General features: G+C 60.4%; 106 protein-coding genes, 2 tRNA genes, 3 pseudogenes and 1 riboswitch (1 of these 112 running past the window's edge). Of the genes and pseudogenes, 87 read left to right on the top strand and 24 right to left on the bottom strand.

Translation table 11 applies throughout. The annotated features are described in order from the left end of the window. The 14 genes and pseudogenes from rplC to ACEG18_RS05675 form a co-directional block, all read left to right on the top strand. A protein-coding gene (rplC, locus tag ACEG18_RS05740) for a 50S ribosomal protein L3 (protein WP_035137484.1) crosses the window boundary here: on the top strand, positions 1–502 show its 3' portion. It extends 119 nt beyond the left edge of the window; the window shows 502 of its 621 coding nt (coding positions 120–621); the start codon falls outside the window, past its left edge; it ends in the stop codon at positions 500–502. Positions 503–548: 46 nt separating this feature from the next. Further along, entirely contained in the window at positions 549–1175 is a 627-nt protein-coding gene (rplD, locus tag ACEG18_RS05735) for a 50S ribosomal protein L4 (RefSeq protein ID WP_006235032.1), read from the top strand. Next, positions 1176–1463 carry a 50S ribosomal protein L23 gene (gene rplW / locus ACEG18_RS05730; protein ID WP_022094197.1) on the top strand — a complete coding sequence of 96 codons (288 nt, stop codon included), beginning with the start codon at positions 1176–1178 and terminating at the stop codon, positions 1461–1463. 179 nt (positions 1464–1642) lie between these two features. Then, a complete protein-coding gene (rplB, locus tag ACEG18_RS05725; RefSeq protein ID WP_022094198.1) occupies positions 1643–2473 on the top strand; it encodes a 50S ribosomal protein L2 in 831 nt (276 codons plus the stop codon). Positions 2474–2505: 32 nt separating this feature from the next. Beyond that, positions 2506–2766, top strand: coding sequence for a 30S ribosomal protein S19 (rpsS, locus tag ACEG18_RS05720; RefSeq protein WP_006235035.1), 261 nt, complete (start codon positions 2506–2508; stop codon positions 2764–2766). Between the two features lie 14 nt (positions 2767–2780). After that, positions 2781–3152 (top strand): 50S ribosomal protein L22, encoded by a 372-nt coding sequence (gene rplV / locus ACEG18_RS05715; RefSeq protein ID WP_006235036.1) that lies wholly within the window; start codon positions 2781–2783, stop codon positions 3150–3152. A gap of 6 nt (positions 3153–3158) precedes the next feature. Continuing rightward, positions 3159–3869, top strand: a complete 711-nt coding sequence (gene rpsC, locus ACEG18_RS05710; protein ID WP_006235037.1) for a 30S ribosomal protein S3 — start codon at positions 3159–3161, stop codon at positions 3867–3869. Further along, positions 3869–4285, top strand: a pseudogene (gene rplP / locus ACEG18_RS05705) (50S ribosomal protein L16); the annotation flags it as partial. The gene rpsC and the pseudogene rplP, both read left to right, overlap by 1 nt. Positions 4286–4371: 86 nt before the next feature. Further along, complete coding sequence (gene rpmC / locus ACEG18_RS05700) at positions 4372–4587, top strand: 50S ribosomal protein L29 (protein ID WP_006235039.1); 216 nt, start codon at positions 4372–4374, stop codon at positions 4585–4587. Positions 4588–4603: 16 nt separating this feature from the next. Next, positions 4604–4864 (top strand): 30S ribosomal protein S17, encoded by a 261-nt coding sequence (gene rpsQ, locus ACEG18_RS05695; protein ID WP_006235040.1) that lies wholly within the window; start codon positions 4604–4606, stop codon positions 4862–4864. Between the two features lie 118 nt (positions 4865–4982). Further along, entirely contained in the window at positions 4983–5351 is a 369-nt protein-coding gene (gene rplN, locus ACEG18_RS05690) for a 50S ribosomal protein L14 (RefSeq protein ID WP_006235041.1), read from the top strand. Positions 5352–5364: 13 nt separating this feature from the next. Then, on the top strand, positions 5365–5670 hold the full coding sequence (rplX, locus tag ACEG18_RS05685) for a 50S ribosomal protein L24 (RefSeq protein WP_099432059.1): 306 nt from the start codon (positions 5365–5367) through the stop codon (positions 5668–5670). Positions 5671–6173: 503 nt separating this feature from the next. Then, entirely contained in the window at positions 6174–7253 is a 1080-nt protein-coding gene (locus tag ACEG18_RS05680; RefSeq protein ID WP_372541683.1) for a Gfo/Idh/MocA family protein, read from the top strand. Positions 7254–7256: 3 nt separating this feature from the next. Further along, positions 7257–8003 carry a DeoR/GlpR family DNA-binding transcription regulator gene (locus tag ACEG18_RS05675; protein ID WP_271737246.1) on the top strand — a complete coding sequence of 249 codons (747 nt, stop codon included), beginning with the start codon at positions 7257–7259 and terminating at the stop codon, positions 8001–8003. 116 nt (positions 8004–8119) lie between these two features. Here the strand turns inward: ACEG18_RS05675 and ACEG18_RS05670 are convergent, their stop codons facing one another. Both ACEG18_RS05670 and ACEG18_RS05665 read right to left on the bottom strand, forming a co-directional pair. After that, a complete protein-coding gene (locus tag ACEG18_RS05670) occupies positions 8120–8779 on the bottom strand; it encodes an RluA family pseudouridine synthase (protein ID WP_022094303.1) in 660 nt (219 codons plus the stop codon). 15 nt (positions 8780–8794) lie between these two features. Beyond that, positions 8795–11290, bottom strand: a complete 2496-nt coding sequence (locus ACEG18_RS05665; RefSeq protein WP_372541681.1) for a U32 family peptidase — start codon at positions 11288–11290, stop codon at positions 8795–8797. 300 nt (positions 11291–11590) lie between these two features. Between ACEG18_RS05665 and ACEG18_RS05660 the strand changes: the two genes are divergently transcribed. Then, positions 11591–11968 carry a RidA family protein gene (locus ACEG18_RS05660; RefSeq protein WP_035137477.1) on the top strand — a complete coding sequence of 126 codons (378 nt, stop codon included), beginning with the start codon at positions 11591–11593 and terminating at the stop codon, positions 11966–11968. A gap of 112 nt (positions 11969–12080) precedes the next feature. On the opposite strand, the gene ACEG18_RS05655 is transcribed toward ACEG18_RS05660, so the two are convergent. Further along, on the bottom strand, positions 12081–12737 hold the full coding sequence (locus tag ACEG18_RS05655) for a helix-turn-helix transcriptional regulator (RefSeq protein WP_372541679.1): 657 nt from the start codon (positions 12735–12737) through the stop codon (positions 12081–12083). Positions 12738–13089: 352 nt separating this feature from the next. Here ACEG18_RS05655 and ACEG18_RS05650 point away from each other — a divergent pair, with 352 nt between their 5' ends. The 5 genes from ACEG18_RS05650 (at position 13090) to xdh (ending at position 22464) form a co-directional block, all read left to right on the top strand. Continuing rightward, positions 13090–14484 (top strand): uracil-xanthine permease family protein, encoded by a 1395-nt coding sequence (locus ACEG18_RS05650; RefSeq protein WP_055285183.1) that lies wholly within the window; start codon positions 13090–13092, stop codon positions 14482–14484. A 195-nt stretch (positions 14485–14679) separates the two neighbouring features. Next, positions 14680–16035, top strand: coding sequence for a putative aminohydrolase SsnA (ssnA, locus tag ACEG18_RS05645; protein WP_372541677.1), 1356 nt, complete (start codon positions 14680–14682; stop codon positions 16033–16035). A gap of 148 nt (positions 16036–16183) precedes the next feature. After that, the gene (ygfK, locus tag ACEG18_RS05640) at positions 16184–19183 is read left to right on the top strand and encodes a putative selenate reductase subunit YgfK (protein WP_372541676.1); all 3000 of its coding nucleotides are present in this window, start codon (positions 16184–16186) and stop codon (positions 19181–19183) included. 11 nt (positions 19184–19194) lie between these two features. Then, positions 19195–19674 carry a 4Fe-4S binding protein gene (locus tag ACEG18_RS05635; RefSeq protein ID WP_055252516.1) on the top strand — a complete coding sequence of 160 codons (480 nt, stop codon included), beginning with the start codon at positions 19195–19197 and terminating at the stop codon, positions 19672–19674. A gap of 12 nt (positions 19675–19686) precedes the next feature. Further along, a complete protein-coding gene (gene xdh / locus ACEG18_RS05630) occupies positions 19687–22464 on the top strand; it encodes a selenium-dependent xanthine dehydrogenase (RefSeq protein WP_372541674.1) in 2778 nt (925 codons plus the stop codon). A gap of 591 nt (positions 22465–23055) precedes the next feature. On the opposite strand, the gene ACEG18_RS05625 is transcribed toward xdh, so the two are convergent. Next, positions 23056–24054 (bottom strand): hypothetical protein, encoded by a 999-nt coding sequence (locus ACEG18_RS05625; protein ID WP_372541672.1) that lies wholly within the window; start codon positions 24052–24054, stop codon positions 23056–23058. 697 nt (positions 24055–24751) lie between these two features. Between ACEG18_RS05625 and ACEG18_RS05620 the strand changes: the two genes are divergently transcribed. After that, the gene (locus tag ACEG18_RS05620) at positions 24752–25378 is read left to right on the top strand and encodes a DUF4143 domain-containing protein (protein ID WP_505442470.1); all 627 of its coding nucleotides are present in this window, start codon (positions 24752–24754) and stop codon (positions 25376–25378) included. A 137-nt stretch (positions 25379–25515) separates the two neighbouring features. Here ACEG18_RS05620 and ACEG18_RS05615 read toward each other — a convergent pair whose 3' ends face one another. Further along, entirely contained in the window at positions 25516–25641 is a 126-nt protein-coding gene (locus ACEG18_RS05615; protein ID WP_255413426.1) for a hypothetical protein, read from the bottom strand. A gap of 258 nt (positions 25642–25899) precedes the next feature. Between ACEG18_RS05615 and ACEG18_RS05610 the strand changes: the two genes are divergently transcribed. Together ACEG18_RS05610 and ACEG18_RS05605 are read left to right on the top strand one after the other, a co-directional pair. After that, on the top strand, positions 25900–26271 hold the full coding sequence (locus ACEG18_RS05610) for an exonuclease domain-containing protein (protein ID WP_195232277.1): 372 nt from the start codon (positions 25900–25902) through the stop codon (positions 26269–26271). After that, positions 26268–26633 carry a 3'-5' exonuclease family protein gene (locus ACEG18_RS05605; protein WP_195232275.1) on the top strand — a complete coding sequence of 122 codons (366 nt, stop codon included), beginning with the start codon at positions 26268–26270 and terminating at the stop codon, positions 26631–26633. The genes ACEG18_RS05610 and ACEG18_RS05605 overlap by 4 nt, the downstream gene beginning before the upstream one ends. Positions 26634–26858: 225 nt before the next feature. Here the strand turns inward: ACEG18_RS05605 and ACEG18_RS05600 are convergent, their stop codons facing one another. The 4 genes from ACEG18_RS05600 to ACEG18_RS05585 are packed head-to-tail and all read right to left on the bottom strand — an operon-like array spanning position 26859 to position 33878. Continuing rightward, positions 26859–29771 (bottom strand): type I restriction endonuclease subunit R, encoded by a 2913-nt coding sequence (locus ACEG18_RS05600; RefSeq protein WP_372541669.1) that lies wholly within the window; start codon positions 29769–29771, stop codon positions 26859–26861. Then, on the bottom strand, positions 29764–30897 hold the full coding sequence (locus tag ACEG18_RS05595; RefSeq protein ID WP_271748016.1) for a restriction endonuclease subunit S: 1134 nt from the start codon (positions 30895–30897) through the stop codon (positions 29764–29766). The genes ACEG18_RS05600 and ACEG18_RS05595 overlap by 8 nt, the downstream gene beginning before the upstream one ends. A 1-nt stretch (position 30898) precedes the next feature. Beyond that, positions 30899–32389 carry a type I restriction-modification system subunit M gene (locus ACEG18_RS05590; protein WP_195232266.1) on the bottom strand — a complete coding sequence of 497 codons (1491 nt, stop codon included), beginning with the start codon at positions 32387–32389 and terminating at the stop codon, positions 30899–30901. Further along, positions 32379–33878: a type I restriction-modification system subunit M gene (locus ACEG18_RS05585; RefSeq protein ID WP_195232264.1), complete on the bottom strand. Its 1500-nt coding sequence runs from the start codon at positions 33876–33878 to the stop codon at positions 32379–32381. Before ACEG18_RS05585 ends, ACEG18_RS05590 begins: the two co-directional genes overlap by 11 nt. Before the next feature lie 130 nt (positions 33879–34008). Between ACEG18_RS05585 and ACEG18_RS05580 the strand changes: the two genes are divergently transcribed. Further along, positions 34009–34569 (top strand): restriction endonuclease subunit S, encoded by a 561-nt coding sequence (locus ACEG18_RS05580; protein ID WP_368144021.1) that lies wholly within the window; start codon positions 34009–34011, stop codon positions 34567–34569. Here the strand turns inward: ACEG18_RS05580 and xerA are convergent. The 4 genes from xerA to ACEG18_RS05560 all read right to left on the bottom strand — a co-directional run bounded on the left by xerA (position 34538) and on the right by ACEG18_RS05560 (position 38604). Beyond that, positions 34538–35521 (bottom strand): site-specific tyrosine recombinase/integron integrase, encoded by a 984-nt coding sequence (xerA, locus tag ACEG18_RS05575; protein ID WP_195232258.1) that lies wholly within the window; start codon positions 35519–35521, stop codon positions 34538–34540. The genes ACEG18_RS05580 and xerA overlap by 32 nt on opposite strands. A 526-nt stretch (positions 35522–36047) precedes the next feature. After that, positions 36048–36476 carry a hypothetical protein gene (locus ACEG18_RS05570; RefSeq protein WP_368135030.1) on the bottom strand — a complete coding sequence of 143 codons (429 nt, stop codon included), beginning with the start codon at positions 36474–36476 and terminating at the stop codon, positions 36048–36050. An 8-nt stretch (positions 36477–36484) separates the two neighbouring features. Continuing rightward, positions 36485–36575, bottom strand: a riboswitch (SAM riboswitch). 265 nt (positions 36576–36840) lie between these two features. Next, on the bottom strand, positions 36841–37827 hold the full coding sequence (locus tag ACEG18_RS05565; RefSeq protein WP_226802711.1) for a hypothetical protein: 987 nt from the start codon (positions 37825–37827) through the stop codon (positions 36841–36843). Between the two features lie 123 nt (positions 37828–37950). After that, a complete protein-coding gene (locus tag ACEG18_RS05560; protein ID WP_035137462.1) occupies positions 37951–38604 on the bottom strand; it encodes a helix-turn-helix transcriptional regulator in 654 nt (217 codons plus the stop codon). 277 nt (positions 38605–38881) lie between these two features. Here ACEG18_RS05560 and dpaL point away from each other — a divergent pair, with 277 nt between their 5' ends. From dpaL to hydA, 6 genes are all read left to right on the top strand, one after another. Continuing rightward, on the top strand, positions 38882–40096 hold the full coding sequence (dpaL, locus tag ACEG18_RS05555) for a diaminopropionate ammonia-lyase (RefSeq protein ID WP_215694723.1): 1215 nt from the start codon (positions 38882–38884) through the stop codon (positions 40094–40096). A 74-nt stretch (positions 40097–40170) separates the two neighbouring features. Beyond that, positions 40171–41556 (top strand): YgeY family selenium metabolism-linked hydrolase, encoded by a 1386-nt coding sequence (locus ACEG18_RS05550; RefSeq protein ID WP_055252228.1) that lies wholly within the window; start codon positions 40171–40173, stop codon positions 41554–41556. Between the two features lie 201 nt (positions 41557–41757). Further along, the gene (gene ygeW / locus ACEG18_RS05545; protein ID WP_372541666.1) at positions 41758–42960 is read left to right on the top strand and encodes a knotted carbamoyltransferase YgeW; all 1203 of its coding nucleotides are present in this window, start codon (positions 41758–41760) and stop codon (positions 42958–42960) included. A 14-nt stretch (positions 42961–42974) separates the two neighbouring features. Then, positions 42975–43925, top strand: a complete 951-nt coding sequence (gene arcC / locus ACEG18_RS05540; protein WP_372541664.1) for a carbamate kinase — start codon at positions 42975–42977, stop codon at positions 43923–43925. Positions 43926–44102: 177 nt separating this feature from the next. Next, the gene (locus tag ACEG18_RS05535) at positions 44103–44717 is read left to right on the top strand and encodes a nucleotidyltransferase family protein (protein ID WP_372541663.1); all 615 of its coding nucleotides are present in this window, start codon (positions 44103–44105) and stop codon (positions 44715–44717) included. A 9-nt stretch (positions 44718–44726) separates the two neighbouring features. Beyond that, complete coding sequence (gene hydA, locus ACEG18_RS05530) at positions 44727–46094, top strand: dihydropyrimidinase (protein WP_372541661.1); 1368 nt, start codon at positions 44727–44729, stop codon at positions 46092–46094. 119 nt (positions 46095–46213) lie between these two features. Here the strand turns inward: hydA and yqeC are convergent, their stop codons facing one another. Then, complete coding sequence (gene yqeC, locus ACEG18_RS05525) at positions 46214–46948, bottom strand: selenium cofactor biosynthesis protein YqeC (protein WP_372541659.1); 735 nt, start codon at positions 46946–46948, stop codon at positions 46214–46216. 102 nt (positions 46949–47050) lie between these two features. Between yqeC and yqeB the strand changes: the two genes are divergently transcribed. The 25 genes and pseudogenes from yqeB (at position 47051) to ACEG18_RS05400 (ending at position 63023) form a co-directional block, all read left to right on the top strand. Then, positions 47051–47845 carry a selenium-dependent molybdenum cofactor biosynthesis protein YqeB gene (yqeB, locus tag ACEG18_RS05520; RefSeq protein WP_372541658.1) on the top strand — a complete coding sequence of 265 codons (795 nt, stop codon included), beginning with the start codon at positions 47051–47053 and terminating at the stop codon, positions 47843–47845. A 9-nt stretch (positions 47846–47854) separates the two neighbouring features. After that, positions 47855–48898: an XdhC family protein gene (locus tag ACEG18_RS05515; protein ID WP_372541656.1), complete on the top strand. Its 1044-nt coding sequence runs from the start codon at positions 47855–47857 to the stop codon at positions 48896–48898. Between the two features lie 246 nt (positions 48899–49144). Next, positions 49145–49210 (top strand): annotated as a pseudogene (locus ACEG18_RS05510) (zinc-ribbon domain-containing protein); the annotation flags it as partial. Positions 49211–49300: 90 nt separating this feature from the next. Next, positions 49301–50344, top strand: a complete 1044-nt coding sequence (locus ACEG18_RS05505; RefSeq protein WP_372541844.1) for a hypothetical protein — start codon at positions 49301–49303, stop codon at positions 50342–50344. 269 nt (positions 50345–50613) lie between these two features. Further along, complete coding sequence (gene rplE, locus ACEG18_RS05500) at positions 50614–51171, top strand: 50S ribosomal protein L5 (RefSeq protein WP_006235260.1); 558 nt, start codon at positions 50614–50616, stop codon at positions 51169–51171. Positions 51172–51250: 79 nt separating this feature from the next. Further along, on the top strand, positions 51251–51436 hold the full coding sequence (locus tag ACEG18_RS05495; protein WP_022094280.1) for a type Z 30S ribosomal protein S14: 186 nt from the start codon (positions 51251–51253) through the stop codon (positions 51434–51436). 119 nt (positions 51437–51555) lie between these two features. Continuing rightward, positions 51556–51954, top strand: a complete 399-nt coding sequence (gene rpsH, locus ACEG18_RS05490) for a 30S ribosomal protein S8 (RefSeq protein ID WP_006235262.1) — start codon at positions 51556–51558, stop codon at positions 51952–51954. Positions 51955–51987: 33 nt separating this feature from the next. After that, the gene (rplF, locus tag ACEG18_RS05485; RefSeq protein ID WP_006235263.1) at positions 51988–52524 is read left to right on the top strand and encodes a 50S ribosomal protein L6; all 537 of its coding nucleotides are present in this window, start codon (positions 51988–51990) and stop codon (positions 52522–52524) included. 75 nt (positions 52525–52599) lie between these two features. After that, positions 52600–52968 (top strand): 50S ribosomal protein L18, encoded by a 369-nt coding sequence (gene rplR, locus ACEG18_RS05480; protein ID WP_055252235.1) that lies wholly within the window; start codon positions 52600–52602, stop codon positions 52966–52968. 14 nt (positions 52969–52982) lie between these two features. Further along, positions 52983–53507, top strand: coding sequence for a 30S ribosomal protein S5 (gene rpsE / locus ACEG18_RS05475; protein WP_006235265.1), 525 nt, complete (start codon positions 52983–52985; stop codon positions 53505–53507). Positions 53508–53509: 2 nt separating this feature from the next. Then, positions 53510–53692 carry a 50S ribosomal protein L30 gene (gene rpmD / locus ACEG18_RS05470; protein ID WP_006235266.1) on the top strand — a complete coding sequence of 61 codons (183 nt, stop codon included), beginning with the start codon at positions 53510–53512 and terminating at the stop codon, positions 53690–53692. A 3-nt stretch (positions 53693–53695) separates the two neighbouring features. After that, complete coding sequence (gene rplO / locus ACEG18_RS05465) at positions 53696–54145, top strand: 50S ribosomal protein L15 (protein ID WP_006235267.1); 450 nt, start codon at positions 53696–53698, stop codon at positions 54143–54145. Beyond that, complete coding sequence (secY, locus tag ACEG18_RS05460; RefSeq protein WP_022094278.1) at positions 54139–55425, top strand: preprotein translocase subunit SecY; 1287 nt, start codon at positions 54139–54141, stop codon at positions 55423–55425. The genes rplO and secY overlap by 7 nt, the downstream gene beginning before the upstream one ends. 18 nt (positions 55426–55443) lie before the next feature. After that, positions 55444–56070, top strand: a complete 627-nt coding sequence (locus ACEG18_RS05455) for an adenylate kinase (protein WP_006235269.1) — start codon at positions 55444–55446, stop codon at positions 56068–56070. Then, positions 56067–56855, top strand: a complete 789-nt coding sequence (map, locus tag ACEG18_RS05450; RefSeq protein WP_372541652.1) for a type I methionyl aminopeptidase — start codon at positions 56067–56069, stop codon at positions 56853–56855. Before ACEG18_RS05455 ends, map begins: the two co-directional genes overlap by 4 nt. 104 nt (positions 56856–56959) lie before the next feature. After that, complete coding sequence (gene infA, locus ACEG18_RS05445) at positions 56960–57178, top strand: translation initiation factor IF-1 (protein ID WP_035137443.1); 219 nt, start codon at positions 56960–56962, stop codon at positions 57176–57178. Between the two features lie 147 nt (positions 57179–57325). Then, a complete protein-coding gene (gene rpmJ, locus ACEG18_RS05440; RefSeq protein WP_006363204.1) occupies positions 57326–57439 on the top strand; it encodes a 50S ribosomal protein L36 in 114 nt (37 codons plus the stop codon). A gap of 14 nt (positions 57440–57453) precedes the next feature. Continuing rightward, positions 57454–57828, top strand: a complete 375-nt coding sequence (rpsM, locus tag ACEG18_RS05435) for a 30S ribosomal protein S13 (protein WP_022094275.1) — start codon at positions 57454–57456, stop codon at positions 57826–57828. Between the two features lie 14 nt (positions 57829–57842). Continuing rightward, on the top strand, positions 57843–58247 hold the full coding sequence (gene rpsK / locus ACEG18_RS05430) for a 30S ribosomal protein S11 (protein WP_006235274.1): 405 nt from the start codon (positions 57843–57845) through the stop codon (positions 58245–58247). Between the two features lie 19 nt (positions 58248–58266). Beyond that, complete coding sequence (gene rpsD / locus ACEG18_RS05425) at positions 58267–58863, top strand: 30S ribosomal protein S4 (protein ID WP_006235275.1); 597 nt, start codon at positions 58267–58269, stop codon at positions 58861–58863. A 32-nt stretch (positions 58864–58895) separates the two neighbouring features. Continuing rightward, positions 58896–59837 (top strand): DNA-directed RNA polymerase subunit alpha, encoded by a 942-nt coding sequence (locus tag ACEG18_RS05420; RefSeq protein WP_006235276.1) that lies wholly within the window; start codon positions 58896–58898, stop codon positions 59835–59837. A gap of 30 nt (positions 59838–59867) precedes the next feature. Continuing rightward, positions 59868–60335, top strand: coding sequence for a 50S ribosomal protein L17 (rplQ, locus tag ACEG18_RS05415; protein WP_055287451.1), 468 nt, complete (start codon positions 59868–59870; stop codon positions 60333–60335). Between the two features lie 91 nt (positions 60336–60426). Beyond that, positions 60427–61251 carry a tRNA pseudouridine(38-40) synthase TruA gene (gene truA, locus ACEG18_RS05410; RefSeq protein ID WP_117769427.1) on the top strand — a complete coding sequence of 275 codons (825 nt, stop codon included), beginning with the start codon at positions 60427–60429 and terminating at the stop codon, positions 61249–61251. Between the two features lie 203 nt (positions 61252–61454). Beyond that, on the top strand, positions 61455–62453 hold the full coding sequence (locus tag ACEG18_RS05405) for a glycosyltransferase family 2 protein (RefSeq protein WP_147332628.1): 999 nt from the start codon (positions 61455–61457) through the stop codon (positions 62451–62453). Between the two features lie 132 nt (positions 62454–62585). Next, positions 62586–63023, top strand: coding sequence for an arginine repressor (locus ACEG18_RS05400; protein ID WP_006235280.1), 438 nt, complete (start codon positions 62586–62588; stop codon positions 63021–63023). A 188-nt stretch (positions 63024–63211) separates the two neighbouring features. On the opposite strand, the gene ACEG18_RS05395 is transcribed toward ACEG18_RS05400, so the two are convergent. Further along, positions 63212–65434, bottom strand: a complete 2223-nt coding sequence (locus ACEG18_RS05395) for a transglycosylase domain-containing protein (protein ID WP_349100645.1) — start codon at positions 65432–65434, stop codon at positions 63212–63214. A 165-nt stretch (positions 65435–65599) separates the two neighbouring features. On the opposite strand from ACEG18_RS05395, the gene ACEG18_RS05390 reads away from it, so the two are divergent. From ACEG18_RS05390 to ACEG18_RS05375, 4 genes are all read left to right on the top strand, one after another. Beyond that, positions 65600–67570, top strand: coding sequence for a peptidase U32 family protein (locus ACEG18_RS05390; RefSeq protein ID WP_349100646.1), 1971 nt, complete (start codon positions 65600–65602; stop codon positions 67568–67570). Between the two features lie 97 nt (positions 67571–67667). Next, complete coding sequence (tyrS, locus tag ACEG18_RS05385) at positions 67668–68879, top strand: tyrosine--tRNA ligase (RefSeq protein ID WP_347493079.1); 1212 nt, start codon at positions 67668–67670, stop codon at positions 68877–68879. 372 nt (positions 68880–69251) lie between these two features. Continuing rightward, a complete protein-coding gene (locus ACEG18_RS05380) occupies positions 69252–71072 on the top strand; it encodes an adenine deaminase (protein WP_372541645.1) in 1821 nt (606 codons plus the stop codon). 206 nt (positions 71073–71278) lie between these two features. Continuing rightward, positions 71279–72073: a Cof-type HAD-IIB family hydrolase gene (locus ACEG18_RS05375; RefSeq protein WP_372541643.1), complete on the top strand. Its 795-nt coding sequence runs from the start codon at positions 71279–71281 to the stop codon at positions 72071–72073. Between the two features lie 120 nt (positions 72074–72193). On the opposite strand, the gene ACEG18_RS05370 is transcribed toward ACEG18_RS05375, so the two are convergent. The 7 genes and pseudogenes from ACEG18_RS05370 to ACEG18_RS05340 form a co-directional block, all read right to left on the bottom strand. After that, a complete protein-coding gene (locus ACEG18_RS05370; RefSeq protein WP_195569050.1) occupies positions 72194–73036 on the bottom strand; it encodes a Cof-type HAD-IIB family hydrolase in 843 nt (280 codons plus the stop codon). Between the two features lie 87 nt (positions 73037–73123). Next, positions 73124–74542 carry a citrate synthase gene (locus ACEG18_RS05365; protein ID WP_372541642.1) on the bottom strand — a complete coding sequence of 473 codons (1419 nt, stop codon included), beginning with the start codon at positions 74540–74542 and terminating at the stop codon, positions 73124–73126. Positions 74543–74619: 77 nt separating this feature from the next. Continuing rightward, positions 74620–74907 carry an ACT domain-containing protein gene (locus ACEG18_RS05360; RefSeq protein WP_006235289.1) on the bottom strand — a complete coding sequence of 96 codons (288 nt, stop codon included), beginning with the start codon at positions 74905–74907 and terminating at the stop codon, positions 74620–74622. A 396-nt stretch (positions 74908–75303) separates the two neighbouring features. Further along, positions 75304–75870 carry a tyrosine-type recombinase/integrase gene (locus tag ACEG18_RS05355; RefSeq protein WP_349100650.1) on the bottom strand — a complete coding sequence of 189 codons (567 nt, stop codon included), beginning with the start codon at positions 75868–75870 and terminating at the stop codon, positions 75304–75306. A 55-nt stretch (positions 75871–75925) separates the two neighbouring features. Beyond that, a pseudogene (locus tag ACEG18_RS05350) lies at positions 75926–76009 on the bottom strand (tyrosine-type recombinase/integrase); the annotation flags it as partial. A gap of 18 nt (positions 76010–76027) precedes the next feature. After that, positions 76028–76279, bottom strand: a complete 252-nt coding sequence (locus tag ACEG18_RS05345) for a helix-turn-helix domain-containing protein (RefSeq protein ID WP_006235292.1) — start codon at positions 76277–76279, stop codon at positions 76028–76030. A gap of 9 nt (positions 76280–76288) precedes the next feature. Further along, positions 76289–76801, bottom strand: a complete 513-nt coding sequence (locus ACEG18_RS05340; protein ID WP_372541639.1) for a hypothetical protein — start codon at positions 76799–76801, stop codon at positions 76289–76291. 552 nt (positions 76802–77353) lie between these two features. Between ACEG18_RS05340 and ACEG18_RS05335 the strand changes: the two genes are divergently transcribed. From ACEG18_RS05335 to ACEG18_RS05240, 20 genes are all read left to right on the top strand, one after another. Continuing rightward, positions 77354–79576 carry a hypothetical protein gene (locus tag ACEG18_RS05335; RefSeq protein ID WP_372541637.1) on the top strand — a complete coding sequence of 741 codons (2223 nt, stop codon included), beginning with the start codon at positions 77354–77356 and terminating at the stop codon, positions 79574–79576. Positions 79577–79581: 5 nt separating this feature from the next. Then, entirely contained in the window at positions 79582–80322 is a 741-nt protein-coding gene (locus ACEG18_RS05330; protein ID WP_117769450.1) for an ABC transporter ATP-binding protein, read from the top strand. A gap of 279 nt (positions 80323–80601) precedes the next feature. Next, positions 80602–82290, top strand: a complete 1689-nt coding sequence (locus tag ACEG18_RS05325) for an ABC transporter ATP-binding protein (RefSeq protein WP_372541635.1) — start codon at positions 80602–80604, stop codon at positions 82288–82290. Position 82291: 1 nt separating this feature from the next. After that, the gene (locus ACEG18_RS05320; protein ID WP_118266514.1) at positions 82292–82636 is read left to right on the top strand and encodes a hypothetical protein; all 345 of its coding nucleotides are present in this window, start codon (positions 82292–82294) and stop codon (positions 82634–82636) included. Between the two features lie 368 nt (positions 82637–83004). Next, positions 83005–83430, top strand: a complete 426-nt coding sequence (gene rpmE / locus ACEG18_RS05315; protein WP_006235303.1) for a 50S ribosomal protein L31 — start codon at positions 83005–83007, stop codon at positions 83428–83430. A gap of 307 nt (positions 83431–83737) precedes the next feature. Beyond that, positions 83738–86545, top strand: a complete 2808-nt coding sequence (gene secA, locus ACEG18_RS05310; protein ID WP_372541632.1) for a preprotein translocase subunit SecA — start codon at positions 83738–83740, stop codon at positions 86543–86545. Further along, positions 86545–87693 carry a peptide chain release factor 2 gene (prfB, locus tag ACEG18_RS05305; RefSeq protein ID WP_372541631.1) on the top strand — a complete coding sequence of 383 codons (1149 nt, stop codon included), beginning with the start codon at positions 86545–86547 and terminating at the stop codon, positions 87691–87693. Before secA ends, prfB begins: the two co-directional genes overlap by 1 nt. A gap of 130 nt (positions 87694–87823) precedes the next feature. After that, on the top strand, positions 87824–88714 hold the full coding sequence (locus ACEG18_RS05300) for a YitT family protein (protein WP_372541629.1): 891 nt from the start codon (positions 87824–87826) through the stop codon (positions 88712–88714). Positions 88715–88921: 207 nt separating this feature from the next. Continuing rightward, on the top strand, positions 88922–89752 hold the full coding sequence (locus tag ACEG18_RS05295; RefSeq protein ID WP_372541627.1) for a transketolase: 831 nt from the start codon (positions 88922–88924) through the stop codon (positions 89750–89752). A 1-nt stretch (position 89753) separates the two neighbouring features. Beyond that, entirely contained in the window at positions 89754–90695 is a 942-nt protein-coding gene (locus tag ACEG18_RS05290) for a transketolase family protein (protein ID WP_372541625.1), read from the top strand. A gap of 449 nt (positions 90696–91144) precedes the next feature. Next, positions 91145–92365: a cell division ATP-binding protein FtsE gene (gene ftsE / locus ACEG18_RS05285; RefSeq protein WP_372541623.1), complete on the top strand. Its 1221-nt coding sequence runs from the start codon at positions 91145–91147 to the stop codon at positions 92363–92365. Continuing rightward, positions 92352–93272 carry a permease-like cell division protein FtsX gene (gene ftsX, locus ACEG18_RS05280; RefSeq protein ID WP_089572231.1) on the top strand — a complete coding sequence of 307 codons (921 nt, stop codon included), beginning with the start codon at positions 92352–92354 and terminating at the stop codon, positions 93270–93272. The genes ftsE and ftsX overlap by 14 nt, the downstream gene beginning before the upstream one ends. A 191-nt stretch (positions 93273–93463) precedes the next feature. Then, positions 93464–95599, top strand: coding sequence for a ribonuclease R family protein (locus tag ACEG18_RS05275; RefSeq protein WP_372541621.1), 2136 nt, complete (start codon positions 93464–93466; stop codon positions 95597–95599). A 177-nt stretch (positions 95600–95776) separates the two neighbouring features. Next, positions 95777–96382, top strand: a complete 606-nt coding sequence (locus ACEG18_RS05270) for a recombinase family protein (protein WP_055310347.1) — start codon at positions 95777–95779, stop codon at positions 96380–96382. Positions 96383–96486: 104 nt separating this feature from the next. Then, complete coding sequence (locus tag ACEG18_RS05265; protein WP_372541619.1) at positions 96487–97068, top strand: VanZ family protein; 582 nt, start codon at positions 96487–96489, stop codon at positions 97066–97068. Positions 97069–97272: 204 nt separating this feature from the next. Further along, positions 97273–98124, top strand: a complete 852-nt coding sequence (locus tag ACEG18_RS05260) for a MurR/RpiR family transcriptional regulator (RefSeq protein WP_372541618.1) — start codon at positions 97273–97275, stop codon at positions 98122–98124. Positions 98125–98134: 10 nt separating this feature from the next. Further along, positions 98135–99058: an N-acetylmuramic acid 6-phosphate etherase gene (gene murQ / locus ACEG18_RS05255; protein WP_372541616.1), complete on the top strand. Its 924-nt coding sequence runs from the start codon at positions 98135–98137 to the stop codon at positions 99056–99058. A 57-nt stretch (positions 99059–99115) separates the two neighbouring features. Next, positions 99116–100546: a PTS transporter subunit EIIC gene (locus ACEG18_RS05250; RefSeq protein WP_372541614.1), complete on the top strand. Its 1431-nt coding sequence runs from the start codon at positions 99116–99118 to the stop codon at positions 100544–100546. A gap of 117 nt (positions 100547–100663) precedes the next feature. Next, positions 100664–101716, top strand: a complete 1053-nt coding sequence (locus tag ACEG18_RS05245) for a MupG family TIM beta-alpha barrel fold protein (protein ID WP_372541613.1) — start codon at positions 100664–100666, stop codon at positions 101714–101716. Between the two features lie 92 nt (positions 101717–101808). Continuing rightward, entirely contained in the window at positions 101809–102168 is a 360-nt protein-coding gene (locus ACEG18_RS05240) for an arsenate reductase family protein (RefSeq protein WP_372541611.1), read from the top strand. Between the two features lie 134 nt (positions 102169–102302). On the opposite strand, the gene ACEG18_RS05235 is transcribed toward ACEG18_RS05240, so the two are convergent. Next, a complete protein-coding gene (locus ACEG18_RS05235; RefSeq protein ID WP_372541610.1) occupies positions 102303–102713 on the bottom strand; it encodes a hypothetical protein in 411 nt (136 codons plus the stop codon). A gap of 266 nt (positions 102714–102979) precedes the next feature. Between ACEG18_RS05235 and ACEG18_RS05230 the strand changes: the two genes are divergently transcribed. The 6 genes from ACEG18_RS05230 to ACEG18_RS05205 all read left to right on the top strand — a co-directional run bounded on the left by ACEG18_RS05230 (position 102980) and on the right by ACEG18_RS05205 (position 105566). Further along, a tRNA-Gln gene (locus tag ACEG18_RS05230) sits at positions 102980–103053 on the top strand. A 17-nt stretch (positions 103054–103070) separates the two neighbouring features. Then, positions 103071–103147 (top strand) — tRNA-Glu (locus tag ACEG18_RS05225). Positions 103148–103244: 97 nt separating this feature from the next. Beyond that, a complete protein-coding gene (locus ACEG18_RS05220; protein WP_118259198.1) occupies positions 103245–104162 on the top strand; it encodes a tetratricopeptide repeat protein in 918 nt (305 codons plus the stop codon). Further along, on the top strand, positions 104152–104622 hold the full coding sequence (smpB, locus tag ACEG18_RS05215) for an SsrA-binding protein SmpB (RefSeq protein WP_006235325.1): 471 nt from the start codon (positions 104152–104154) through the stop codon (positions 104620–104622). Before ACEG18_RS05220 ends, smpB begins: the two co-directional genes overlap by 11 nt. A gap of 207 nt (positions 104623–104829) precedes the next feature. Continuing rightward, positions 104830–105333, top strand: coding sequence for a flavin reductase family protein (locus ACEG18_RS05210; RefSeq protein ID WP_372541608.1), 504 nt, complete (start codon positions 104830–104832; stop codon positions 105331–105333). Between the two features lie 89 nt (positions 105334–105422). Then, entirely contained in the window at positions 105423–105566 is a 144-nt protein-coding gene (locus tag ACEG18_RS05205; RefSeq protein ID WP_055251878.1) for a rubredoxin-like domain-containing protein, read from the top strand. 312 nt (positions 105567–105878) lie between these two features. Here ACEG18_RS05205 and ACEG18_RS05200 read toward each other — a convergent pair whose 3' ends face one another. Continuing rightward, the gene (locus ACEG18_RS05200; protein ID WP_372541606.1) at positions 105879–107135 is read right to left on the bottom strand and encodes an Nramp family divalent metal transporter; all 1257 of its coding nucleotides are present in this window, start codon (positions 107133–107135) and stop codon (positions 105879–105881) included. Between the two features lie 438 nt (positions 107136–107573). On the opposite strand from ACEG18_RS05200, the gene gltB reads away from it, so the two are divergent. Further along, a complete protein-coding gene (gene gltB / locus ACEG18_RS05195) occupies positions 107574–112259 on the top strand; it encodes a glutamate synthase large subunit (protein WP_372541604.1) in 4686 nt (1561 codons plus the stop codon). A 5-nt stretch (positions 112260–112264) separates the two neighbouring features. Then, complete coding sequence (locus tag ACEG18_RS05190) at positions 112265–113746, top strand: glutamate synthase subunit beta (protein WP_372541603.1); 1482 nt, start codon at positions 112265–112267, stop codon at positions 113744–113746. The last annotated feature ends 85 nt before the right edge of the window (positions 113747–113831 follow it).

Genomic DNA, 113831 nt, shown 5'->3' with positions numbered 1-113831 from the left:
TCAGGCAACCGACGGCTATGACGCCGTCCAGATCGGTTTCGGCGACATCAAGGCCAAGAACGTGAACAAGCCCATGGCTGGTCACTTCGCCAAGGCTGGCGTCGAGCCTGTCCGCTTCCTTCGTGAGGTCCGCGTCGAGAACGGCGAGGAGCACAAGGTCGGCGAGGTCGTCACCGTCGCTGATTTCGCTGATGTCGAGAAGGTCGACGTCATCGGTACCTCCAAGGGTAAGGGCTTCCAGGGTCGCATCAAGCGCTGGGGTCAGCGCCGCGGTCCTATGACGCATGGTTCTCACTTCCAGCGTCACCCCGGTTCTATCGGTCAGTGCGCCTATCCTGCGCGCGTCCTCAAGGGCGTCAAGATGGCCGGTCACATGGGTAACGAGCGCGTTACCGTCAAGAACCTTTCCGTTGTCCGCATCGATGCCGAGCAGAACCTCATCTTGGTCAAGGGCGCTGTCCCGGGTGCCAAGAATGGTCTCGTCGCCATCCGTATGGCCTAAGGGCCCAGCCCATTTAGCCCAGCGTCATACCAAGGAGAACACTTAAATGGCAAAGTTTGAAGTAAAGAACAGCGAGGGCAAGAAGGTCGCCGAGGCCGAGCTCGCCGCTGAGGTGTACGGCATCGAGCCGAACATCCACGTTATGCACCACATCGTCAAGTGCCAGATGGCCTCTTGGCGTCAGGGCACCCAGTCTGCTAAGGGTCGCTCTGAGGTTTCCGGTGGCGGCAAGAAGCCTTGGCGTCAGAAGGGCACCGGCCGTGCCCGCCAGGGTTCCATCCGTGCTGCCCAGTGGCGTCACGGTGGCGTTGTCTTCGCCCCCAAGCCCCGTTCCTACGCTAAGCGTATGAACAACAAGGAGGTCAAGCTGGCTATGCGCTCCGCGCTGTCCGCCAAGCTGGCCGATGGCGAGCTCGTGCTCGTCGACGACTACGGCTTCGAGAAGCCTTCCACCAAGGCTGCTGTCGCCATGCTCAAGGCTCTCGGCCTTGAGGGCAAGCGTCTGACCATCATCGTTCGCGATGAGGACGTCAACGCCTACCTGTCGTTCCGCAACATTCCCAAGACGTTCATCATCACCGCTGACGAGGCCAACACCTACGATCTCGTCAACAACAACGCTGTGCTGATGCCCGCCGACATCGCCGCTCACTTCGGGGAGGTGCTTGCATAAATGACCGCCCACGAGATCATCATCCGTCCGATCGTGTCCGAGCGTTCCTTCTCCGGCATGGAGCTGAACAAGTACACGTTCGAGGTCGCCAAGGATGCTAACAAGTATCAGATCAAGGACGCTGTCGAGGAGATCTTCGGCGTCAAGGTCGTTCGCGTGAACACCCTGACGGTCAAGCCCAAGACCAAGCGCGTGCGCTATGTCGCCGGCAAGACCCGTTCTTGGAAGAAGGCCATCGTCACGCTGGCCGAGGGCGACACCATCGAGGTCTTTGGCAACCAGGCCTAAGACTCGCTGCTGTTGAGTGAGCTCATGCCTCCCAAATAGGGGAGGCGGGAGCTCAAGGTTTTGGGCGTATATAATGGACACGCCCGGAACCGTGTATACGTCCGGTGTCATCGCACCCGAGGCAGAACCTCGAATCCCTGTCTGCGATGGCTAACGGATTCCTATTGAAAGGGATTGTAATGGCTGTAAAGCACCTTAAGCCGACCTCCGCTGGTAGGCGTTGGCAGACGATCTCCGACTTCTCCGAGATCACCTGCACCAAGCCCGAGAAGTCTCTTCTCGAGCCCCTGCCTAAGAAGGCCGGTCGTAACAACAACGGCCGCATCACCACCCGCCACCAGGGCGGCGGCGTGAAGCGTCGTTACCGCGTGATCGACTTCAAGCGCAACAAGGACGGCGTGCCCGCCAAGGTTGCCACGATCGAGTACGATCCGAACCGTTCCGCTCGCATCGCTCTGCTGCACTACGCTGACGGTGAGAAGCGCTACATCCTGGCCCCCAAGGGCCTCGAGGTCGGTCAGACCATCATGTCCGGTTCTGACGCCGACATCAAGCCGGGCAACGCTCTGCCCCTCGCCGACATCCCCGTCGGTACGCTCATCCACGCCGTCGAGTTCCAGCCGGGCAAGGGCGCTGCTATCGCCCGTTCCGCCGGTAACTCCTGCCAGCTGATGGGTAAGGAGGGCAAGTACGCTATCGTCCGTATGCCTTCCTCCGAGATGCGCCGCATCCTCGTTACCTGCCGCGCCACCGTCGGTGAGGTCGGCAACGCCGATCACTCCAACATCGTCATCGGCAAGGCCGGCCGTAAGCGTCACATGAACGTGCGCCCGACCGTCCGCGGTACCGTCATGAACCCTGTCGACCACCCGCACGGCGGTGGCGAGGGCAAGAACCACACCTCTGGTCGTCCCTCTGTTACCCCCTGGGGTAAGCCGACGAAGGGCCTTCGTACGCGCAAGAAGAAGAAGGTCTCGAACCAGCACATCATTCGTCGCCGTAAGAAGTAATTTCGGATACCGAGTTTTAGGAGAAAGCACTTATGAGCAGAAGTCTCAAAAAGGGCCCGTTCGTGGAGACTCGCCTTCTCTCGCGTATCACCGCGATGAACGAGGCTGGCAAGAAGGACGTCGTGAAGACCTGGTCCCGCGCGTCCACCATCTTCCCCGAGATGGTTGGTCACACCATCGCCGTCCACGACGGCCGCAAGCATGTGCCCGTGTATGTTACCGAGTCCATGGTTGGTCACAAGCTCGGCGAGTTCGCGCCGACTCGTACGTTCCGTGGCCACAAGGCCAAATAGGGGGTTAACCGTAAATGGCAACTAAGTCTATTGAAACTGAGGCCACCGAGGTTCGCGCCGTCGCTAAGTACGTGCGTGTTTCCCCCAGCAAGGCCCGCCTGGTGGTCGATCTGATCCGCCGCAAGCCTGTTGCTCAGGCCTTCGACATCCTCCACTTCTGCGACCGTGCCGTCGCCGTGGATGTCGAGAAGGTTCTCCGTTCCGCCGTTGCGAACGCCGAGAACAACAACGGTCTGCGTGCCGACAACCTGGTTGTCGCCGCTGCCTATGTTGACGAGGGTCCGACGCTTAAGCGCATCCGTCCCCGCGCCAAGGGTTCCGCTTCTCGCATTCTGAAGCGTACTTCCCACATCACCGTCGTCGTTGCTCCTCGAAAGGAGGCGTAAAGCTGTATGGGTCAGAAAGTCTACCCCACCGGCTTCCGTCTTGGCATCACCGAGAACTGGCGCTCCCGCTGGTTCGCAGAGAAGGATTACGCTAAGACCCTCGGTAACGATCTCGAGATCCGCAAGTACCTCGAGAAGCGTCTTTCCCGCGCAGCTGTCTCCCGCGTCGAGATCGAGCGCGCTGGCGACAAGGTGAAGGTCATCATCCTCACCGCTCGCCCCGGCGTTGTCATCGGTAAGAAGGGTGCCGAGATCGATACCCTCCGCACCGAGCTCGAGAAGGTCGCTGGCGTCTCCAAGGGCCAGCTCTCCGTCGACGTTGTCGAGATCAAGCGCCCCGAGCTCGACGCCAACCTCGTTGCTCAGTCTATCGCCGAGCAGCTCGAGGGCCGCGTTGCCTTCCGTCGCGCTATGCGCAAGGCTGTCCAGTCCGCCCGCAAGGCCGGCGCTAAGGGCATCCGTATCCAGTGCTCCGGTCGTCTCGGCGGTGCCGAGATGGGCCGTCGTGAGTGGTACCGCGAGGGTCGCGTGCCTCTGCACACCCTCCGTGCCAAGATCGACTACGGCACGGCTGTCGCCAGCACCACCATGGGCGCTTGCGGCGTGAAGGTCTGGATCTACCTGGGCGAGAAGCTCCCGGGCCAGCCTGTTCCCAACCCTGCACTCGAGGGCTCTTCCCGTCCTCGTCGTCGTAACTCCGAGAGGAGGGGTCAGTAGTGCTTGCCCCTAAGCGTATTCTTCACCGCAAGGTGCAGCGTGGCTCCATGAAGGGCCAGGCCAAGGGTAATACCGAGCTGCATTTCGGCGAGTTTGGTATCCAGGCTCTCGAGGCCCATTGGATCACCAACCGTCAGATCGAGGCCGCTCGTATTGCCATGACCCGCTACATGAAGCGTGGCGGTCGTGTCTACATCACGATCTTCCCCGATAAGCCCATCACCAAGAAGCCTGCCGAGACTCGCATGGGTTCTGGTAAGGGTAACCCCGAGGAGTGGGTGGCCGTCGTCAAGCCCGGCCGCATCATGTTCGAGGTCAAGGGCGTGCCCGAGGAGGTCGCTCGCGAGGCCCTGCGTCTTGCTCAGCACAAGCTTCCCATCAAGACCAAGATTGTTGCTGCTAAGAACGCTGAGCAGCGCATCGAGAAGGAGATGGCTGAGGAGGCCGCTCTCGAGGCCAAGTGGGCTGCTGAGGACGCCGCCGCCGCCAAGGAGGAGAACTAATGAAGCCCGCAGAGATTCGTGAGCTCTCGGACGCTCAGCTCGTTGAGAAGCTGAAGGAAATGCGCGCCGAGCTCTTTAACCTTCGTTTCCAGATGGCCACCAGCCAGCTGGACAACACCGCTCGCGTCAACACCGTGAAGAAGGACATCGCTCGCGTCCTCACGGAGCAGCGCGCCCGCGAGATCGCAGCGGAGAAGTCCGCTGTCGCCGAGTAGGACCTAAGGAGAGAACATGACTGATTCGCGTAACTCGCGTAAGGTCCGTACGGGTGTCGTTACCTCCGTCTCCGGTGCCAAGACCATTGTTGTCACCATCACCGAGCGCAAGCGTCACCCCAAGTACGGCAAGATGATGACCAGCTCCAAGAAGCTGCACGCTCACGACGAGGAGTGCACGGCTGGCGTGGGCGACACCGTCCGCGTTATGGAGACCCGTCCTATGTCCAAGATGAAGCGTTGGCGCCTCATCGAGGTCGTCGAGCGCGCTAAATAAGCAGTCGCTCTTACGACTTGTACGTTTCCGAAGATGTGCGTATGCCTGGCTTGCATACCACGGGCCGTATAAAGGCTGCGCACCTCTCTTCGGTTCTTAGTTCGGAGGAACATCTACCATGATTCAGATGCAAACCATGCTGAACGTCGCCGACAACTCCGGCGCTCGCAAGATTCGCTGCATCAAGGTGCTTGGCGGTTCCAAGCGTCGTTATGCAGGCATCGGCGATGTGTTCATCGGTGCTGTCCAGGAGGCTACCCCTGGCGCCAACGTCAAGAAGAAGGACGTTGTCCGTTGCGTCGTCGTTCGCACCGTTAAGGAGATCCGCCGCAAGGATGGCTCCTACATTCGCTTTGATGAGAACGCCTGCGTTGTCATCAACAACGATGGTTCGCCCGTCGGCACCCGTATCTTCGGGCCCGTCGCTCGCGAGCTTCGTGACAAGAAGTACATGAAGATCGTCTCGCTCGCTCCCGAGACCCTGTAGTTAGGGGAGATATATGTATATCAAGAAGGGCGATAAGGTCCAGGTTCTCTCTGGTAAGGATCGCGGCAAGCAGGGCGTTATCCTGCGTGCTCTCCCCGCCGAGAACAAGGTCGTTGTCGAGGGCGTTTCGGTCGTCAAGAAGGCCGTCAAGCCCAACGCTGCCAACCAGCAGGGCGGCATCGTTTCGCAGGAGGCTCCCATCGATGCCTCCAACGTCAATCTCGTTTGCCCCGAGTGCGGTAAGGTTACCCGCGTCGGTCACGAGAAGGACGGCAAGAACAAGCTGCGCGTCTGCAAGAAGTGCGGCCACAAGTTCTAAGCTGCCCGCAACTTCAAGTTGCTAGCAAAGGCCCGGATGCCCCACGGCACCCGGGCCTTTTTCTATCCCTACTCATTGGGAACAGACTTAAATGAGTGGAAGTCGCTTGGCATTCATTGGGGACAGACTTAAATAAGTGCCGTTGAAACGCCGGTAGCTGGGGACGTTCCCTATGTGCCGGCAGCTAGGTAAGTCCCTATCTGCCGGCAGTTTGGGACAGCCCTTTGATGGCTGCGCCCCCCAGAGGGGTGGAGTAATACAGCCTACTCTGTCTTTTAGGGCTTTGGTGTTCCGCTCCTTTATGTTTCACAAGGATCGTTGCATGCGCATTTACGCGCATAGGCTTGCGCGATAATGCGCATAACCGCGCAAACATCTGCCAACTATGGCTAAATAATGACCGATAAGCAAATAAGCACGCAAACACGAGCAGATACGCGCGCAATTGTGCGAGTATAGGGTTGTTAGAAATGAAGGACTTCCGATAACTCAGGAGGCACATAATGGCAGATTCCAAACAGGCTCCGCTCGACGCCGAAGCAGCCGCTAAGGCGGCGTTCGCTTCGGTCCAGGACAGGCCATTCCCCGATGATATCTTTACGGCCCCCGAGCTCCGCTGGGCTGTGATCGGTTGCGGTGTTATCGCCAATCAGATGGCCCAGTCTCTCGCTCTTGCCGGCCGCAAGCTTGCGGGCGTCGCCAACCGTACGCTGTCCAAGGCTCAGGCTTTTGCTGAGCAGTATGGCATCGAGAAGGTCTATGAATCGGTCGAGGACCTCTATGCCGATCCGAACATCGACGCGATCTATATCACCACCCCGCATAACACGCATATCACCTACCTGCGCGCCGCTCTGGCAGCTGGTAAGCACGTACTCTGCGAGAAGGCCATTACCCTCAATTCCGCTGAGCTCGACGAGGCGCGTGCCATCGCCGACGAGCACAACGTGGTCCTCATGGATGCCACTACGGTGCTCCACATGCCCTTGTATCAGGAGCTGCGCCGCCGCATGGATGCCGGCGAGTTTGGCCGCATGAATCTTGCTCAGCTCAACTTTGGTAGCTATAAGGAGTACGGCGACCTGACCAACCGCTTCTACAATCGCAACCTTGCTGGCGGTGCCATGCTCGATATTGGCGTCTATGCCCTGTCCGTTATGCGCTTCTTTATGGCAAGCCAGCCCGCTGAGGTCATTTCGCTGGGCAACACCTGCGAGACCGGCGTTGACGTTGCGGGCGGCATCGTCTGCCGTAATGCCGAGCAGCAGCTGGGTGTTGTGAGCCTCACGCTCCACTCCAAGCAACCCAAGCGCTCGATTATTAGCTTCGATAAGTGTTATATCGAGGTCAACGAGTATCCGCGCGCCGATCACGCGACCATCGTGTGGACTGCGGACGGCCACCGCGAGGAGGTCCACGCCGGCACCGAGGCTTACGCCCTTTGCTATGAGATGGCCGATCTTGAGAAGGCCGTTGCCGGCGACGACTCTAAGCGCGAGCTGCTGGATTATGCTTCTGATGTTATGAAGCTTATGACCAAGCTTCGCGCCGACTGGGGAGTCGTGTACCCCGAGGAGGAGTAAGCGATGCTTGCGGAAGATAGGCTCAACGCGATCGTGTCGATGGTTCAGCAGGCCGGCTCGGTTACCGTGCCGGAGCTTGCTGAGGCCCTGGGCGTGACGGCGTCTACCATTCGGCGCGACCTGCAGACGCTCGATCGAGCGCACCGCATCGCCAAGGTCCACGGTGGGGCGACGAGTCTTGAGCGCGCGCACGTGACGCGCGACCTAACGCTTAATGAGCGCAGCGACCTCCATAACGATGACAAGGAGCGTATCTGCGCCCGTGCGGCGGCGCTTGTGGAGCCTGAGAGCTTTGTATACATCGACTCGGGCTCGACGACGCTCAGGCTCATCGAGCATCTTCCACACCTTGAAGATGTCACCTATGTGACCGATTCCGTGCTCCATGCTCAACGCCTTGCTTTGCGCGGCATGCGTACCGTGGTGCTGGGCGGCGAGCTCAAACCCGAGACCGAGGCGCTCGTTGGCCCCGATGCCCTGGCAACCTTAGACCGCTACAACTTCAACTGTGGCTTTTGGGGCTCTAACGGCATTGCCGCCGAGCAGGGCTTCACAGCGCCCGATATCGAGGAGGCGCAAGTAAAGCGTATCTCGATGCGCCATACGGCCAAGCGCTTCGTAATCTCGGACGCCAGTAAATTTGGCATGGTGGCGCCCGTCAAGTTCGCGGACTTCCGCGACGCAACGATTATTACCGCAGGCGATGTCCCCGCCAAGTACCGGGCAATGGACAACGTCATCACGGTCTAACAGCAGGGGACGGGCAAGCGCCAAAACCACCGCGAAGGGGTAGGAACCTATGTGGTGGTTTTGACGTTTGTCCAGATAAAACCTGCCAAAATAAACCTGTCCCTTTTCGGCAGGTTTTAGGGCTCCCAGGGGCAGGGGGCTTCTATGTGGATGTGCTCGCCGGTTACGGGATGCGTGAAGGACACGCTGTGGGCGTGGAGCATCAGGCCGCAGGGGCGCGGCGTTCCGTACAGGTCGTCGCCAACCAGGGGATGATGCTCGCTCGCCAGATGCACACGGATTTGGTGCTTACGGCCGGTGAGCAACTCGACATCGATATACGAACGCGCGGGAAGGCCTCGGCGGCTCTTAAGGCGCTTGAGCACCTTCACGCGCGTCTGAGACGGCTTGCCGCTGGCGCCAACGCGCATCTTGCGGCTATCGTGGCGGTCGCGGGCGATGGGCTTGTCGATGAGCTTCTCGTTCCAGTCGATCTTGCCCTCGGCGAGCGCCAGATAGTGCTTTTCGAACGCGTGGTCGATAATCATCTGGTCAAAGGCGGGCTGCGTCTGCTTGTCGAGCGAGAACAGCACCACGCCGGTGGTGTCACGGTCCAGGCGATTGAGCGGCTGCATGTCGGTCGCGGCAAAGCCGTCGCCCATCGCCAGCAGCAGGTCGCTGGCGTAGTCGGTGAGCGTGCGCTCGCCGGTGCCGTCGCCGTGGACAATCATGCCGGCGGGCTTGTCGATGGCCATAAGCCAGGCGTCGCAGTAGAGGACTTGAGGTTCTTCGTTCACGTGTAAGCCTTTCGGTTAGCTAATTCCCACAAACATGCAGCCCGAGGTGGCGCCGCGCAGGCGGGCGGCGGGCTTACGGCCGGCTTGAGCCGCCTCGACGGCGCGACGGACGCGAGCGACGGCACGGCCAATCTCATCGGCCTCGAGCAGGGTTCCGTCGACCATAAGATGACGGACGCCGGCGTCGAGCAACTGCGGTACCTGCGGCGTGAGGTCGATGGGGTAGGCGTCGTACAGGCGTGAGCGGCCGTGGATGTCGGTACGCACCGGCATGATCTTGCCGTCGATATTCTTGAGCGAGAGCTTGCGGGCACGCAGGCGGCAGTTGGCACAATCGTGGATACAGCCGTTGGCAACCTGCAGGATGCAGTGCTCGCTCGTCATAACGCGCGGGCGGCCAAAGACGGTGATGCCCAGAGCCGCGGGCGCGGCGGCGCCGAGCGAGACAATCTCGTCGAGTGTGATCTCGGGCGAGAGCCAAAGCGCACCGGCTCCGCGCTCGGCAAGCGCCTCCATGCAGGGCGTGTTGTGCACCGGCAGGCAAGAGCGAATCTCGGCCGTGGCGCCAACCTGGGCGGCCAGGGCAAGCTCAGAGATGTTGCCAATAGCGACCGTGGCGCCGGCAACAACCCACGGGTCGACGCGTACGTGGTCAACGGCGCGGCAGACCTCGTCGAGCACGGGTACGATGCCCTGCTCAAATGCATCGGCGGGGGAGAGCTCGGTCGCATCGAGTGCATCGGTGGTCATGTAGATGCGCGTTACACCCTCGGCGCGAGCGGCCTCGGCGGCCTCGAGCGAGGTGACGGTGGCGCAGATCTGCGGCTCATCGCGGTAGTGCTCGAGCGCGGGGCGGGAATCACTGGTTACAATCGCCGGCAGCTCGAGCGTTTTCGCGCGCTCCTCGTACGGTGCCAGAATGGCCTCTTCCAGCGCCTTACAAGCGGCGGCGCGCACCTTGTGCACGGCGGAAAAGCCCATACCGCAGCCGGCGTCGAGCGAAACGTCAAAGCTTGCGGCCTCAAAGGGAGAGGAGCCCATGCGCCCGACGTGCTCAACCAGATCGGATGCCTCGACGGCGCGGGTCTTGGCAGCCTCGACGGTAAAGCCCGTGGCCGTGGCCGTAAGCGAAGGATCGTCGCAACAGGTGAGCGTAACGGCAAACGGCTCGCCCAGACGCGCCACAACGGACACGTCTACGGCGCGGCGGCGCAGCACATCGCGCTTGAGCGCGGCGCCGGCGGCGTCAATGGCGCGCTGGCTTCGAATCACGCGCACGCGGCAGCCCTCGGGCATGCTACGGGGCACGCGACACTCGATGACATCGCCGGCAGCGGCATCATCGGCGGCAATGGTGGTCAGGAACTGGTCAAACTCGTTATCGTGGCGAAGCTCCAGCAGGTCGCCCTTGCCCACGGGCTCAAACAGCTCAATGCGGGCGATGGCGGCGCGGCGACGGCGGTCGTCGGGCTTGAGTCCGCGTACATCGCGGTTGGCCAGACGGCTGCCCAGCACCGTGCCCACAATCTGGCCGCGGTTGTTGGAGCGCTCGTAGCTCATCATCTCGTCGCCCGAGGTGCCGTCTTGATAGGCGTGCGTAAAGTCGCGGTTAAAACAGCGCTTGAGTTGGCGCTGGCGAGCGGCGTCCTCATCCTTAGAGGTCGAAACATCGGCAAGCATGTCATCAATCTGATGACGATACACGTCGACGATGGAATACACGTAATCGGGGGCCTTCATGCGGCCCTCAAGCTTGAGCGATGCGGCGCCGGCGTCATACAGACGGCGAATAAGCTGCGACGTGTTGGTGTCGCGCGGGCACAGCGCGCGCTCGCGACCGGCAGGGGAGAGCGAGCGGCCGTTCTCGTCGATCAGCTCGTAAGGCAGGCGACAGGGCTGAGCGCACATGCCGCGGTTGGCCGAGCGGCCTGCCATGGCAAAGCTCGACAGCAGGCACAGGCCCGAGTAGCAAAAGCAGATGGCGCCGTGGCTAAAGACCTCAAGGTCGACATCGGGCGCGGCGTCGTGGATGGCGGCGATCTCGTCGATGGAGAGCTCGCGCGAGAGAGTCACGCGGTCGGCGCCCTGTTCGCGGCACCAAAGCGTTCCGCGGTCGTCATGGATGTTCGCCTGGGTCGAGATATGGGTTTCGATGCCGGGCATGGTGCGCTTGACCTCAAAGAACAGACCCCAGTCCTGGATGATGAAGGCATCGGCGCCCAGCGTGGAGCAGCGGTGGATGAGTTGCAGCGCATCGCCCATCTCGGACTGCTTGATGACGATGTTGACCGTGACGTAGACGCGCGACCCGGCTAGATGCGCGGCGCGGCAGGCCTGCTCAAAGGCCTCGTCGGTAAAGTTGGTGGCCTTGCGGCGGGCGTTGAAGCTGCCCATGCCGCAATAGATGGCGTCTGCCCCCGCGGCGAGTGCGGCGGCAAAGGGCTCGGGCCCTCCGGCGGGCGCTAAAAGCTCGGGTCTGCGGTTGGTGGTTCGACTGGCGGTTGCGGTCATATCCTGCCTTTCAAAATGCTCAGATATTCAAAAGTATAGTGGCGCCGTTGCGGCAGGCGATGCCCGTGCTCCAAGCGGGATAAAGTCTTCAGCAGCTTGGACTGGCTGCTCCACATGAGAACCGTTCAGCGGTTCGGGGAGACCGTTGGGCGATAAAATATTCTCGCAAGCTGATAATATTCTTGCATCAAACAGAAACCTTGAGTACCATCCCAATCAAGCGCGGTGTTCAGACCGAACTGTGCCTCCCGGTGTGAACGCCGCGCTCACGCTTTCTCAACTGATCGTAAGGAGATAAACATGAGCAAGACCGTCGTGTCTTCCGATAACGCACCCGCAGCCATCGGCCCGTATTCCCCTGGTATCCAGACCGGCAACATGGTGTTCCTGTCCGGCCAGCTGGGCATCGACCCTGCAACCGGCAAGATGCCCGAGGGCGTCGAGGCCCAGGCCAAGCAGTCCCTCGCCAACGTCGAGGCCCTGCTGACCGCTGCCGGCGCCACCTTTGCCGATGTCGTCAAGACCACGGTCTACCTGGCCGACATTGCCGACTTCGCTGCCGTGAACGAGATCTATGCCTCCAAGTTCGAGGCTCCGTTCCCCGCGCGCAGCGCTTTCCAGGTTGCCGCCCTTCCGGCTGGCGGTCTGGTTGAGATTGAGGTCGTCGCCGCTCTCTAAGGCGTTGGCAACAACTAAACATGACATGCAAAAAGACCCTGCAGCGCGTGCGAGCTGCAGGGTCTTTTGTCAAGTGACGGGTCGCTTGTGGAGCCGCGCTCCATTTTGCTCGTTAGCCCTCCTTGCGAACTTTTTGCAGGTAGCGGTAGACGCTGGGCTCCGAGATGCCCAGCGCGGTGGCGGCGCAGGCCACGGCACCCTTGAGCATGAACACCCCGTTGCCGTTGAGGTGGCGAATGACGTCCACGCGGTCGCTCTGACCAAGTGACGCTACGTCCAGCCCGCGCGCGCTCAGCAACTCGGCAATGCTGCGGTCGATGAGCTCCTGTGTGGACTCCGAAAGGCTTTCGACCTCGATAGGGGCGGGCTCCGTGCGCGTCGGCGCTGCGTCGAAGCACGCCATGAGCTGCTGCGCCATGGCGTTGATGGAACGCACGGTCGAGAGATCGGTGTTGACGCAGAGCATACCGACGATCTCGTCATGCTCGCGGATAAAGTACGTCGCTGACTCCAACGTCTTGCCGCCGGCACCGCGCCCCTCGTAGCCCGTAATAAACGGCAGGTCGCGATACTTGGGGTCGTGCATGATCTTGAGCGCCAGATCGGTGGCGGGGCCGCCGACCTTGCGGCCGCTCACGATGCCGTTGCGAATATCGACGATGGCGTGGTCGGGATCCGAGAAATCGTGCAGCACGATTTCGCTGTTTTTGCCGAGTATCTGCTCCAGAAAATCGACCATCGGCAAAAAGCGGCGTACGGTCTCGTTCACGGGCAACTCCTTTGGGTGAAATCGGAAATGTTCATAACAATTTTTTCTCATGGTAACACGCTGCCCATCATCTCGTATATCCGCAGGTACATTGCGTAATACAGATGAGCGGTAGATATTTGGCGGTAAACGGTTGACCAAAAGAAAAGTTAGATGTTATTTTGACCAGACACTTTCCTGACCTGCGGAAATGCGTTATTTCAGCTGAAGAATAGTCTGATAACAAAAAATTATTATTGAGAATGAGAATCATCTTTAATACGATATGCAATGAAGGCACAACCTCAACCCCGCGCTGCGTCACAATAGAGCGTTAGATGCGAAAACAACTACTTCGAGGATTGGTGGTCAAATGACCCAGGAGACGGTTACGAACGGCACTGAAGCCCTGTTCACTCGCGAAGGCATGCCTCCCGTTAAGGAAATGATCCCGTGTGCCCTTCAGCACGTACTGGCATCGTTTGCCGGCATCATTACCCCGGCGGTCATCATGGCCGGCGTCTACGGCTTTAATAGCCAGCAGAGCACCGACATCATCCAGGTCGCGCTCATTCTTTCGGCGATCGATACGGCCCTTCAGGCCTTCGCTCCCTTCCGTCGCATCGGCGGCGGCCTGCCCATCGTCATGGGCGTTTCGTTCGCGTTCCTGCCGGCCCTGCAGGCCATGGGTGCCTCGGGCTTTAGCTTTGGTGCGCTGCTGGGCGGCGAGATCGTCGGCGGCGCCGTCGCAGTCCTCTTTGGTCTGGCCTACAGCAAGATCAAGTGGCTGTTCCCGCCCGTCGTGACCGGTACGGTCATCTTCTCCATCGGCGTTTCGCTGTATCCCACGGCCGTCAAGTATATGGCCGGCGGTATGGGTACGCCGCTGTGGGGCACCCCGCAGGCCTGGTGTGTCGCTCTTATCACCTTCGCCGTGGTCTTTGCGCTCGCCAACTTTGGCAAGGGCACGCTCAAGCTGGGATCCGTGTTCTTTGGCATGATCGTCGGCATGATCGTCTCCATCCCCTTTGGCATGATCGACTTCTCCAGCGTCGCCACCGCTCAGGTCTTCGCCCTTCCCAAGCTCATGCCCTACGCGCTCGAGTTTGATCCCGAGGTCTGCATTACCCTCGCCGTCGTGTTCCCCATGGTTGCTATTCAGGTTATCGGTGACGTCTCCGCCGCCTGCCTGGGCTCCATCGACCGTATGCCCACCGAGCGCGAGCTCTCCGGCGCTATCGTGTCCCAGGGCCTCACCTCTATGGTCGGCGGCCTGCTGGGCGGTCTTCCCACCAGCGCCCTTGGCCAGAACGTGGGCATCATCTGCTCCAACAAGGTCGTCAACAAGTGGGTCTTTGTGATCATCGCGGCCGTCTTTGCCATCGCCGGTCTGTTCCCGCAGCTCTCTGCCGTCCTTTCCGCTATCCCGCAGCCCGTCATCGGTGGCGCGACCGTCGGCGTCTTTGGCACCATCACCATGAACGGCGTGCGCATGTTCACCCGCGAGGGCCTCACGCAGCGCACTACCACCATCGTCGGTACCTCCGTCGTCTTCGGCCTGGGTATCTGGATGGCCAGCGGCTGCCTTGCCGGCGAGGGTATGCCCGCCTGGGTGTCCACCGTCATCGGCTCCAATGCCGTAACCCCCACCGCCATCATGGCCATTGTCCTTAACCTGATCCTTCCGCAGACGCCGGTCGTGGCTCAGCACATCGATGCTGCCAAGGACGCTGCCGTGGATCTGGTCTTGCCCGAGAGCAAGAAGTAACCAATTCGGTGCTATTCGTCGGCGGACGCATCGCCTCGTCCGCCGACGTCATGCGGCGCCAAGCCGCACTTCAAAGGGTTTGTCCCTTTGGTGAAGCGTTGACGGGAGAGGGCCCGTTTCCGGTGTAGGCCGGCGCTTCGCACTCCGCCATGTCAGAGGTGTCAAACCCCGCCCCTGATGTCGAAGGGAGCATCCATGCTTCTGGTCGCTAACGGTTCCGTCTTTACCCGCAACGCTCAGACCCCGTTCATTCCAAACGGTGCGGTCGCCATTGACGGAGATACGATCGTCGAAGTGGGCCCCGAGTGCGAGCTCAAGGCCAAGTACCCGGATGCCGAGTACGTCGACGCCCAGGGCAACCTCATCATGCCCGGACTCATCAACTGCCACACCCACATCTACTCGGGTCTGGCCCGCGGCCTTGCCATTAAGGGCTGCAACCCCACCAACTTCCTGGAGAATCTTGAGCAGCAGTGGTGGAAGATTGACGACAACCTGACGCTCGACGGCACCAAGGCCAGCGCCTACGCCACGATTCTTGACTCCATCCGCGATGGCGTCACCACGATCTTCGATCACCATGCGAGCTTCTGCGAGATCCCGGGAAGCCTCTTCACCATTAAGGACGCAGCTCAGGAGCTGGGTATGCGTTCGTGCCTGTGCTACGAGGTCTCTGATCGCCGCGGCCAGCAAAAATGCGACCAGGCCATTGCCGAGAACGCCGAATTTGCCCAGTGGGCCGCCAAGGAGCGTCGCGATAACGACAACCACATGATCGCCGCCATGTTTGGCGGACATGCCACCTTTACGCTTTCGGACGAGACCATGGACAAGATGGCCGAGGCCAACAACGGCCTGACCGGCTTCCACATCCATGTGTGCGAGGGCATGAACGACGTGTGGGATTCCCGCCTCAACCGCGGTGGCATCAGCCCGGTCGAGCGCCTGCTGCAGCACAACCTGCTGGGTCCCGACACCATGCTGGGCCACTGCATCCACGTGACGCCTGCCGAGATGGATATCGTCAAGGAGTCCGGCACCTGGCTCGTCAACAACCCCGAATCCAATATGGGCAACGCCGTGGGCTGCGCCCCCGTGCTCGAGTTCTTCCGCCGCGGCATCCCCGTGTGCATGGGCACCGACGCCTACACCCACGATATGCTCGAGAGCCTTAAGGTCTTCCTGATCATTCAGCGTCACAACGCCGCCATGCCCAACGTGGGCTGGTGCGAGGCCATGACCATGCTGTTCGAGAACAACGCCAAGATGGCGAGCAAGTACTTCGATCGCAAGCTCGGTGTGCTCGAGGCCGGCGCTGCCGCCGACGTCATCGTCATGGACTACAAGCCCTTTACGCCGCTGAGCGAGGAGAATATCGACGGCCACATGCTCTTTGGCATGATGGGCAAAAACTGCCGCACCACCATCATCAACGGCCGCGTCCTGTACAAGGATCGCGAGTTTGTCGGTATTGATGAGGACAAGATCAACGCGTGGACCATGGCTGAGTCCAAGAAGCTCTGGAGCACGCTCAACGATCGCGCCTACTAATTACAAGTAGATTCACGCGCGTCGGATGTTTCGCCGCATCCGACGCGCGTATAGGCGGCCTCCGCGGGGTCGCCGGCGCTGTGCTAGCGCTACACCGTATTTGCGCCCGCCGCGCGGTCTCGCCGGGCGTTACAGAGAGGAGCTCATTATGAGCGACATCATGAGGCCGATCCCGTTTTCGCAGCTGATGAACTGGATCATCGAGGAGCACAAGACTCAGGGCGCCGTCTTTGGCGTGCGCAAGATGGTCACGGCCAACCAGGAGGGCGCGCTTCCCATTTTTGACGAGCGCATCGAGACCCCGTTTGGCCCGGCCGCCGGTCCCAACACGCAGCTTGCCCAGAACATCGTGGCATCCTACGTGGCCGGTTCTCGCTTCTTTGAGCTCAAGACCGTTCAGGTTATGGACGGCGAGGAACTCTCCAAGTGTGTGAACAAGCCCTGCATTGTGGCACAGGACGAGTGCTACAACTGCGAGTGGTCGACCGAGCTCGAGGTTCCGCAGGCTTTTGCCGAGTACGTGAAGGCATGGTTTGCCTGCCACCTGATCGCTCGCGAGTACGGCCTGGGCAGCCCGGACGGCTTTGTCTTCAACATGTCCGTGGGCTATGACCTAGAGGGCATCAAGAGCCCCAAGGTCGACGCCTATATCGAGGGCATGAAGGACGCCAGCGGCTCCGACGTCTGGAACGAGTGCCGCACGTGGGCGCTCGCCAACTTGGACAAGTTTGAGCATGTCGACGCCGCGTTTGTCGAGTCCATCCCGGCGCGCGTCTCCAACTCCATCACCGAGTCCACGCTGCATGGCTGCCCGCCCGCCGAGATCGAGCGCATCGCGACCTACCTCATCACCGAGAAGGGCCTCAACACCTACATCAAGTGCAACCCCACGCTGCTGGGCTATGAGTTTGCCCGCCAGCGCCTCAACGAGCTGGGCTTCGACTACATCGTCTTCGATGACACGCACTTCCGCGAGGACCTGCAGTGGGTCGACGCCGTGCCTATGTTCGAGCGCCTCATCGCCCTGTGCGCCGAGCGCGGCCTGGAGTTTGGCGTCAAGCTGACCAACACGTTCCCCGTCGACGTGACGAGGAACGAGCTGCCCTCCACCGAGATGTACATGTCCGGCCGTTCGCTGTTCTCACTGACCATTGAGGCTGCCCGCCGCATTACCGAGCAGTTCGATGGCAAACTGCGCATCAGCTACTCCGGTGGCGCCACGGTCTACAACATCCGCGCCCTGTATGACGCCGGCATTTGGCCCGTCACCCTGGCGACCGACGTGCTCAAGCCCGGTGGCTACGAGCGCTTTGGCCAGATGGCCGGCGAGTTTACCGACCTGGACGGCAAGCCGTTCGCGGGTGTCTCTCTCGACGCCGTGACCGCGATCCAGACCGACTCGCTCACCAACCCGCTCTACAAGAAGCCGCTGCGCCCGCTGCCCGATCGCAAGGTCGCCGGCAAGAGCCCGCTTTCCGACTGCTTTACCACGCCGTGCCGCACGAGCTGCCCCATCCAGCAGGATATTCCCGCCTACCTGGCGGCCGTTGACGAGGGCCGCTTCGAGGACGCACTCAACATCATCATCGAGCGCAACGCCCTGCCGTTCATTACCGGCACCATCTGCCCGCATCCCTGCGGCCGTGCCTGCGAGCGCGCGTTCTACGAGCCCGAGGGCGCCCAGATCCGCGCCAGCAAGCTCAAGGCCGCCCGCGAGGCCATGACCGCCGTGCTGCCCAAGCTGCGCGCCCAGGCCACCGCCAACGACGGCGAGCGCAACGTTGCCGTTATCGGCGGCGGCCCTGCCGGTCTGGCGACGGCGTTCTTCCTGACGCGCGCCGGCGTGCCCGTTACCATCTTTGAGGCCCGCGATTCGCTCGGCGGCGTGGTCCGTCACGTGATCCCCGAGTTCCGTATCGCCAGCGACGATATCTCGCACGATGCCGAGCTCTGCCTGGCCTTTGGCGCCAAGGTTCAGCTCAACGCCCGCGTGGAGTCCATCGACGAGCTCAAGGCCCAGGGCTTTACCGACGTGGTCGTGGCCACCGGTGCCTGGATGCCCGGCTCTGCGGGCCTGGGCGAGGGTGCCGAGCTCGATGTGCTGGAGTTCCTCGAGACCGCCAAGAAGGGCGAGAAGCTCGAGCTGGGCGAGGACGTCGTAGTCATTGGCGCCGGCAACACCGCCATGGATGCGGCCCGCGTGGCCAAGCGCCTGGCTGGTGTGAAGAACGTGCGCCTGGTGTATCGCCGCACCAAGAAGCAGATGCCCGCCGACGAGGAAGAGCTCGATCTTGCTCTTGCCGATGGCGTTGAGTTCTGCGAGCTGCTGGCGCCCAAGGCACTTAACGGCGCCGTGCTGACCTGCGATGTTATGGAGCTTGGCGAGCCGGATGCAAGCGGCCGTCGCAGCCCTGTCGCCACGGGCGAGACCGTTGAGCTTCCCGCCACCACGGTGATCTGCGCCGTGGGCGAGGGCATCGATGCCAGCCTGTACGATGCCGCGGGCGTCGAGCACGACCGTCGCGGCCGCCTTGCCGCCACCTCCACCGGCGTCGAGGGCGTCTGGGCTGCAGGTGACTGCCGTCGCGGTCCTGCCACCGTGGTCGAGGCTATCGCCGACGCCGCCGAGGTCGCCCGTGCCATCGCCGGCGTTGACTTTAACAAGTACGCCGATTGCAACGAGCAGGCTGGCCGCGAGGACACCTGCTACGAGCGCAAGGGGTCGCTGTGCCGCGACAAGCGCAACTGCACCAAGACCCGCTGCCTGGGCTGCGGCTCGGTGTGCGAGGTCTGCTGCGACGTGTGCCCCAACCGCGCCAACGTGGCCATTAAGGTGCCGGGCCTGGCCAAGCATCAGGTCGTCCACGTCGACGGTATGTGCAACGAGTGCGGCAACTGCGCCGTGTTCTGCCCCTACCAGGAGGGCCGTCCCTACAAGGACAAGCTCACCCTGTTCTGGAGCGAGCAGGACATGGAGAACTCCGAGAACGAGGGCTTCCTGGCCGTGGACGAGGACCACTTTAAGGTCCGCGTCGCCGGCACGGTCCGCACCGTCTCGGTCGATGCCGTCAACACCGGCCTTCCCGAGGCCGTCCGCCTGACCATCAAGGCCGTGCGCGACAACTATCCGTACCTTCTTAAGAAATAGGCGAGTCTCTTATGGCCAAATCCATTCAACATAACGTGGCCTACGTTGCCTGCGGAAGCGGTTGTGCCTCCGCAGGCGGCGACGCCCGCTGCAGCGAAGGCTGCATTGGCTGTGGCGCCTGCGTCACGGCCTGCCCCCACGGCGCCATTGCGCTGGTCGATGGCATCGCCCGCGTGGATCGCTCAAAGTGCACGGGCTGTGGCCTGTGCGGCATGGCGTGCCCGCAGCGCGTGATTGCCTTCGTCCCCGGCTACCAGAATATCCTGGTGCGCTGCAACAACACCGATAAGGGCGCCATCGCCCGCAAGATATGCGACACCAGCTGCATCGGTTGCGGCATGTGCGCTAAAAAGTGCCCTGCCGGCGCTATTCGCATCGAGGACAACTGCGCCCATATCGACGGCGCGGACTGCCTGTCGTGCGGCATGTGCGCCGTCGTCTGCCCGCATGGCGCCATTCACGACCGCACCGGCATCGCCGCCGGCGTGTAGAAGGGAATCACCATGGCACAGGAATTCACCTTTACCGTTAACGGCGTCGAGCGCACGACGACCCAAAATAAACCGCTGCTGCGCTATCTGCGCGATGACCTACACATCCATTCCGCCAAGGATGGCTGCTCCGAGGGCGCCTGCGGCACCTGCACCATCCATGTGGACGGTGCGGCCGTCAAAGCCTGCGTACTGACCACCGCGCTTGCCGCCGGCCGCAATATCGTGACTGTCGAGGGCCTGCCCGAGGACGTGCGCGAGGCCTTTGTGTACGCCTTTGGCGCCGTGGGCGCCGTGCAGTGCGGTTTTTGCATCCCCGGCATGGTCATGGCGGGTGCAGCGCTCATCGCCGAGGATCCCGAGCCTACCGAGGAGCAGATCAAGTACGCCATACGCGGCAACGTCTGCCGTTGCACCGGCTACAAAAAGATCATCGAGGGCATTTCGCTGGCGGCCGCGGTGCTCCGCGGCGAAAAGCAGATCGACGAGGACTTGGAGCGCGGCGACGACTACGGCGTGGGCAAGCGCGCCTTCCGCATCGACGTGCGCAAGAAGGTGCTCGGCGAGGGCAAGTATCCCGACGACATCGACGAGCTCGATCAGCCGGGCCTGACCTATGCCAGCGCCGTTCGCTCCAAGTATCCGCGCGCCCGTGTGCTCTCCATCGATACCTCCAAGGCCGAGGCCCTGCCCGGCGTGGTGGGCATTCTGCGCGCCGAGGACGTGCCAGTCAACCAGGTCGGCCACCTTATCCAGGACTGGGACGTCATGATCGCCCAAGGTGATATCACCCGCTGCGTGGGTGACGCCATCGTGCTGGTGGTCGCCGAGGACGAGGCGACGCTCGAGAAGGCCAAGAAGCTCGTAAAGATCGATTACGAGCCTCTGGAGCCTGTGCGCAACATCGCCGAGGCCAAGGCCGCCGACGCACCGCGTCTGCACGACAGCTTCTTTGCCTTTGGCAACACGGTGGAGCTCAAGGACAACGTGTGCCAGAGCCGCCACGTGACGCGCGGCGACGCCGCCAAGGCGCTGGCAGAGAGCGCGTTTACCGTGACGCAGCGCTTTACCACGCCCTTTACCGAGCATGCCTTCTTGGAGCCCGAGTGCGCCGTTGCCTTCCCGTACAAGAACGGCGTCAAGGTGCAGTCGACCGACCAGGGTGCCTACGACACGCGCAAAGAGTGTGCCCACATGTTTGGCTGGGATAACGAACCCGAGCGTGTGGTCGTCGAGACCATGCTCGTGGGCGGCGGCTTTGGCGGTAAGGAGGACGTTTCGATCCAGCACCTGGCCGCGCTCGCCGCATATAAGTTCCAGCGTCCTGTGAAGTGCAAGCTCACGCGTGCCGAGTCGCTTGCCTTCCATCCCAAGCGCCATGCCATGGACGGCACCTTTACGTTGGGTTGCGACGCCGAGGGCAACTTTACCGGTCTGGACTGCGAGATCAACTTTGACACCGGCGCCTACGCGTCGCTGTGCGGTCCGGTGCTCGAGCGCGCCTGCACGCATGCCGTCGGCCCCTACAAGTACCAGAACACCGACATCCGCGGCTTTGGCTACTACACCAACAACCCGCCCGCCGGCGCGTACCGCGGCTTTGGCGTGTGCCAGTCCGAGTTTGCGCTCGAGAGCCTGATCGACCTGCTGGCCGAGAAGGTCGGCCTGGATCCGTGGGAGATTCGTTACAGAAACGCTATCGAGCCGGGTGAGGTTCTGCCCAACGGCCAGATTGCCGATTGCTCCACGGCGCTTAAGGAGACGCTGCTCGAGGTCAAGGACGCCTACTACGCACATCCCGGACACGCCGGTATCGCCTGCGCCATGAAGAACGCCGGCGTGGGCGTGGGTCTGCCCGATGCCGGCCGCTGCAAGATTCGCGTCGAGAACGGCGTGGCCACGGTCTATGCCGCCACGTCCGACATCGGCCAGGGCTGCAACACCGTCTTTTTGCAGGACGTTGCCGAGGCATGCGGCCTGCCGCTTCGCTGCATCGCCAACGGGGAGTGCTCCACCGAGAACGCACCCGACTCCGGCACCACGTCTGGCTCGCGTCAGACGGTCGTGACCGGCGAGGCCGTGCGCGGTGCCGCCTTCCTGCTGCGCGATGCCATGCTTGACATCGAGGCTGGCAAGCCTGCGCCTACCGCCCCGGTGAGCGCCCATGGTGACGGCGTCAAGATCGAGTACGACGACGGTCGCGCCTATCAGCTGCGCACGCAGGAGCTCGTCGCCGGCCAGGGTATGCATCCTCAGGATCCCGCGGCTGCCATCAAGGCGCTCGAGGGATGCGAGTTTGGCTACGTGTACCTGGAGCCGACCGACAAGCTGGGCGCCGACGTTCCCAACCCCAAGAGTCACATCTGCTACGGCTTTGCCACGCATGTGGTCATTTTGGACGACGACGGCCGCGTGAGCGAGGTCTATGCCGCGCACGATTCCGGCAAGGTGGTCAACCCCATCTCCATCCAGGGTCAGATCGAAGGCGGCGTGCTCATGGGTATGGGCTATGCGCTTACCGAGGATTGGCCGCTCAAGGACTGCGTGCCCCAGGCAAGGTACGGCACGCTCGGACTGTTCCGTGCGCCCGAGATCCCGGATATCCACGCCATCTACGTGGAGAAGGACGAGCTGCTGCCCGTGGCATACGGCGGCAAGGGCATCGGCGAGATTGCAACGATCCCCACGGCGCCCGCCGTACAGAACGCCTATCGCGCGTTTGACGGCAAACTGCGTCCAGATCTGCCCATGGTGGATACGCCGTACAGCCGCGCCCGTCACCGCGGGTAGGGTAGGGCACAGACGGCATTGCTGATGGGCTGTTCGCGCACAACACCAACTGTATATGCTGCACCTTTGGCCCCAGCTCCATCGCGAGCTGGGGCCTTTTGTTTGGAGCGGAGGCAGCATCCCGGAATTGGCGCTCAAAATGGGATGCGCTTTCCTTTTGAGCCTCTAGCGGAAAGTGCATCCCGGAATCCGCGCCTGGAATGGGGCACACTTTCCGGAACGGCCCTCAACCGGAAACTGCGTCCCAGAATTTCGCTTCAGAGTGGGATGCCGTTTCCGGCTGAACCCTCTGGCGGAAAGTCCATCCCAGAATTGACGCTCGGAGTGGGACACGGTTTCCGGATGGAACCTCAGCGGAAACTGCATCCCGGAATTCGGCTCCAGAGTGGGACACGCTTTCCGGAACGGCTCTCAAGCGGAAGCCGTGTCCCATTCTGAGCGTTCAATCTGGGACGCAGTTTCCGCTAGGCATGCCATCTGGAAAGCGCATCCCGTTTTGAGCGCTCAATCTGGGACATGGTTTCCGCGGGTGCTGCCAACTGGAAAGTGCGTTCCAGTTTGGTGGGCAGGCGGGCATAAGTTCAGCAGTCCCTACAGGTCAACCTCGTTGAGCCATGTCGGCAGCGCGGTCTGCCGGATGCCTGCCGTCTGCAGCTTTTTGGCGAGCATTCCTGCCGAGCGGACCTCGTTCATGGTAAAGCGCAGCAGAGGGTGACCGTAGAGCGATAGATGCGCCTCGCGCTGTCGTTCGGCAACGAGTGCCTCGGCGGTGGTGCGCCCGGCTAGCATGGCCTGGTCGGTATACTTGACGAACCCGTCGAGTTCTCCCAATGTGAGCTCCCGCGCCTGGCGCTCCCAGGCAAAGTCCGTTCGCATGGTCTCGGTCGAATCGAAGGGGTCCGTCAGCTTATATTGGAGCTGGTCGGGTGCAAAGCCCGTTTCGATCATGACGGCTCGAGCGACCGATTCCCCACCGCTCTCGGCACGCGCGTCAGCATATTGGAGCGTGGTGAGCGCAGTGCGCACCGCGCGACCGTTGCGAGTGCCCGCTCGTTTTTCGACTGCTCCCATCAGCTGCTCTCGCGTTAGACCAAGCTTTGAGATCGCCGAATCGGCAATGGGCATACCATCGGCAAAACCAGTTTGCAGCAGGCAATCTGTGACCGTTTGGATGGGCGGCGTTATCGATATGCCAGCTTGATTTGTTGCTCCGGCCGGCTCGACCTGGTGCCGCTGAATATGCGTGCCCGGACGAGCCGACGGCTTTGTCGAGCTGCAGACATGTACAACGTTCAGATGCCGCCACGAGACCTCGAGCCCCAGCAGGCAAGCTGCCGAAAACGAGCAGAACGTCCAATCGGGGTGGATGATCGCAAGGGCGCGAATAATCTCGCAATGACGCTGCGCCCGGTCGAGTTCATTCCAGCGCATTTTGCGCGCGAACAGTCCCTGCATGGGCGAGACGACCGTGCTGCCGGTGCGCCGAAGGAGCGCTTTTCGGATCGCCGTGCTCGGGGGAATCAGACAGCGCCCCTCTTGTTCGGCTTGGGTTAGCAGCTGATCGATGAGTTGGTCATTGCGATGGGTCATGAGCTACCGCCTCCTTTTTGGTAGCAAAAACGTATCAGCCGGAACTTGCCGCTCAACTGACCAAAAGCTGATCAAAATCTAACCATGCAGGTAGATGGCCTGCTTTTGGCGACGTATTTCTTGTTTGAATCGGTGGGCGGTAATCGGCGCCCGTGAACGGTAGCTAGTTATGAAGCCTTGGTAAGTTTCGGGACGTGTACTTTTTTGAAAAAGAGCATTCTATCTGCTGTTTTGTGGTTCTGGATCGCATATTTGAAGGCATGCGATAAGGGCTGCGGATCGTCATCTTGTATCTGCGAAAACTGCGTCCTGGAATTGCCGCTCGGAATGGGATACATTTTCCGGAACAGCCCTCAACCGGAAACTGCGTCCCAGATTTCGGCCCCAGAGTGGGATGCCGTTTCCGATTGGGACCTCTGGCGGAAGCAGTGTCCCAGATTATGGCTCCAAACCGGGATGAACTTTCCCAACGAGGCTGCATGCGGAAACTACGTCCCAGAATCCCCGCTCAGAATGGGATTCGCTTTCCGGTAGAAGCTTCAGCGGAAAGTGCATCCCAGAATTCAGGCTCAGAACGGGGCGCGCTTTCCGGATGGCATGCTTGGCGTAAAAACTACATTGAAAGAAGCGTAAAAACAGCATTGGGAATGGCGTAATTTCGCATATCGCATGATCGCCCGAGCTTGCACACGGCCTTTTGCGAGGTCTTGCCATGAACGAGAGCCAGGCTGTCACGTACAAGACGCTTATAAAGGACGCCTCGTACGGTGAGGCGGGCCCCGACGAGAGGACCATCGCTGCGCACCTGGATCTCTTCAACAGGCTCAAGCTGACCGAGGACCTGTGCGGATGGGAGCCGCTCATGCGCTCGAAGGCCCGCGTTCGCGTGCGCCCCAGGCGCTACTTCTGCGACCCGTCACTTGCGGCGGCGTTGCTGGGGGCTATCCCTGAGCGGCTGCTTGGCGATATGCAAACGTTGGGGATGCTCTTTGAGAACCTCGTTCTGCGCGACGTGCGCGTGTTCCTTTCCACCTACGGCGGTGTCGACAACAGTGTCCATTATTTCCGAGATGAGAAGGGCCTTGAGGTCGATCTGAACGTTGAGCACGACGGGCGCTGGGGAGCCATCGAGGTCAAGCTGAGTGATGCGAAAGCAGACGATGGAGCGAGAAATCTCAAGGCGCTGGAGAGGAAAGTGCTCTCCAATCCTGCCGCCCAGAATGCCGCGCCGGCGTTTTTGGCAGTCGTGGTTGGAAAGGGGAGCATTGCCTACACACGCGACGACGGCGTGGCGGTGATCCCCATGGCGGCACTTGGGGCGTAGTGGTTTTGCGGGCGTGCCGTGCTTCCGTTACCGAAAATCCATTTGGTAAACCTGGCAGCCGTGGGTAGAATAAGGTCGACGGCAGCCCAAGGGTGATAGCTGGGCAGCGCCGTTACTTCGATTAAGGGGTCAATGCCTTAGTGGCGTCGACCCCTCTTTTTCTGCTTCGTACGCTGCTTGAGTGCCTCGGTAAGTCCGATAAGCGCCGTGAGGAGCGAGACCAAAGCGGTCAGGAGCTTCACGAAATCAGTCAGATCGGTCATGGGCATCACCTCCCGTCGCATGGAGGGCGCTGCCCGGCACATGGAACTGCCGTCAACAACTGCAACTCTATCAAAGTACTGCTATAAATACGAATATATGTTCGATAATAACAGTGACGTGATTCTCTCAAAGTGTGGCTTTACGCAAGGATGCCGGAAAGCCATGCTGTGCGATTTCATGTCCGCACGGGCGCCTGTCCTTACGGCAATGTAGCCGCCTATGTAGTAAGCGGCATTTGACGGAGAAAGGCCATAACCGTGTCAGCTGAAAAGACGCCGCGTATCTCGGCTATCGATACGACGAACTTTGCGCGCCAGATTGTGCTGGACTTTGAGTTTGCGCCGGTGCCAAAGCAGCGCCAGCGCCGTGGACTGCGCAATGAGATTATCGAGGTCGGCGCCGTCAAGCTCGATAACCGCGGCAACGTTATAGGCGAGTTCTCGCAGTTTGTGCAGACAGAATTTACCGAAGGCGTTGCGTTTCCCGTCCGCGAGCTCACGGGGATATCGGCCGTGGACACCGCGATGGCCGACCCGCTCTATGCGGTGATCAAAAGGCTCAGCGATTGGATCGGTCGCTACTCCGCCCAGGTGGTCGTTGGAGCGGGGCGGATCGTCGACAGCTTTTGACCGAGTGCCAGGCAAAACACATCGACCTTGCCGCATTTCCTACGGACTGGGCCGACCTGCAGGCGTTTTACACCTCGATCATGGACGTGGGCAGCCACGGGTGCGTCTCTTTGAGTGACGCGGCGACGTGGTTTGGTATCGAGTTCGACGAGTCGACGGGCCACGCCCACAGCGCCCTAGCCGATGCGCGCGTGACCGCCAAGCTGCTCAAGCAGATGATGGATGGGGACTACCGCGTGAGTCCGCACGCGCAGGAAGTCCGCCAGCGTTGGGGGATGGGCGAGCGACCCCAGACGCGCCTTTCCAGCAAGTGCCCCGAGCTGAGAGACCTGCTGCTGAGGCTGAAGGCGGAGGGGAGGTAGGCGGGGCAGACAATATTGTCGTTTCGCCTGTGAAGAAGGAACCAATTAACTACAAAGTGTGGATGGCTTCTAGTGAAGACTTAAACACCAGACTAAGAAAAGGTTATCGAGCCATTGGGACTGCAGCATTCGCCCATCGCAAGACGTTACTCGTTCAAATTGGGACGCTCCACATCCTATGAAATGGTTAATGCGGAGCGTCCCTAGAACTCTGTCTTCTGTTACCTAATAGTAGAGTTCGATATACGAATACGCCTTATCAAAAAGAGCCTGGTCTTTGAGCTTATAGCGCATCCACAGAATGGCACGGAGCTGTTTTTTAACCTCTTTCACGCCAGCCGTGGTAGCTTGCCAGCCGTCGAAGCGAGTTATCTTAACGATCTCGTCAATGTCATTGACGATGTTCTCGACGATGATAGGCGTGTCGCCGTTCTTGATGCCGTTAAAGAGCTCAGTGAGAGCAGCCTTTCCCTTGTCCCCCTCTTCCTCGGGCACGACTTCCTTTTCGGCGGCTCGTGCTTCTTTGGCGAGGTCGATGAGCATCTTGAGGAACTCGACGCTGTTGATGAGACCTTGCTCGTGACGTTCCCTCAGGTCCTCCAGGCGCTCGCCGAGCTTCTGGAACTTGCCATTCTTATCGTGCCTGCGGATTCGGGCGACGAGATCTATCTCCAGCTTACGCGTGATCTTCTCGGTATTGCTCTTGTCGTTGATGAAGTGCTCGATCATGTCCTCGTCGAGCTCAAGGATGTCGTCATCGTCTCGGACTCTCTCGACGGTGATGTTCTCGTGCACGAGCTCGATTGTCTTGGGCCCGAGCGCTGCCCAGATGAGCTTCCCGCGATTGTCTACCGGTCTCACGGAATCGTAGACCTGCGAGAGCCAGATGAAATCGGGCTTGTAGGGATTGAGACATGCGTCGGGCGAAAGGGCTTCCCACGCTCTGTTCAAGACCGAGAAGTCGGCCCCAAACTGGTCTTTCACCTTTGTCGTTGGCAGGCATTGTTGAGCTTCGAGAAGGGACTCCCAATCCGCGCTGCGGCGGTCTCTGACCGTTGAGAAGTACTCAAGACAGCAATGCATAAGCCCGGGTAGCTCGGCCTTTACCTCGTCGATGTTGGTTATAACCTTCTGCACCTCGGCCTCGTCGAAGTGCAGAGACTTGGCGACGTTGTCGAAGAGGCCGATATAGTCGACAATGAGACCGAATGTCTTCTTGTCGTTGTAGACGCGGTTGGTTCGACAGATTGCCTGCAACAGCGTGTGGTCGCGCAAGGGCTTGTCAAGGTACTGAGTTTGCAGGATGGGCGCATCGAACCCCGTGAGCAGCTTTGCAGTGACGATGAGAATCTTGAGTGGATCGTCCGGGTCGCGGAAACGGTCAAGGAGCTTTTCTTCGGCATCGCGATCGCGACGATATGCCTTGTACCGGTCCTCCTTGTCGTTGTTCGTGTCCATGACGATGGTGACTGCATCAGCGCCCAAGAGCTTGTCGAGCTCCTCCTTATACAGCAGGCAGCACTCTCGGTCGTAGCAGACTACCTGCGCCTTGAAGCCGTCGGGCTCAACCTTCGATTTGAAGTGTTTGGCAATGTGTTCACACACCTTGTGAATGCGGTCGGGGGCCTTCATGACGGCTTCGATCTTGACGCGCCTGGTGAGTTCCGCCTTGTCCTCTTTGCTGAGGTCTCGGGTCATTTCGTCAAAGGCGGCGTTCACGACCTCTTGGTTGACGTGGAGCTCGACGGGAACGGTTTCAAAATGGAGCGGCAATGTGGCGTGGTCGCGGATGGAGTCGGCGAAGGAATAGCGGCTCATGTAGCCGGACTTGTCCTCTTTGGCACCGAAGGTGTGGAACGTGTTCTTGTCGGTTCGGTTGATGGGCGTGCCGGTCAAGCCGAAGAAGAAGGCGTTTGGCAAGGCGAGTCGCATCTTCTCGACGAGGTCGCCCTCTTGGGTGCGGTGCGCCTCGTCGACCATGAGGATGATGTTCTCGCGCTCGTTGAGCGTCCCCGCAACCTCGCCGAATTTGAAGATGGTGGTGATGAGGACCTTTCTCATGTCCTGCTTGAAGAAGGACTCAAGCTCCTCCTTGCTGCCGGCGCTTGCGAGGTTGGGGATATCGGATGCGTTGAAGGTCCCTGTGATCTGGGTCTCGAGGTCGATTCGGTCATCCACGATGACGACGGTCGGGTTCTTGAGTTCGGGGACCATGCGCAGCTTCTGGGCGGCGAATACCATGAGCAGTGACTTTCCTGAGCCCTGGAAATGCCAAATGAGGCCACACTTCGGGTATCCTGCGCGGACGCGGTCCACGATGAGGTTCGCGCCCTCGAACTGTTGGTAGCGACAGATCAGCTTGATGCGTCGATGCTTCTTGTCGGTGGCGAAGAGCGTGAAGAACTGGAAGATGTCCATGACGTTCGAGGGGGTGAGCATGGATGCCATGCTTCTCTTGACGTCGGCAAGTGTGCCCTCGCTCTTCTTGTCGCCCTCATGCCAGGGTCCCCACATCTCGGGAGGCATGTTCACCGACCCGTAGCGATAGCATTTTCCTTCGCTGGCGAAGTTGATGGCGCTACAGACGAACATCTGCGGGATGCTCTTCTCATATTTAGCGATGTCGCCAGCGCCGTCGAGCCAGGTTATCGAATCGCGCACCGGCGTCTTGAGCTCGCCGATGACGAGCGGAAATCCATTGACAAGAAGGACGAGGTCGAGGCGCTTGCCGCCCTGTTCCTGGGGGTAGACCCACTGGTTGGTGACGATGTACTCGTTTTTGTCAAGATCGCCGTCCGCCGCCGTGCCAAAGAAGCGGATGGGGACCATGCGGCCGTCTTTGCCGTAGGGGAATGAGTTCTCCTCGATGACGAGCTTTTTGAACCGCTCGTTGGTGGAGACCAGGTTCTGCGGACTTGTGGACTGAATGAGGGCCCTGAGTCGGTAGATGATCTCGTCGGCGCGATCGGGGTCTTCTGCAATCTCCGGGTTAAGCCTGATGAGGGCGTCCTTGACCATGGGCTCGACCATGACGTCGGCATGGCGGCGTGGGAGGTCTTCGGCAGCCACGTATCTCCAGCCAAGGCTGGCAAGCGCCTCGACGCTCATTTGCTCGATGGTGTTGTCCTCGTTAAACATTTCCGAGCCCTAACTCCTGGTTCAAGATTTTCTTCGTCGTGGCGTTTAGCTCATCGAGGGCCTTTTGTACGGCAAATTTCGATTTGTCGACCTGGGCGACGAAGTCGGCGAACTCCTGTTGGAGCTCGAGCGGAGGAACCGGAACCGGCAGCCTTGCCAGCTGAGTTTTAGGGATGTTGACCATGGATTTTGCCGATCCGTGGGCCATGCCTTGAATTAAATCGAGGCCACGGTCACTTCTCATGTACGCAAGTAAATACAGCGCGTTGACATCCTTCGGTTTCATACGAAAGACGAGATCGGGAAACATAAGGCCCCTCACTTCGTTTGGAACATAAACGGTTGTGCCAACTAGCTCAGGCGTATTTTTGCGTGCAAACAAGAGGTCACCCTTTTCGACCTCTTTTATAGACATGAAGTTGTCTTTAGAAATCACTTTGTTTTCGGAGGCGACAAAAGTACCTGAAGATAGCGCGCTCAGCTTAAGGACCCCAAAACCACCAACTCCTCGTGGGCCTTCTCCGCAATTCATACTTTTACCGGTATCAATGGAATCAACGCACTCCGATAGGGGCTTGAAACCCCATTTCTCATCCCCAAACATTTCGACAAATTGTGATTTGACGACGTCATCGCAGGCTGTAAGCAGCTGCCTGTAGTGAGACCTCGTTTCTTGTGCGGTCCAGAGTATGTCGGCAAGATCTTCTTGCTTAGCGATGCTGGGAAGCTCGAATTCAAATTGCGAAAGGCTCTGCCACTTGACTCTTGGCGAGAGGGAGCCTGCCGAATTGGTGACGGCGTGCTCGAATAGGGCGTCGTTCTGGATGATGAACGGGAGCAGCCTCGGAGAGAGGTTGTCCTTGGGGGCGATGACGGTGATGTCTCCAGAGCAGATTCCGTCGAATGGGGCGACGGCCGCTTTGCGCAGGTAGGCCCTGCGACGCCCGAACAGCACCTGCCCCTTTGAGAAAGCCTTAGTGAAGGTGGTCTCGACACCTTCGTCCCAATGGGCGAGTTCGACTTCGCCGGGGTCCAGATGCTCAAGGCCGACCGTCGGCAGTTCTTGGTCTACAGGGACCTTCTGTTTGATTTCGCGGGCCACATCGCCCAGGCAAACGTGGGTCATGTTACTCACCATCGTTTTCATGCAATTTCGCAGCAATAATATCGAGCAGGGACGCGGCCTCTGTGGAGGCGGCTCTCCAGCTTTCTACCGTCTCCTCGATGCTTCTGTCGTCAGCATTTTCATCATTGGAGGGCTTCACGTACAGAGGGATGGAGAGCGAGAAGGCGTTGCCCTCGAGCTCACTAAACGATGCGTGGGATGAGAACCCTTCGATGTCCTCGTCAGATCGGTAGGCATCGACGATTCTCTTGATGTGTTGAGGCTCAAGGTAGCTTTGCGCGTTCTTGCGGGTTACCTCGGCAGAGGCATCTACGAACAGTATTTTCTTGCTTCGATTCGGCGCTTTCTCGCTGCGGCAGATGAGGATGCAGGCCTCCATGGGCGAGTTGAAGAAGAGGTTTGCGCCGAGTCCGATGACCGCCTCAACGAGATCGCTTCTCACGAGCCTTTCGCGCATCTCCGATTCCTCGTTGCGGAAGAGTACGCCATGGGGGAGGAGAATGGAGCACCTGCCTGTGTGTGGGTCCATACTCTTGAGGATGTGCTGTATGAAGGCGTAGTCTGCTCGTCCCTGCGGCGGGGTGCCGAGGAAGTTGCGGCCGTAGGGGTCCGACGCGAACGCCTCGCGGTCCCATTGTTTGATCGAGTAGGGAGGGTTAGCGAGTACCATATCGAAGGTGCGCAGCTTTCCCGCCTCGAGGAAGGCTGGGTGCCGTAGCGTGTCGTCGTTTGCGATTTCGAAGTCCTCGACGCCGTGCAGGAATAGGTTCATGCGTCCGATGGCGGAGGATAGCTGGTTGATCTCCTGTCCGTAGGCGTGAACATTGCGCCATTCCTCTCCGTGCTGTTTGAGGTGGGCAATGGAGGAGATGAGCATGCCGGCGCTGCCGCAGGTGGGGTCGTAGATGGACTCGCCGGGCCTGGGCTGGAGGATTTCGGTCATTAGGTGGACGACCGTGCGATTGGTGTAGAACTCTTGAGCGGTGTGTCCAGAATCGTCCGCAAACTTCTTGATGAGGTACTCGTAGCCCTGGCCGAGCTCGTCCTCGGGGCAATTGGCGATGGAGAGCGTTATAGCGCTGAAGTGCTCGATGAGGTCCTTGAGCAGGCGGTCGGGAAGTCGTTTCTTGTTAGTCCAGGCGGCGTCGCCGAAGATACCACGCAGCTTGGAACCGTTGGCCGTCTCGATGGCGCGGAAGGCGCCCACGATGGCCTTACCGATGTTTTCCGTGGCCTCGCGGACATCGCACCAGTGGGCGCCGTCCGGGATTGCGAAGCTGTGATTCTCGGGAAGGGCGGCGAACTCCGCATCTCCGTCAGAGGCTTCCAATGCCTCGGCGGTCTCCTCGTCGTAAACATCTGAGAGGCGCTTGAAGAATAGCAGCGGGAATATGTACTGCTTGTACGAGCCGGCATCGATGTAGGTGCGCAGCAGAACCGCCGCGTTCCATAGATGGTTGTTCAGCTCTTCCTGGGGGATTCTACTCTCCATCGACATAGCCTCCCTTTGAGAGCAGCTCAAGGAGCTTCTCCTCGGACTTCCTCGTCTGGCGAAGGAGGTCGTAGAAACGTTTCCTGGTTTCCGCCGGCGGCTCGATCTCCTCGCGCCTTCTTTCGACGTAATTGTTCGCCGAGAGCACGTAACCCTCGCGCTCTATATCATCGAGCGTCGCGATGGCGCACTTCTCTACGACGGGTTCGTAGGATTGATAGAGGGAGAGCATCTCCTGAGCGTTCTCCTCCGTGATCATGTTCTGCGCGCGCTGGGCGGTGAAGATCTCGGTACCGTCGATGATGCAGACGCGGCCCCGATGCGCCGGAGGCTTGTCATTCCGGAGGAACAGCACGCAGGCGGAGACGCCGGTGCTGTAGAAGACGCCGCTCGCGAGCGAGATCACTGCCTCGACCTTGTCTGACTTGAGCAACTCCTTGCGGATGGCACCCTCCTTGCCGCCGTGGAACAGTGCGCCCTGGGGCAGCACTACGGCGCAGCGACCGCTCTTCTCGTCCATGGAGCAGACCATATGCTGCACCCATGCGAAGTCCGCCGACTTGTCGGTGGGGACACCCCAGATGTTGCGGCCCCATGGGTCCGAGGAGAACTCTGCGGATCCCCAGTTCTTAAGGGAGAAGGGTGGATTGGCGAGGACGCAGTCGAACGACCTGAGGGTGTTCCCGGCAAGGAAGGCGGGCTCGCGCAGGGTGTCGCCCTGGGCGATGCGGAAGTCCTTCGCGCCGTGGAGATACAGGTTCATTCGCGCTATGGCGGACGTGCTGAGGTTCTTCTCTTGGCCATAGAGCTTTCCGTAAGCTAGCTTGGAGTTGTCCATCTGCCGCACGGCTTCGATGAGCATACCGCCCGTGCCGCAGGCGGGGTCATAGACGGTCTCGCCAGGTTTCGGCTCAAGCAGGGAGACCATCATCTTGACGATTTCGCGCGGGGTGTAGAACTCGCCGGCGTTCTTCTTCTGCATGTCGGCGAACTTCTTGATCAGGTATTCGTAGGCGTCGCCCATCATGTCGGCGCTGTAGTTTCTGTTGCCGAACTTCTTTGCTGAGAAGTGCTCGACGAGGTCCTTCAGGCGCTCGTCGGAGAGCTTGCCTTTGTCTGTCCAGCTCGCATCGTCGAAGCTACTGAAGAGGCCGCTGAGGGTATCGGGGTTGGCTCGTTCGATTCCTACCATGGCGTCTACGATTGCCTTGCCGACGTTTGCGCCGGTGTTGCGCACGTCCTGCCAATGGCAGCCGTCCGGCACCGCGAAGCTGTGGTTTTCGGGCAGGGCGGCGTAGTCTTCGTCTCCGTCCGACATCTCTAGAGCTTCGGTGGTCTCCTCGTCGTAGACGTCGGAGATGCGCTTGAAGAAGAGCAACGGTGTGATGTAGCTCTTGTACTCGTCCTGGTTGATGGGGCCACGCAGGATATCGCAGGCTCCGAGTAAGTGGTTTCCCAGCTCGGATTTACTTATCGGTTCTTCAGTCATTCAGGTACCTATGAGCTCAAAAATACAAATTACAGCCCTTGTGATTATACCGTCATATTTGCCGAGATAAATGAGCTGAGCATCGCCGCCCATTCAGACATCCTGCGTCTGTAAATCACAATTTGTCGAGATGTTCGATAAGCCTGGCATTCCGATAAAACATCTTGAAGACATAGCTGATATTCAGGGCGGGATTACAAAGAACAAAAAACGAGAAGCCATGAAGTTGCAGCTTCCATACCTTCGTGTCGCCAATATTCTCCCCAATGAACTTGACCTAACGGAAGTGAAGACCATTGGACTGACGGAACAGGAGTATGAAGCCGTTAGGCTAATATCCGGCGACTTGTTAATTGTTGAGGGTAATGGCAGCGATACACAAATAGGAAGATCGGCAATTTGGAATGGTCAAATTGATCCTTGCGTCCATCAGAATCACCTAATCCGAGTTCGCCTAAGAGACGAGGCCCTCCCGCTTTATGTTCAAACTTTCTTGTCGTCCTCCGAAGGAAGGAGACAAATCATGGCTAAAGCGGTCAATACCTCAGGTTTACACACCTTAAGTACCAGGAAAATTCGATCAATTGAGATTCCTGTGCCTCCGTTTTCCCTCCAGAGAGAATTCGCTGACTTCGCCACTTCGATCGACAAATCGAAATTTAAGTTAGGTACCTGCGGTGGGATGCTTTGACATTGCGCTGGTCGACCATTGCGTACCTTAATGTGGTGTCTATTTTTTTATGGCCAAGGAGCACCTGGACTTGTTCGATGGGCATTCCTTTGTCGATTGCCTTTGTGGCAAGCGTTCTTCTGAACTTATGAGGGTGGACCCTTCCTAAATCAAGCTCGCGCCCCAGTTTTCTAAGCAGCGCCTCGACGCCGCCAATTTGTAGCCTCTCGTGTGGCGCCTTGCTCGACACGAAGAGTGCTTCCGAGCTGTCCATTCGGGTTGACAGGTAATTCTCGATATGGACTTTAGTCTTTGCGTCAAAATAGACGATGCGGTCCTTATTTCCCTTGCCGTGTACGATGCACTCACGATTGATGGTGTCGACAGAGCTCCTGTCCAACGAGACAAGTTCGCCCACACGCATGCCCGTGGAGCGCAACAGGTCGATCAGGGCAAGGTTTCGGGGCGACCCGCAGTTATCACAAAGAATCTCAACGACTTCATCGCTATACGTTTCCTTAATGGGTTGTGGGGCCTTGACCCTTTTAATGCGTCTAACCGGACTCTTGATGATATGGTCTTCATCTTCGAGCCATGAGTAGAAGCTTGAGATGATTCTTCGGACATTGTCGACGGTGACGCGACTGACGCCGGCTTTTTGCTGATAGTCGGAAAGATAGGACCTAATCTCTTCGGTTCCCAGGTCGCAGGCTGGCGTGTCGAACGATTCAAGCAGTTTATTAATGGTTGCTTCGTAGTAGGCGACAGTCCTATCCGAGCAACCTTCGAGGCGTTTCGCGGACAGAAAAAGATCGAGGAATGATTTGTTGTCACTGTCGCCGCTGTTCTCAGCTAACTGGTTTTCATCGAAAAGGCAGTGCGATAAAACCTTTTTGAGCTGGCGGTTCTGCTGCGTGGTCAGGTAGGGGAGCATGAGGCGGGTAATTTCTCTAGCCGTTTTCGTGAGATCCATGGTGGCGTCCTTCCTTGCGCGGTGGGTGGCGCTATTTCCCTTTGTTTACCCGTGCGTTATGGAAGGGATGCCGGGTGGCACTTCCGCTAGGCAGCGTCAAGGGGACCCGTGAAACCCTGCGCAGGCCTCTGCATCACTCCGGTGCGGCTTTGCCTGCAAAGCGAGATGTTCAGAAGCGTTTTCTTAGCGGGGGATGTCTTTCGGATTCTTTTGATGGGGATGTGGAAACACTGATGAAGTTTACGAATAGCGAGGTTGAGGGGTTCGCCTGTGCCCATCGCCTCTCGTGTGCGGATGGATGGTGCCGGTGGTTGTTTGAGACTGCAGTCGCGCCGACGGGATTGGTTGGGGTCGGTACAAGGCGAGCACGCCCCATGCCGTTATGGTAGATGCATCTTTGTCGATAGAGCGCTCGATTAATCTACGCGGGAGCGCTGAGAAGATCTTCCAGCATCGGGTCTACCCCGGCGGCGACCATGCCCTCGATCAGGTGCTGGGCGTGGAACCGACCAACTGTCCATGCGATTTATGAAAGCGTCTGACAAGCGCGCTCCTTGATATCAAATGCAGCTTTGCTTAGAACGATTGCCTCTGCGATGTCGGCAAATACGTCGTGATCTCCCCATGTCTTACAGGCTTGTATCATGCCCTGGTCGATAGCATCCATAACAAAGGTGCCGGATCCGTCCGCAACGCACACGCCGTCGGCGAAGAGTTTCCAGCTGGACGGCTCACGCGAGTCGTTTCTGGGCAGCTTAATCTGTAGTACGTGCGGGCCGCCAGCAGCACAGAGCTCTTCCTCGAGCACCTGCACCGTAAAGCGCATCTGGTGGGAGAGGCTGCTCTTGACCATGGCCGAGGCATAGCCGCTCGGCTCGTCCAGAAGATGCATTCGTTTTGGCTTGGTTGCCAGGTTGTGGAAGTTGCGCTCACTGCGCACGGAGAAATTGTCCATACGGACTCCTTTCATCGATGTTGGCAGGGCCACCGTGCCTCTTGGCCGGTTGGCGTCGGGATCGTGGAGCCAACTCTCTACCCCGACTCTGGATAAAACGCGCCCGCTCCTTGCGGGCAAGAGAAAGTCTATCAACGTGTACGGACAGAAATCAAGCGCCGCCTGCGAAATGACGCGTGAACGGCGTTGGTTCCCAAGTGATTATTCGGCTTTCATCCGGAAAAGTGTTGAAATAGGCACCTTAAAACTTCGGAAAAGTGTCAAATTCAATAGGCAAATTATCCGGAAAAGTGTAGCTGGATGACAAAACAGCACTTAGAAGCCGGTGCTGGATGCGGGATCCTGCGGCCGCCTTCAGCTCTCGCTACTCGTCGTCTCCGTCGTTGGGGTCGCCCTTGAGGGTGTTGATGTCCAGGTACTGGTTATCGTCCTCTTTTTGCTGGGTCTCCGACTCCGCTTGGGTGGGGCCGCGGAACAGCTGGAATCCCTCAAACGCAATGACGCCGAGCAGGGCAATGACAATGGCGATAAAGGCAACCTTGACTGCCTGCGGAAATTCCGAGAAACGCAGCGCCTTTTCCTTGGCGTAATAATCGGCGAAGCGCTCTTCGCCCGTGCTTTTGGTATACGCCGGTGCGGACGCGGCCTCCGGGTCATATTCCGGTGCAGGCGTGGCAGCGTACGGATCGTTGAGATAATCGCTCGATGCGGTGCCATAATCCTCTGTCTCGATGCGACCGTTGCCAGCATAGTCATCGGAATAATCGGAATATGCCGCACCGCCCTCATAGTCCGCGGCGCCCGTGTTGGCGGCAAAAAGCGGGTTAACTGGAACATCGAGCGCCGGCATGCCGGTAGAGGTCTCATCCAGATCGGCTGCAGCCCAGGAATCGTGGGCAACCTGATGGGCAACGGGCTCATCGAGCCTTGTGACCGGAAGCTTGCGTGCCGCAGGAACAGGTAACTGCTGGGCGTTGTACATAACGGTGCTGTCGGCCGATTTGCCCTGCGTCGCTGCAGCGAGAAATGCCGCCGTCTCGGACGGGTCGCTTGCGGGGCGGGGAGCGGGCGTGGGCGCCGAAGTGGGTGCGGGCGTAGGCGCGGGCGTCGAAACGGGCGACTGCGCAGGAGTCGGCGCAGATGCGGGCTTAGGCGCAAGTGCGGGATTGGGGTTTGACGGGCGAGCCCCGCCGCCCATGAGTTCGTCGGCGGTCCACGGGCGATCATCCATCACGTCGTCAAGGCTTAGCGAAAACAGGTCGTCTTCACCCTCATCGAACATGCGGTGCACATGTCCACCAATTGCCGGAATCAATCCGCGACCGGTGCATGATGCCTTGCTCAACGCCATTCTGTTCCATCCTTTCGAAATACTAATGACATCGATTATATGGAACTTCCCAAGCGGCCCGGTCTTGGATTCGTGCTTTCCAGAACTCGCACCCAAAAGGGGAGGGGCAATCCAGGCGAGTGCCTACTTGTCGCCGGCCGCCGCCTTGGCCTCATTGAGGTAGCTATAGAAGCTGTACTTGGAGATGCCAAAGAACTCGCAGGCGCGCTCGCTCGACTTGGAAATGAGGAAGGCGCCGCGACGGTCGAGGTAGCCAATGGCACGAATGCGCTCGTCTTTGGTCATGAGTGCCGCGGGCTTGCCCACAAACTGCTCGCACTCGTGCAGCAGGTCCTCGAGCAGGTCGCCGATGTTCTTGGTAATGGGCTCGGGCTCGGTATAGCCCGTGCCGCCGGTGCCGGTAAAGGCGTCGAGCGAACGCTCAAAAGCCTTCATAAGCGTAATGTCAAAGTTGATGCCCAAAATGCCGACGGGCTTGCCTTCGTCGTTGCGGATAAAGATGGTCGAGGACTTGAGCAGCTTGCCATCGGTGGTTTTAGTGAGGTACGGCTCGCGGTCGTGTACGTCGGTGCTGCCCTCGTGCATGGACTCAAACACAATATGGCTGGGGCCGTCACCCAGTTTGCGCCCGCTGACGTGGCCGTTTTCAATCACTACGATGGAGTGGTCCACGTCCTCGGTCTCCAGATCGTGGACGACGACTTCGCAGTTGGGGCCAAATTGGAGCGCCAGGCCGTGTGCGAGGCGCTTGTAAAACTCAATCTGTGCGGGGGTCATGGGTGCCTTCCTAAAAATTAGTTTGGGCACACTTTGCCATAAACCACATCTGTTCGCAAACAAATCCATCAACAAGGCAATTCATGACCGTTCGGCGGCGAAAAAGTACCGATTACGGCAACAAACAATTTGTTAGGTTTGCCAATCAAAAAGTGTGATAGAACAGTGCTAACAAACTTTTTGTTTGGCATCCACATAAAAGTTCAGTCGCATGAATGGGAATGGGCTGAAACGCGTATGCGGGAGCCGGCAAGAGAGGACTTAAGGAGTTCACCGTATGGCCGATAAGATCCAGTGGGCGGGCAACACGATGCCCAAGAGCGATGACAAGCACTTGGGAATCATGAGTCTCGACCACGTGAAGAAGGCCCGCGCCTTCCACCAGTCGTTCCCCCAGTACACCGTCACTCCGCTTGCCCGCCTGGACGGCCAGGCTGCGCGCCTGGGTCTGTCCAACCTGTGCGTTAAGGACGAGAGCTATCGCTTTGGCCTCAACGCCTTTAAGGTTCTGGGCGGTTCGTTTGCCATGGCCAACTACATTGCCGACGAGACCGGCAAGGACGTTGCCGAGTGCACCTTCGATTACCTGACTTCCGATCAGCTGGTCAAGGACTTTGGCCAGGCTACCTTCTTTACCGCCACCGACGGCAACCATGGCCGCGGTGTGGCATGGGCTGCCAACAAGCTGGGCCAGAAGGCCGTCGTGCACATGCCCAAGGGTTCCACCAAGCCCCGCTTTGATAACATCGCCGCCGAGGGCGCAACGGTGACCATCGAAGAGGTCAACTACGACGAGTGCGTGCGCATGGCCGCTGCCGAGGCCGACGCCTGCGAGCGCGGCGTCATCGTTCAGGACACCGCCTGGGAGGGCTACGAGAAGATCCCGTCCTGGATCATGGAGGGTTACGGCACCATGGCTTCCGAGGCTGCCGAGCAGCTGCGCGAGATGGCCATCAACCGCCCGACGCACGTGTTTGTCCAGGCTGGCGTGGGTTCGCTCGCCGGCGCCGTGGTGGGCTACTTCACCAACCTGTATCCCGATAACCCGCCCACCTTCGTCGTGGCTGAGTGCGCGCCTGCCGCCTGTCTGTACAAGGGCGCTGCCGCCGGCGACGGCGATCCGCGCATCGTGGACGGCGACATGCCCTCCATCATGGCCGGTCTGTGCTGCGGCGAGCCCAACATTCTGGGCTGGGATATCCTGCGCAACCACGTCACCGCCTTCGTGTCCTGCCCCGACTGGGTCACCGCTCGCGGCATGCGCACCCTGGGCGCTCCCGAGAAGGGCGACCCGCGCGTCATCTCCGGCGAGTCCGGCGCTGTGACCACCGGCCTGGTCGAGACCCTCATGCTCGATCCCGAGTACGCCGAGCTCAAGGAACTCATCGGCCTGGACAAGACGAGCTCCGTGCTCTGCTTCTCCACCGAGGGCGACACCGATCCCGACCAGTATCGCCGCATTGTTTGGGAAGGCGAATATCCCACTTGCTAATCGTTGGGGCGGAGTAAATAGGTATCGCTCCGCCACCTCACAGGTAGATTCCTTCGTTTGAAAGGTTATGAACAATGGCTAAAGAACTCGATTTCGACGCTATCAAGGCTGCTGCTGAGTCCCATCGTGCTGATATGACTCGCTTCCTGCGCGCTATGATCTCCCATCCCTCTGAGTCTTGCGAGGAGGGTGAGGTTGTTGCCTGCATCAAGGCCGAGATGGAGAGCCTTGGTTATGACGAGGTCAAGGTCGACGGCCTGGGCAACGTCATGGGCTTTATGGGCGAGGGCGACAAGATCATCGCCATCGACTCTCACATCGACACCGTCGGCATCGGCAACATCGAGAACTGGGACGCCGATCCCTATGAGGGCTACGAGACCGACGAGATCATCTACGGCCGCGGCGGCTCCGACCAGGAGGGTGGCATGGCTTCCGCTACCTACGCAGCCAAGATGATGAAGGACATGGGCCTCATCCCCGAGGGCTACAAGATCATGGTCGTCGGCACCGTCCAGGAAGAGGACTGCGACGGCATGTGCTGGCAGTACATCTACAACAAGGACGGCATTAAGCCCGAGTTCGTCATTTCCACCGAGCCCACCGACGGCGGCATCTATCGCGGTCACCGCGGCCGCATGGAGATCCGCGTCGACGTTCACGGTACCTCCTGCCACGGCTCCGCTCCCGACCGCGGCGACAACGCCATCTACAAGATGGCCGACATCATCGCCGACGTCCGCGCCCTCAACAACAACGGCTGCGACGAGTCGACCGACATCAAGGGTCTCGTCAAGATGCTCGACCCCAAGTACAATCCCGAGCACTTCGAGGACGCCCGCTTCCTGGGCCGCGGCACCTGCACCGTCAGCCAGATCTTCTACACCAGCCCCAGCCGCTGCGCCGTGGCCGATTCCTGCGCCATCTCCATCGACCGTCGCATGACCGCCGGCGAGACCTGGGAGTCCTGCCTGGACGAGATCCGCAACCTGCCGGCCGCCAAGAAGTACGGCGACGACGTGAAGGTCTCCATGTACATGTACGACCGTCCGTCCTGGACCGGCGAGGTCTACGAGACCGAGGCTTACTTCCCCACGTGGATCAACAAGGAGACCGCTCCGCACGTCAAGGCCCTCGTCGACGCCCACAAGGCCATGTTTGGTGACGAGCGCATCGGCTGTGAGCCCAGCATGGACAAGCGTACCGGTCGCCCGCTGTGCGACAAGTGGACTTTCTCCACGAACTGCGTCTCCATCCAGGGCCGCTACGGCATCCCCTGCGTGGGCTTTGGCCCGGGTGCCGAGTCTCAGGCTCATGCTCCCAACGAGGTCACCTACAAGGACGACCTGGTCACCGCTGCCGCCATGTACGTGGCTGCCCTGAACCTCTACGATCCGAGCCAGGCCGATGGCGACGCCACCGTGTTCCGCGCCGGTCTGACCAACAACAAGATCGATTAGTCCCATTCCTCGATTTTGTTGAGCCGGGGGCCGCTCGTGTCCCCGGCACCCCCTGTTGACTTGGGGCCCGCGGTCGTTATCTCCCATGCTTCCTCAACGGTGGCGGGTCCTCGTCATGGTGCTCTGCATGTTCTAGCCACACGCGCATGCCGGAGCACATCTACTCACTGCGATCGTTTCATCTTTAGAAAGGACATTTCCATGGACGCTAAGTTTACCGAGCTCGTCGAGCAGCTGAACGGCCTCGATTTTAAGGGTATGTACGGCAGCGACTTCCTGCACACCTGGGACAAGACTACCGATGAGCTCAAGGCTCTCTACATCGTCGCCGACGCCCTGCGCGAGCTGCGCGAGAACAACGTCTCGTCCAAGATCTTCGACTCGGGCCTGGCCGTCTCCCTGTTCCGCGACAACTCCACCCGTACGCGCTTCTCCTTCTCTAAGGCCGCCAACCTGCTCGGCCTTGAGCTGCAGGACCTGGACGAGAAGAAGTCCCAGATCGCTCACGGCGAGACCGTCCGCGAGACCGCTACCATGATCTCCTTCATGGCCGACGTCATCGGCATCCGCGATGACATGTACATCGGCAAGGGCGACGCCTACATGGCCGAGGTCTCTGAGTCCGTGCAGCAGGCCTACGAGGACGGCGTTCTGGATCACCGTCCCACGCTCATCTCCCTGCAGTCCGACTCCGATCACCCCACGCAGTCCTCTGCCGACATGCTCTACCTCATCAACGAGTTTGGCGGCCTCGAGAACCTCAAGGGCAAGAAGGTTGCCGTCACCTGGGCCTATTCGCCCTCTTACGGCAAGCCGCTGTCCTGCCCGCAGTCGCTGATTAGCCTGCTGCCCCGCTTTGGCATGGACGTCACCCTTGCTCACCCCGAGGGCTACGACCTCATGCCCGAGGTCGTCGAGCGCGCTAAGGGCTACGCCGCCGAGTCCGGCACCACCTTTAAGCAGGTCAGCACCATGGCCGAGGCCTTCGAGGGCGCCGACATCGTGATCCCCAAGAGCTGGGCTCCGTTTGCCGCCATGGAGAAGCGTACCAACCTGTACGCCGAGGGCGACGACGCCGGCATCGCAGCGCTCGAGAAAGAGCTGCTTGCCCAGAACGCCACCCATCAGGATTGGTGCTCCACGACCGAGCTCATGGAGAAGACTGCCAACGGCCAGGACACCATCTTTATGCACCCGCTGCCCGCCGACATCTCCGGTGTCTCCTGCGAGCACGGCGAGGTCAACGCCGACGTCTTCGACATGCACCGCGTGGGCATGTACAAGGAGGCCAGCTACAAGCCGTACGCCATCGCTGCCATGATGTTCCTGCAGAAGGTTGCCGATCCCGCCACTACCCTCAAGGCCCTCGACGAGCGCAACACCGCCCGTTGGTTCCAGGCCTAAAGCTGGGCTGAGAAATGGCTAAGCGTATCGTTGTCGCCCTGGGCGGAAACGCCCTCGGCGCCAACCTTCCCGAGCAGATGGAGGCCGTCAAGACGACTTCCAAGGCCATTGTCGACCTGATCGAGGAGGGCAACGAGGTCGTCGTCGTGCATGGCAACGGCCCCCAGGTGGGCATGATCGCCAACGCGATGGCCGAGCTCACGCGCTCTAACCCTCAGAAGTACATTCCCTGCCCGCTGTCCGTTTGCGGCGCCATGAGCCAAGGCTACATTGGCTATGACCTGCAAAACGCCCTGCGCGAGGAGATGCTCGACCGCAATATCGACAAGGGTGTCGCCACCGTGCTCACCCAGGTCGAGGTTGCGGCAGACGACCCGGCCTTTGCCGACCCGGTCAAGCCGATTGGTCCGTGGATGAGCGAGGCCGAGGCCAAGGAGCTGGAGGCCGACCGCGGCTATCAGTTCATCCATGACGAGAAGCAGGGCTTCCGTCGCGTGGTTGCCTCGCCCAAGCCCGTGAACATCGTCGAGCTCGACACCATCAAGTCGCTCGTCGATTCCAACCACGTGGTGATCTCCTGCGGCGGTGGCGGCATTCCCGTCACCAAGGCCCAAGGCAACCACCTTAAGGGCGCTGCCGCCGTCATCGATAAGGACTTTGCGGCCGAGAAGCTCGCCGAGCAGCTCGATGCCGATGCCCTGATTATCCTGACGGCCGTGGAGAAGGTTGCCATTGGCTTTGGCACCGACCACGAGCAGTGGCTCGACACGCTGACCGCGGCTGACGTAAAGCGTCTGTCCGAGGCCAACGAGTTCGGTCGCGGCTCCATGCTGCCCAAGGTCCAGGCCGCCTCGACGTTTGCCGAGAGCAAGCCGGGCCGCACGGCGCTCATCACGCTGCTCGAGAAGGCACGTGACGGTCTTGCCGGCAAGACCGGTACCACGTTTACCGGCGACGCTGAGTAGGCATATCTGCACCATTGAGGAGGGTGCCCTGCGTCGCGGGGTGCCCTCCTTTGTGCTATGGAGAGCCAAGGGTCGTTCGCTGGAAAACGAGTGCGTGCCTGTTCCGACGGAGTGTGAGCTTGGTATGGTGGGTATAGCAACTATGGTGTCCAAAGCAGCCAGGGGAGGTTTGCGGAGATGAAACTCGGTTGCGTCATTATGGCTTCGGGCGAGGGCAAGCGGTTTGGCTCCAACAAGATGCTTGCCGATATCTATGGCGAGCCGCTGATTGCCCGGACCATCGATTCGGTTCCCCGGGGCTTTGACGTTGTGGTTTCGACGCGTTGGCCCGAGGTCGCCCAGATTTGCGAGGACAAGCATTGCCCGTGTGTGCTGCACGATGGCGAGCTGCGCAGCGAAAGCGTCCGTGCGGGCCTTTCGTGGGGAGTCGAACGCAACTGGAAAGGTTGCCTCTTTTTGCCGGGCGACCAGCCGCTCGTGAGTTCGGATTCTTTTGAGGCTATGGTTCGTGCATTTGACGAGCGTGGCCGCAAACATCCGGTGCGCTTGGCGTGCAACGGTGAGCCTTCGAGTCCGGTGCTCTTTCCGGCGGAACTGTTCGATGCGCTCATGCGTCTTGAGGGCAAGGACGGCGGCGGTTCGATCCTCAAGGACAGTATTGACGTGGTGCTGGTCGAGGCGCGTGCCTACGAGCTGTGGGACGTCGATACCGCCAAGGGACAGCGACGCATAACGGAGCATATCGCCGCCTGCTCGTATTTTGATCGCGTGGCCAACAGCATCAATCAATAAGGAGCAATTATGATCATCATAAAAAACGGCGCGCTCGTGACGCCACAGGGGCTTCGCCGCGCCGATCTTGCCATGGATGGCGATAAGATCGTGCGGATTGCCGCGGCGATTGAGCCGGCCGAGGGCGATACCGTCGAGGACGCCGCGGGCTGCTGGGTGTTTCCCGGCTTTATCGACGGCCACACGCACATGCAGTGCTGGACCGGCATGGATTGGACAGCCGATAGCTTTGAGACCGGCACGCGCGCGGCTGCCTGCGGCGGCACGACGACCATCGTGGACTACGCGACGGCCGATCGCGGCGTGACCATGCCCGATGCCTTGGCCGAGTGGCATCGCCGCGCCGACGGAACCTGCACGGCCAACTACGCCTTTCATATGGCACTCGCCGAGTGGAACGAGCGCAACCGCGCCGATCTTTCGGCCATGTGCGAGGCGGGCGTATCGTCGTTCAAGACCTACTTTGCCTATGACCACCTGCGCCTGGACGATGCCGAGACGCTCGAGGTGCTCGAGGAACTCAAGCGCCTGGGCAGCATACTGTGCGTGCATTGCGAGAACGGCACGCTGGTGAATGAGCTGCAGAAGCGCGTGTTTGAGCAGGGTATCCACGGGCCCGAGGGCCACGCGCTCAGCCGTCCGGACGTGTGCGAGGCTGAGGCGGTGAGCCGTCTGCTGTATCTGGCGCACTTGGCCGGCGACGCACCGGTCAACGTGGTGCACCTTTCGACCAAGCTGGGGCTCGAGGCCATCCGTGCCGCCAAGGCGCGCGGGCAGAAGAATATCTATGTCGAGACCTGCCCTCAATATCTGATGCTCGACGATACTTGCTACTTGGAGCAGGGCGAGGACGGCTTTGCGGGTGCCAAGTATGTGATGAGCCCGCCGCTGCGCCATGCGGGTGACCGTGCGGCACTGCGCGAGGCGCTTGTGGCCGGCGAGATCGATACGATTGCGACCGACCACTGCAGCTTTAACCTGCATGGGCAAAAGGACCGCGGGCGCGACGACTTCCGCGCGATTCCCAACGGCGGGCCCGGCGTGGAGCATCGTCCCGTCGCGATTGCCACGAGCTTTGAGGGGCAGCTGGGCCCCGAGGATCTCTGCCGCTTGATGAGCGAGAACCCGGCACGCGTCTTTGGCATGTATCCGCGCAAGGGATGTCTTGCCGAGGGCGCCGATGCCGACGTGTGCGTGTGGGATCCCCAGGCACGCTGGACCATTCGCGCGGCGACGCAGCATCAGGCCGTGGACTACACGCCGCTCGAGGGCTTTGAGGCACATGGCCGCGCCAAGGCCGTGTTTGTGAATGGCGTGCTGGCTGCGCGCGACGGCGAGCCCACCGGAGCCCAACCCGGCCGCTACGTCCCCCGCTAGCAGGAAGGTCACCGGATTCCCCTCCGCAGTTGCGGTGGAATAGTTCCTGTTTAGCCGCCAAATAGGCCGTTTCAGGAACTATTTCACCGCAACTTATAGGTCTGCTGGGGCAGCGCCGGCTATTTGAGGCTGGTGGCGACGACGGAGCGGCCGAGGGCTGTCTCGAGGCGATCTGCCATCGTTGGGTCGGCAAGCGTGTCGACTTGGTTGAGCATGACGCGGGCATTGTTGAGGTTCAGCATCCGCAGCTCGGCATTGAGCGCCATGGCGACGCGCTCTGGGGTGGCAATGTCGGTGGGCTCGCAGCCGCAGCGCTCGCAGAAGAGCTCGGGGCGGTGGACAACCTCGGTGACGGGCTTGCCCAGCCCCGAGGCGCCGACGACCCAGACAACGTTTGCCGCGGCGGCGGGAATTACCGGCTCCCAGGCGGCATGCGCCTTGAGCGGGAGTCGCTTGCTGCCATCTGCCTCGGCCAACACATAGTCAAAGCGCTGCGCCAGCTCGTTGAGCGGCTCGGCGGGGGCGGAGAGCTTGCCCGTCTCGGGGTCCAAAACACCCGCCTGGCAGATACTTCCGCGGCTCATGCCCGCGCAGGCCTCGCAGGTGCAGCCGGGAACATGCAGGGCCCCCGGCTTCCAAGGTGCGGCGTCCAGGCGACGGCTCGACCCGTCCCATGGCACGCCGGCGACGGGAAACATGTGCGTGGTGGTGCAGAGGAGCACGCGGCCGCCAGCGCGCATGAGTTCGAGCCCTAGCGTCTTCAGCAGCGTCGACTTGCCGCCACTGCCGATAATCGCGGTAATGCCCGGCTCGATCTTGAGCGCGGAGGCAAGGTTTCCGCTCGTCGTTTCCATCTGTTCACCGCCGTATAATACTGTGATAATAAATAATCATCAGAGTAGCGGTCGAACCGCTTTTGCTCTGCTCAAACCGTAGCACAGGGAGGTGCCCCGGGAATGCTCGTTTATGTTCGCGGCGCCGGCGATATCGCCACGGGCGTCGCCGCTCGCTTGGTGCGCTCCGGCGTGTCGGTCGTTATGGCCGATATCGCGGTTCCCACGTGCATCCGCCGCACAATCAGTTTTTGCGAGGCCATTCGCCTGGGCGATGTCCAGGTCGAAGGCATTCGCGCTCGCTTGGCACAGACGCCGGCAGAGGCGCTTGCGATTACCGAGGCTGGAGACGTCGCCGTCGTGGTAGACCCCCAGGCCAAGATGCTCGGCGAGCTGAAACCCGCGGCTGTGGTCGACGCGATTCTGGCCAAGCGCAACTTGGGTACCACGCGCGACATGGCGCCTGCCGTCATCGCCGTGGGGCCGGGCTTTACCGCGCCGGTTGACTGCGACGCCGTGGTCGAGACCATGCGCGGTCATTTCCTCGGCCGCGTCATCACCCAGGGCTCGCCCCAACCCAATACGGGCGTGCCGGGCATCATCGCCGGCTATGGCAAAGAGCGCGTTATCCACAGCCCCGCCGCCGGTGTGTTTCGGTCCGGCCGCGCAATCGGCGACATCGTGAGCGCCGGAGACGTGATCGGCTATGCGGGTGATACTCCCATGTGCACGCAGATTGACGGCTGCTTGCGCGGCCTTTTGGCCGACGGCGTTCAGGTGACCGAGGGCTTTAAGTGCGCCGACGTCGACCCGCGCGGCGATGCCAGCTATATCAACTATATTTCGGACAAGGCGACGTCGGTCGGCGGCGGCGTACTCGAGGCGCTCGCCATGCTCACCGGTGTATTCCAGGGATAGGAAATTGCAATGGAAAAGCTCGATGTGGTGAATGCTGCGCTTGGCGCTCTGAAGGCTGGTAAGACGTGCGAGTTGGTGGTAGTTGCCGGCACGGCAGGGTCGTCACCGCGCGGTGTGGGCGCATGGATGACTGTCTTTGCCGACGGCAGCCAGGCGGGCACCATCGGCGGCGGCAAGATTGAGCTCTTTGCGCTGGATGAGGCGCGCGAGCTCCTGAGCGCGGGACAGTCGCGTCTGGTCCGCTACACCATGGGTGGCGAGAACTCCGATACCGGCATGATCTGCGGCGGAGCCATCTGCCTGTGCTACCTGCATCTGGATGCGACTCAGGCGCCGTTGTTCCAGGAAATCGCCGACGTCTTGGCCTATCGGCGCATCGGCGACTTCGTCATCGACTTTGAGCCGTTTGTCATCCAGGCCCTCGAGGGCGATGTGGCCGAGTACCATGGCGAGGCATCGCGCCATACCATTGCCGGCTGCCCCGGGCTTTCGCTGGTGGAGGAGGGGAGTAAGGTCACCTACACCAACGCGGCCTCCGAGATTCCCGCGGCGCACATTGAGACGCTCTGCCCCGAGGGCCTGACCTACATCTTTGGCTGCGGACATGTGGGCGCTGCGACGGCGCGCGTGCTCACGGCGGCGGGCTTTGCCGTCGTGGCGTGCGACGACCGCCCCGGCACGCTGACCCCCGATTGGGTGCCCGGTGTCTACGATCGTCGCCTGGTCGATTACAAGAACCTGAGCGAGCTGTGTCCCATCGGCCCGCGCGACTTGGTGGTCGTGGCCACAGCGGGCCACAAGTCCGATATCGACGTGGTGATTCAGGCCATGCGCGCCAAACCTGCCTATCTGGGCTGCTTGGGCTCGCGCCGCAAGACGGCCTTTGTGCGCGCCCGCCTGGAGCAGGAGGGCTTTACGCAGGAACAGATCGATGGGCTGCACCTTCCGATCGGCGTTGCCATCGAGGCGGAGGATCCCGAAGAGATCGCCATCTCCATCGCCGCCGAGATGATCCACCTGCGCCGCACCAAACTCGTCCCCCGCAAGCGCTAATCGCGTTCCCATCAATAAGTTGCGGTGAAATACGGACTGTTTAAGCCTGTTAAGCCGTCAAACAGTCCCTATTTCACCGCAACTTATTTGGGGATGGCTGGATGCTGAGGCTTTACCCGGCAATGTTGCGCAACAACGTTTGGCAGTTCGCTCCTAGCATACGCTTTGAAGAGATTGTGCTCCGCTCTATGTGCGGGCGCTCAAACATGCCCGTCTTGAACGGGCGTCGAACGAGGGGGAGCTTGGATGTTCTGCCGAAACTGTGGGTCGAAAATCGAGGACGGAGCCCAGTTCTGCGCCGTATGCGGCGCATCCGTCTTGCCCGAGAATCAGACGCAAACGGGAGGGGCGAGCTCTTCGCCTATTGACGCTGCGGTATGCACTGGGTCGCAGCAAGTCGATATGGCGGCAGAGGCGGTCGCGTCCAGCCCCAAACGTTCCAAGAAGCCGTTCATCATCGCTGCCGTCGTGGTGGCGCTGCTCGCCGTGGGTGGCGGAGTCGGTTATTACTTTGGTATCTATGCACCCGAGCAGGCGCGCGAGGCTGCCGAACAAGAGGCCCTTGCCGCAAAGCACGCCGTGCGGTTTGCGGTCTCGGCCGAGGGGTGGGACACATCGGCCGGCGCGAGCAGGCTGCCGCTGCACATCACCGGTAAGGAGGCGCGCGGCAAGAAGGTCGACGTCGTTCGCTATGTCGACAGCACGGGAGCGGGCGTCGAGCTCCGTCGCGGCAGCTATAAGGCCGAGGTCGCGGCCTCGCCCATTGCGGCCGATGGCACCATCTACGCCGTGCCGGGCGAAAAGGTCGACGTCAAGGTTGGCAAGAAGGCGGAGGGCAAAAAGAGCATCGATGCCGGCAACGTTTCGCTCGCCCCGATCGAGGCAACCGAGGTGACCGACGACGAGGTTACCGCCGCCAAGAAGTACGCCGAGGAAGACGCAGACGCCAAGAAGGCGGGCTTTTCTTTTGATGCCGACGCATTGGCCCAAGCGGCAACCAAGCGCCGCGATGACGCCGTAGCCGCCAAGCAAGCCGAGGAAGAAGCCAAGCGCCAGGCGGAAGAAGCAAAGCAAGCAAGAACCATCGAAACTGACGATTATACGATGGTTTTGCCAGACTGGTTCCCGATTGATGAGTTTAAAATCACCACAACTACTGGCTACCTCGACTGCTTGTTCGTAAATGTCTCTCGAGCAGGTACCAATAATTTAGATTACCCCGCTAATTTCCGCATCATCAGCGGTACAAGTGTTGGAAATGCGATCTGTGATGGCGCTTTCGCCAAAGATCTTGGCAAGACATCAAACGGGCATGTCGTCTGGCTTCATGGCGGGTCGATACATCCGAATAAATACACCGAAAGCGGAGTGGAAGCAGACGACGCCTTTGGCATGCCGGCGGAAGACTACGCCAACATCCTCGCCTCGTGCATCACGCTCAAGTAAGCGGCACGTTCTAGCCAAAACAATCCCTATTTCACCGCAACTGCTTTTTGGGATCCATTTGTGCGGGGGAGTTGTGGAGTTGTGCAGGCAGACGAGGTTTTTCTGGAAATACGCTCCCGATGCGCGTATAGTACCGATTGTTTTGTCGGCTCCTGCTGCGTCGAGTCCAAACCGCAAAATGCCATGAGCGGTGCGGATGCAGTCAGGAGGCACGAGGACAACCCACCGTGGCCACGCCCCGTGCTTAAAACCCCAAGAAGGAGTGAACAATGGCAGAAGAGAAGTATGTGCCGCGTCTGAAGACCAAGTACAACAACGAGGTCAAGCAGCAGCTTCAGGACAAGTTCCAGTACGAGAACGTCATGATGATCCCCAAGTTTGAGAAGATCGTCGTGAACATGGGTGTCGGCGAGGCCGCTACCGATTCCAAGGCCATCGACGGTGCCGTGCGCGACCTGCGCGCCATCACCGGCCAGCAGCCGATGATCACCCGTGCCCGTAAGTCCATCGCTACCTTCCGCCTGCGCGCTGGTATGCCGATCGGCTGCAAGGTTACCCTGCGTGGCGACCGTATGTGGGAGTTCTTCGATCGTCTGACCTCCGTCGCGATCCCCCGTATCCGCGACTTCCGCGGCATCTCCGCCAAGAGCTTCGACGGCCGTGGTAACTTCTCCATGGGCGTCACCGAGCAGCTCATCTTCCCCGAGATTGACTTCGACTCCGTCGATCACCAGCGTGGTATGGACATCACTTTCGTGACCACCGCCAACACCGATGAGGAGGCCAAGGCCCTTCTGGACGCCTTCGGTTTCCCGTTCAAGAAATAGGTTCACCTGCCCTAAAAGCGCCGTTTCCACAAGGGAGCGGCGCTTGGGGCGAACAATACTCTATGTGAGGAGGATATAAGTGGCTAAGACATCGATGATCGTCAAGTGCAATCGCAAGCAGAAGTTCTCTACTCGTGAGTACACGCGCTGCCAGCGCTGCGGCCGTCCGCACTCTGTGTACCGCAAGTTCGGCCTGTGCCGTGTCTGCTTCCGTGAGCTTGCACTCAAGGGCGAGCTTCCCGGCGTTAAGAAGGCCAGCTGGTAAGTCACTACCAGCGTTTCAAGCATCCGTTTGGAACAGGGAAAACGCGCTAGTTAGGCTTTGCCGTTAAGGGCGGCGAAGAACCAAGAGCACGTGTTCATCAAGAACGAAGGAGAATCTGTATGAACCTTACAGACCCGATCGCAGATATGCTTACGCGCATCCGTAACGCTAACTCTGTGAACAAGGCCACGGTCTCCATGCCGAGCAGCAAGAAGCTCGTCGAGATCGCTCGTGTTCTGCACGAGGAGGGCTACATCGAGGGCTACGATGTCGAGGACACCGTTCCCCAGAAGACTCTGCACATCACGCTTAAGTATGGTCCCAAGAAGGCTAAGGTCATCAACGGCATCCGCCGCATTTCCAAGCCGGGCCTGCGTAAGTACACCGGCGTTGCCGACATGCCCCGCGTCCGCGGTGGCCTTGGTACCGCCATTATTTCCACCAGCCATGGCGTCATGACCGACCGCGATGCTCGCAAGCACAACGTCGGCGGCGAGATCATCGCTTACGTCTGGTAATTCGCTCGGTAGGTAGAAGGAAAGGAGATCACCGTGTCTCGTATCGGTAATAAGCCTGTCCAGATTCCCGCCGGAGTCGAAGTGGCAGTCAACGGCAACAACGTTGTCGTCAAGGGCCCCAAGGGCCAGCTCGAGCTCGATGTCTTTGAGAAGCTCGCTATCAACGTCGAGGACAACGTCCTCACCGTTTCCCGTCCCGACGACGAGCGTGAGACCCGTGCCCGCCACGGCCTCACCCGCGCCCTCATCCACAACATGGTTGTCGGCGTTTCCGAGGGCTTCGAGAAGAAGCTCGAGCTCGCCGGCGTCGGTTACCGCGTGCAGCAGAAGGGTAAGAACCTCGAGTTCTCCCTGGGCTTCTCGCACCCCGTGATCGTCGAGGCTCCCGAGGGCATTACCTTCGAGGTTCCCGACAACACCCACGTGAACGTCAAGGGTATCAACAAGCAGCAGGTCGGTCAGATCGCCGCTGAGATCCGCGGTCATCGTCCTCCCGAGCCTTACAAGGGCAAGGGTATCCACTATGTTGGCGAGCACATCCGCCGCAAGCTGGGTAAGGCCGCCAAGTAGTCGTAACCGACTCACTCGCATAAGACCAGCACCCCGTCAGGTGCTGGCAAGATCAACCTTTTTAGGAGTTTACGTATGAACAAGCATAAGGCGAAGCTGGAAGGCCTCAAGCGTCGTCAGCGTCGTGTTCGCGGCAAGGTCTCGGGTACCGCCGAGCGTCCGCGTCTTCGCGTGACCCGTACTAACGCCAACATCTATGCCCAGATCATCGACGACAGCAAGGGCTCCAGCCTGACGCTCGTCTCGGCCTCGACCCTCGAGGCCGAGTTCAAGGGCACCCACACCTCGAACAAGGAGGCTGCGGAGAAGGTCGGTCAGCTCGTTGGCAAGCGCGCCATCGAGGCCGGCATCACCAAGGTCGCCTTCGATCGTGGTGGCCGTATCTACCATGGCCGCGTCAAGGCCCTCGCCGACGGTGCTCGTGCCGCCGGTCTCGAGTTCTAGGAGGTATGTAGCACATGGCTCGTAATCAGAAGCAGCAGCGCGAGGCCTCCGAGTTCGAGGAGCGCGTCGTTTACATCAACCGCGTGTCGAAGACCGTCAAGGGTGGTCGTCGCATGAGCCTCGTCGCTCTCGTCGTCGTTGGCGACGGCAAGGGCAACGTCGGCGTTGGCATGGGCAAGTCCGCTGAGGTGCCCATGGCCATCTCCAAGGCATCTCTCGATGCCAAGAAGAACATGTTCCACGTGCCGGTGACCGAGCAGGGCACCATCCCGCACGAGGTTCTCGGCCACTTTGGTGCCGGCCGCATCATCATCAAGCCCGCTGTCGAGGGTACCGGCGTTATCGCCGGCGGCGCTGTGCGTCCCCTCTTTGAGCTTGCTGGCATCAAGAACGTCCTGTCCAAGTCCCTCGGTACCGACAACGGCCTCAACATCATCAAGGCTGCCGTCGAGGGCCTCAAGGAGCTCTCCAGCCCTGAGGACGTCGCGGCTCGCCGTGGCCTGACGGTCTCCGAGATGTTCGTCGGTAAGGAGAACTAAGCATGGCTGACACCATCAAGATCAAGCAGGTCCGCAGCACCAACGGTTGCAAGCAGGACCAGGTCCGTACTGTCCGTGCCCTCGGTCTCCACAGGATCCGCGAGGTTCGCGAGATTGCTGACAACGAGTCCGTCCGCGGCATGATCTTCAAGGTCAAGCACCTTGTCGAGATTGTAGAGGAGTAGCAAATGCAGCTTCACGATCTTACTCCCGCGCCCGGTTCCACCAAGAACCGCAAGCGCGTCGGCCGTGGCAATTCTTCGGGTCACGGCACCACTTCTGGCCGCGGTCAGAAGGGCCAGGGTTCCCGCTCTGGTGGCACCAAGGGTGCCGGCTTCGAGGGTGGCCAGACTCCGCTGGCTATGCGCCTGCCCAAGCTTCCGGGCTTCCGTAACCCCCGTCGTATCGAGTACACCGCTGTTAACGTTGAGCGTCTCGAGCGTAAGTTCGAGGACGGCGCTGTGATCGACGGTGCCGCTCTTAAGGCCGCTCGCATCACCAAGAGCGAGTTCGAGCCCGTCAAGGTGCTCGGCAATGGTGAGCTCACCAAGAAGTTCACGGTCAAGGTCGACAAGGTCAGCGCTTCTGCGCAGGCCAAGATCGAGGCCGCCGGCGGAAAGGTCGAGCTGCCGTGCTAAATGGTCTTAAGAATGCTTTCCGCATCAAAGAATTGCGCGAAAAGATTCTTTTTACCATAGCTATGCTCGTCGTGTACCGCATTGGTGCGCACGTTCCTGTGCCCGGCATTCCCTTCCAGGGGATGCTGGGCCTTTTCTCGACCGATAACAATTCGGTCGCCGCAGGTGCTATGGCCCTCCTGAATCTTTTCTCTGGCGGCGCGTTGAGCTATGTGTCGGTGTTTTCGCTGGGCATCATGCCTTACATCACCAGCTCGATCATCCTCCAGATGCTCCAGGCCGTCGTGCCTTCCCTGCATGAGCTTGCTCGCGAGGGCGAGGTCGGTCAGACCAAGATTACGCAGTATTCGCGTTACCTCACCCTGGCTCTGGCAATCCTCAACTCCGTTGGTTACCTCTTCCTCTTTAAGAGCTTCGGCATCAGCTTCAATGGCGCTGGCGCTCCCGAGATCATCTTCGACCTCATGATCGTCGGCACGCTCACTGCGGGCGCCATGCTGATCATGTGGATTGGTGAGCTCATCACCCAGCGCGGTATCGGCAATGGCATGTCGCTGATCATCTTTGCGAACATCATGGCCGGTCTGCCGCAGGCTATCTTCTCCAGCACCGAGGGCAATGCCGGTGGCATCATCACCATGGTGATCATCTGCGCCATCATCCTGCTGGTTATCCCGTTGATTGTTTTCCTTGAGCGCGGCCAGCGCCGCATCCCGGTCTCCTACGCTAAGCGCGTCGTGGGCCGTCGCATGATGGGTGGCCAGACCACCTACCTGCCCATCAAGGTCAACACCGCGGGTGTCGTGCCGATCATCTTCGCTTCGGCGCTGCTGTACTTCCCGGCTCAGATTGCCGTGTTCTTCCCCGGCATCGGCTGGATCCAGGCAGTTGCCTCTGCGCTTTCGCGCGGCTGGCTCAACTGGGTGCTTAACGTTGTCCTCATCGTGTTTTTCGCGTACTTCTACACGTCCATGGTGTTCAACCCCGATGACACGGCCGACAACCTTAAGAAGCAGGGCGGCTTTATTCCGGGCGTGCGTCCGGGTAGGGCTACCGCGGCCTACATCAAGAACGCGCTCAACAAGATTACGCTTCCCAGCGCTGTCTTTTTGGCGCTCATCGCCATCGTGCCTTCGATCATCTTCTCCTTTACGGGTAACCAGCTAATCCAGGCATTTGGCGGCACGTCCATCCTCATCATGGTCGGCGTCGTGCTCGACACGGTCGATAAGCTCGAAGGCCAGATCAAGATGTATGATTACGATGGATTCTTTAAATAGGCTAGAGGAGGATTGCTCATGAACCTCGTATTGCTCGGAGCTCCGGGTGCCGGTAAGGGTACCGTCGCACAGGAGCTCGTCGCCGAGTTTGGCGTCGCTCACATTTCCACGGGCGACCTGCTGCGTGCTGCCGTCAAGGGTGGCACCGAGCTTGGTATTCAGGCTAAGAAGTACATGGACGCTGGCGAGCTCGTTCCCGATCAGCTCGTGATCGACCTTGTCAAGGAGCGCCTTGCCGCCGATGACGCCCAGCAGGGCTTCATCCTCGACGGCTTCCCGCGCAACACCGCCCAGGCCGTGACGCTCGATTCCGAGCTCTCCGCCATGGGTCGCGAGATCGACTGCGCCCTTCTGGTCGATGTGGCCCCCGAGGTCATTATCGATCGTCTGTCTTCGCGTCGCACCTGCCGCGCCTGCGGTTACACCGGCACCGCTGCCGATGCTACCTGCCCCAAGTGTGGCGGTGAGATGTATCAGCGCGACGACGACAAGCCCGAGACCATCAAGAACCGTCTCGACGTCTACGAGAAGTCCACGAGCCCGCTCGTCGACTACTATCGTGGCCAGGGTCTGCTCAAGTCGGTCAACGGTGACCAGGCTCGCGAGACCGTGTACGGGGATGTCAAAGAGGCTCTCGGTCTATGATCAAGATTAAGTCTGCAACGCAAATCGAGCAGATGAAGAAGGCAGGAGCGCTATCTAAGATGGCGCTCCGCCACGTTGGAGCCATGGTGCGCCCCGGCGTTTCGACTTTTGAGCTCGATCAGCTCGCGGAGCAGATTATCCGCATGCTTGGTGGCACCCCAGCCTTTAAGGGTTACGGCGGGTTTCCCGGAACCATTTGCGCATCGATTAACGATGCCGTGGTACACGGTATTCCCAACCCCGACATGATCCTGCGCGATGGCGATATCATCTCCATCGATACGGGAGCCGTTGTCGACGGTTGGGTCGGCGATAACGCTTGGACGTTTTTCGTCGGCACCCCCACGCCCGAAGCCAAGGCTTTGTGCGAGATCACGCGCGATTGCCTTAAGGCTGCCATCGAGCAGGCTGTTCCCGGTAACCATATCGGGGACGTCGGTTATGCCGTTCAGTCCCTCGCCGAGTCTCACGGTTACGGCGTGCTTCGCGATTATGTGGGCCATGGCATTGGCCGCGTGATGCACGAGGACCCCAACGTTCCTAACTATGGAAAGAAGGGGAGGGGCGTTCGCCTCCAGGCCGGCATGGTCATTGCCATCGAGCCGATGGTTACGATGGGTTCCAACCATGTGAGCACGGGCTCCGACGGTTGGATCGTCACGACCAACGACCACCTGCCCGCCGCGCACTACGAGAACACCGTCGCCATTACCAATGACGGTCCGGTGATTCTGACCACGGATGCCCAAGGTGCTTGGTGTTCGCTCCAAGGCGGAGAAATGTAACAAGTTCCACTTAGTTGTGGAGCCATTACGAAGTTATTACGATGCGTGCATACGTGTTGTAGAATACTCAATCGCTGTCGTTTTCTAGAGAAAGATGATTGCTTGTGAAGAAGGAAGACGCAATTGAGCTCGAGGGTACGGTAAAAGAGCCGCTGCCCAACGCCATGTTTAAGGTCGAGCTCGAGAACGGTCATTCGGTTCTGTGCAACATTTCTGGCAAGATCCGAATGAATTACATCCGCATTCTCCCCGGTGACAGGGTTGTCGTGGAGCTTTCCCCGTACGACCTGACCCGCGGCCGCATCACCTATCGCTATAAATAGCGGCACGCATACACGCTCTTTTCCGACTGCAGGCTTAGCTCAACCTACGGTCGGTTTGCGTGTGAAGACCAGCCATAGTTTTAAACGCCTGCGGCTGGGCGAGTAGATAGTAGGGAAGTAGTTTGAGCGCTACCGAAAGGAAGAACGATGAAGGTACGTCCTTCGGTCAAGAAGATGTGCGATAAGTGCAAAATCATTAGGCGCCATGGCAAGGTCCTCGTCATTTGCGAGAATCCCCGTCATAAGCAGCGTCAGGGTTAAGAGAGGAGACTACGTTGGCCCGTATTAATGGTGTCGACCTCCCGCGTGAGAAGCGCGTTGAGATCGGTCTGACCTACATTTACGGCATCGGCCGCACCACTGCGACGAAGATTTGCGTCGAGTGCAACGTTAACGTGGATACGCGCGTTAAGGACCTCACCGAGGATGAGGTTAACGCCATCCGTGATTATATCGATAAGAACCAGATCATGGTTGAGGGCGACCTCCGCCGTGAGCGCAACCAGAACGTCAAGCGCCTTATGGACATCGGCTGCAACCGCGGCCTTCGTCACCGCAAGGGCCTCCCGGTCCGCGGCCAGCGCACCCACACTAACGCTCGTACCCGCAAGGGCCCGAAGCGTCAGATCGGTGCTAAGAAGAAGAAATAAGGAGCGCTAGATAGATGGCTACTGCTAAGAAGAACGTTCGCGCTGCCCGTCTGAAGCGCGCGGACCGTAAGAACATTTCCGTGGGCCAGGCTCACATTCGTTCTACGTTCAACAACACTATCGTTTCGATCACCGATCCCCAGGGCAACGTCATTTCCTGGAAGTCGGCTGGCCAGGTGGGCTTCAAGGGCTCCCGTAAGTCCACGCCGTTCGCTGCCCAGATGGCTGCCGAGGCTGCTGCCAAGCAGGCCATGGAGCACGGTATGAAGAAGGTTTCCGTCTTCGTCAAGGGCCCCGGCTCCGGTCGTGAGACCGCCATCCGCTCCCTCCAGGCTGCTGGCCTCGAGGTCTCGAGCATCCAGGACAAGACCCCCATTCCGCACAACGGCTGCCGCCCCAAGAAGCGTCGCCGCGTGTAACTGAAAGGATCGTATCAATATGGCAATCGACAGGACTCCTGTTCTTAAGCGCTGCCGTCAGCTCGGGATCGATCCCGCTGAGCTCGGTTACAGCAGCAAGAAGGAATCTATCCGTCAGCCCAAGCGCCGTCGCAAGGAATCTGAGTACGGCATGCAGCTGCGCGAGAAGCAGAAGGTCAAGTTCATCTATGGCGTTCTGGAGAAGCAGTTCCACGGCTACTTCAACAAGGCCCGTAAGATGAACGGCGTCACCGGTGAGAACCTCATGATCATTCTTGAGTCTCGCCTCGACAACGTCGTCTTCCGTCTTGGCTTCGCCCGCACCCGCAAAGAGGCTCGTCAGTCCGTCCGTCACGGTCACTTCACCGTGAACGGCAAGCGCGTGGACATCCCGTCCTACCGCGTCAAGGCCGGCGACGTCGTCGCTGTCGGCGAGAAGTTCCGTGACCTCCTCCCCATCAAGGAGGCTCTGATTTCCTCCGAGCGCTTTGAGGTCCCTGGCTGGCTCGAGGTCGATATCGAGAAGCTGTCTGGTAACGTGCTCGCTCTGCCGACGCGTGAGCAGATCAGCGGTGATATCAACGAGCAGCTCATCGTCGAGCTCTACTCTAAGTAGTCCATCCGGGCTGCTGAGGCTGGAGGTAATACATGTCAGAATTCATTAGGCCTCAGGTTCAGGTCGAAGAGATCAACGAGACGTCTGCTCGTGTCTCCGTCGAGCCGCTCGAGCGTGGCTACGGCGATACGCTGGGTAACTCCCTTCGTCGCGTTCTTCTGTCCTCGCTCGAGGGTGCCGCCGTCGAGGCTATTCAGATCGATGGCGCGCAGCACGAGTTCATGACCATCCCTAACATGGTCGAGGATGTCACCGACATCGTCCTGAATGTCAAGGGTCTTGTCTTCAGGGCTCTCGGCACGACCGACGAGGCGACCGCCACCATTTCGGTTGACGGCCCCTGCGAGGTCACCGGTGCGGACTTCTTTATTCCGTCCGAGTTTGAGCTGGTCAACCCCGAGCAGCACATCGCTACGCTCACCGAGGGTGGCCATCTCACCATGAGCATGCGCATCGGCTATGGCCGCGGCTATGTTTCTGGCGAGGCCAACAAACGCGACAACGATCCCATCGGTGTGATCCACGTCGACTCGCTGTACTCGCCGGTTTCCCGTTGCGCCAAGCTCGTTGAGGCTTGCCGTGTCGGTCAGCACACCGACTACGACCGCCTTGTCCTCGAGATCGAGACCAACGGCTCCATCGCCCCGCGCGACGCCGTGGTCCAGGCTGCCAATATCATTAACCAGCATATGGCTGCCTTTATGAACCTTGCCGAGACCCCCGAGGTCGAGGAGGAGGCTTCGATCTTCGCTCCCGAGGTCACCAACGACAACGCTGAGCTGGACAAGCAGATCGAGGATCTGGACCTTTCCGTCCGTTCTTACAACTGCCTTAAGCGCGCCAGCATTCACTCGGTCCGTCAGCTCGTTGAGTTCTCGGAGAACGATCTGCTCAACATCCGTAACTTCGGTGTTAAGTCGATCGAGGAAGTGAAGGACAAGCTTGAGTCCATGGGCCTGAGCCTGAAGGCTTAATGCTTCGCATATTTGAGGAGAAACTAGACCATGCGTCATAACGTTAAGAAGGGCCTGAAGCTCGGCACCGATGCGAGCCACACCAAGGCCATGAAGAAGAGCCTTGCTAAGGCCCTCTTCGAGAACGACCGCATCAAGACCACCGAGACCCGCGCTAAGGCGCTGCGTTCGGTCGTCGATCCGATCATCACCTGGGCCAAGAAGGGCGACCTGCACTCTCGTCGTCTGGCTATCGCCAAGCTCGGCGATAAGCAGCTCGTTGCCGAGATCTTCGACAAGGCTGCTCAGGGCATGTGGCAGGACCGCAACGGCGGTTACACCCGCATCATGAAGCTCGGTAACCGCAAGGGCGACAACGCTCCCATCGTTATCATGGAGCTCGTCACCGAGCCTTGCACGCCTAAGGCTAAGAAGGCTGCTCCGGCCCCCAAGAAGGCCGCTGCTCCCAAGAAGGTCGAGGCTGCCGAGGAGGCTCCTGCTGAGGAGACCGCTGAGTAGACAATCCGTCTGCATAGGCTATATTCGAGGGGTACGTTCGCGTACCCCTCTTTTTTGTCGCGATACCGTTGCTTGTTTGTTGGGAGCGCCCATGACTGCGCCGTCTGATTTCAATTCGATTTCCGAGCTTGACGCCACGCTCGTATTTCGCGTGGCCTATGATGGTTCGTCGTATAGCGGATTTGCCGTGCAGCCGGGACAGACGACGGTTGCGGGTGAGCTACGTCGAGCTATTGAGACGCTCCTGCGCCGTCCGATCGACCTGACGTGTGCGGGACGTACCGATGCCGGCGTGCATGCGGTGGCACAGTTTATCAGCGTGCCCGTAACGGACGCTGAGTTGGCTTTGACGCGCCGTAGGTGGCTGAGGGCTATGGATGCCCTCCTGCCCAAAGATATCGCCATAAACGAGGTCTACAAGGCCCGTAAAGGCTTTTCTGCACGCTTTGATGCGCGTTCCCGTACGTATACGTACCGTATTGCCGATCGCGACGCGCGCCCTGTGCTTTCGCGCGGTGCGGTGTGGTGGCATCGCTACCCATTGGATGTTGAGGCGATGTCTGCGGCCTGTCCCGCGCTGCTGGGCGAGCAGGACTTCAAGAGCTTTTGCAAGGTGGCGTCTGCCGTGGGCAAGCCCACGCACCGCTGCGTGATGCGTGCCGAGTTTGGCCATGAGGTTGCGTTTGGCGAGGACATCCTGACGTTTACCATCGAGGGCAATGCGTTTCTGCATTCGATGGTCCGCACGATCGTGGGCACGCTTGTCGAGATTGGCATGCATCGCCGTGAACCCGAGTGGATGCGCGAGGTCATCGATGCTTGCGACCGTACCGCTGCGGGCCCCACGGCTCCTGCCTGCGGCCTTACGTTTATGGGCGTGGATTACGATCCCGCCGAGCTTGTCGTGCTCGACTAGGGGAGGGCTCGGCGCGTCGTGCGTCGGCACCTGTCATCTGTGGGCTGCGCGTGTGCAACATCTGTTCTTGGCGTGCAATACAACCGGTGTCTCATTGCTTTTATTGCCGGGGTGTACCATGAACGACAGTTTGATTCACTGCTGTCGAGAGGACGGATAACTTGGTTCGACGTGGCTCGCATCCGCGACTTTCGGTGATCCTTGTGGTAGAAGGTTCGCCCAGCTATGCGATGCGTGCGCTCGAGAGTATCCAGAACCAAGACCTCTACGATTTGCAGATTGTCGTTGTCTGCCGCGATGCTGCGCCCGGTGTGCGCCATTCGCTTCAAGTTGCTGCCGACAGGGACATCCATATTGATTTGATTGACGTCGAGGACGCGAAGCGCGGCGCTTGTCTTCGTGCCGGTTTTGCTGCCTCGCGCGGCTCTCAAATCATCGCCATGAACGCCGATGAGTGGTTTGCTCCGCAGTCTCTTTCCAAGATGGTCGATATCGCGTGCGATACTACGGCAGACATAGTGCTCCCCACGGTGTCGCTCGACCGCTATGATGCACATCGAGAGCGCCATTCGCGCGTCTTGGATGCTGCTCATATTTCCATTGATAGCAAATCTTCGATGGTGACCGGGCTGTCCCAGTTGATTTTAGGCGGCCTAGTCGTTCAGACCTCTGGCGTGATGTATAGCCGTCCGCTGTTTGAGGCATGCCTTTTGTACGACAAGGCGTTTCGCACAGTTGGGTTTATGGCGTGCTCGCTCTCGCGGGCGCAGCGCGTCTCCGGATGCGGCGACGCTTGTTTCCACGCGGCGGCACCTAAGCTTACAGATGCCTTTGATCCCACCATGTATGCCAAGGTATCCGATGACACCCGGGCGCTCGACGAGCTTACGGACTCACTCTCGGAAGCAGATAGCGGTGGTCGGCTCAAGCTGGCAACCCAAAAGTTCTACTTTGCCGGACTGGTCGCCTGCATCGAGAATTTGTGTCTGAGCCCGCATGGGGTGTCGTCAATCGAGCGTTCCGCCCGTATGCGTGATATGCTCGAGGCGCCTCGAACCCGTCAGATGGTCGCCGCGCTCAAGGATAACCATCGGGGGCTCGGTCTGTTGTTTGGGCCGATCGCCAGCGCCAAGCCCGCGCGCTGCGTGATGTGTACGCATCTGGCAGCTTTTCTTAACCGGACGGGCGCAAAAACCGCCTAAACGGCTCATCTCGAAACAAATTTGCATAGAATTGTTTCGAAATGCGTTCTTATACACAAAAGCCTTCAAATAGCGTTAAACTATTCAATCACTGATTGATTGTCTCCGCCATCTTTTGGAGAGAGGGTTTGTATGGCTAAAAAACGCAATGGGCGCCAGGATGCCATTAGAGATATTGTGCGCAATAAGGACGTCCGCACGCAGCGCGTGCTGGTCGATGAGCTCCGCGCTATGGGCTTTGATTGCACGCAGGCGACTGTCTCTCGCGATATTGCCGATATGGGGCTGCGTAAGCTCCCTGAGGGCATCTATGTTCTGGCAGAGGACCTGCACCTGCAGCGTATGGTTTCCGAGCTCGTAACGGGCGTTCTGCGCACCGATAATCTGGTTATGATCAAGGCTCAGCCTGGCACGGCTTCCGGCATCGCCGCCGCCGTTGATGCGGCAGAGCTGCCCGATGTGCTTGGCTCGCTTGCCGGCAACGATACGATTTTGGTTATTGCCCAGACGGCCGAGGACGGCGAGCGTCTTGAGGCGCTGATCAATAAGCTGAGCAATTCTCGCAAGTAGGCGTGCGGGTCGTGCGCTCGGCACTGTGTGCGTGACATAGTGGCTTGTAAGGGGTATCGACGTTGGTCGGTACCCCCTTTTTTTGTTTGCCGGTATAAAGACCGCCCACCAGGTCGCTTTAAACTAAAAGGCCCCCGAGCAGTTTAATAAGCTGCTCGGGGGCCTTGTTGCTTATGGCCGGATGATTTCTAGCCGACCGTATCGTCAGGCGTGGGCGAGGGGTCGGGAGTAGGCGTAGGCGTAGGCGTAGGCGTAGGCGTAGGCGTAGGCGTAGGCGTGCCGCCATCGCCGCCGGTCGAACCACCAGTTGAGCCGCCCGTCGAGCCACCGGTCGTACCGGTGCCGCCGGTGGTGTCGCCACCCGTGGTCTCGGTGGTCGTGGTCGTCGTGGTAGTCGTTGTGGTAGTTTCCTCTTCGTCCTCGTTCTCGTCCTTGTCGTCGTTCTCCGTCTTCTTGGCGTTGTTGGTGCCGTAGAACTTCCAGACGCTGTTGTTCTTGTAGGTGGGCGCCGTTCCGGTCGCAAACTCCTCGCGCTCGGTACCGGTCAGAACGGTGTTCATAAACCGCTTAAAGACAGGCAGGTTGGTGCTGTCGCCCAGCAGGTCCGTGCCGTATTTTTGGATGGGGATCTCACCTGCGGAATAGCCGGTCCACAGGGCGCACGCCAGCTGCGGGGTATAGCCGCAGAACCACAGGTTGGTGGTGTTGTCGGTGGTGCCCGTTTTGCCGGCATAGGGCTGGTTGACGCTCAAGGCGCCGGCAGCACCCGTACCGCTGCCCTGCATGACGCCGGACAGAACATCGGTGACCGCGGCGGCCTCGCCCTCGGTAAGCACCTGTGAGGGATTGTCCGTGTGCTGGTACAGCACCGAACCGGTACGAGAGTCAATCTCGGTGATGGCGATCGGCTGGCGATAGTAGCCGCCGTTGGCAAACGTCGCGTAGGCGGCGGCCATCTCGAGCGGCGAGATGGAGCCGGTGCCGAGCGTCATGACGGGAACGTCCTCGATATTGTCCTTAGATGGATCGATGCCGAGCTTTTTGACGAGGGACATGATCTTGTTATTGCCGATAGCCTCTGCAACCTGGATATAGCCGGTGTTGGAGGAGTATGCCGTCGCCTGCTTGAGCGTGATGGTGCCGTAGCTCTGGTTGGCATAGTTTTGCACCTTGGTCGTGGTGCCCTTGGCTGTAAGAGGCGAGTTGCAATTGAGGGTGACGTTGGGGTTCATGCCGTTTTGGATGGCAGTGGCCAGCGTAAAGGCCTTAAACGTGGAGCCTACGGGACGCTTGGCCGTGGCGTGGTTCACGTGGTTCTCGTCGGCGTTATAGTCGTAGCCGCCCACCATGCACTTGATGTAGCCGGTCTTGGGGTCGACGACGACCATGCCCATGTCCAGGCCGTCGAGCGAAAGCGTGTCGAGCTGGGCGCGCACGGCCTCCTCGGCAGTCTGCTGCATGGTCGGGTCGATGGTGGTTTTGACGGTTAGGCCGCCCTTAAACAGCACGTCGGTGGAGAACTCCTGCTCCAGCAGCTGCTTAACATAGGCGACAAAGTAGGGCTGCGAATACACGTCGACGCCACTGCCCGAAATCTCGGTTACGTTGAGGGTGATGGGCTCTGCCTGCGCGGCGTCGTGCTCCTTCTGGGTGATGTGGCCCAGGCGCAGCATGTTATCGAGAACCTTGTTGCGGCGAGACAGTGCCAGATCGGGATTGACCGTGGGGTCGTACTGCGAAGGCGAGTTGGGAAGGCCGATGAGCAGCGCGGCCTCGCTCAGGGTGAGGTCGGCGGCGCTCTTGGACAGATAGGTTTCGGCTGCGGCCTCGATGCCGTAGGCACCGTGGCCGTAATAGATGGTGTTGAGGTACATCATGAGGATCTCGTCCTTGGAGTACATTTCCTCCATCTTGATGGCGATGTAGGCCTCGCGGACCTTACGCTCGATGGTCGAGTCGAACTGCTCCTCTTGCAGGATGGTGTTACGCACCAGCTGTTGAGTGATGGTCGAGGCGCCCTCGTGGCCACCGGAAAGGGTCGCCACCGCTGCGCGAGCAATGCCCCACAGGTCGATGCCGCCATGCTCGTAGAAGCGCTCGTCCTCGACGTCGACGGTGCCCTGCAGCACGTACGGGGAAACCTGGTCCTTGGTGATGGACTTGCGGTTTTGCGTGTAGAAGCTCGCGATCTTGTTGCCGTTGCAATCGACGATCTCGGTGGGTTCACTCACCAGATAGGCGTTGGCGTCGGTATAGTCGGGCAGATCGGACAGCCAACGATTGACGTTGCCGATCATGCCAATCCCAAACGCTACGCCCGCGATGAGCAAAAGGCCCAAGAACGAGAGCAGGATCATGGGCAGGGCATGCGTCTTGGAACGACTGCGCCCCTGTCGTTGGCGAGGACCCATATATTGACCTCCAGGTATGTCGTGCCGGGCGGCGGGTGCGCCGCTGGGGCAGGATGGACATAAGTTATTACACGATAAACCAAACGAGGCGCGCGAGGCCTCGTGTATGCTGGATGACGGTATTTTTCAGAGTGAATGCATACCTTGTTGGTAAGGAGTTTGCCGATGGCGATTCGGGCGACGGGGCCGAGTGGACAATGCGATAACGAGCCGGGGGCTGCCGAGGCGGCGCTGCCCGAGCTGCTGGCGCCTGCCGGCGGACTCGATCAGATGCTCGCGGCGATTGCAGCGGGTGCCGATGCCATCTATGCGGGCCTGGGCGGGTTCAACGCCCGCGTGAGCGCACACGGCTTTACCGACGACGAGTTCGCCCGCGGCTGTGCCGTGGCGCGTGCGTATGGTGTGCGCGTGTATGCGACGCTTAACGTATTTGTGTTCGACGACGAGTTGGCCGACGCGGTGGCACTGGGGGCACACGCGCAAGAGTTGGGTGCCGACGCCCTGATTGTTGCCGACGCCGGATTGGTATGCGCGTTGCGCGCGGCGATTCCCGGGGTCGAGATTCACCTGTCCACGCAGGCGGGCGTTCATAGCGAAGGCGCCGTGCGCCTGGCTGCCGATGAGCTCGGGGTCGAGCGCGTGACGACCGCCCGCGAGCTGGCAGTCGACGAGATTGCCGCCTTGTGTGCTACCGGCGTGCCTATCGAGGTGTTCTGCCACGGTGCGATTTGCATTGGATATTCGGGCGCCTGTGAGTTTTCGGCCCTGCGGCGTGGACGATCGGCGATGCGCGGCGACTGTACGCAACCGTGTCGCTTGGCGTACGACCTGGTGGACGAGGCGGGGGAGAGCGTCGTTTCCGTGGAGGGCGATCGTCTGCTGTGCCCGCGCGATTATCTGGGCATTGCGCACCTGCCCGAGCTTGTTGGGGCCGGGGTGGCGTCGCTCAAGATCGAGGGGCGCATGAAAAACCCCGACTACGTGTTCAACGTGGTGCGGGTGTGGCGTCGTGCACTCGATATGCTGCGCGATGGCGCGTGGGATGCCGCTGCCGTGTCGGCGCTCGAGCGCGAGCTGGGCAGGTCGTTCAACCGCGGGTTTACCGATGCGTATCTGCGGGGGCGATCGGGTGCTGAGCTCATGAGCTTTGAGCGTGCGATTAACCAGGGCGTGCGCGTGGGCCACTTGGTGACGGTGGGTCACGAAGAGGTGACCGTCGAACTCGATGCCGCCGTGGCCGCGGGCGACACGCTCGAGATCCGGTTCTATCCGGGTGCCGATGCACGCCCCGATGTGCCCAAGCGCTGGCCCCAGGTGCCCTGTCCGGTGGATGCTGCGGCGGGGGAGCGCGTTGTCGTGCACTGCAAGCGCAAGGTGGATGCGGGATGCGAGGTGTACCTGATTCGTAGCGCCGGCGTGTTGGAGCAGACGGCGACGGCGCTGGGGCACATGCGGGTCGAGGCGGACGCGGTCGTACCCGTTGCACGAGCCGTTGAGATACTGCCCTTTGAGGCCGCCATGACTGTTGGCGACGTGCCCGAGGCGGCGTTGACGGAGCCGACGGAAAAGGGGGCTTCCGATCGCATGGTCTTTGCCTGGCGGCTGATGGATGCCGACCCGCGCGGAGAACTCGATTTGTCCGACGTCGTTGTGGTGCTTGACGAGGTCTGTCGTGCAGCCGATGCCTCGCGTACCCGCTCGCTTATGCGGCGTGCCGGGCGCGTCGTCTGTCGTAATCTGGGACAGGTGGCGATGGCGCGTGAGCTGGGCGTGGCGTTTGACGTTGCGGCACCGGTGTTTTGCGCAAACCGGGTTACGCTTGCCTGGCTACGCGGGCTCGGCGCGGGCTGTGTGTATGTGCCTGCCGAGCTTGTCGCCCACGACGCGGAGCGTGTTGCCGAGCTTTCCGCTTGCCCCGGTGTCTTGGGGCCTGTCGATGCCGGCCGTCCCGAGCTCATGGTGTGCGAGCACTGCTTGCTGACTGCCGAGGGCACCTGCGCCACGGATGCGACGGGGCAGGTCCGTTGCCGTGACTGCTCGCGCCGTCAGCAGGGGCGCTTTTTGGTCGAACGTGACGGTACGCGTTTGCCGGTCGTTATCGACGCGTGCGGCAGGACGAGGATTTTCCTGTCGTAGGTGTTCGGCCGCGCCGTTTTGGTTATTATGAGTGGGTTTATGAACTTCGAGCACCGCCGTATCCGGTGAGGGTGCTATAGCAAAAGGAGGATACCCAATGCTGTCTGTCGACGAGCAAATGCGTATCATCACCTCGGGCGCAGCGCAGATCGTCCCCGAGGCCGACCTTCGCAAGAAGCTTGAGAAGGGCGAGCCCCTCAACATCAAGCTCGGCGTCGATCCTACCAGCCCCGACCTGCACCTGGGCCATGCCGTGCCCCTGCGCAAGATGCGTCAGTTCCAGGACCTGGGCCACAACGTCACCCTCATCATCGGTAACGGTACCGCACTGATCGGCGACCCCTCGGGCAAGAACTCCACCCGCCCGCAGCTTTCGCAGGAGCAGATCGAGGCCAACGCCGAGACCTATGTCAGCCAGGCCATGAAGATCCTGGATCCCGAGAAGACCACCATCGTGCACAATGGCGACTGGATCCTGTCGATGGATCTGGCCGGACTGCTGCAGGTGTGCTCCAAGTTCACCGTCGCCCGCATCCTCGAGCGCGATGACTTTACCAAGCGCTACCAGTCCCAGACGCCGATCGCCCTGCACGAGTTCCTGTACCCCGTGATGCAGGCCTTCGACTCCGTTCAGATCAAGGCCGACGTGGAGATGGGCGGCACCGACCAGCTTTTCAACCTGCTCGCTGGCCGCGAGCTCATGGAGAAGATGGGCATGGAGCCGCAGATCGCGCTCACCATGCCGCTGCTCGAGGGCACCGATGGCGTGCGCAAGATGTCCAAGTCCTACGGCAACTACATCGGCCTGACCGATGCTCCCAAGGATATGTTCGGCAAGACCATGTCCATCCCCGACGAGATGATCGGCAAGTACTATCGTCTGGCCAGCTCGCTCACCCCGGCCGAGGTCGACAAGATCGACGCCGCCCTGGCCGATGGTTCCGCCGACCCCTACGAGCTCAAGCGCGCTCTGGGCCGCGACCTGTGCGATACCTACCACGGCGCCGGCGCCGGTGACGAGGCCCAGGCCGAGTTCGACCGTGTGTTCAAGGAAGGCCAGCTTGCCGACTTCCCCGAGAAGCACGTCGAGCTGACCGTTAACGACGAGGGCCAGATCTACCTCGCAGGCCTGCTTAAGGACCTGGGCCTTTCAGCGAGCGCCGGCCAGGCCCGTCGCGACATCGACGGCGGCGGCGTCAAGATCAACGGCGAGGCCGTGGCTCCCAAGAGCTATAACATCGACCCCAGTGCCCTCAAGCTGGGCGACACCCTTTCCGTGGGCAAGCGCAAGGGCTTCAAGCTTATTTAGTTACGCGGTTTTACCAAACCGCGTAACCGGTCGACGCTGCAAACCCGCCAGAGCGGCAATCTGCCTTTCAACTTCGGCGGCATGACCATAAGGTCAATGCCGCCTCGTTTCAAGGCACCTTGCTCGCTCTGGCGGGTTTTCGCTGTCGTTGCCAAAATATCGGCGCTGCCGTGGCTGGCGCTTGGGGGTGGCACTTGGGGACGCTCCTTGTCATTGGTGCAAAGCGGCCTGTCTCCATTGCGCCAAGCGGCGTATGTCGTTAAGCGGAGGGGCGTATTGTTGGCCCATCGTTTGGGCATACAATGGCTATTAGTTTGCTGCGGTGAAGGTCTGTCCGCTCCGCAGCTTTTTTCTACAGTAGAAGGAGTATGTATGTCCGTTGAGGTCATGAGGTCTGTGATCGAGGCCGCCGAGGGTCGTGTGCCCGTCGACACGCTGTTTACCAATGCGCAGATTGTCGACGTATATGGCCAGCGCGTGGCGCCCGGTAGCGTTGCCGTCAAGGACGGTGTGATCGTCGGCGTGCTCTACGATGGTCGCGACGATGCCGCCGGCACCTACGAGGCAACTGAGGTCATCGACTGCCAGGGTCGCTATCTTGCCCCCGGCTTTATCGACGGACATTTGCATATCGAGTCCTCGAACATCCGTCCCGCCGAGTATGCGCGCATGGCGGCGACGCGCGGCACCACCACTGCCATTGCCGACAGCCACGAGATCGCCAACGTTGCCGGCCTGGACGGCTTGCGCTTTATGATCGAGGACGGCCGCCGTGCGCCCATCTCCATCAAGTACATGATGCCTTCGTGCGTGCCCGCGCTGCCCGACGAGCAGGCCGGCGCCGTCATTTCGGCTGCCGATATGCAGGCGTTTTTTGCCGAGCATCCGGGCGATGTCTTTGGTCTGGGCGAGATGATGAACCTGCCGGGCGTCTTTATGGCCGATCCCGAGACCTGCGCCCGCATCGATGCTGCCAACCAGACGCCGTCCAAGCAGGTCGACGGCCATGCGCCGCTCGTTGCCGGCAAGGACCTCAACGCCTATGCCGCAGCGGGCATTATCGCCGACCACGAGTCGACGATTCCCGAGGAGGCACTCGACAAGCTGTCCCGCGGCATGTATGTGATGCTGCGTGAGGGCACGTGCAGCCACGACCTGGCCAATTTGTCCCCGATGCTGCTGGAGAACCCTGTCCGCGCCCGCCGCTGCTGCTTTGCGACTGACGACCGCGCCCCTTCCGATGCACTTGCGACCGGCATGATCGACAATGCCTGCCGCGTGGCCATCGAGGCCGGCATCGACCCCGTGGTCGCGATCTCCATGGCGTCCCTCTCCACGGCCGAGGCGTTTGGCCTGGACCACGGTTGCCGCGACCCGCACGAGCTGCGTGGCGCCATCGCCCCGGGCAAGCGTGCCGACCTGCTGGTGCTCAACGACCTGACGTTTGCCACGGCTCCGCATCGCGTATATGCCGCTGGTGCTCTGGTGGCGCAGGACGGCACCTTTGTGGGCGAGATCGCGCCCGAGATGGCCGAGGTTGCGGCCCTTGCCGATGAGCTGCGCGCCTCCGTTAAGCTGCCGAAGCTTTCGCTCGACGTGTTCGACTATGCCTTTAAGCCGGGCGAGGCCGTGATCGACGTGGTGCCGGGTAAGGCCATCACGGGTATGGCTCGCCCCGAGAGTGCCGAGGGCCTGCGCCGCATTATGCTGATTGAGCGCCATGGCCGCGGCGTGTCACTGCAGGCCGAGGGCACCGACGGTGACGGCCCCGCGGGTCTGGGCCTGGTCGGCAAGCATATCGGCCGTGGTTGGGTGCGCGGCTTTACCATCACGGGTGGTGCCATCGCCTCGACGATTGGCCACGATTCGCACAACGTATGCGTCGTGGGCGATAACGCTGCCGATATGATGGCGGCTGTTGAAGCCGTGGGGCAGGGCGGCCACGTGCTGGTGCGCAACGGCGAGGTCGTGGCGCGTATTCCGCTGGCGCTCGGTGGCCTGATGAGCGAGGGCACGGCCGAGGATGTCGCCGCGCAGCACGACGACTTTATGGTCAAGGCGCGCGCCATGGGTATCGAGCCGCCGCTCGATCCCATCATGGGCATCATCTTCCTGCCCCTGCCGGTGATCCCGACGCTCCGCATCCGCCCCGAGGGCATGTTCGACGTCACCACCTTCACCTACGCCGACTAGTCATCGGGGACGTTCTTAAACGACTAGTCGCCTGCGACGCTCTTTGGCGTGTCGCCTGACGCTGCGACCGTGGGACCTCTGGCGCGCGTGAGCTATTTGCCAGGTCCTTGTAACGTTTATGTCTGCGGGGTCTTATTCGTGCTCCCTTTGGGTACGGTGGGTTCGGATAGATGCCCGATTCCAACAAGCCCGAAGGGAGCTTTTCTATGTTTAAACTGATTGCATCCGATATGGACGGCACGTTGCTTGACGAAAACAGCCAGGTGCCTCCCGAGACCTACAAACTGATTTTGGCGCTACGCGAGCATGGCGTGCATTTTGCCGTATCGTCAGGCCGCCGCTACGATCGCCTGTGCGAGTTCTTTGCACCCGTTCTCGACAAGATGGACTTTGTCGCCGCCAACGGCGCCCAGGTCTACGCCGACGGTAAGATGGTAGACCGTGAGGTGTATTCCCACCTGGCGATTCGAAGGCTCGCCCAAGCCGTCAGGACGTTTCCCAATCTGCATCTTGCGCTCTTTGACCGAACCAAGTCCTTCCTGCTCGATGACGAGTGCAAGTTCGTGCGTGAGGTCGATAAGGACCTTCCCAATGCCGAGCGCATTTGGGAGCTGCCCGATCCCAGCGTAAATATCATCAAGGCGAGTATCTTTTGCGATGACTGTGCCGTTATGGACAGTGCCTACGTACTGCAGCGCGAGCTTGGCCAGCTCTTTACCTTTGCGCCTTCTGGAAACGCATGGATCGATGCCATGCAGCCCGGTGTGTCGAAAGCCTCGGGAATCGAGCAGCTCATGGAGCACTATGGCGTCGAACGCGACGAGGTCATGGCGTTTGGCGACTCGATGAACGACTACGAGATCATTCGCTTTGTCGGCACGGGCTGCGCGATGGAAAACGCGCGTCCCGCGCTCAAGGCGGTGGCCGATCGCGTGGTGGGTTGTAATCGCGACCACGCCGTCCAGCAGGAGCTCCGTCGCGTGCTGGAGAGTCTCGCTTAATCCGGCAGATGGGGACGTTCCTTTTCTGCCGGCAGTGGGGGGACAGTCCTTGCAGCTTTTTTGCGAAGACTGTCCCCAACGACTAGTCGTTTAAGAACGTCCCCAATGACTACCCAACGACTAAGCGAGGGCGGCCATGATGGTGCGGGCGACGCCGTCGTGGTCGTTGTCGTATTCGGTGATGGCGTCGGCGGCCTCGCGGTCTTCGGACTCGGCGTTGATCATGGCCATGCCGTGGCCCGCTGCCTGTAGCATGGGGATGTCGTTGATGTTGTCGCCGAACGCCCAGGCGTCGGCGAGACGCTCGCCCAGGTGCTCGCATAACCACGTGAGGGCCGTCCCCTTGGTGGCGCCCTCGCCCATGACCTCGATATTCATGGCGTACGAACGCGTGACCTCAATGCCTTCGAGCGTGTCGAGCGCCGCCGCGATGGCGTCGCGATCGGCCGGGTCGTGCCAGTACATGGCGATGCGTTCGAGCGTCTCGACCTCGTCGATCTTGCTGTCGATATCCATGTCGATCGGTGTTCGTGTGCGCTTGAGCGAAGCCGCGATGTGGGGGTCGCCGCCACAGAACTCATCCAGACGCCCGTATAGCGAGCGGGGGAGGAAGCACTGCCCATCCGCGAAGATATCGAAGGTCACATCGTGGCCGGCGGCAATGCGATGGATGCGGTGGGCAATGCCACGGTCGAGCGGACGGCTCAAGATGCACGTGGCGCGCGAGACGTCGGTGGGCGTACCGGCGTCGAGCTGCCAGACGCTGGCACCGTTGGCGCAGACCGCGTAGTGTACGGCGGGGTGAGCGAGGATGGGCTCAAAGATGCCTGACAGCGGGCGCCCCGTGCAGGGCACAAACTCAACACCGCGGCGCGCAAGCTCGTCGAGCATCGCCCAGGTGGCGTCGCTCATCTGCTTGTCACTCGTCAGCAGCGTTCCATCCATATCGGAAAACACAATCATTCGATGCAGCCCTTTCTACTGGCATAAAAAGCGTGGCCGAGGGCGGTGATGCCCTGGCCACGCTCGGGTTCTATAACGGTCCGCGTCCTAGCGATCGGCGAGCGGCTTGTACTCCAGCGGATCGATCACCGGACGGTATGCCGGGCGGATGATGCGATGCGCGCAGAAGAGCTCTTCCATGCGGTGCGCCGACCAGCCGGCCATGCGGGCGACGGCGAACAGCGGCGTAAAGAGCGTCTCGGGCACGCCGAGCATCTTGTAGATAAAGCCCGTGTACAGGTCGATGTTGGCGCAGATGGGCTTGGTCATGCCGTGATCGCGCATCACCTGCGGGGCCAGACGCTCGATGCGCTCGATGAGTGCGAACTCTTCGCCCAAGTCCTTCTTGGCTGCCAGCGAGCGCGCGTAACGGCGGCACACCTCGGCGCGCGGGTCGCTCAGCGTGTAGACGGCGTGGCCCATGCCGTAGATGAGGCCCGTGCCGTCGAAGGCCTGCTTGTCGAGGATCTTGCCCAGGTAGGCTGCGACCTCGTCCTCGTCCTCCCAGTTGGAGACATGCGCACGGATGTCCTCGTGCATGGACACGACCTTGGCGTTGGCGCCGCCGTGGCGCGGACCCTTGAGCGAGCCGATAGCCGCGGCGTAGGCGGAATACGGGTCGGTGGCCGAGGAGGACAGCACGCGGCAGGCAAACGTGGAGTTGTTGCCGCCGCCGTGCTCGGCATGCAGCATGAGCATCACGTCGAGCAGCATGGCCTCGTCGCGGGTGAATGCCATGCCGCCGCGCAACACCTGCAGGATGGTCTCGGCGGTGGAGAGACCGGGTGTGGGGTGCGGTACATGAACCTCGGAGCCGCGGCGCTTGGCGACCGAGGCCATATGCGCGAAGGCGGCGATGCGGGGGAGACGGGCGAGCATGGAGATGGCGACGTCGATTTCGTGCTCGGGCGTGATCACGTCTGGCTCGGCATCGAAGGCGTAGAGCAGCAGCACGGCGCGCTGGAGCACGTTCATGATGCTCGACGACACCGTGGTCATAGGGAACTCTTTGACGTACTCGTCGCTCAGATGTCTAAAGGCGCCCAGGCGCTCGCAGAAGCCGTCGAGCTCTTCCTTGTTGGGCAGCGAACCCGTGATAAGCAGATAGGCGACTTCCTCGTAGCCGTAGCGATTCTCGGCCTGGGCATTGTTGACCAGATCCTCGATGCTGTAGCCGCGAAGCGTGAGCTTGCCCTGATCGGGCACGACCTTTCCGTCGACCTTGTTGTAGCCGTGCACATCCGAGATGCGAGTGAGGCCCGCGACCACGCCCGAGCCGTCGGCATTGCGCAGGCCGCGCTTGACATTGTGCTCGACAAACAAGCCCTCGTCATAAGGGTCGGTCGGCAGGCCGTGGTAGAGGCTTTCGCTCTCGGGCGAAATCTGGCGGCTTGCTTCGTAATCCAGAACCAGGCGGCTCAAGTGGTCATCGAAGCGGTAATAGATTTTCTTGGCGTCGTAGGCCATGCGCGCTCCTCTCCGGGCCGCATCGGGGTGATTTGCATGGGCATGCGCGCGTCAGGCTATCCCCAGCGGCTTGCTCGCTACAGGCGGTACATAAAGTTGAAGACGTCCTCGCGCTGGATGGACACGTTGACGCCCGAAAGCTCGCCGGCCTCGGCCAGCGCCTTCTGCAGCTCGGCGAAGTCGAGCTTGGACTCGGCGGTATCGGCCAGCATGGTCATGGTGAAGATGTCCTCGATAATGGACTGCGTGATGTCGCGGATGTCGACGTTGGCCTCGCCTAGGACACGGGTGACGCCGGCGACGATGCCGGGGCGGTTCTTGCCAAGGACGGTGATGACGATACGGGAGGACGAGATCTCGGCCATGGGAAACCCTTTCGCGTGATTGCGGCGCGCGCGGGGCGCTCCGCTACGGTACAGTGTTCATCATTGTACCTGTCTGGCGCAAAAAAGGCGCGCTCGCTGCGGCGTTACATGCCTGCAACATGAGCGTAAGGGGGAAGGCCGCACGGGGAAGAGCCGTCTGGCGCGTGTCCGGCTCGTGTTGGGTTGATTTCCGATCTCGGCCGAACACATTGAGCGGACAGGCCGTTCCCGCAGTCAGCCGAACGCCTCCGACGGCTGATTCCGAACTGGAAGCGGAGGGCATCCCCGCCCTTCGTTAGGGGATACCGCTCCGCGGCGCATGCCGCGGGCGGCGCCCCTATCGGACCACCGTGACCTCAGTTGGGATGGGCCCAGCACTGCCGCGTACTCGGTGAGCTAGAGCCAACTGTTCGTCTTCACGTCGCGTATGGCGATATTTCGGTCGTCCGGCTCGGTGATGCCGTAGCCGAACGCCTGGAGCGTCTCGATGGACTCCTGGATCCTCTGTTGGAACATGGGACCCGGATCGACCCTCGGCCCGAGGTGCCCGCGCCAAAGGCACGGCGTGGCGCGCAGCATGTTATGGATTTTGGAGATGGGCTCGATGTCGGCGTAGACGTTGAGCGTCGCCATGGCGTCCTTGTGGCCGAGGATCGATTGGAGCGCCTTGATATCGCCGCCTTGGCGGATCCACTGCGTTGCGAACGTGTGGCGAAGGCCGTGGAACGTGATCAGCTCGTCGTTGGTGCCCATGAGGCCGTTGGTCTCCGAGAACGTCTTGAACGCCCTGCGGATATAGCTTGTCGTCGCGAAGGTCGCGCCCGGCTCCGACAGGATGTAGCAGTCCCCGATCTCGACCGCCCCGGTAAGGTCGCGCAAGCGCAGCTTTCCGCAGTCGATCTCGTGGGTCTCCTTCAGGAAGGGGAGTAGGCCGACCGGGTCGATGGGGACCCCTGGCGTCATGGGTCTTGGTGTCCTTGATGAACGAACCCATTCCCTTCGCGTACGCCACCGAGTGTCTGATCGAGATTAGGCCCGTCTCGAAATCCACATCGCACCACCGAAGGCCGCAGACCTCGCCGATTCGCATCCCCGTGTGCAGGGCGAGTACGACCGCCCTCTAATCCTCGGCGGACCAATCGAGTCCGAACTCCTTTCGGGCATCCTCTTCGCTCATGACTTCGAGAAGGTCTCCGGGTTGGCAACGAAGGGCGAGGCATAGCTGCTCGAGTGTGTTGAAGCGAATGCCGCGAATATGCCCTTTTTTAATACGGGACAGGTTCACGGGCGTGGTTCCAATCCTTTCGGCAAGTTCGTTCGAGGAAATCTTTCGCTCGGCCATGATCTTGTCGAGGCGAACAATTACGGGCATGGCGTTTCCTTACGCAATCTCGTCGGAGTCGAGGTACAGCTCTCGGGCGTACAAGAAGAGCTGGGAAAGCATGAACAGGACGATGCCGAGAACCAGAGAGGTCCACTCGAATGATGAAGCGATCTCTTGGGCGCCGACGGCCCCCTCGCCGCCAAACATCGAAACGGAGGTTTTGAGTGAGCCGGCGTAGAGGCTGGTGGCAGCTTGAACAACGAAGAGAATGCCGAGCACCTTCAAGCATGTCGCAGACCCTTTCTTGAAGGGGTCTCCGCTCTTGATCGTCCACACGAGAACGGCGCTGAGGATGGTCGTAGCGATACCGATGACGGCAGGGACCAATGTCGAGATCGCAAGGGCTGGATACGCGGGGGAGTCTGCAATTACAGGGTTGTCGAGCACTTCGATTGCTGGCTTTAAGGAGAACGCCACTTGTGCGATGGCGGTGGCGCAAAGGGTCGCAGAGGCTATCGCACATGCGATGCGGAAGGAATGAAGCCGGGGAGTGCGATTGTCGGAACTCATAATAACCTCCGGAGAATTTAAAAAATTCAGGTTACTTTTTAATAGTTTATGTTAAATTGACTTTACCGGCAAGTAATCACAGCATGCTGCAACCGAAACCCCTCTAGATTGGAGAGGATTATGTTCAGTACTGTTAAGTCGTGTAAGCTCTTGGTTTTCCTCGGCCTCGCTCTTTGTCTGTTGCTGCCGGGAGCCCCCGCTTTTGCGGATACCCCGATGCCTCCTTCCCAGGAGAGCAGCCAGTGTGCCCTCGTTGAGCCCCTCGGGTATACGGACGACGTCGTCGATACCTACTGGAGCTACAGCTGTCCTCGCGGCGTAAGCGGGCACAGCATCTCGATGTTCAACATCTCTTACAAGACGATCTCCTACCGAAATGGCTATCGCCGATCCGCGCATCATAGGGAATCCCGCCTCGCTGCAATGTGCTCCTGTGGTGTTCTTGGCACAACTGATAAATGGCAATTTGTCTATAGCACCTACTAGATGCGAGGAAGGGCCGAGCATTTTGTTCGGCCCCTCTGTTCCGACTGGATGAGGTTAAGGTTGGCGATGAATATGCTCAAAATCTCGAAGGCGATCTTTAGGTCGCTTCTCTCCTCCAGGTCGCTCTGTGTTGTCGTTGTTGCGTTGATGGTTCTTTGTGCTCTGCCCGTCTTCAGGAGCGCGGCTGGCATCGACGGACGGGTCGAATACCTCGAGTCGGGAATAACCCGTGTTGAGCAGGAATTGTCAGCATCCTATGCGGATGCGCTTGTGAATGCGGGGGAGGACGGTGTCTATACCTCTTCATCAAGCATGCCCGCGCTTCTGTACCCTCTTGCCGCGGGACGTCTTATCTTGGCACCGCTCTCTCCCCTACTTCCGTTTCTGCAGATATCGGATGGAGAGTACACCTATTATGACGGATCGAAGGAGTACTTGCTATGGGTCGCAACGGCCGTTGCCGTCTCGTTCCTTGCCGCGCGTCTTAACAAACGTGAAAAGCTCATCATCCAGGCACCGATGGGCGAGCTGGGTAGACTTGTTGCATCGAGCGTATGGGCGAGTGTTTTTGCAATGCTTGCCGTCCTCGCCATCAATCTTCCAGGGATAATCGCCGCGCTTGTGAAGAATGGCCCGGGCTCGCCGTTCTATCCGATAGGCTACATTCAATATGCGACTCCGGTTATCAAACCGGCTTGGCTGGTGTTCGCGCAGACGGCCATCTTGCAATTCTTGGTGGCAGCGTTCATCTCGCTTGTCGTTCACCTTGCCGTGAAGATTGCCAATAACCCTACGCTTGGAATCGTGTTCGTATGTGCCCTGATGGGGGTGACGATGGTTCCCGGGTATTACGGAAGATCCATCGCTTTACGTGAGTTCGCCCTGTTGAATCCCCTTACGTATGCGAACACTGAGTTGACCGTCGGCGCCTATAGCCCGTACCCGACAACGCAGATAGTGAATCTGCCTGGACTTTGCTTCGAGCGTGGCGCGATTGCCCTCGTATGCGCAATCGGGATCGAGGTGCTGGCAATTAGCCTGCTTTGCGTTGCTGGAAAGAGCGGCTGCGCGTGCCCGATATCCCCGATTTGTCTTGAGAGAGGTTCCTTCACTGCATCGAGAACGGCAACTCGTTCGAGCGCTTGTGCCTCCGCCGTTACATACGTAAGAACGATGGGGAAACTGCTCCTGCGTTCTCCTACCCTCGCCGTATGCGCGATTGCAATGTCGACGACGATGCTGGCCCCGGCTCTGGTCGAGATGTTTCCTGACGCTGATAACGTTTCCGCTGTTCGGTATAGGGATGGGGAGCTCCGTTCAATAGATCGGTATCTAGAGCAGAACGCTGCGAATATGGACGTCGAGGGCAAAGCGGCCCTGGAAGACATGCGGGATGCTCTTTCGGGTTTCGTGTACGCGCCTATGCCTGCGGAGGGGTTTCGAAGCCTTGCGACGTACGAGCGCGCTCGAGGTGAGCTGGGCGCGGCAGATGCGACTCTCCTGCAATCGATCGGAATCGAGCCGGAGACTCCTTCTCGTGCGGAGGCGCGCGCCCTTCTGCTTGAGTCGATCGCGAGCTTGCCGGACCCCAAGGTTTACGAGTTAAGTACGAAGATGCCCCCATTAATCCTCCTTTCGTATCTCCAGGCAGCGCTTCCCTCCTTATTTTTGCTGTTGCCCGTGGTTGTCACATCGCTCGCGTGCACCCACCTGCAGTGTCGTTCCCTTCTGGTTCTCCAGATCCCCGCAACAGCGCATGTGCGTTTTCTGACGGCTGTTGCGCTGGCTCTCCTGCTTGGCTTGGTGCTGCTTTTGGTGTCGATGGTTCCCGCTGTCGTTGTGTCCGTGATTAAGAACGGTGCGGGTGGATCGGAGTATCCCGTCGCTCTCATTCGGGCGGGAGCTTCGACAACGTCCACGGTGGGGGAGGCGGTGTTGTGCAGTATTCCGTTGCTGGTCATGGCATACGGCGTGATTTCCGTCGTCGCTGCGTTGACAGCAGCGATTAGCCGCAACCCCGTTGTCACCGGAATGGTTTGCGCGGTTCTCTTGGTGTTGGGTTCGTTGAGCGCTCATGTTGAAAGCGTGGGCATGGGCGTCGCGCTGCTGGCTCCATTCGCCTCGTTTGATCCCGCTTCCCAGGTGGGGACGATTGGGTTCCTTGGGCGAGGGACGAACGCGATGCCTTTTGGAGAGGTCGTCGGCGCATCGGGCGCTCTGCTGGTGGTCTTGGGCGCCGTATCTCCGTTGATGGTGCGCCTGAGTGTTCCAAAGATCGAAAGGGGATGATCTCGATGATTGACCTTCAAACGCTGACGATCTCTTATGGAAAGAAGGTGCTCGTAGATTCGGTGAACGCTGAGTTTGCCCCGGGTACGGTCTACGGTCTCGTCGCTCCGAACGGGCATGGAAAGACGACGTTGCTGCGTGCGATGGCAGGTTTGCCGGGTCCTCGCGTGGACGGGAGCATCGTTCTGGATGAGGTGCAGGGTACGGGTGCGAGAGAGGTCCGTTCTATGATCTTCTATGCACCTGGTGAGGGGACGTTGCTGTATCCCGGATTGCGTGCGGAAGATCACCTCAAGATGGTTTGCGATATGTGGCCGCATGCTCGCGATATCGAAGAGATAGTGGAACAAACGCAGATAGGCGAGTTCGCGAAGATGAGGATCCGCACTCTGAGCCAGGGCATGAAGCAGCAGCTTACCCTGGCGATCGCGTATGCGACGGGCGCGCGGTACCTTCTATTAGATGAGCCCATGAACGCGCTCGACCCCAGCAGGGTGGACTTGCATTCCGAGATTCTCAGGAAGCTGGCCGATTCTGGTACGTGCATCATCATGTCATCCCACATCTTGGATTCGGTCGATAGGCTGTGCGATGAGATTCTGTTTTTGAAGGATGGGAGGCTCATTAGAAGCATTCCGCAAGATGATGCTGCGCCGAAGTCTCCTGGATCTCATTTCGCAAAGCCTGCCGGACGCGCCGAGGGTGCGCTAAGCACGTATCGGCGACTCTACGAAAAGGGCGGGTAGAAATGCAAGTTAAAAATCTATGTGGCCAATGTGATACCGTTGAACCCGCATATCGATACCGCTCAGCCATTCGCCTCGCCCCCGTCGCACGTATCTTCATCCGGTCTGTTACTTTTAATCTAACAATTCTTTGAGGAACGTAGGTGCTTCTGAATGTACTGTCGACTTCTTCTCAAACTAATCCTAAGAGACAAGGCCGTATGGGTTTGTACGCTCGTTCTCGCTGCAGCCTTCTCCGTCCCCATTGCGTTCAATTCACCCATCTACGGGCCCTTCTTTATGAAACAGGGCATGCAGGGCTTTGTCGACGCATTCAATACGCGCGCGCCCCAGGCCAGCGGCACAGACCTATCTCCAGAGCAGCAAGATGACGCGGAGCTTGCAAGATACGCGAACGCCGCCCTCGCCGCTCAAACCGACGCCGCCTTTCTCGATTCTGCCGAGAGCTACTACGCGCTCATGGGCGAGGGCTTCCAATCCGGGTCCATCGTGGGAGACCGAGAGACCAATGACGCAGACCTCGCGTATTGCCGCGCCCTGAGCAGCTCCGGCATCACGGATATCCCGGCCTCCGCAAACGACCTGCCATTCCTTTCCTTCCTGCCTTACGCCATTGCCCAGGCGCCGTCTTTCCTTCCCTTCATCCCCTTCCTTCTCTCGTCGATACTCCTGCTCGGCGCCACAAGGCCCGGTACCCTGGCGGCAAAGGCGCCCGCACCCAAATTCCGGCGCCTTATCCAGATCGTGTTTTCGATAATCGTCGCGGGGACCGCGATGCTCCTCGCCGGCCTCGCACCCGGGGGCATTTACGCCTTGGCCCTAAACGGCTTCGGGCAGATCGGGTACCCGATCGCCTTCTTCCATGACGGCGCGCTCACCACCACGACCGCGGGAAACGTCTTCACGACCATACTTCTCGCGCTGCTCGCGGGCGGAACCTTGATATCCGTTTGCTCCGCCGTCCTATCGACCGCAACGAGGCGCGTCCTCGCGGGCCCCCTTGCCTCCGCGCTGCTTGTCGCGGCCCCGGCATTCCCGTTATTGTCCGATTCGGCACTGGGGCATAATGCCGTGCTCGGGCTCCTGCCGCTGGCCGTGTTCTCGCCTATCGAGGCAACGGGTTACGTAGGATGCTTCCCGACAGAATTCATTGGCTCCGGTTCGGGCGGCGCATCGATGCTTGCCGTGGCCCTGGCATACGTCGCGGTCCTTTTTACGGTCGGCGCCGTTGCGACACGTTCCCCCAAACAGGCTGGACCCGCTAAAAAGCACCATGGGCTCGAGCTTCTGGACGTGAGCGTGGGATACGGAAGCACGACGATACTTTCAATCGGGTCGCTTTTCCTGAGCCCGGGAACGGCGGCGGGCCTCGTTGCTCCCAACGGCTCGGGGAAAACCACCCTTCTGGAAGCGCTGTCGGGCCAATTTCCCACCCGTATCCGATCGGGAAGCCTGGCGGCAGACGGAATCTGCCAACGTCGATCAGCCGAATTTGCAGAACTCGTCTACCTGAGCTCTTCGGGCAGCGCGGATCTCTATCCCACGCTATCGGCCCTCGAGCACCTTGCCTTCGTTAGGGAGGAGTGGAAACCAGCCACCGACGTCGACTCGCTCTGCAACTCCCTCGGAATCTCCCCATATCTCGACAAGCCGACCCGTAAACTCTCGACGGGAATGAAGCAGCAGGTAAAGCTTGCCATGGCGATAGCGACCGATTGCCCGTACCTCATCCTCGATGAGCCGCTGAACGGCCTCGATCCGGGAAAGCGGAAAACCTCCTGCGACGCGATGCGCAGCGAAGTGGCGCGGGGACGCAGCGTGCTCATTTCAGGCCATCTACTCGACGACCTGGCAGACCTCACCGACTCGTTCTACTTCATCGAGTCCGGCACGCTCGTGGAAAAGACCGAGTCGTCCTCGCAGACGCTCAAGCAGGAATACCTCGATACATACGAGGGAGGTGAATGACATGAAACTATTTGAACAGCTGAAGTCCAATGCGTCGCGCATGGCTGTCTACGCCATCCTCGTGGCAACGGCTTTATGCGGAATCGCGGCACCCGTCTATGCGCTCAACGGGGAGAAAGGCGATGTCGAACCCGCGTACATGGCTTCGACGGTTAAGGACCGGTACAAAGCCTTCTCTGGAGACACGTTTTACGTAGCAGAGTACGACACGACCTACCGTCAGCTTCGCTACAACAAGAGATACGAATATCTAGGCCCAGAAGTAATCAGCTATACATCGGGTTGGTACCGCTCCAGCTATGGACACATAACCCAGTTCAAGTGTAACTACCGTGTGTACAACTAAAGCAACCCGGCCGGGACGAGGGGCGACGCAAAAGCGTCGCCCCTCGTTTTTAACCATGTCAACTGAACCTAGTTCAGTTTGGTTGATTTCCGATCTCAGCCGAACACATTGGGCGGAAAGGCCGTTCCCGCAGTCAGTCGAACGTCCCCGGGGCCCTTCTCAGGCCCCGGGGACGGCATTTTCCCAGTTGAAGGAACGGTGGAGATGTGTTTCGATGGGTCAGATTCGTGTCGTTCCGAAAAGACCGTGAACCTTTTGTGGGACACGCGGCGCCGTGGTACCATAGCCGAGTTTGTTGTCTTGGTCGGAAACCAAGACGCCTTATGCGCTGATCGGTAACCAGCGCCTGACCAATAAGGAGTCCTACCATGAAGCAGGGTATCCATCCCCAGTATGTCGAGTGCACGGTGACGTGCTCCTGCGGCAACACCTTCAAGACGCACGCTACCGTGTCCGAGATGAAGGTCGAGCTTTGCAACGAGTGCCACCCGTTCTACACCGGCCAGCAGAAGTTCGTCGACACCGGTGGACGCGTCCAGCGCTTCGCCGACAAGTTCGGTGGCGCCGCTGCCGCCCAGCTCAAGAAGGCCGAGGAGGCCAAGGCCGCCAAGGCCGCCAAGGCTGCTGAGGCCGAGGCCGCTCGCAAGGCCGCCGCTGAGGCTAAGGCCGCCGAGAAGGCTAAGCGTGCTGCTAAGTTTGCCGAGGAGGCTGCCAAGCAGGCCGCCGAGGCTCCCGCAGAGGCTCCCGTCGAGGAGGCCGCTGCCGAGGCCGAGACCACCGAGGCTGCTGAGTAAATAGCTCGCCGCGGAATCGCTCGCATTCATGGCATAAGGGTCGTGCATCCGTTTGGGTGCGCGGCCCTTTTCTTTTTATTGGCGCAAGCTAACCTGTCCCCGTGGCACCAAATGGCAGAGAGACGGCGTTTGCTCAGATAAAACCTGCCAAAATAAACCTGTTCCATTGCGGCAGGTTGGTCATAGTTATTACGTGGCGGTCGAGGTCGACCGTATAGGCCGCGCCTTGTTTGGCTAAAGTACAATCATCTGTGTTTAACTCGCCCGCAGCTGCACGGCGTGGGCGATGGCCAAAAAGGAAAACCACATGGGATTCATGTCAAAGCTGCTGTCCTTTGGATCCGATAAGGACCTTAAGCGCTACTACAAGATCGTCGACCAGATCAACGGTCTTGAGCCCCAGTTTGAGAAGATGACCGAGGAGGAACTCCGCGGCCAGACCGATAAGTTCCGCGAGCGTTACGCCAACGGTGAGTCGCTCGACGACATGCTCCCCGAGGCCTTTGCCACCGTGCGTGAGGCTTCCAAGCGCACCATGGGTATGCGTCACTTTGACGTGCAGCTCATTGGCGCCATGGCACTGCACGAGGGCCACATCGCCGAGATGAAGACCGGCGAAGGTAAGACCCTCGTCTCCACGTTGGCCGGCTATCTCAACGCTATTGCCGGCAAGGGCGTGCACGTCGTTACTGTCAATGATTACCTTGCCAAGCGCGACTCCGAGTGGATGGGCCGCATCTATAAGTACCTGGGCATGACCGTCGGTCTGCTCCAGAACAACATGCCGCTTGAGCTCAAGCGCCCGGCCTACCAGGCCGACGTCACCTACGGCACCAACTCCGAGTTCGGCTTTGATTACCTGCGCGACAACATGGTCACCCGTCCCGAGCAGCGCGTGCAGCGCGGTCACAACTACGCCATCGTCGACGAGGTCGACTCCATCCTGATCGATGAGGCCAGGACGCCGCTCATTATCTCGGGCGCCGGCACTAAGTCCGCCAGCACCTACAAGGACTTCGCGCGTGCCGTGCGTGGCCTTGAGTGCGGCGAGGACGTGTCGCACGACATGCTCACCGCCACCGAGGACGTCGAGCCCACGGGCGACTACGTCATGGACGAGGCCAAGCACACCATCGCCGCCACCGAGCGCGGCCTTAAGAAGATCGAGCGCCGCCTGGGTATCGATGACATCTATGCCGATCTCTCCGGCCAGCTTGTCAACCACCTGCAGCAGGCGCTGAAGGCCCAGTACATGTTCCATCGCGACAAGCAGTACGTGGTCACCAACGGCGAGGTCAAAATCGTCGACGAGTTCACCGGCCGCATCATGGAGGGCCGCCGCTACTCCGAGGGCCTGCATCAGGCCATCGAGGCTAAAGAGGGCGTGCTCGTGCGCGAGGAGAACCAGACGCTGGCAACCATCACCCTGCAGAACTACTTCCGTCTGTATGACAAGCTCTCCGGCATGACCGGTACGGCGCTCACCGAGGACGCCGAGTTCCGCGAGATCTACAAGCTGCCCGTCGAGGTCATTCCCCCCAACAAGCCCGTGCAACGTGTTGACCACGAGGACTTGGTCTACCGCACCATCCAGGCCAAGTACAACGCCGTTGCCGACGACGTCGAGCGACGTCACGCCAAGGGCCAGCCGGTCCTGGTGGGCACCGTCTCCATCGAAAGCTCCGAGAAGCTGTCGGCCGCCCTTACCAAGCGCGGTATCGCGCACGAGGTCCTCAACGCCAAGCACCACGAGCGCGAGGCCCATATCGTTGCCCAGGCCGGACGCTACGGCGCCGTGACCATCGCTACTAACATGGCCGGTCGTGGTACCGACATCCTGCTGGGCGGCAACCCCGACGAGCTGGTGCGCGAGCGCCTTGAGTACGAGGGCCTGACCATGGAGGACGTGACGCCCGAGCAGCTCGAGCAGTTTAACGCCGAGGCCAAGGAGACCTGCAAGGCCGAGCGCGAGCGCGTGCTTGCCGCCGGCGGCCTGACCGTCATCGGCACCGAGCGCCATGAGTCCCGTCGTATCGACAACCAGCTGCGCGGCCGCTCCGGTCGTCAGGGCGATCCGGGCGAGACTCAGTTCTACCTGTCGCTCGAGGACGACCTCATGCGCCTGTTCGGCGGCGACAAGATGGACCGCGTCTCCAAGATGATGGTCTCCGCCGACATGGGCGACGACATGCCCATCCAGCACAAGATCATCTCCAAGGCCGTCGAGAGCGCCCAGCACAAGGTCGAGAGCATCAACTTCTCCATGCGCAAGAGCGTCCTCGAGTACGATGACGTCATGAACAAGCAGCGCCAGGTCATCTACGCCGAGCGCAACAAGATTCTGGACGGCAAGGATCTGACCGACCACATCACCGAGGTCATGCACGACACCGTGTACCGCTGCGTGCAGGAGTTCTGCACCAAGGACAGCCACGATGGCGAGCGCGATCTCGAGGGCCTGCGCAAGTGGGTCGTGGAGCTCACCGGGCATATCGATACGCCCAAGTTCCCCGACGAGGACTTTGAGGCCCTGGCTGCCGATGTCCTGGCCTACGTTGAGAAGTGCTACAACATGAAGGCCGAGCGCCTGGGTGAGGACCTCATGCGCGAGCTCAACACCCAGGTCATGCTGCGCGTCATCGATACCCGCTGGATGAACTACCTGCAGGAGATGGACTACCTCAAGACCGGTATCGGACTGCGCGGCTTTGGTCAGCGCGACCCGCTGGTCGAGTACAAGACTGAGGCTTATGGTGCCTTCCAGATGCTCGTTGACACCATGTACGAGGATTACCTGCGCACCGTTCTGCGCATCGAGATCAAGGCCGCCCCGCGGGCCGTGGAGCACAAGGAGGACCCCGCGCTCGAGGGTGCGCGCTTCTCCGGCCCCGCCGACGTCGATGGCGACAACGGCAGCTCGGTGCTGCGCAAGCAGGCACAGGTTCAGGCTCGTACGGCCGTCCAGGGAGGCCCGGCTGCTGTCAACAACGGCGGCAAGGTGACCACCTACCGCAAGTCCGAGAGCGATGACCCTTATGTCAACGTGGGCCGCAACGACCTTTGCCCCTGCGGCAGCGGCAAGAAGTTCAAGTACTGCCACGGCAGGAATCGTTAATGGCCGAGGCTTTAGAGGTAACGCCCGCCGAGCTGGACGCGTTTGCGGACCGGCTCGGCGAGGTCGAGTCGTATCTTCATTTGGACGAGAAGCGCACGCGCGTGACCGAGCTCGAGGCAAAAAGCGTGGCCCCCGGCTTTTGGGATGACGCCGACGCCGCTCGCGCAACCATGGAGGAGATCGCTCGCGCCAAGGAAGATATCGCTGCCATGGATACCGCGCGCGGCGAGCTATCTGACGCCCGCGCGGCGCTTGAGCTTGCCGAGGAGATGGGCGACGACCCCGATGCCGCCGCATTGCGCGAGGAGGCTGCCGCTACGGCAGAACGCCTGGCCCGCGCTATCGACGAGCTCGAGCTTTCGAGCTGGTTTACCGGTGAGTTCGATCACGGCGACGCGATTGTGACCATCAAGCCCGGACAGGGTGGCCTGGAGGCGCAGGACTGGACCTTCATGCTCTTTAAGATGTACATGAAGTACTGCCAGCGTCGCGGCTGGAAGGTCACCATTAACGACTGCCCCGCGGCTGAGGTCATCGGTATCGACCGTGCGACCTTTACCGTCGAGGGCAAGGACGCGTTTGGCATGCTGCGCGCCGAGGCCGGCGTCCACCGTCTGGTGCGCATTAGCCCTACCGACGACAAGAAGCGCCGCCAGACCACGTTTGCCGGCGTCGAGGTCATCCCCGTGCTGCCTGACGATATCGACATCGAGATCAGTCCCGACGATATCCGCGTGGACGTGTATCACGCGAGCGGCCCGGGCGGCCAGGGCGTCAACACCACCGACTCCGCCGTACGCGTGACGCATTTTCCCAGCGGCATCGTTGTCACTTGCCAAAACGAGCGCAGCCAGATTCAAAACAAGGCCGCGTGCATGCAGATTCTCAAGGCCCGTCTGTACGAGATCGAGCTCGAGAAGCGCGCCGAGGCCCTGGATGAGATTCGCGGACCCAAGACCACGATCGGTTTTGGCAACCAGATTCGCAGCTACGTGCTCTATCCGTATCAGATGGTCAAGGACCTGCGGACGGGCGTGGAGACCAGCAACGTCGAGGCCGTTCTCGACGATGGCGATCTGGATCCGTTTGTGATCGGCTACCATCGTTGGGCAACCGGCAACGCCGATGCGGAAGGCTCGGACGCCTAGGCACATGGTTGGCTTCGGGTCGATGCAAACACTTCGCAGGGGTGGTATTTGCTCGGTGAATCGGTAGAATCGAATACAGCAAGAAGTTCAAAGCGCACTCGTTTGGGTGCGCTTTTTTGAGGGAGGCTGCATGGCATATCGTCTGGACATCAAGCGCATTCTTTCGATGAACTTCTTTCATGACTTGCCCAAGATCATGTTTGGCTGCGCCCTGGCAGCTATCGCGACGGACTTGTTTTTGATCCCCAACGGCCTTGCCGCCGGCGGCGTGACGGGCCTCGCCACCATTATTCAGGCGGTCAGCGCCTCGCATGGCATATCGCTTCCCGTTGGCATCCAGACCATCGTGATGAATGCCCTGCTGCTGCTGGTCGTTATGCGCGAGGGTGGCATGTTCTACGTGGTACAGACGGCGACGGGCTTTGTGCTGCTGGGCTTTTTCACCGACCTGTTCGCTCCGTTTGTGGCGCCGCTGGCACATGCCGATCTGATGCTGCCCGCTATGTGGGGCGGCATCATCACGGGCATCGGCTATGGCATGGTGTTGCGCGCCGGTGCCAACACTGGCGGCTCTGACACGATCGGCCAGATCATCTCGCGCAATACGTCACTACCGGTGGGCTCCACCGTCATGGCGATCGATGTTGCCGTGTGCGCGCTGTCGGCCCCGGTCTTTTCGGTCGAAAACGCGCTGTATGCGGGCCTTTCGATGGTCATTAGCGGCTACGTGATCGATGCCGTGGTCGACGGCGGCAACAGGCGCCGTATGGTGCTCATCATCTCGGACAAGTTTCCCGATATCGCGGCCGACATCATGTATGGCCTGGGCCGCGGCTGCACCAAGTTTAAGGCGACCGGCATGTACTCGGGTGCCGAGAAGCCGGTGATCATGGTAATCGTGAGTCGTCGCGAGCTCAACACGCTCAAAACCATCGTGCGTGAGCGCGACCCGCATGCTATCGTGACGGTGGCCGATGTCACGGAGACCTTCGGTGAGGGCTTCAAGGACATTAACGCGTAGGGCCGACTGCGTTCCATCCAAAAGACGTTCACATTGATAAACCGTTTCATCAGCGGTTCTGCCTGCTCAATTGCTCAAATAATGATAAAAAGTCTGGTAAAGCCATCAGTTTCCAGCATAATGAATGACGTACGTGCATTGCGGCTGTGTTGGGACGACCTTCTGTGCCGTGCGCATCTTGTCTAAAGAGGATGAAAGGAAGGCACAATGAGCGACAAAGAGCTCAAAAAGGTTGCCAACGAGGTAAGGAAGGGCATCGTCACCGGCGTGCATGCTGCCAAGTCCGGCCATCCGGGCGGTTCGCTCGGCGCTGCCGACATCATGACCTATCTGTACTTTGAGGAAATGAACGTCGACCCGGCCGACCCCCGCAAGGCCGACCGTGATCGCTTCGTGCTTTCCAAGGGTCACTGCGCGCCTGGTCTTTACGCCGTGCTCGCCGAGCGCGGATTCTTCCCCAAGGAGGATCTCGAGACGCTGCGTCACATCGGCAGCCACCTGCAGGGTCACCCCAACATGAACGACACCCCGGGCGTTGACATGTCCACCGGTTCGCTCGGCCAGGGCATCTCCGCCGCCGTGGGCATGGCCGTTGCCGCCAAGCACTGGGGCGACGACTATCGCACCTACGCCCTGCTGGGCGATGGCGAGAGCGAGGAGGGCCAGGTCTGGGAGGCCGCCATGTTCGCCGGCAACCAGCAGCTCGATAACCTCTGCGTGATCGTCGACCACAACGGTCTGCAGATCGACGGCCCCGTCGAGGAAGTCAACGACCCCATGCCGCTCGCCGACAAGTTCCGCGCCTTCAAGTTCCACGTGGTGGAGCTTGCCGACGGCAACGATTTCGATCAGATCCGCGCCGCCTTTGCCGAGGCCCGCGCCACCAAGGGTCAGCCGACCGCCATTATCGCCGAGACCACCAAGGGCAAGGGCGTTTCCTTTATGGAGAACCAGGTGGGTTGGCACGGCAAGGCCCCCAACGATGAACAGTTTGAGCAGGCCATGGCAGAGCTCACGGCCGCCGGAGAGGAGCTCTAGGATGGCAGACGTCAAGAAAATCGCCACGCGCGTAAGCTACGGCGAGGCCCTCGTCGAGCTCGCCAACGAGCACGATGACTTTGTGGTCCTCGACGCCGACCTGGCCGCCGCCACGCAGACCGGCAAGTTCAAGGCCGCCTGCCCCGACCGCTTCTTCGATGTGGGCATTGCCGAGAGCAACCTGATGGGTGTTGCCGCCGGTATCGCGACCACCGGCCGCGTCGCCTTCGCGAGCACCTTTGCCATGTTCGCCGCCGGCCGCGCCTTTGAACAGGTCCGCAATTCCATCGGCTACCCGCACCTTAACGTCAAGATCGGTGCCACGCACGCCGGTATCTCGGTGGGCGAGGATGGCGCCACGCACCAGTGCTGCGAGGATATCGCCCTGATGCGCGTTATCCCCGGCATGACCGTGATCGTTCCCGCCGACGACGTCGAGGCCCGTGCCGTGACGCGCGCCGCCTACGAGTGCGACGGCCCCGTGTACATGCGCTTTGCCCGTCTGGCCTCGCCGGTCATCAACGACCCCGAGACTTACAAGTTCGAGATGGGCAAGGGCATTGTCATGCGCGAGGGCACCGACGTGACCATCATCGCCTGCGGCCTGATGGTCGGCGAGGCCCTCGAGGCCGCTGAGCAGCTTGCTGCCGAGGGCATCGATGCCGAGGTCATCAACATGCACACCATCAAGCCCATCGACGCCGACCTGATCGTCAAGAGCGCCACCAAGACCGGCCACGTCGTGACCGTCGAGGAGCACTCCGTGATCGGTGGCCTGGGCAGCGCCGTTGCCGACGTCCTGTGTGAGCAGTGCCCGACGCCGCTCAAGAAGATCGGCGTCAACGACACCTTCGGTGAGTCTGGCCCGGGTGCCGAGCTCCTGCACAAGTACGGTCTGGACGCCGCCAACATCGTGGCAACCACCAAGGAGTTCTTGGCTTAGGACAAGGCGAGGCAAAGTATCGCTTCAGCAACCGTATGCAATCCATAACAGGGGCGTCCTCAAAGAGGACGCCCCTGTTTTTTGTCGGCAACAAACAAATTAGGCCCGCGCCAAGTGAGGGCTTCCTCCGGGAAACGGGCCCATCCCAACAAAGTGCAATTCAGCCCCCAAGCACGGCGCTGCTGCACCCAAGTAAAACGCAGCGACCCCTTAGTTATTGCAGGCCGGACACAGGGTTACTCTCCAAATCTTTCCGCAGGACGGAGGAGCCCCCGCCGCACGTAGTGCGCAGCGGAGGCTCCGACATGTCCGAGGACGATTTGGAGAGTAACCCTGCGCCCGGCCGGTGGGATCCCAAAGCCCGCCATGCTTCTTATGTGCAGCAAAGCTAATGCTGCTAAAATACAAGGCGCTCATGTAGTTTAAACGCACGACGATAAGGAGCACCAGTGGGTAACCACTTCCGTACCTCCGGTGCGGGCGATGATGCCCCCAAGACGCAGGCAGGCGTCCGGGGCAGTCGTTTCGCCACTCCGGATTCAGAGGGCCAGCCTGTTGCTCAGGCCCCCGCTCAGCCGGCAGATCAGGCACAGCCGGCATCCGATCCCTTTGCCTACAATCCCACCAGCGATGTCGCGCTTTCCGGCACGGCGGGTTTTGAGCCCGTTCAGGCCGTGACCGCTCGCTCGGAGCAGCCTCAGGCTGGCGCTGCCACGCCGCAGCCTACCATGGCCGGCATTCCCGACCCCATGGCCCCTGCGACGCCGGTTCCTCAGCCTGCGCAGTCCGGTCTCTTTGCCGCTATTCCCGATCCCACGCAGCCTGCTGCCCCGGTGGTCGAGAGCGATCAGGCAGCCGAGGTCGCAAGCCTCGATAACGCGCTCAACAACCCCGATTTTACGTCGGTGTTTGCGCCCATCGATCCGCAGGCCAGCCGCAAGAAGATGGCCAAGCAGGCCGGTGTCGAGCCCGTCATCCTTATGGAGCATGTCACCAAGATCTATCCGGCACAGCCCAACAAGCCTGCACTCGACGACATCAACATCGAAATCTATCCGGGCGAGTTCGTCTTCCTGGTCGGTCACTCCGGCTCGGGTAAGACCACGCTGCTGTCGACGCTCAACCGCGACGTCAAGCCGACGAGCGGCCGCATCCTGGTTGCCGGTCAGGACCTCATGAAGATCAAGAACCGCAAGGTTCCGTTCCTGCGCCGCCAGATTGGCGCCGTGTTCCAGGACTTTAAGCTTCTGCCGCAAAAAACCGCCTACGAAAACGTGGCGTTTGCCCTGCAGTGCATCGGCAAGCCCAAGGGCGTCATTCGCAGCCAGGTGCCCGAGGTGCTGCGTCTGGTCGGTCTGGCCGATCAGATGGACTCGCTGCCCGACCAGCTTTCCGGTGGCGAGCAGCAGCGCGTTGCCGTCGCCCGCGCTATGGTCAACCGTCCGCCGCTGCTGATCTGCGACGAGCCCACGGGTAACCTCGACCCGGCGATCTCGCTGGGCATCATGAAGCTGCTCGAGCGTATTAACCGCACGGGCACCACCGTGATCGTCGCCACGCACGACCGCGAGATGGTCGATAGCATGCACCGTCGCGTGATCGCCCTCGAGGGCGGCCACGTTATCCGCGACCAGGAGAGGGGAGGTTACGGCAACTATGGCACCAACTAACGTGGGCTACTCCTTCAAAGAGGCAATCAGCCACTTCTTCCGTAACTGGACTACCTCGCTCGGCGCCGTCATCACGATCTTCCTTTCGCTGTTTATCATCGGCCTGTTCATCATGGGCTCCGCGATGCTGAACTCCGTGATCGGCACCGTCGAGGATCAGGTTGTCATCAACGCGTTCATTAGCGATGACGCCGATCAGGCCGATGTTCAGGCTTTTGAGGCCGAGCTTAAGACGTGGAATAACGTAAAGTCCGTGACCTATAAGGACAAGGACGACGCGCTGGCCGAGTATACGAGTAAGATGTCGGGCAACGCCGACGCCACCATGAGCGCGCTCGATGGCCAGAACCCGCTGCCGGCTTCGTTTGCAATTGAGATGGACGATCCGTCCAAGGTCGAAAGCACGGCCCAGAAGCTCAAGAAGAACGCCGACTTCCAGAAGATCGCGGATGACGGCGACGTCAACGCGAGCGTGCTGTACGGCCAGGAGGAAGTGAGCCGCCTGTTCCAGGTGACCAACTACATCCGCATCGCCGCCGTGGTGCTCGTTGGCCTTCTGACCTTTATCGCATTCATCTTCATCAACAACACGATTCGCCTGTCCATCACGGCGCGTCGTCGTGAGATTGCGATTATGCGTCTGGTCGGCGCCAGCAACGGCTTCATTCGCGGCCCGTTTATCACCGAGGGCGTACTGCAGGCCATTTTGGGCTCGCTGCTTTCCATCGGCGTTCTGGAGCTGCTGCGCAATCTGATGATTCCGCGTCTGCAGGAGAGCATCGGCTGGATGTCGTTTGCCCTGCCGATGCAGTACTACCTGGTGACCTATGCTGCGCTGATTCTGGTCGGTGTGATTATCGGTCTCTTTGGTTCTGCCATCGCCATGCGTCGCTACCTGCGCGTGTAGGCATGCCTGGAATTCACCCTTCCAACGGGTCGTCTCTTATGGGGCGGCCCGTTTTTTGATCCCAAGGGGACGGAAGAAAACGGGTCATTGTGGCGCTGGTCTATCTATGTGACCCGCAATCCTGCCGTTCCCTAGGGATCATTTGGGTAGACTCTTGGGATGTAAACGGCAATCGATAGCAAGGAGGCGCCATGGGGCGCAATAACAAGCATAAGCGCGGTGCCCGCAATAAGCGTGGGCCGGTGCGCAGCGAACGCCGTCCGAGCCTGACCGGGCGCGTGCAGCTCCATGAGCATGGCGCCTATGTCATAACCGAGAGCGGCGACTACAAGGTCATGGGCCGCAGCAAGCGCGAGATCATGGACGGCGATACCGTTGCCGTGAGCATTAAGAACAGCCCGCATGGCGAGCGGCGCGCCGTGATCGAAGGCGTGGTTGAGCGCGCAGCCATAAGCGTGGTGGGTACGTACCAGACCGCCGGTCCGCTCGGTGTGATCGAGCCGCTCGATTCGCGCCTGAAGGCCGACTTCTTCATTCTGCCCGAGGATACCTCGGCGGATCGTCTGGGCGTCCACCCGGGTGATGCCGTTGTCGCGCGCATTTTGACCTACCCGACGCGCCTGGAATCGGGCACCGTGACGATCGAACGCCGCATTGGCGGAGATGACGCGCCCGATTTGGGCGTTCAATATGTGATGGCGCGTTATGGCTATACCGATAGCTATCCCGAGGCCGCGCTGGACGAGGCCGAGGGGCTTTCGCTCGATGTGTCCGCGGCGCTTAAGGACCCGCTCCGCCGCGATCTGCGCGACCGCTTTGTCATCACGATCGACCCGGTCGACGCGCGCGACTTTGACGATGCCATTTCGCTGGAGCGCACGCCCGAGGGTGGCTACAAGCTGGGTGTGCATATCGCCGACGTTTCACACTATGTGGCTTGGGACGGGCATATCGATCTTGAGGCTCGCCATCGTACGACATCGGTGTATCTGGCCGATTGCGTGCTTCCCATGCTGCCCGAACGCCTGTCCTGTGACCTGTGCTCGCTTCGCCCTGACGAGGACCGTCTTGCGTTTACCGTTGACATTGAGCTCGATGCGCAGGGTCGCGTGCGGCATTACGATCCGTACCCCAGCGTGATTCGCTCGCGTGTGCGTATGGACTATGACGGCGCCGAGGCGCTGCTGGTGCGTGCCGGCGCGGTGGAGTATGGGGTGCTGGAGGGTGCGGCCGAGGATGTTGCGGCTGCTGAGGCCTCGCGCGAGGAGGCGCTTGAGCGCGGTCTTGCGTGCGAGAAGGCCGCCCGCGGCTGCAACGTCGACCTCGGCAATTTCCTTGTCGCCGCCAACGAACTCGCCGAACTTCGCCGTCGTATTCGTCGCGTCCGCGGCTCAGTCGATTTTGACACGGCCGAGATTCGCGCTCTATTGGACGAGGACGGAGTACCCGTGCAGATTGTGGCGCGTGAGCGTTCGTGTGCCACGTCGCTTATCGAGGAAGCCATGCTGCTCGCCAACGAGTGCGTTGCAGAGTGGCTGGCAGACCGTGATATCGAGGCCTGCTATCGCGTGCATGAGGATCCGAGCCCCGATAGCCTGCACGGTGCCGCCGTTGCGCTGGCGCAGCTGGGCATCATCGACGATCGCCGTGCTGCCGGTATTGCCCTGGGGAGTCCCGATGAGCTGCAGGCTGCAGTCGATGCTGCCGCCGGTACGGCCAACGCACCGCTCGTCAACACGCTGCTTCTGCGCAGCATGCAGCGCGCGCTGTACAAGCCGCGCAACGAGGGCCACTTTGCGCTCGCCGCGCCGTGCTACTGTCACTTTACGAGTCCCATCCGTCGCTACCCCGATCTGGTGGTGCACCGCGTACTCAAGCTGCAGTTGGCCTATGAGCAGCTCGGCGGCAAGGACGCCTTGGTCCGTACGCCGCGGCTGATCGGCAAGGGGCGCGAGTCGCTGCCGCGCATTCTGCCGCAGATTTGCCGCGCATGCAGCGATGCAGAGCGTGCGGCCGATGCCGCCAGCCATGCGACGCAAAAGATCAAGATTGCCCAGTACTATGAGGATCGTCTGGGCGAGCGCTATGCCGGAACCGTCTCGTGGGTCAGCAGTATGGGCCTGTTCGTACGCCTGGATCTGACGCAGGTCGAAGGCTTGGTTTCGATCAAGAGCCTGGGTAACGAGTGGTTCGAGTTTGACGAGGACGCGCTCACGCTCACAGGTGCCGACACGGGCACTCGTTACGAACTGGGGCAGCGTGTGATCATCGAGGTCTCGCGCGTCAATACTACACGCGGGCACTTGGACTTTAAGCTTATCCATTAGCCAAATCCCGACTTGCGGCGGGAGGGCGGAGGGCGGTCTTTCGGGGCCGCCCTCCGCATTTGGATCGTGGCTGCCTTGCCGTCTGCTCGGCCGCCCGCTTACCTGCTATTTGAGAGGTAAAACCTACCAAAATAAACCTGTCCCTTTTTGGCAGGTTTACAAGAAAGCGGGGATGAGATGGCGACGGTGTACGGCTATGCGCGGGTGAGTTCGCGCGATCAGAATCTTAATCGGCAGCTGGATGCGCTGGGCGCCTATGGCGTGGGCTCGGCGAATATTTATGCCGACCATGCGAGCGGCAAGGACTTCGATCGACCGCGTTATCGCGAGCTGCTGCACGTCCTGGGAGACGGGGACGTGCTGGTGGTGCTTTCTATCGACCGACTTGGTCGTAATTACTCCGAGATTCTTGAGGAATGGCGACGCATTACCAAGGAGCTCGGGGTTGCCATTGTGGTGTTGGACATGCCATTGCTTGACACGCGCGCCAGGGCCAGCGGCGCGCCGGATGTGACCAACACCCTGATTGCCGATATTGTGCTGCAACTGCTGAGCTACGTGGCGCAGGTGGAGCGCGAGAATATCCATCGGCGTCAGGCGGAGGGGATTGCGGCGGCGCGGGCGCGAGGGGTCCGTTTCGGTCGACCTCGCAAGCCGTGCCCTCCTCAGTTTGAGCTGGTGCGTGATAGCTATGAGGCGGGCGATATTACCCGCAGCCAGGCAGCAAAGTGCCTGGGCGTGTGCGTGGGGACGTTCGATCGCTGGATGCGCGAGGCGGGGTAGGGGTTTGCGTCGCTTTGTTGCTTCCTGTTGCGATTCAAATTTTGATACGGTGGCGATGTCATTTGGGGCTACACTCGCTGATATTCAAAAAAGGAGGTAGGCCCTTGGCGCGCGTAAAACAAATAATCGGATGGACCGCGATCGTTCTGTTCGCTGCAACGCTGGCGAGCATCTGGGTGCTGACGGAGCAAAATGCGGTGGAGACGTCGTTGCTGAGCGAGTCCACCGCGCGTGTGGTGGAGGGTCAAGCTACGGGCGTACAGGCTGCCGATGTCGCGGGTGAAGCTCAGACCGAGAACGGGATGACCGGGGGCACCGATTCGGCTGCTTCGAATGTCCGGTCTGGCCGACTTGCTTCCATTCGCATGTGGGTGGGCACGAACGTCCGTCGCGTTGCCCATACCGTAGAGTTTTTCTTCGTCGGATTGTTCGCCTCGGTGGTCGTGGTTTGCTTTTCCAGGCGTCCGTGGAGCGTATGCTCCCGTTGCGTGCCCGTGTTGCTCTTTTGCGCCGCCTGCTCCATTGGCGATCAGGTGCATAAGATCTTTGTTCCCGGCAGGCATTTCGACGTTATCGATTTAGGATTCGATGCTGCGGGCTATGTCACCGCGATGCTGTTGGTATTGCTGGCAGCGGCGTTGGTGCGCCATGCGACTCGGCCGATCGGCGCCCATGCGAGGCGCTAGCCGGTAACAAACCCGTTTCTGATAATGCGACCTTGTTGAATTATTTTGTGTCGCGCGTATTTCCGAGCGGTCGGATTTGAGGGGCGAGCGGTAGAACGCTCGCCCTTTGTGCGCCACGATGCGGCACAATGTACCGTAAAAGCTGTTTATATCCGGTACGAATCGTTCGTTGGTCTTTAATTCTTCTCAACGGAGGTGTTTGAGATGGCAAACGGATTGCTTTTGCGGCTTCGCGAGCGTGAGCTCAGCGCGAGCCCGGCGGAACGCAATGTCATCGCATATGTAAGCGCTCATCCGCACGAGGTGGTCGGGCTGTCCGTCCGCGGTCTTGCCGATGCTACGTTCTCCTCGCCCTCGAGCATTTTGCGCTTTTGCAAGCGCTTGGGTTTTGCGGGCTACAAGGAGTTCCAGCGCGAACTGATTGCCGAGCTGGCACTCTTGGGTGACAAGAAAGACGTTGCCCTCGAGGACATCTCCATGGATGACAGCGTTGAACGTATCGTGGGGAAGGTGATGAAAAGCAACGTGCGCACGATCGAAGCGACGGCGCGAACGCTCGATTACACCGTCTTGGAACGATGTGCGGCCTATCTTAAGCGGGCACGCGCGGTCAATCTGTTCGGTATCGGTGCCTCTCGTTTGGTCGCGCACGATCTGGCGCAAAAGCTCATGCGTGTCGACAAAGAGTGCCATCTGTACGACGACTGGCATGATCAGCTCTTGTGTGCCAAGAACATGCATGAGGGCGATATGGCAATCGCCTTTAGCTACTCGGGCTTGACGCAAGAGGTGCTGGACTGCACCGCCGAGGCCCAACGTCACAACTGTCCCGTTGTGGCCGTGACCAAAGTAGATGGATCATCCAAGCTTGCCACCATGGCCGATGCCGTGCTCGGCGTCGCTGCGAGTGAGCCCTTGGTCCGCAGCGGTGCCATGGCTTCGCGTATGGCCCAGCTTATGATTGTCGATGCCCTGTACGCTGCTTACGTTGCCAGCGACTACGAACGAGCGACGCATGTCATTAAGCAAAACTACATCGAGAAACAGGAAAGATGAGGTGAATGAAATGCTCGATTTAACAAAATTCACGACCGAACAGCGTAATCAAAGGTCAATGGACCTCGATACGATGACATCGCTGCAGATCGTCACGACGATGAACGATGAGGATCTTCGTGCCGTCCAGTCGGTCACGAAAGTGTTGCCCCAGGTTGCCACAGCAATCGACTGGGCTGCTGAGGCACTCGAGCGCGGCGGGCGCGTCTTTTACATGGGCGCAGGCACCAGCGGTCGTCTGGGCGTACTCGACGCTTCGGAGTGTCCGCCCACGTTTGGCGTGTCACCCGATCTGATTGTCGGGCTCATTGCCGGAGGCGAGACGGCGTTTATCAAGGCTGTCGAAGGTGCCGAAGACAGTGAGGAGCTTGGCGCGAGCGACCTGCGGGGGCGTGGACTCTCGGACAAGGATCTTGTTGTTGGCCTGGCGGCAAGCGGTCGTACTCCCTATGTGGTGGGTGGCCTTGTGTACGCCAAGGCAACTGGGTGCAAGACCATTGCAATTGCCTGCAACCAAGGGTCGAAGATCGGGGAGAGCGCAGATCTTGCCATTGAACCCGTGCCCGGTCCCGAGGTGCTGACCGGCTCAACGAGGCTCAAGGCGGGAACGGTTCAAAAGCTCATCCTCAACATGATTTCAACCGGTGCCATGGTCAAGATCGGCAAGGTATACCAAAACCTGATGGTCGATGTGCAGCAGACGAACGAGAAGTTGGTGGTGCGCGGCCAGAACATCGTGATGGAGGCGACCGGCTGCACGCGCGAGCGCGCTATTCAGGCGCTTGCAGATGCCGGCGGCCATGTAAAAACCGCTATTGTCTCGGTGCTGCTGGGCTGCGATGCCGAGCAGGCTGCGGTAACTCTTGGGCGGGCGCGAGGCCATGTCCGTGCTGCGGTGAGTGGCCATGAGAAGAGCAATGCCGATGCCCAATAGGTGCGCGGCGTGATCTGATACGACATCCAAACGAGATACCCAATACAAGGAGGAGTTATGACGAACAAAGAGCTGGCTCAAAAGCTGCTGGACCTTTTGGGCGGTAAAGACAACGTGCTGGCAAACGCGGCGTGCATGACGCGCCTGCGCGTGACCGTCAAAGACACGGGCAACGTCGACACGGAGGGCATTATGGCACTCGACGGCGTGATGGGCCTGGTCGAGGACGACACGATGCAGATCGTGCTGGGGCCGGGCAAGGTGAATAAGGTGCTCGAGGAGTTCTCCAAGCTCACCGGCCTTGCGAAAGGCGTTGCTGACGAGAGCGTGGTCGACGCTGCGGCCACAAACAAGGCCGCGCAGAAGGCCAAGTACGAGTCCAAGCCGGTTCAGGCTTTCCTCAAGAAGATTTCCAATGTCTTCGTCGCCCTGCTTCCAGGCATCATTGCGGCTGGCCTTATCAACGGTATCTGCAACGTCATTAACGTCTCGACGGCAGGCGCGCTTGCGGGCGAGTGGTGGTACCAGGGCATTCGTTCCATGGGCTGGGCCCTGTTTGCCTATCTGCCCATCTTGGTGGGCTATAACGCGGCACGTGAGTTTGGTGGCTCCGCTGCGCTGGGCGGCATCGCCGGCATGATGTGTATTGCCAACAGTGCCATGCCCCTGCTTGCGCCTGGCGCGGCCGATCCTGCCACTGCCATTTTGCTGCCGCTCACCAATGCGCAGTACAACCCCGCGGCGGGCGGCATGATTGCGGCTCTCATCGCTGGCGCATTTTTTGCCTGGATGGAGCGTCAGATTCGCAAGGTTATGCCCAACGCGCTCGACACGTTCTTGTCCCCGCTGCTGGTGCTCATCATCGGCGCCTTTGCTCTGATGCTCGTCATCCAGCCGGTTGGCGCATGGCTGACGACTGCCATCTTTAGCGTTTTGACCTTTATCTTCGAGAAGCTGGGCGTCCTGGGCGGCTATATCCTGTCGGCAGGCTTCTTGCCGCTGGTTTCCGTCGGCCTGCATCAGGCGCTCACGCCGATCCACGCTATGCTCAACGATCCCGACGGCGCTACCAAGGGTATCAATTACCTGCTTCCCATCCTTATGATGGCTGGCGGCGGCCAGGTCGGCGCTGGTCTGGCGCTGTACTTTAAGACCAAGAACGCCAAGCTCAAGAAGTACGTCGCAGAGTCCATTCCCGTTGGAATCCTGGGTGTGGGCGAGCCTCTGATGTATGCCGTTACGCTGCCGCTCGTTCGTCCGTTTGTGACGGCCTGCCTGGGTGCCGGATTTGGCGGCGCGCTCGCGGCGCTGCTTCACATCGGCACGGTTTCTCAGGGCGTTTCCGGTCTGTTTGGCCTGCTGATCGTCGTTCCTGGACAGCAGCTCGGCTACGTTGCCGCTATGCTGCTTGCCTATGCCGCCGGCTTTGTCCTGACGTGGTTCTTTGGCGTCGACGAGCAGAAGATCAATGAGTTCTTTGGCGAGTAGTTTGATATCGCGAGCCGTGTTGCTCGGGGTTCGCGGCGCGCGGCAGATTTCTTGATGCTATGGTTGTGCCGGCGGGGCTAACTGCTCCGCCGGCCTTTTTTAAAGGAGCGTTGTAGCGTGAAAACGGGTATTTCGATTTATCTTTCCAGCCCTCTGCAGGATATTGAGCGGACGATTGAGCACGGTGCCGCGGCGGGTGCGCGCTATGCGTTCACCTCGCTGCATATTCCCGAGGATGGGGGAGCGGCGTATACCGATAAGGTCCGTCATGTGCTGTCGCTGCTTTCCGCCCGCGGCATTGCGCTCATTGCCGATGTGGGGCCGCGCACGTGCGATTTGCTCGGGCTTGAGCGCATCGAGGACCTGCGCGATCTGGGGTTGGAATACCTTCGTTTGGACTATGGCTTTAGCGCCCGGCGGGTCGCGGAGCTGTCCGGTGTATTTCGCATTGTGGTCAATGCATCGACGGTGAGTTCTGATGAAATCGCATCGTGGCGTGAGGCCGGTGCCGATGTGACTCGTTTTGCCGCCTGCCACAATTTTTACCCCAAGCCTTATACCGGTTTAGCTCTGGAGGACATTGCTCGGGTGAATCTTCGTCTTGCGGCGCTTGGATTCGAAATCATGGCTTTTGTGCCGGGCGATGCCAACGTTCGCGGGCCGGTATTCGAGGGACTGCCGACGGTCGAGGCACAGCGCGGTCGCGCGTCAAAGGTTGCCCTCAACATGCTTGAGCTTGCACATGGCGCCGATTGCGACATTGTGTTGGCCGGCGACCCCGATCTTTCCGATGCGGGCTGGACGCAGTTTGCTCATGTTTCCGCCGGATACGTGGACCTGCAATGCGAGCTTGAGCCCGGTTATGCCTATGTACGTGGGCAGATTCATCACGACCGACCCGATTCGAGCACCCTCATCTTTAGGTCTCAGGAGTCGCGTACGACGCTTAAGCCGGATTCCGTGCCGATGGATGCCGGTGCCGGCCTGTTTCGAAAGGCGGGGTCGATCGCTGTGAGCAATAGCGGCTATGGGCGCTACGAAGGCGAGCTTGAGATTGCGCGGGTCGATCTTCCCGGTGACGAGCGCATGAACGTTGCGGGTCATATCACGCCCGAGGCAATGGAGCTGCTGCCGTTCATCAAACGCGGATTCGGGGTACGGTTCGTTTAGCGTGTGACCCGTGGGCTACAATTGGCCCATCATACGAAGGCGCCTCGTGTGGCGTGTGCCTGCGTTGGCCGATCTATATTCGGAGGATTCCCATGACCGTACTGTTTGTTGAATATCCCAAGTGCTCGACCTGTAAGAAGGCCAAGGCATGGCTGGACAAACATGGGGTAGAGTATATCGACCGCGATATCGTTTTGGACAATCCCACGGCTGATGAGCTTGCGACCTGGATTGCTCGTTCGGGACTGCCGGTGCGGCGCTTCTTTAATTCGTCGGGCATGAAATATCGAGAGCTGGGCCTGAAGGCGCGTCTAGATGCGGGCATGACGGATCGGGAGTGCTACGAGCTGCTGGCGACCGACGGCATGCTGGTTAAGCGTCCGATGTTGGTGGGCGACGACTTTGCGATTCCCGGCTTTAGGGAATCGGCTTGGGTCGAGGCGTTGCTGTAGCGGCTGCGGAAAGTGCGACCCGTTTTGAGCTTCGATTACGGGATACGGTTTCCGGTTGAGGGCTCGATGGGAAAGTGGGGACCGGTTTGAGCTTGAAATCTGGGACGCACTTTCCGCCGGCAGGCTTGCCCCAGTCAGTCCTCCAACTGCGCCCATTCGTGCGGATCGTAGACCTTTACGTGCTTGTTGGGCTTGCCGCTCCAGTACTCCTCGTCCATAAAGGGCAGATATGCCTGAACACCGGGGCAGATAAAGGGAATCCGCTGCTGTTGCAGTCGCTCGCGCTGTCGCTGCTCCAGGTGCGCCTCGGATATGACAGTCGGCATACCGGACAGCTCGACGAGGCTTGCCTGGATTCGCTTAAGGTCGGGGAGTCCCGCGTGCCATAACATCCGCATGATCAAAAAGGATGCACGGCGGTATTTTGCCTGCATCACCGTGATGGCGGGGCGCAGAGTGGGATGGATTTTGTCCCGTTCGGGCCAAAGGTCAGCAGTGATCTCGAGGCCCAGGGTCTCCCATAGGTAATCAAGCTCTTCGTCCATGGCGCCTCGATATCTACGTGATCATTGATACTTCGATTGTGTTGCCTGGTGCTATCGTTTTCGCGGTAGAATCTGCCAACGGTTGACGGCTACCGCTCGCGGCGTTTTGCCCTTCGTGTGCAGCGGTCGACTTCACAGGTCCTTCACGTGTTGGCCGTATTTGACTGAATTTCAAAAAAGTCAAAATTGGGGCTTGCGTCACGGCCGGACTTCCCGTATATTTCTTTCTTGCGCAAAGGCACAGCCGAGCGCAGCGATGCAGTCATTGGGATGTCGTCTAATGGCAGGACAGCGGATTCTGGTTCCGTCAATGGGGGTTCGACTCCCTCCATCCCAGCCATTGCATTTGCTACATATGGCCCGTTCGTCTAGCGGTTTAGGACGCCGCCCTCTCAAGGCGGAGATCACCAGTTCGAATCTGGTACGGGCTACCAAAAGTGAACGCCCGGGCCTCGTAAGAGACCCGGGTTTTGTGTATTGACCGATATTTAAGGCGCGCGTTGAGTCTGCCGCCCGGACCGAGGAGTTGTCATGGACCTGCCTATCAGCTTGGAAGACATCACGTATGCCGAGAACTATCTGGCGCAGGGCGACCTGGCTACGGCGACGCCGCTGCTTGAGCGTCTGGTGGAGCTCGCCGAGGAGTATATCGACGCTGAGTGCAAGACGGAGGAGAAGCGCCAGTACTTTAGCTTCGACAGCAAGTTTGAGCGCCTGGCCTATCGCCGCGTGGAGAAGGATCCGCGCGAGCTGGTGCAGGTCGAGGTTCCCTTTGACCGCCTGTACTCCGACATGGCGTTTGCCTACATTCGCCAGCAGGATTATGTGAGTGCTCGGAATGCCCTGATGCAGGCCGTGCGTTGGGATCCCATGAACTGCAACTATCGCTTGGACTTGGCCGAGCTGTTCCGCGCGCTCGAGGACAAGCAGGAGTGGGCATCGCTCTCGTTCTCGGTGCTGGAGCGCGCGAGCGACGGTAAGTGCGCCGCACGCGCCTACACCAACTTGGGTCAGTACTTCTTGGAGCCCGAGACCGAGAACATTTCGGCTGCCGTGGGCTGCGCGCGTCTGGCGCTGCGCCTGGCGCCCAATGATGCGCATACGACGCGCCTGCTCAACAAGATCCATACCACCTATCCGGATGCCGCGGACGAGAGTGACGACCATGTGATGGGTGAGCTCGCCCTGCAGGGCGTGCCGACCTCGCCTTCGGCCGAGATTGCCATCTGCCTGATCATGTGTGCGACCGACGCTGCGAGCGACGGCGACAAGCAGGAGGCTACGCGCCTGACGGTCCGTGCCCGCGACCTGGTGGGCGAGGAGGCCTGCGCGGCGATTATCAAACTGGTGCGCGAGAGCGACGCCGAGCTCAATGCTGAGCGCAAGGCAAAGCGCGACGCCGCGGGCTCAAACGCCGATGGAGCCAAGGAGGCCGGCGATGCCCAGTAAGCGCGAGCGCAAGCTCATCTCCAAGAATCGCTCGGCACACCACGAGTACTTTATTGATGAGACCTTTGAGTGCGGCATTGAGCTGAGTGGCACCGAGGTCAAGTCGATTCGCGAGCGCGCGTGCCAGATCACCGACACCTTTGCACTGATCCGTGGCGGCGAGTGCTGGCTCGTGGGTCTGCATATTCACCCTTATAGCCATGGTGGCGTGTGGAACCGCGACCCTGATCGCCGTCGTCGTCTGCTGCTGCACCGCAAGGAGATTGACTTTCTTGACGGTAAGCTACGTAATCGCGGCTATGCTCTGGTGCCGCTGGAGCTCTACTTTAATACCGACGGCCGCGTAAAGCTGCTGCTGGGCCTGGGCCGCGGCAAGAAGCTTTACGACAAGCGCGAGGATATGGCCAAGCGCGATGTCCAACGTGAGATTGACCGCGCCCTCAAGGAACGCAACCGCTGACCGTCCTTCATAAGTTGCGGTGGAATACGGACTGTTTTGCCTGTTTGAGGGGCTATTCAGTCCCTATTTCACCGCAACTGTGGCGTCTCATCTTGCTTATACTGTTTTGACACATATGTCTCAAAGGCGGCATCCGTTATGGGCGCCGCCTTTTTTGTGGGTACATACATCCATGAGGCTCCAACCCGGGTTAGGGGAGTGATTGTTATGGACAAAACTGCGTTCTTTACCATGCCGAGCGGTCTGTACGTGGTGAGCGCCGCGGCAGACGGGCTGCGCGCCGGCTGCGTCATCAACACTGCGGTGCAGGTGACGTCCATGCCGCCGCGCATTTCGGTTGCCGTGAACAAGGACAACGTCACCTCGGGCGTCATCGCATCGGCCAAAGCGTTCGCGCTGACCGTGATCGATCAGACCGCCGATATGCTCTACATCGGTAACTTTGGGTTCCGCAGCAGCAGCGACTATGACAAGTTTGCCAAGTACGAGACTTGCGAGACTGCTCTCGGCATGCCTTATGTGCCCGAGCACGCGGCGGCGCTGTTTAGCTGCCGTTTAATCGACACTGTGGATGTGGGCACGCATCTACTGTTTATCGGCGAGGTCGAGGATGCCGAGCGCCTAAGCGACGAGACGCCACTCACCTACGATTACTACCATAAGGTCCTGAAGGGCAAGACGCCTCCGAAGGCGTCCTCGTATCAAGGCTAGAAATGTTTTAAAAATACTTGCATTATATTATTGAGAATCTATACTAATAAATGAAGTACATCACCAGTCGCGTTCGAGAGGAGAACATCATGGCTGAGGAGAAGAAGACGTATAAGTTCGTGTGCGTCGTTTGCGGTTACGAGGTTGAGGTCGACACGCCCGAGCTGCCCGAGGACTACGTGTGCCCGGTCTGCGGCGTCGGTCCCGATCAGTTTGAGCTCGTCGAGGAGTAACTCGTAGACACGCGACTTGCAGCAACACATAGCTCTGTCCAAGGGCCCCGGTCGGATATCCCGTCCGGAGCCCTTTTTCCTCCGTCCCCAAGGGATCACGGCTGCTGTTAGCCGATCCTGTCTGTTGTGAGTCCGGCCGACCGTTTGTCTCAATCTGTAACATCTAGCAGTGAAAACGGGGTCTACGTGTTACAGATTGAGACAAACGGAGCTGTCCCTCGGAATGATCTCGATCTGTAACATCTAACGGTGGAAATTGGGTCCACTTGTTACAGATTGAGACGTTATATCTGGACAGCCACGCCATCCCAATTACATCCCCGTTAGCAGCACGATGTCGAGAATCGTCACGATGGCGCCAATCCCTATAAGCAGCGCGTTGAGAGGGCGCGAGTTGGCGTATTTGCCCATGACGCGGGGTGAACTGGTGAGCCGTATGAGCACAAAGACCGTAATCGGCAGCTGAAGCGACAGCAGTGCCTGACTCCAGATGAGACCTTCAAAAGGATTTGGGACGACCAGGCACGCCGTCACTGCGCCGACGAAACAGGCCGCCACCCCGATCGAGGAATGTCGGTCGTGGATGTCGTATTCCTCGTCGAACATGCCCGCGGTGATGGTGCCCGCCGCCATGCCCGCCGTCACGCTACTCGAGAGGCCCGCAAACAGCAGCGCCACGGCAAAGATGGTCGAGCTTGCCGGGCCCAGAATGGGGGAGAGCGTGGCCGCTGCGACGGCGAGGTCGTCTACGACGATGCCGTGCGCAAAGAAGGTCGTTGCGGCCAGGATGACCATTGCCGAGTTGATTGCCCAGCCCACGCCCATCGAAAAGAGCGTGTCGAAGAGCTCGTAGCGCAGACGCTCTTCGATAACCTGCTCGCCTTGGCCTTCGAAGTGCATGGATTGGATGACCTCGGAGTGCAGAAAAAGGTTGTGTGGCATAACGACCGCACCCAGGACACTCACGATAATCGCGGCAGAGCCAGTGGGCATACTGGGCGTGATCCAGCTTGCGGCGGCTTGCGGCCAGTCGACCTTGACCAGCGCAAGCTCGGCCAAAAACGAGAGTCCTACCACGCCTACGAAGGCGATGATCCAGCGTTCGGCATGCTTGTAGGAGTTCGTCATGAGCATCGCCATCGCTGCTGCCGCCACGATGACGCAGCCCGCACGCACGGGCAGCCCAAAGAGCATTTGAAGGGCAATCGCGCCGCCCAGGACCTCGGCCATGGCGGTGGCGATGGTCGCGAGATAGGCACTGGCGAGCACCGTGCGCCCGACGAAGCGGGGGAGGTAACGTGTCGTGGCCTCGGCAAGGCAGGCGCCCGTGGCGATACCCAGGTGCGCCGCGTTGTGCTGCAGCACGATGAGCATAATCGTGGACAGCGTGACAATCCACAGCAGCGCGTAGCCAAACTGCGAGCCCGCGGCCATATTGGAGGCCCAGTTGCCCGGGTCGATAAAGCCGACGGTCACGAGCAGCCCGGGGCCGATATGCCGCGCAATGTCTAGGCCTCCGTGACCACCGGTGCGTCGGGAGCCAAAGTGTTGTTTGAGATGGTTGAGCATGGTGCGCTCCTGCGTGCCGTTTGTTTGACGCCGCAAAGGATACCCGTTTTAGGCTCAAAAGTTAACCAAGACAAACAAAACTGCCGTATTTGAGTAGGATGGTGAAAGGGGACTGCCGAAGTGTCTCGATCTGTAACAACTAGGGATGGAAATTGGGCCTAGGTGTTACAGATCGAGATGAACCAAAACCGTCCTGCAGAAAATCTCAATCTGTAACATCTAGGTGCCAAAATCGGTTCCTCCTGTTACAGATTGAGATGTTTGAAGCGGTGAGCTTAGAAGCCGAACTTGGGGGCTGACGTACATGTTTGATAGCAAGGCGTTGATGGCCGGCGTGCGTTACGCGATTGTTTCGAAACGGGCGGGAAACACAACGGGCCGGTGATGCTTCTAGTATGCCTATTCAACTGACTGTCTAACACCAAGGGGAGGATCGCGATGCAGGCAGATTCCGCTCAGCAGCAGGGCCTTTATCGCCCCGAATTCGACCACGATGCATGTGGCATCGGCGCGCTTGCCGATATCAACGGTGAGCGCCATCACCAGATTCTGGACGACGCACTGTCCATTCTGGTCAACTTGGAGCACCGCGGCGGTACAGGACTCGAGAAGAACACCGGCGACGGTGCCGGTATCCTGTTTCAGGTTCCGCATCACTTTTTCCGCAAAGAGGCGCAAAAGTGCGGCCAGATTCTGCCGGCAGAGGGCGACTATGGCGTGGCCATGCTGTTCTTCCCGCAGGACGACAAGGGCGTAGAGGATGCTCGCCGCGTGTTTGAGGAGGGCTGCGCCGAGGCCGGCGTGCCGCTGCTCTTTTGGCGCGAGGTGCCGGTCGACCCGCACGATTTGGGCGAGACGGCCCGCGCCTGCATGCCTACTATCCTGCAGGCCTTCCTGGGCCGTCCGGACGACACACCCGCCGGCGATGCCTTCGAGCGTCGCCTGTACGTGTGCCGCCGCACCATCGAAAAGAAGGCCGACGCCGAGTTTGCCCTGCGCGACAAGATCTTCTATGTATGCTCCATGAGCTCGCGCACCATCGTGTACAAGGGCATGCTGGTCGCCACGCAGATGCGCCGCTTCTTCATCGATCTCAACGACGCCGCCGTCAAGACGGCCGTGGCGCTCGTCCACTCGCGCTACTCCACCAACACCACGCCCAGCTGGGAGCGCGCGCACCCCAACCGCTTTATCATCCACAACGGCGAGATCAACACCCTCAAGGGCAATGTCAACTGGATTCGCGCCCGCGAACCAAACCTGTACAGCCCCGTGCTGCAGCACGATCTTGAGCGCGTGATGCCCATCATCAACCGCGAGGGTTCCGACTCCGCGATTTTGGACAACGTGCTTGAGTTTTTGGTCATGAACGGTCGTCCGCTCACGCGTGCCGCGTCCATGCTGCTGCCCGAGCCGTGGGACCACAACGATAGCCTGAGCGAGGAGCGCCGCGCCTACGATGCCTACCAGTCCATGCTCATGGAGCCGTGGGACGGTCCTGCCGCTATCGCCTTTACCGACGGCCGTACCCTGGGCGCCGCCCTCGACCGTAACGGCCTGCGCCCAGCTCGCTACTACGTGACGCGCGACGGCCGCTTTATGCTGGCGAGCGAGGTGGGCACCATCGAGGTGCGCCCCGAGAACATCCTGACGAGCGGCTGCTTGGGACCGGGTCAGATGCTCGAGGTCGATTTTGCCCGCGGCCGCGTGATCTACAATGACGAGCTGCGCGCCCGCTATGCCAAGGAAAAGCCCTACCGCGATTGGATTGCCGAGGAGACGCTGACCGTCGACGCGCTCGATGAGCCCGTTGCGGCAACGTCCGCCGAGGACGCCGAGGTGCCCGCCACCGTGCGTATGGCCAAGCTCGGCTACCACTGGGATGACGTCGACGAGGTCGTGCGCCCCATGGCCCAGCAGGGCAAGGCCCCGCTCGCCTCGATGGGCATCGACGCACCGCTGGCCTGCCTGTCCAAGAAGACGCGTTCGTTCTTTGACTACTTCTATCAGCTGTTCGCTCAGGTCACGAATCCTCCGATTGATGCCCTGCGCGAGCATATGGTAACTTCGACCACGCTCTACCTGGGCAACCACGGCAACCTGCTCGAGGATTCCCGCACGGCCTGTCAGCTGGTGCGCTTGGAGCGCCCGTTGCTCAACGAAGAAGAGTTCGAGCATATCTGTGCCATCGACCGTGTTGGCTTTAAGACCCGTCGTTTCCGTGCCGTGTACCGCCGCGATGCCGGCGAGGGCGCGCTGCAGGCTGCGCTCAAGCAGCTTGCAGAGGACGTTGAGGCTGCGGTCCGCGACGGCGTGAACATCGTGGTGTTGAGCGATCGTGCCGCTGCGGGCGAGGTGCCCGTGCCGTCGCTGCTCGCCGTGGGCTGCGTGCACAACCACCTGATCCGCGTCGGCGTGCGTACCTTTGCCGACATCGTGGTGGAGTGCGGCGACGCCGTGTCCCCGCACGACTTTGCCGCGCTGGTGGGCTACTCCGCAAGCGGCATCTATCCGTACAATGCGCATGCGTGCATCCGCGACTTGGCGGCACGCGGCGACCTGGACGTGACGGCCGAGCAGGGCATCGCCAACTACAACAAGGCTGCGACCGCCGGCATCGTCTCCATCATGTCCAAGATGGGCATCTCCACGGTGCAGAGCTACCATTCGGCGCAGATCTTCGAGGCCGTGGGCTTTACGCCGGAGTTCGTCAACGCGTACTTCGCCGGCACGGTGAGCCGTGTGGGCGGTATGGGTGTCGAGGACGTTGAGCGCGAGCAAAACGAGCGCTACGACGCCGCGCTCGCTATCCTTAAGAGTCCGGCTCCCGATCAGCTGCCCACGCTGGGTCTGACCAAGTGGCGCCCGCTCGGCGGCGAGGATCACCTCATCGATCCGCAGACTGTCTACCTGCTTCAGACCGCCTGCCGTGAGGACAGCTACGACACCTTTAAGGAGTACAGCGCCCGCCTGCACCGCACCGGCCGTGCCGTGCGCCTGCGCGACTTGCTCGACTTTGATGCCAGCGGCCGCACTCCGGTGGCACTCGACGAGGTCGAGCCCGCGCTCAACATCGTCCGCCGCTTTAACACCGGCGCCATGTCGTACGGCTCCATCAGCAAAGAGGCACACGAGTGCATGGCCATCGCCATGAACCGCCTGCACGGCCGTTCCAACTCCGGCGAGGGCGGTGAGGACCCGCGTCGCGAGACCCCGCTGGCCAACGGTGACTCCAAGAACTCTGCCATCAAGCAGGTGGCAAGTGCGCGCTTTGGCGTGACGAGCCGTTACCTGTGCAGCGCCTTCGAGATTCAGATCAAGATGGCCCAGGGCGCCAAGCCCGGCGAGGGTGGCCACCTGCCCGGCAAGAAGGTCTACCCCTGGATCGCCGAGGTCCGTCAGTCCACGCCCGGCATCGGCCTGATTTCGCCACCGCCTCACCACGATATTTACTCTATCGAGGACCTGGCAGAGCTGATCTTCGATCTTAAAAACGCCAACCCCGGCGCGCGCGTGTCGGTCAAGCTGGTCAGCGAGGCCGGCGTCGGCACCATCGCCACCGGTGTGGCCAAGGGTGCTGCCGACAAGATCTTGATCAGCGGCCACAATGGCGGCTCGGGTGCCGCTGCGCGCGACTCTATCTGGCATGCGGGTCTGCCGCTGGAGCTTGGCCTTGCCGAGGCTCAGCAGACGTTGCTGCAAAACGGCCTGCGCTCCCGCGTGGTGCTCGAGGCCGACGGCAAACTCATGGACGGCACCGACGTTGCCGTCGCCTGCTTGCTGGGCGCCGAGGAGTTTGGCTTTGCGACCATGCCGCTCATCTCCATGGGCTGCCTCATGCAGCGCGACTGCCAGCAGGACACCTGCCCGGCCGGCATCGCTACGCAAAACTGCCGCCTGCGTCGCGGCTTCCGCGGCAAGCCCGAGCACGTCGAGCACTTTATGCTCTTTGTTGCCGAGCAACTGCGCGAGGTCATGGCGAGCCTGGGCTTCCGCACCGTCGACGAGATGGTCGGCCATCCCGAGTGCTTGCGCCAGATCGAGGTCCCGGGCAACCGCAAAGCAAACCTTCTCGATCTGTCGCCCGTGCTGGCGAGCGCGACCTGCGAGTTCGGTGTCCATATTCCGGGCGCCGACGGTCGCCACTTCCTGCCGCAGATGGCCGCGGACAGCGAGCTCGACAAGACGCTCGACTCCACGTTGTTTGTGCCCTATACGGCCGATGCCCGTGCGCACCTGCGCCCGATTCGCTTCCGCGCCGATATCGCCAACGTCAACCGCTGCGTGGGCACCATCCTGGGCAACGCGGTGACCAAGGCGCATCCCGAGGGCCTGCCCGCCGGCTCCATCACCATCGATTGCGATGGTTCGGCCGGTCAGAGCTTTGGCGCCTTCCTGCCGCGCGGCATTACGCTCAACGTGTGCGGCGACGCCAACGACTACTTTGGCAAGGGCCTTTCGGGCGGCGAGGTGTCGGTGCGCCCCAACCCGCATGCGACCTACAAGTTCGACGAGAACATCATCGTGGGCAACGTTGCGTTCTTTGGTGCCACGAGCGGCCGCGGCTTCATTAACGGTCTTGCCGGCCAGCGTTTTGCCGTGCGCAACTCCGGTGCCACCGTGGTGGTCGAGGGCTGTGGCAACCATGGCTGCGAGTACATGACGGGCGGTCTGGCGCTCATCCTGGGCGAGGTCGGGCAGAACTTCGCCGCCGGTATGACGGGCGGCGTGGCCTATGTCTTTGACCAGTACGGCACGCTCGATGCCCGTGTGAACCACGAGAGCGTGGAGCTCAAGGCCCCGACGGCCGGCGAGCTGGCGCAGATTCGCGAGCTCATCCAGGAGCACGTGGACGCGACGCAGAGCCCGCGCGGCATTAAGCTGCTCTACAGCTTTGAGACGATGAGCAAGCACTTTGTGAAGGTCATTCCGACCGAGTACGAGCGCGTGCTGGCGATTGTCGCCGCGGGCGAGGCTGCCGGCAAGACGCATGCGCAGGCCGAGGAACTGGCGTTTGACATCGTGACCGGTCGCGCGAGTGCCGCGGATGTCGCTCGCTTTGATGCTGCGGGCGCTGCGTCCGTGGCTGCCAGCCCTGTTGCTTCGACCAAGAAGGAGGCGTAAGTGCCATGGGTAAGCCCGGTGCTTTTCTTGATATCGATCGCGTGACCCACGAGCTCCGCCCCGTGGAGGAGCGCAGCCATGATTTCGATCCGCTGTACGTGGAGCTCGATGACGATGCACGCCGTGCCCAGGCGAGCCGCTGCATGATGTGCGGCGTGGCGTTTTGCCAGATGGGCGCGAGCTTTGGCAAGGCACGCCCGAGCGGCTGCCCGCTGCACAACCTGATTCCCGAGTGGAACGAGCTGGTGTACCGCGGCCGCTGGGACGAGGCTGCCGAGCGCCTGTCGCTCACCTCGCCCATGCCCGAGTTCACGAGTCGCGTGTGCCCGGCGCTGTGCGAGGCCGCATGCAACCTGGGTTCGGTCGACGGTCAGCCCACGACGATCCATGACAACGAGCGTGCGATCAGCGACCATGAGTGGGCAAATGGCGGTCCGCGTCGCTTTGAGCCGGCAGGGGAGGGTGCGCCCACGGTTGCCGTGGTGGGCTCCGGTCCTGCTGGTCTGGTGGCGGCATGGGAGCTTGCGCGTCGTGGCGCCCGCGTGACGGTGTTTGAGCGCGACGACCGCCCGGGCGGTCTGCTCATGTACGGCATTCCCAACATGAAGCTCGAGAAGTCCGTGGTCGAGCGTCGCGTGGCGCTCATGCGCGAGCTGGGCATTGTGTTTGAGCTGGGTGCCGACGTTACCAACCCTGCGGTGGCGGCCGAGCTCGATGACTTTGACGCCGTCGTGGTGGCTGCCGGCGCCCGTGCTCCGCGTGGGCTTTCGGCTGCGAACATTGATGCCCCGGGCGTGGTGTATGCCGTGGACTACCTGACGGCTTCGACCGTCTCGGTGCTCGATGGCGGTGAGCCTGCTATTGACGCGCGCGGCCTGGACGTCGTGGTCATTGGCGGTGGCGATACCGGCAACGACTGCGTGGGTACCGCGGTGCGTCAGGGCGCGCGCAGCGTGCGCCAGTTTGAGTTCTTGCCGGCTGCGCCCGATAAGCGCGCGGCGAACAACCCCTGGCCGCAGTGGCCCAACGTTAAGAAGACCGACTACGGCCAGCAGGAGGCTATCGCTGCGATGGGTGGCGAGATGCGTGCCTGGGGCGTGGATACGCTCGAGGTGCTGCTGGACAAGAAGGGTGCGGCTGCGGGTCTGCGCGTGGTCGATCTGGACTGGTCGGCGGGAAAGCCCGAGCGCATCGCTGGTTCCGAGCACGAGGTGCCGGCGCAGTTGGTGCTCATCGCCTGCGGCTTTACGGGTCCGGAGCACGGCGTGTTCGATGCGGTGAGCGTGCCTGTTGCCACCGCTGGTCGTCCGCTGCCGGTGATGGCTGCTGAGGGCTCGCATCTCGCGGCTCGCACGGAGGGTGTCGCCGCGGATGCCGCGCCGGTGTATGTGGCGGGTGATGCCCGCAACGGCAGCTCGCTCGTGGTGAGTGCCATGGCCGATGCCCTGGCCTGCGCTGCCGAAGTCGCCGACGCGCTGGAGCTGTAAAGTAGTCACGGAGATATTCAACAATCGAATCGGCAAGGGCTGTCCCTAACTGCCGGCACAAAAGGAACGTCCCTAAGTGCCGACA

The sequence above is a fragment of the Collinsella aerofaciens genome (assembly GCF_041537385.1).
GTDB classification, from domain to species: Bacteria; Actinomycetota; Coriobacteriia; order Coriobacteriales; family Coriobacteriaceae; genus Collinsella; species Collinsella aerofaciens_BV.
This window is presented reverse-complemented; position numbering and strand designations above follow the sequence as displayed.

Excerpts from the sequence above, each read along its gene's own strand:
- secA (WP_372541632.1), top strand. The coding sequence starts at position 83,738 with ATGGGATTCATGTCAAAGCTGCTGTCCTTTGGATCCGATAAGGACCTT.
- ACEG18_RS05515 (WP_372541656.1), top strand. The coding sequence starts at position 47,855 with ATGGAAAAGCTCGATGTGGTGAATGCTGCGCTTGGCGCTCTGAAGGCT.
- ACEG18_RS05580 (WP_368144021.1), top strand. The coding sequence starts at position 34,009 with ATGTTCGATAAGCCTGGCATTCCGATAAAACATCTTGAAGACATAGCT.
- ACEG18_RS05335 (WP_372541637.1), top strand. The coding sequence starts at position 77,354 with ATGAATATGCTCAAAATCTCGAAGGCGATCTTTAGGTCGCTTCTCTCC.
- truA (WP_117769427.1), top strand. The coding sequence starts at position 60,427 with ATGACTGCGCCGTCTGATTTCAATTCGATTTCCGAGCTTGACGCCACG.
- ACEG18_RS05665 (WP_372541681.1), bottom strand. The coding sequence starts at position 11,290 with ATGACCGCAACCGCCAGTCGAACCACCAACCGCAGACCCGAGCTTTTA.
- ACEG18_RS05355 (WP_349100650.1), bottom strand. The coding sequence starts at position 75,870 with ATGACGCCAGGGGTCCCCATCGACCCGGTCGGCCTACTCCCCTTCCTG.
- ACEG18_RS05260 (WP_372541618.1), top strand. The coding sequence starts at position 97,273 with ATGGCAAACGGATTGCTTTTGCGGCTTCGCGAGCGTGAGCTCAGCGCG.
- ACEG18_RS05320 (WP_118266514.1), top strand. The coding sequence starts at position 82,292 with ATGAAACTATTTGAACAGCTGAAGTCCAATGCGTCGCGCATGGCTGTC.
- ACEG18_RS05660 (WP_035137477.1), top strand. The coding sequence starts at position 11,591 with ATGAGCAAGACCGTCGTGTCTTCCGATAACGCACCCGCAGCCATCGGC.
- prfB (WP_372541631.1), top strand. The coding sequence starts at position 86,545 with ATGGCCGAGGCTTTAGAGGTAACGCCCGCCGAGCTGGACGCGTTTGCG.
- rpsK (WP_006235274.1), top strand. The coding sequence starts at position 57,843 with ATGGCTACTGCTAAGAAGAACGTTCGCGCTGCCCGTCTGAAGCGCGCG.
- ACEG18_RS05340 (WP_372541639.1), bottom strand. The coding sequence starts at position 76,801 with ATGAGTTCCGACAATCGCACTCCCCGGCTTCATTCCTTCCGCATCGCA.
- ACEG18_RS05395 (WP_349100645.1), bottom strand. The coding sequence starts at position 65,434 with ATGGGTCCTCGCCAACGACAGGGGCGCAGTCGTTCCAAGACGCATGCC.
- ACEG18_RS05210 (WP_372541608.1), top strand. The coding sequence starts at position 104,830 with ATGGACAAAACTGCGTTCTTTACCATGCCGAGCGGTCTGTACGTGGTG.
- ACEG18_RS05330 (WP_117769450.1), top strand. The coding sequence starts at position 79,582 with ATGATTGACCTTCAAACGCTGACGATCTCTTATGGAAAGAAGGTGCTC.
- ACEG18_RS05635 (WP_055252516.1), top strand. The coding sequence starts at position 19,195 with ATGGCCAAATCCATTCAACATAACGTGGCCTACGTTGCCTGCGGAAGC.
- rplX (WP_099432059.1), top strand. The coding sequence starts at position 5,365 with ATGTATATCAAGAAGGGCGATAAGGTCCAGGTTCTCTCTGGTAAGGAT.
- ACEG18_RS05375 (WP_372541643.1), top strand. The coding sequence starts at position 71,279 with ATGTTTAAACTGATTGCATCCGATATGGACGGCACGTTGCTTGACGAA.
- ACEG18_RS05625 (WP_372541672.1), bottom strand. The coding sequence starts at position 24,054 with ATGACCCATCGCAATGACCAACTCATCGATCAGCTGCTAACCCAAGCC.
- ACEG18_RS05615 (WP_255413426.1), bottom strand. The coding sequence starts at position 25,641 with ATGACCGATCTGACTGATTTCGTGAAGCTCCTGACCGCTTTGGTCTCG.
- rplO (WP_006235267.1), top strand. The coding sequence starts at position 53,696 with ATGCAGCTTCACGATCTTACTCCCGCGCCCGGTTCCACCAAGAACCGC.
- ACEG18_RS05420 (WP_006235276.1), top strand. The coding sequence starts at position 58,896 with ATGTCAGAATTCATTAGGCCTCAGGTTCAGGTCGAAGAGATCAACGAG.
- tyrS (WP_347493079.1), top strand. The coding sequence starts at position 67,668 with ATGCTGTCTGTCGACGAGCAAATGCGTATCATCACCTCGGGCGCAGCG.
- rpsQ (WP_006235040.1), top strand. The coding sequence starts at position 4,604 with ATGACTGATTCGCGTAACTCGCGTAAGGTCCGTACGGGTGTCGTTACC.
- ygeW (WP_372541666.1), top strand. The coding sequence starts at position 41,758 with ATGGACGCTAAGTTTACCGAGCTCGTCGAGCAGCTGAACGGCCTCGAT.
- ACEG18_RS05380 (WP_372541645.1), top strand. The coding sequence starts at position 69,252 with ATGTCCGTTGAGGTCATGAGGTCTGTGATCGAGGCCGCCGAGGGTCGT.
- ACEG18_RS05240 (WP_372541611.1), top strand. The coding sequence starts at position 101,809 with ATGACCGTACTGTTTGTTGAATATCCCAAGTGCTCGACCTGTAAGAAG.
- ACEG18_RS05300 (WP_372541629.1), top strand. The coding sequence starts at position 87,824 with ATGGCATATCGTCTGGACATCAAGCGCATTCTTTCGATGAACTTCTTT.
- ACEG18_RS05200 (WP_372541606.1), bottom strand. The coding sequence starts at position 107,135 with ATGCTCAACCATCTCAAACAACACTTTGGCTCCCGACGCACCGGTGGT.
- ACEG18_RS05400 (WP_006235280.1), top strand. The coding sequence starts at position 62,586 with ATGGCTAAAAAACGCAATGGGCGCCAGGATGCCATTAGAGATATTGTG.
- smpB (WP_006235325.1), top strand. The coding sequence starts at position 104,152 with ATGCCCAGTAAGCGCGAGCGCAAGCTCATCTCCAAGAATCGCTCGGCA.
- dpaL (WP_215694723.1), top strand. The coding sequence starts at position 38,882 with ATGGCCGATAAGATCCAGTGGGCGGGCAACACGATGCCCAAGAGCGAT.
- ACEG18_RS05325 (WP_372541635.1), top strand. The coding sequence starts at position 80,602 with ATGAAACAGGGCATGCAGGGCTTTGTCGACGCATTCAATACGCGCGCG.
- ygfK (WP_372541676.1), top strand. The coding sequence starts at position 16,184 with ATGAGCGACATCATGAGGCCGATCCCGTTTTCGCAGCTGATGAACTGG.
- ACEG18_RS05235 (WP_372541610.1), bottom strand. The coding sequence starts at position 102,713 with ATGGACGAAGAGCTTGATTACCTATGGGAGACCCTGGGCCTCGAGATC.
- rplW (WP_022094197.1), top strand. The coding sequence starts at position 1,176 with ATGACCGCCCACGAGATCATCATCCGTCCGATCGTGTCCGAGCGTTCC.
- ACEG18_RS05680 (WP_372541683.1), top strand. The coding sequence starts at position 6,174 with ATGGCAGATTCCAAACAGGCTCCGCTCGACGCCGAAGCAGCCGCTAAG.
- rpsE (WP_006235265.1), top strand. The coding sequence starts at position 52,983 with ATGGCTCGTAATCAGAAGCAGCAGCGCGAGGCCTCCGAGTTCGAGGAG.
- yqeC (WP_372541659.1), bottom strand. The coding sequence starts at position 46,948 with ATGGAAACGACGAGCGGAAACCTTGCCTCCGCGCTCAAGATCGAGCCG.
- ACEG18_RS05360 (WP_006235289.1), bottom strand. The coding sequence starts at position 74,907 with ATGGCCGAGATCTCGTCCTCCCGTATCGTCATCACCGTCCTTGGCAAG.
- ACEG18_RS05370 (WP_195569050.1), bottom strand. The coding sequence starts at position 73,036 with ATGATTGTGTTTTCCGATATGGATGGAACGCTGCTGACGAGTGACAAG.
- xerA (WP_195232258.1), bottom strand. The coding sequence starts at position 35,521 with ATGGATCTCACGAAAACGGCTAGAGAAATTACCCGCCTCATGCTCCCC.
- rplB (WP_022094198.1), top strand. The coding sequence starts at position 1,643 with ATGGCTGTAAAGCACCTTAAGCCGACCTCCGCTGGTAGGCGTTGGCAG.
- ACEG18_RS05205 (WP_055251878.1), top strand. The coding sequence starts at position 105,423 with ATGGCTGAGGAGAAGAAGACGTATAAGTTCGTGTGCGTCGTTTGCGGT.
- map (WP_372541652.1), top strand. The coding sequence starts at position 56,067 with ATGATCAAGATTAAGTCTGCAACGCAAATCGAGCAGATGAAGAAGGCA.
- rpmJ (WP_006363204.1), top strand. The coding sequence starts at position 57,326 with ATGAAGGTACGTCCTTCGGTCAAGAAGATGTGCGATAAGTGCAAAATC.
- ACEG18_RS05550 (WP_055252228.1), top strand. The coding sequence starts at position 40,171 with ATGGCTAAAGAACTCGATTTCGACGCTATCAAGGCTGCTGCTGAGTCC.
- rplR (WP_055252235.1), top strand. The coding sequence starts at position 52,600 with ATGAACAAGCATAAGGCGAAGCTGGAAGGCCTCAAGCGTCGTCAGCGT.
- ftsX (WP_089572231.1), top strand. The coding sequence starts at position 92,352 with ATGGCACCAACTAACGTGGGCTACTCCTTCAAAGAGGCAATCAGCCAC.
- ACEG18_RS05275 (WP_372541621.1), top strand. The coding sequence starts at position 93,464 with ATGGGGCGCAATAACAAGCATAAGCGCGGTGCCCGCAATAAGCGTGGG.
- rpsS (WP_006235035.1), top strand. The coding sequence starts at position 2,506 with ATGAGCAGAAGTCTCAAAAAGGGCCCGTTCGTGGAGACTCGCCTTCTC.
- ACEG18_RS05295 (WP_372541627.1), top strand. The coding sequence starts at position 88,922 with ATGAGCGACAAAGAGCTCAAAAAGGTTGCCAACGAGGTAAGGAAGGGC.
- xdh (WP_372541674.1), top strand. The coding sequence starts at position 19,687 with ATGGCACAGGAATTCACCTTTACCGTTAACGGCGTCGAGCGCACGACG.
- ACEG18_RS05505 (WP_372541844.1), top strand. The coding sequence starts at position 49,301 with ATGGCGGCAGAGGCGGTCGCGTCCAGCCCCAAACGTTCCAAGAAGCCG.
- ACEG18_RS05365 (WP_372541642.1), bottom strand. The coding sequence starts at position 74,542 with ATGGCCTACGACGCCAAGAAAATCTATTACCGCTTCGATGACCACTTG.
- rplE (WP_006235260.1), top strand. The coding sequence starts at position 50,614 with ATGGCAGAAGAGAAGTATGTGCCGCGTCTGAAGACCAAGTACAACAAC.
- rplD (WP_006235032.1), top strand. The coding sequence starts at position 549 with ATGGCAAAGTTTGAAGTAAAGAACAGCGAGGGCAAGAAGGTCGCCGAG.
- ACEG18_RS05675 (WP_271737246.1), top strand. The coding sequence starts at position 7,257 with ATGCTTGCGGAAGATAGGCTCAACGCGATCGTGTCGATGGTTCAGCAG.
- gltB (WP_372541604.1), top strand. The coding sequence starts at position 107,574 with ATGCAGGCAGATTCCGCTCAGCAGCAGGGCCTTTATCGCCCCGAATTC.
- murQ (WP_372541616.1), top strand. The coding sequence starts at position 98,135 with ATGCTCGATTTAACAAAATTCACGACCGAACAGCGTAATCAAAGGTCA.
- ACEG18_RS05345 (WP_006235292.1), bottom strand. The coding sequence starts at position 76,279 with ATGCCCGTAATTGTTCGCCTCGACAAGATCATGGCCGAGCGAAAGATT.
- ACEG18_RS05560 (WP_035137462.1), bottom strand. The coding sequence starts at position 38,604 with ATGACCCCCGCACAGATTGAGTTTTACAAGCGCCTCGCACACGGCCTG.
- yqeB (WP_372541658.1), top strand. The coding sequence starts at position 47,051 with ATGCTCGTTTATGTTCGCGGCGCCGGCGATATCGCCACGGGCGTCGCC.
- rpmE (WP_006235303.1), top strand. The coding sequence starts at position 83,005 with ATGAAGCAGGGTATCCATCCCCAGTATGTCGAGTGCACGGTGACGTGC.
- rpsC (WP_006235037.1), top strand. The coding sequence starts at position 3,159 with ATGGGTCAGAAAGTCTACCCCACCGGCTTCCGTCTTGGCATCACCGAG.
- ACEG18_RS05390 (WP_349100646.1), top strand. The coding sequence starts at position 65,600 with ATGGCGATTCGGGCGACGGGGCCGAGTGGACAATGCGATAACGAGCCG.
- ACEG18_RS05590 (WP_195232266.1), bottom strand. The coding sequence starts at position 32,389 with ATGGAGAGTAGAATCCCCCAGGAAGAGCTGAACAACCATCTATGGAAC.
- ACEG18_RS05585 (WP_195232264.1), bottom strand. The coding sequence starts at position 33,878 with ATGACTGAAGAACCGATAAGTAAATCCGAGCTGGGAAACCACTTACTC.
- hydA (WP_372541661.1), top strand. The coding sequence starts at position 44,727 with ATGATCATCATAAAAAACGGCGCGCTCGTGACGCCACAGGGGCTTCGC.
- ACEG18_RS05220 (WP_118259198.1), top strand. The coding sequence starts at position 103,245 with ATGGACCTGCCTATCAGCTTGGAAGACATCACGTATGCCGAGAACTAT.
- arcC (WP_372541664.1), top strand. The coding sequence starts at position 42,975 with ATGGCTAAGCGTATCGTTGTCGCCCTGGGCGGAAACGCCCTCGGCGCC.
- rpsD (WP_006235275.1), top strand. The coding sequence starts at position 58,267 with ATGGCAATCGACAGGACTCCTGTTCTTAAGCGCTGCCGTCAGCTCGGG.
- ACEG18_RS05250 (WP_372541614.1), top strand. The coding sequence starts at position 99,116 with ATGACGAACAAAGAGCTGGCTCAAAAGCTGCTGGACCTTTTGGGCGGT.
- ACEG18_RS05570 (WP_368135030.1), bottom strand. The coding sequence starts at position 36,476 with ATGGACAATTTCTCCGTGCGCAGTGAGCGCAACTTCCACAACCTGGCA.
- ssnA (WP_372541677.1), top strand. The coding sequence starts at position 14,680 with ATGCTTCTGGTCGCTAACGGTTCCGTCTTTACCCGCAACGCTCAGACC.
- rplV (WP_006235036.1), top strand. The coding sequence starts at position 2,781 with ATGGCAACTAAGTCTATTGAAACTGAGGCCACCGAGGTTCGCGCCGTC.
- ACEG18_RS05600 (WP_372541669.1), bottom strand. The coding sequence starts at position 29,771 with ATGTTTAACGAGGACAACACCATCGAGCAAATGAGCGTCGAGGCGCTT.
- ACEG18_RS05455 (WP_006235269.1), top strand. The coding sequence starts at position 55,444 with ATGAACCTCGTATTGCTCGGAGCTCCGGGTGCCGGTAAGGGTACCGTC.
- ACEG18_RS05535 (WP_372541663.1), top strand. The coding sequence starts at position 44,103 with ATGAAACTCGGTTGCGTCATTATGGCTTCGGGCGAGGGCAAGCGGTTT.
- ACEG18_RS05270 (WP_055310347.1), top strand. The coding sequence starts at position 95,777 with ATGGCGACGGTGTACGGCTATGCGCGGGTGAGTTCGCGCGATCAGAAT.
- rplN (WP_006235041.1), top strand. The coding sequence starts at position 4,983 with ATGATTCAGATGCAAACCATGCTGAACGTCGCCGACAACTCCGGCGCT.
- ACEG18_RS05595 (WP_271748016.1), bottom strand. The coding sequence starts at position 30,897 with ATGACCCACGTTTGCCTGGGCGATGTGGCCCGCGAAATCAAACAGAAG.
- rplQ (WP_055287451.1), top strand. The coding sequence starts at position 59,868 with ATGCGTCATAACGTTAAGAAGGGCCTGAAGCTCGGCACCGATGCGAGC.
- rpsH (WP_006235262.1), top strand. The coding sequence starts at position 51,556 with ATGAACCTTACAGACCCGATCGCAGATATGCTTACGCGCATCCGTAAC.
- ACEG18_RS05290 (WP_372541625.1), top strand. The coding sequence starts at position 89,754 with ATGGCAGACGTCAAGAAAATCGCCACGCGCGTAAGCTACGGCGAGGCC.
- ACEG18_RS05650 (WP_055285183.1), top strand. The coding sequence starts at position 13,090 with ATGACCCAGGAGACGGTTACGAACGGCACTGAAGCCCTGTTCACTCGC.
- rpmD (WP_006235266.1), top strand. The coding sequence starts at position 53,510 with ATGGCTGACACCATCAAGATCAAGCAGGTCCGCAGCACCAACGGTTGC.
- ACEG18_RS05190 (WP_372541603.1), top strand. The coding sequence starts at position 112,265 with ATGGGTAAGCCCGGTGCTTTTCTTGATATCGATCGCGTGACCCACGAG.
- ACEG18_RS05565 (WP_226802711.1), bottom strand. The coding sequence starts at position 37,827 with ATGGCGTTGAGCAAGGCATCATGCACCGGTCGCGGATTGATTCCGGCA.
- rpmC (WP_006235039.1), top strand. The coding sequence starts at position 4,372 with ATGAAGCCCGCAGAGATTCGTGAGCTCTCGGACGCTCAGCTCGTTGAG.